The 112499-nt window shown below is 74.2% G+C and carries 104 protein-coding genes, 5 tRNA genes and 2 pseudogenes (1 of these 111 only partly in view); 75 read left to right on the top strand and 36 right to left on the bottom strand.

Going from position 1 to position 112499, the window contains the following annotated elements; all coding sequences use genetic code 11:
* The 3 genes from glpK to AC07D6_RS17385 form a co-directional block, all read right to left on the bottom strand.
* Window positions 1-824, bottom strand: partial view of a glycerol kinase GlpK gene (gene glpK, locus AC07D6_RS17395; RefSeq protein WP_479045171.1) — the 5' portion only. 709 nt of this gene lie to the left of the window's left edge; only the first 824 of its 1533 coding nucleotides appear in the window; it begins with the start codon at window positions 822-824; its stop codon lies beyond the left edge, outside the window.
* A 45-nt stretch (window positions 825-869) separates the two neighbouring features.
* A complete protein-coding gene (locus AC07D6_RS17390) occupies window positions 870-1628 on the bottom strand; it encodes an MIP/aquaporin family protein (protein WP_315879148.1) in 759 nt (252 codons plus the stop codon).
* Between the two features lie 443 nt (window positions 1629-2071).
* Window positions 2072-2836 carry an IclR family transcriptional regulator gene (locus AC07D6_RS17385; RefSeq protein WP_479045169.1) on the bottom strand — a complete coding sequence of 255 codons (765 nt, stop codon included), beginning with the start codon at window positions 2834-2836 and terminating at the stop codon, window positions 2072-2074.
* 239 nt (window positions 2837-3075) lie between these two features.
* Between AC07D6_RS17385 and metH the strand changes: the two genes are divergently transcribed.
* The 4 genes from metH (at window position 3076) to AC07D6_RS17365 (ending at window position 11181) form a co-directional block, all read left to right on the top strand.
* Window positions 3076-6591, top strand: coding sequence for a methionine synthase (gene metH, locus AC07D6_RS17380; RefSeq protein ID WP_315879150.1), 3516 nt, complete (start codon window positions 3076-3078; stop codon window positions 6589-6591).
* A gap of 185 nt (window positions 6592-6776) precedes the next feature.
* Window positions 6777-7478 carry an HAD family hydrolase gene (locus AC07D6_RS17375; RefSeq protein ID WP_315879151.1) on the top strand — a complete coding sequence of 234 codons (702 nt, stop codon included), beginning with the start codon at window positions 6777-6779 and terminating at the stop codon, window positions 7476-7478.
* A gap of 473 nt (window positions 7479-7951) precedes the next feature.
* Window positions 7952-9553: an ABC transporter substrate-binding protein gene (locus tag AC07D6_RS17370; protein ID WP_479045166.1), complete on the top strand. Its 1602-nt coding sequence runs from the start codon at window positions 7952-7954 to the stop codon at window positions 9551-9553.
* 38 nt (window positions 9554-9591) lie between these two features.
* Complete coding sequence (locus AC07D6_RS17365; RefSeq protein ID WP_479045164.1) at window positions 9592-11181, top strand: ABC transporter substrate-binding protein; 1590 nt, start codon at window positions 9592-9594, stop codon at window positions 11179-11181.
* A 90-nt stretch (window positions 11182-11271) separates the two neighbouring features.
* Here AC07D6_RS17365 and AC07D6_RS17360 read toward each other — a convergent pair whose 3' ends face one another.
* Both AC07D6_RS17360 and AC07D6_RS17355 read right to left on the bottom strand, forming a co-directional pair.
* A complete protein-coding gene (locus AC07D6_RS17360) occupies window positions 11272-11943 on the bottom strand; it encodes a response regulator (protein ID WP_189537148.1) in 672 nt (223 codons plus the stop codon).
* Window positions 11944-11952: 9 nt separating this feature from the next.
* Complete coding sequence (locus AC07D6_RS17355; RefSeq protein ID WP_479045161.1) at window positions 11953-12813, bottom strand: RecB family exonuclease; 861 nt, start codon at window positions 12811-12813, stop codon at window positions 11953-11955.
* A 116-nt stretch (window positions 12814-12929) separates the two neighbouring features.
* On the opposite strand from AC07D6_RS17355, the gene AC07D6_RS17350 reads away from it, so the two are divergent.
* The 3 genes from AC07D6_RS17350 to AC07D6_RS17340 all read left to right on the top strand — a co-directional run bounded on the left by AC07D6_RS17350 (window position 12930) and on the right by AC07D6_RS17340 (window position 15924).
* Window positions 12930-14183 (top strand): site-2 protease family protein, encoded by a 1254-nt coding sequence (locus tag AC07D6_RS17350; protein ID WP_315879155.1) that lies wholly within the window; start codon window positions 12930-12932, stop codon window positions 14181-14183.
* Window positions 14184-14238: 55 nt separating this feature from the next.
* On the top strand, window positions 14239-15126 hold the full coding sequence (locus tag AC07D6_RS17345; protein WP_315879156.1) for a tRNA (adenine-N1)-methyltransferase: 888 nt from the start codon (window positions 14239-14241) through the stop codon (window positions 15124-15126).
* A 225-nt stretch (window positions 15127-15351) separates the two neighbouring features.
* The gene (locus AC07D6_RS17340) at window positions 15352-15924 is read left to right on the top strand and encodes a hypothetical protein (RefSeq protein ID WP_479045158.1); all 573 of its coding nucleotides are present in this window, start codon (window positions 15352-15354) and stop codon (window positions 15922-15924) included.
* Window positions 15925-15931: 7 nt separating this feature from the next.
* Here AC07D6_RS17340 and AC07D6_RS17335 read toward each other — a convergent pair whose 3' ends face one another.
* On the bottom strand, window positions 15932-16243 hold the full coding sequence (locus AC07D6_RS17335; RefSeq protein WP_315879158.1) for a ferredoxin: 312 nt from the start codon (window positions 16241-16243) through the stop codon (window positions 15932-15934).
* Between the two features lie 254 nt (window positions 16244-16497).
* On the opposite strand from AC07D6_RS17335, the gene arc reads away from it, so the two are divergent.
* The 6 genes and pseudogenes from arc to prcA all read left to right on the top strand — a co-directional run bounded on the left by arc (window position 16498) and on the right by prcA (window position 22405).
* Entirely contained in the window at window positions 16498-18264 is a 1767-nt protein-coding gene (gene arc, locus AC07D6_RS17330) for a proteasome ATPase (protein ID WP_315879159.1), read from the top strand.
* Between the two features lie 261 nt (window positions 18265-18525).
* The gene (dop, locus tag AC07D6_RS17325; RefSeq protein WP_479045155.1) at window positions 18526-20037 is read left to right on the top strand and encodes a depupylase/deamidase Dop; all 1512 of its coding nucleotides are present in this window, start codon (window positions 18526-18528) and stop codon (window positions 20035-20037) included.
* Between the two features lie 141 nt (window positions 20038-20178).
* The gene (locus AC07D6_RS17320; protein WP_023589517.1) at window positions 20179-20397 is read left to right on the top strand and encodes a ubiquitin-like protein Pup; all 219 of its coding nucleotides are present in this window, start codon (window positions 20179-20181) and stop codon (window positions 20395-20397) included.
* 216 nt (window positions 20398-20613) lie between these two features.
* Window positions 20614-20805, top strand: a pseudogene (locus AC07D6_RS17315) (endonuclease domain-containing protein); the annotation flags it as partial.
* Window positions 20757-21602 carry a proteasome subunit beta gene (gene prcB, locus AC07D6_RS17310; protein WP_315879162.1) on the top strand — a complete coding sequence of 282 codons (846 nt, stop codon included), beginning with the start codon at window positions 20757-20759 and terminating at the stop codon, window positions 21600-21602. The pseudogene AC07D6_RS17315 and the gene prcB, both read left to right, overlap by 49 nt.
* Window positions 21603-21637: 35 nt before the next feature.
* Window positions 21638-22405 (top strand): proteasome subunit alpha, encoded by a 768-nt coding sequence (gene prcA, locus AC07D6_RS17305; RefSeq protein ID WP_479045153.1) that lies wholly within the window; start codon window positions 21638-21640, stop codon window positions 22403-22405.
* 64 nt (window positions 22406-22469) lie between these two features.
* On the opposite strand, the gene AC07D6_RS17300 is transcribed toward prcA, so the two are convergent.
* Window positions 22470-23498, bottom strand: coding sequence for a LacI family DNA-binding transcriptional regulator (locus tag AC07D6_RS17300; protein ID WP_315879164.1), 1029 nt, complete (start codon window positions 23496-23498; stop codon window positions 22470-22472).
* Window positions 23499-23653: 155 nt separating this feature from the next.
* Here AC07D6_RS17300 and AC07D6_RS17295 point away from each other — a divergent pair, with 155 nt between their 5' ends.
* The 11 genes from AC07D6_RS17295 (at window position 23654) to AC07D6_RS17245 (ending at window position 35160) form a co-directional block, all read left to right on the top strand.
* Complete coding sequence (locus AC07D6_RS17295; RefSeq protein WP_315879234.1) at window positions 23654-24937, top strand: MFS transporter; 1284 nt, start codon at window positions 23654-23656, stop codon at window positions 24935-24937.
* A gap of 9 nt (window positions 24938-24946) precedes the next feature.
* Window positions 24947-26308: a Pup--protein ligase gene (gene pafA, locus AC07D6_RS17290; RefSeq protein ID WP_315879165.1), complete on the top strand. Its 1362-nt coding sequence runs from the start codon at window positions 24947-24949 to the stop codon at window positions 26306-26308.
* A gap of 187 nt (window positions 26309-26495) precedes the next feature.
* Window positions 26496-27485, top strand: coding sequence for an FKBP-type peptidyl-prolyl cis-trans isomerase (locus AC07D6_RS17285; RefSeq protein WP_315879166.1), 990 nt, complete (start codon window positions 26496-26498; stop codon window positions 27483-27485).
* Window positions 27486-27527: 42 nt separating this feature from the next.
* Window positions 27528-27899, top strand: coding sequence for an FKBP-type peptidyl-prolyl cis-trans isomerase (locus AC07D6_RS17280; protein ID WP_315879167.1), 372 nt, complete (start codon window positions 27528-27530; stop codon window positions 27897-27899).
* A 196-nt stretch (window positions 27900-28095) separates the two neighbouring features.
* Entirely contained in the window at window positions 28096-29082 is a 987-nt protein-coding gene (locus AC07D6_RS17275; RefSeq protein WP_315879168.1) for a helix-turn-helix transcriptional regulator, read from the top strand.
* A 58-nt stretch (window positions 29083-29140) separates the two neighbouring features.
* Window positions 29141-30097: a helix-turn-helix transcriptional regulator gene (locus AC07D6_RS17270; protein ID WP_479045148.1), complete on the top strand. Its 957-nt coding sequence runs from the start codon at window positions 29141-29143 to the stop codon at window positions 30095-30097.
* An 82-nt stretch (window positions 30098-30179) separates the two neighbouring features.
* The gene (locus AC07D6_RS17265; protein WP_315879170.1) at window positions 30180-30452 is read left to right on the top strand and encodes a CpXC domain-containing protein; all 273 of its coding nucleotides are present in this window, start codon (window positions 30180-30182) and stop codon (window positions 30450-30452) included.
* Between the two features lie 18 nt (window positions 30453-30470).
* A complete protein-coding gene (locus AC07D6_RS17260) occupies window positions 30471-30710 on the top strand; it encodes a hypothetical protein (protein ID WP_315879171.1) in 240 nt (79 codons plus the stop codon).
* 139 nt (window positions 30711-30849) lie between these two features.
* The gene (gene tatA / locus AC07D6_RS17255; RefSeq protein WP_315879172.1) at window positions 30850-31131 is read left to right on the top strand and encodes a Sec-independent protein translocase subunit TatA; all 282 of its coding nucleotides are present in this window, start codon (window positions 30850-30852) and stop codon (window positions 31129-31131) included.
* 86 nt (window positions 31132-31217) lie between these two features.
* Window positions 31218-32162 carry a twin-arginine translocase subunit TatC gene (gene tatC, locus AC07D6_RS17250; RefSeq protein WP_315879173.1) on the top strand — a complete coding sequence of 315 codons (945 nt, stop codon included), beginning with the start codon at window positions 31218-31220 and terminating at the stop codon, window positions 32160-32162.
* 169 nt (window positions 32163-32331) lie between these two features.
* Entirely contained in the window at window positions 32332-35160 is a 2829-nt protein-coding gene (locus AC07D6_RS17245) for a DEAD/DEAH box helicase (RefSeq protein ID WP_315879174.1), read from the top strand.
* Between the two features lie 56 nt (window positions 35161-35216).
* Here the strand turns inward: AC07D6_RS17245 and AC07D6_RS17240 are convergent, their stop codons facing one another.
* Window positions 35217-35657 carry an ABA4-like family protein gene (locus AC07D6_RS17240; RefSeq protein WP_479045144.1) on the bottom strand — a complete coding sequence of 147 codons (441 nt, stop codon included), beginning with the start codon at window positions 35655-35657 and terminating at the stop codon, window positions 35217-35219.
* Window positions 35654-36643, bottom strand: a complete 990-nt coding sequence (locus tag AC07D6_RS17235; RefSeq protein ID WP_479045141.1) for a hypothetical protein — start codon at window positions 36641-36643, stop codon at window positions 35654-35656. The genes AC07D6_RS17240 and AC07D6_RS17235 overlap by 4 nt, the downstream gene beginning before the upstream one ends.
* A 122-nt stretch (window positions 36644-36765) precedes the next feature.
* Here AC07D6_RS17235 and AC07D6_RS17230 point away from each other — a divergent pair, with 122 nt between their 5' ends.
* On the top strand, window positions 36766-37416 hold the full coding sequence (locus AC07D6_RS17230; protein ID WP_315879177.1) for a MerR family transcriptional regulator: 651 nt from the start codon (window positions 36766-36768) through the stop codon (window positions 37414-37416).
* 111 nt (window positions 37417-37527) lie between these two features.
* On the opposite strand, the gene AC07D6_RS17225 is transcribed toward AC07D6_RS17230, so the two are convergent.
* The 3 genes from AC07D6_RS17225 to AC07D6_RS17215 form a co-directional block, all read right to left on the bottom strand.
* Window positions 37528-39102, bottom strand: a complete 1575-nt coding sequence (locus AC07D6_RS17225; protein WP_479045138.1) for a hypothetical protein — start codon at window positions 39100-39102, stop codon at window positions 37528-37530.
* 206 nt (window positions 39103-39308) lie between these two features.
* The gene (locus tag AC07D6_RS17220; protein WP_315879179.1) at window positions 39309-40148 is read right to left on the bottom strand and encodes a siderophore-interacting protein; all 840 of its coding nucleotides are present in this window, start codon (window positions 40146-40148) and stop codon (window positions 39309-39311) included.
* Window positions 40149-40197: 49 nt separating this feature from the next.
* Window positions 40198-41106: a 5'-3' exonuclease gene (locus AC07D6_RS17215; protein WP_479045304.1), complete on the bottom strand. Its 909-nt coding sequence runs from the start codon at window positions 41104-41106 to the stop codon at window positions 40198-40200.
* Window positions 41107-41243: 137 nt separating this feature from the next.
* Here AC07D6_RS17215 and AC07D6_RS17210 point away from each other — a divergent pair, with 137 nt between their 5' ends.
* Window positions 41244-41801: a helix-turn-helix domain-containing protein gene (locus tag AC07D6_RS17210; RefSeq protein ID WP_315879180.1), complete on the top strand. Its 558-nt coding sequence runs from the start codon at window positions 41244-41246 to the stop codon at window positions 41799-41801.
* A complete protein-coding gene (locus AC07D6_RS17205) occupies window positions 41801-42520 on the top strand; it encodes a helical backbone metal receptor (RefSeq protein WP_479045302.1) in 720 nt (239 codons plus the stop codon). Before AC07D6_RS17210 ends, AC07D6_RS17205 begins: the two co-directional genes overlap by 1 nt.
* Here the strand turns inward: AC07D6_RS17205 and AC07D6_RS17200 are convergent.
* The gene (locus AC07D6_RS17200) at window positions 42447-43619 is read right to left on the bottom strand and encodes an SLAC1 family transporter (protein WP_479045135.1); all 1173 of its coding nucleotides are present in this window, start codon (window positions 43617-43619) and stop codon (window positions 42447-42449) included. The two genes, AC07D6_RS17205 and AC07D6_RS17200, sit on opposite strands and share 74 nt — an antisense overlap.
* A gap of 70 nt (window positions 43620-43689) precedes the next feature.
* On the opposite strand from AC07D6_RS17200, the gene AC07D6_RS17195 reads away from it, so the two are divergent.
* Window positions 43690-44592 carry a LysR family transcriptional regulator gene (locus tag AC07D6_RS17195; RefSeq protein ID WP_479045133.1) on the top strand — a complete coding sequence of 301 codons (903 nt, stop codon included), beginning with the start codon at window positions 43690-43692 and terminating at the stop codon, window positions 44590-44592.
* A gap of 84 nt (window positions 44593-44676) precedes the next feature.
* Here the strand turns inward: AC07D6_RS17195 and AC07D6_RS17190 are convergent, their stop codons facing one another.
* The 3 genes from AC07D6_RS17190 to AC07D6_RS17180 all read right to left on the bottom strand — a co-directional run bounded on the left by AC07D6_RS17190 (window position 44677) and on the right by AC07D6_RS17180 (window position 47762).
* Window positions 44677-45399: a gamma-glutamyl-gamma-aminobutyrate hydrolase family protein gene (locus AC07D6_RS17190; RefSeq protein ID WP_479045131.1), complete on the bottom strand. Its 723-nt coding sequence runs from the start codon at window positions 45397-45399 to the stop codon at window positions 44677-44679.
* Complete coding sequence (eat, locus tag AC07D6_RS17185) at window positions 45396-46907, bottom strand: ethanolamine permease (protein ID WP_479045129.1); 1512 nt, start codon at window positions 46905-46907, stop codon at window positions 45396-45398. Before eat ends, AC07D6_RS17190 begins: the two co-directional genes overlap by 4 nt.
* Before the next feature lie 132 nt (window positions 46908-47039).
* A complete protein-coding gene (locus tag AC07D6_RS17180) occupies window positions 47040-47762 on the bottom strand; it encodes a FadR/GntR family transcriptional regulator (protein WP_479045127.1) in 723 nt (240 codons plus the stop codon).
* 78 nt (window positions 47763-47840) lie between these two features.
* On the opposite strand from AC07D6_RS17180, the gene AC07D6_RS17175 reads away from it, so the two are divergent.
* The 4 genes from AC07D6_RS17175 to AC07D6_RS17160 are packed head-to-tail and all read left to right on the top strand — an operon-like array spanning window position 47841 to window position 52331.
* A complete protein-coding gene (locus AC07D6_RS17175) occupies window positions 47841-49217 on the top strand; it encodes a glutamine synthetase family protein (RefSeq protein WP_479045125.1) in 1377 nt (458 codons plus the stop codon).
* A gap of 7 nt (window positions 49218-49224) precedes the next feature.
* Window positions 49225-50625 (top strand): aldehyde dehydrogenase family protein, encoded by a 1401-nt coding sequence (locus tag AC07D6_RS17170; protein ID WP_479045123.1) that lies wholly within the window; start codon window positions 49225-49227, stop codon window positions 50623-50625.
* A gap of 3 nt (window positions 50626-50628) precedes the next feature.
* On the top strand, window positions 50629-51420 hold the full coding sequence (locus AC07D6_RS17165; RefSeq protein WP_479045121.1) for a 3-oxoacyl-ACP reductase: 792 nt from the start codon (window positions 50629-50631) through the stop codon (window positions 51418-51420).
* A 20-nt stretch (window positions 51421-51440) separates the two neighbouring features.
* On the top strand, window positions 51441-52331 hold the full coding sequence (locus AC07D6_RS17160; protein ID WP_479045119.1) for a DUF2510 domain-containing protein: 891 nt from the start codon (window positions 51441-51443) through the stop codon (window positions 52329-52331).
* A 4-nt stretch (window positions 52332-52335) separates the two neighbouring features.
* On the opposite strand, the gene AC07D6_RS17155 is transcribed toward AC07D6_RS17160, so the two are convergent.
* Window positions 52336-53538, bottom strand: a complete 1203-nt coding sequence (locus AC07D6_RS17155; RefSeq protein WP_479045117.1) for an amino acid deaminase/aldolase — start codon at window positions 53536-53538, stop codon at window positions 52336-52338.
* A 1345-nt stretch (window positions 53539-54883) separates the two neighbouring features.
* Here AC07D6_RS17155 and AC07D6_RS17150 point away from each other — a divergent pair.
* The 3 genes from AC07D6_RS17150 (at window position 54884) to AC07D6_RS17140 (ending at window position 57773) form a co-directional block, all read left to right on the top strand.
* Window positions 54884-55717 carry a hypothetical protein gene (locus AC07D6_RS17150; protein WP_479045115.1) on the top strand — a complete coding sequence of 278 codons (834 nt, stop codon included), beginning with the start codon at window positions 54884-54886 and terminating at the stop codon, window positions 55715-55717.
* Window positions 55718-55821: 104 nt separating this feature from the next.
* Window positions 55822-57012, top strand: coding sequence for a type VII secretion-associated serine protease mycosin (gene mycP, locus AC07D6_RS17145; RefSeq protein WP_479045300.1), 1191 nt, complete (start codon window positions 55822-55824; stop codon window positions 57010-57012).
* Between the two features lie 26 nt (window positions 57013-57038).
* On the top strand, window positions 57039-57773 hold the full coding sequence (locus AC07D6_RS17140) for an SseB family protein (protein WP_315879193.1): 735 nt from the start codon (window positions 57039-57041) through the stop codon (window positions 57771-57773).
* Between the two features lie 28 nt (window positions 57774-57801).
* Here AC07D6_RS17140 and AC07D6_RS17135 read toward each other — a convergent pair whose 3' ends face one another.
* Entirely contained in the window at window positions 57802-58164 is a 363-nt protein-coding gene (locus AC07D6_RS17135) for a DUF1844 domain-containing protein (protein WP_315879194.1), read from the bottom strand.
* Window positions 58165-58543: 379 nt separating this feature from the next.
* Between AC07D6_RS17135 and infC the strand changes: the two genes are divergently transcribed.
* The 10 genes from infC (at window position 58544) to AC07D6_RS17085 (ending at window position 69473) form a co-directional block, all read left to right on the top strand.
* A complete protein-coding gene (gene infC, locus AC07D6_RS17130) occupies window positions 58544-59191 on the top strand; it encodes a translation initiation factor IF-3 (protein WP_315879237.1) in 648 nt (215 codons plus the stop codon).
* Between the two features lie 118 nt (window positions 59192-59309).
* Window positions 59310-59504, top strand: coding sequence for a 50S ribosomal protein L35 (gene rpmI, locus AC07D6_RS17125; protein ID WP_315879195.1), 195 nt, complete (start codon window positions 59310-59312; stop codon window positions 59502-59504).
* Window positions 59505-59600: 96 nt separating this feature from the next.
* The gene (gene rplT / locus AC07D6_RS17120) at window positions 59601-59987 is read left to right on the top strand and encodes a 50S ribosomal protein L20 (protein ID WP_066950970.1); all 387 of its coding nucleotides are present in this window, start codon (window positions 59601-59603) and stop codon (window positions 59985-59987) included.
* Between the two features lie 116 nt (window positions 59988-60103).
* Window positions 60104-60961 (top strand): TrmH family RNA methyltransferase, encoded by an 858-nt coding sequence (locus tag AC07D6_RS17115; protein ID WP_479045111.1) that lies wholly within the window; start codon window positions 60104-60106, stop codon window positions 60959-60961.
* Between the two features lie 54 nt (window positions 60962-61015).
* A complete protein-coding gene (locus AC07D6_RS17110; protein WP_479045109.1) occupies window positions 61016-62176 on the top strand; it encodes a sensor histidine kinase in 1161 nt (386 codons plus the stop codon).
* A gap of 138 nt (window positions 62177-62314) precedes the next feature.
* Window positions 62315-63442 carry a phenylalanine--tRNA ligase subunit alpha gene (pheS, locus tag AC07D6_RS17105; RefSeq protein ID WP_315879198.1) on the top strand — a complete coding sequence of 376 codons (1128 nt, stop codon included), beginning with the start codon at window positions 62315-62317 and terminating at the stop codon, window positions 63440-63442.
* Window positions 63442-65970 (top strand): phenylalanine--tRNA ligase subunit beta, encoded by a 2529-nt coding sequence (gene pheT, locus AC07D6_RS17100; RefSeq protein ID WP_479045106.1) that lies wholly within the window; start codon window positions 63442-63444, stop codon window positions 65968-65970. Before pheS ends, pheT begins: the two co-directional genes overlap by 1 nt.
* 214 nt (window positions 65971-66184) lie before the next feature.
* Window positions 66185-67270 (top strand): PP2C family protein-serine/threonine phosphatase, encoded by a 1086-nt coding sequence (locus tag AC07D6_RS17095; RefSeq protein WP_479045105.1) that lies wholly within the window; start codon window positions 66185-66187, stop codon window positions 67268-67270.
* 277 nt (window positions 67271-67547) lie between these two features.
* On the top strand, window positions 67548-68891 hold the full coding sequence (locus tag AC07D6_RS17090) for a transcriptional regulator (RefSeq protein WP_479045103.1): 1344 nt from the start codon (window positions 67548-67550) through the stop codon (window positions 68889-68891).
* A 51-nt stretch (window positions 68892-68942) separates the two neighbouring features.
* Entirely contained in the window at window positions 68943-69473 is a 531-nt protein-coding gene (locus AC07D6_RS17085) for an NUDIX domain-containing protein (protein ID WP_315879201.1), read from the top strand.
* A gap of 46 nt (window positions 69474-69519) precedes the next feature.
* On the opposite strand, the gene AC07D6_RS17080 is transcribed toward AC07D6_RS17085, so the two are convergent.
* Entirely contained in the window at window positions 69520-70380 is an 861-nt protein-coding gene (locus tag AC07D6_RS17080) for a 3-hydroxybutyryl-CoA dehydrogenase (RefSeq protein WP_315879202.1), read from the bottom strand.
* Window positions 70381-70664: 284 nt separating this feature from the next.
* On the opposite strand from AC07D6_RS17080, the gene AC07D6_RS17075 reads away from it, so the two are divergent.
* Window positions 70665-71954, top strand: a complete 1290-nt coding sequence (locus AC07D6_RS17075) for a glycoside hydrolase family 10-like protein (protein ID WP_479045100.1) — start codon at window positions 70665-70667, stop codon at window positions 71952-71954.
* Window positions 71955-71986: 32 nt separating this feature from the next.
* On the opposite strand, the gene AC07D6_RS17070 is transcribed toward AC07D6_RS17075, so the two are convergent.
* Together AC07D6_RS17070 and AC07D6_RS17065 are read right to left on the bottom strand one after the other, a co-directional pair.
* Complete coding sequence (locus AC07D6_RS17070) at window positions 71987-72193, bottom strand: DUF1918 domain-containing protein (RefSeq protein WP_315879204.1); 207 nt, start codon at window positions 72191-72193, stop codon at window positions 71987-71989.
* A gap of 109 nt (window positions 72194-72302) precedes the next feature.
* Window positions 72303-72908 carry a DUF6461 domain-containing protein gene (locus tag AC07D6_RS17065; protein WP_315879205.1) on the bottom strand — a complete coding sequence of 202 codons (606 nt, stop codon included), beginning with the start codon at window positions 72906-72908 and terminating at the stop codon, window positions 72303-72305.
* A gap of 58 nt (window positions 72909-72966) precedes the next feature.
* On the opposite strand from AC07D6_RS17065, the gene AC07D6_RS17060 reads away from it, so the two are divergent.
* Together AC07D6_RS17060 and AC07D6_RS17055 are read left to right on the top strand one after the other, a co-directional pair.
* The gene (locus tag AC07D6_RS17060; RefSeq protein ID WP_315879206.1) at window positions 72967-73401 is read left to right on the top strand and encodes a GNAT family N-acetyltransferase; all 435 of its coding nucleotides are present in this window, start codon (window positions 72967-72969) and stop codon (window positions 73399-73401) included.
* Window positions 73402-73470: 69 nt separating this feature from the next.
* Window positions 73471-74631: a methyltransferase gene (locus tag AC07D6_RS17055; RefSeq protein WP_479045096.1), complete on the top strand. Its 1161-nt coding sequence runs from the start codon at window positions 73471-73473 to the stop codon at window positions 74629-74631.
* A 1-nt stretch (window position 74632) separates the two neighbouring features.
* Here the strand turns inward: AC07D6_RS17055 and AC07D6_RS17050 are convergent, their stop codons facing one another.
* The gene (locus AC07D6_RS17050; protein ID WP_479045094.1) at window positions 74633-75217 is read right to left on the bottom strand and encodes a CGNR zinc finger domain-containing protein; all 585 of its coding nucleotides are present in this window, start codon (window positions 75215-75217) and stop codon (window positions 74633-74635) included.
* Between the two features lie 38 nt (window positions 75218-75255).
* Here AC07D6_RS17050 and AC07D6_RS17045 point away from each other — a divergent pair.
* Window positions 75256-76407 (top strand): annotated as a pseudogene (locus tag AC07D6_RS17045) (MFS transporter); the annotation flags it as partial.
* A gap of 4 nt (window positions 76408-76411) precedes the next feature.
* Here the strand turns inward: AC07D6_RS17045 and AC07D6_RS17040 are convergent.
* Window positions 76412-76909: a cupin domain-containing protein gene (locus AC07D6_RS17040; protein WP_479045092.1), complete on the bottom strand. Its 498-nt coding sequence runs from the start codon at window positions 76907-76909 to the stop codon at window positions 76412-76414.
* A 178-nt stretch (window positions 76910-77087) separates the two neighbouring features.
* Here AC07D6_RS17040 and argC point away from each other — a divergent pair, with 178 nt between their 5' ends.
* The 5 genes from argC to AC07D6_RS17015 are packed head-to-tail and all read left to right on the top strand — an operon-like array spanning window position 77088 to window position 81897.
* Window positions 77088-78116 (top strand): N-acetyl-gamma-glutamyl-phosphate reductase, encoded by a 1029-nt coding sequence (gene argC / locus AC07D6_RS17035; RefSeq protein WP_315879209.1) that lies wholly within the window; start codon window positions 77088-77090, stop codon window positions 78114-78116.
* Window positions 78113-79264, top strand: a complete 1152-nt coding sequence (argJ, locus tag AC07D6_RS17030; RefSeq protein WP_315879210.1) for a bifunctional glutamate N-acetyltransferase/amino-acid acetyltransferase ArgJ — start codon at window positions 78113-78115, stop codon at window positions 79262-79264. Before argC ends, argJ begins: the two co-directional genes overlap by 4 nt.
* Window positions 79261-80163, top strand: coding sequence for an acetylglutamate kinase (gene argB, locus AC07D6_RS17025; protein ID WP_315879211.1), 903 nt, complete (start codon window positions 79261-79263; stop codon window positions 80161-80163). Before argJ ends, argB begins: the two co-directional genes overlap by 4 nt.
* Window positions 80160-81353 (top strand): acetylornithine transaminase, encoded by a 1194-nt coding sequence (locus AC07D6_RS17020; RefSeq protein ID WP_315879212.1) that lies wholly within the window; start codon window positions 80160-80162, stop codon window positions 81351-81353. The genes argB and AC07D6_RS17020 overlap by 4 nt, the downstream gene beginning before the upstream one ends.
* A gap of 7 nt (window positions 81354-81360) precedes the next feature.
* The gene (locus tag AC07D6_RS17015) at window positions 81361-81897 is read left to right on the top strand and encodes an arginine repressor (protein WP_315879213.1); all 537 of its coding nucleotides are present in this window, start codon (window positions 81361-81363) and stop codon (window positions 81895-81897) included.
* Window positions 81898-81918: 21 nt separating this feature from the next.
* Here the strand turns inward: AC07D6_RS17015 and AC07D6_RS17010 are convergent, their stop codons facing one another.
* Window positions 81919-82599, bottom strand: a complete 681-nt coding sequence (locus AC07D6_RS17010; protein WP_315879214.1) for a L,D-transpeptidase family protein — start codon at window positions 82597-82599, stop codon at window positions 81919-81921.
* A 27-nt stretch (window positions 82600-82626) separates the two neighbouring features.
* Window positions 82627-83253, bottom strand: coding sequence for a pyridoxamine 5'-phosphate oxidase family protein (locus AC07D6_RS17005; RefSeq protein ID WP_315879215.1), 627 nt, complete (start codon window positions 83251-83253; stop codon window positions 82627-82629).
* Between the two features lie 105 nt (window positions 83254-83358).
* Here AC07D6_RS17005 and AC07D6_RS17000 point away from each other — a divergent pair, with 105 nt between their 5' ends.
* The 4 genes from AC07D6_RS17000 (at window position 83359) to AC07D6_RS16985 (ending at window position 88377) form a co-directional block, all read left to right on the top strand.
* The gene (locus tag AC07D6_RS17000) at window positions 83359-84552 is read left to right on the top strand and encodes an argininosuccinate synthase (RefSeq protein ID WP_479045087.1); all 1194 of its coding nucleotides are present in this window, start codon (window positions 83359-83361) and stop codon (window positions 84550-84552) included.
* 114 nt (window positions 84553-84666) lie between these two features.
* Complete coding sequence (gene argH, locus AC07D6_RS16995) at window positions 84667-86097, top strand: argininosuccinate lyase (protein ID WP_315879217.1); 1431 nt, start codon at window positions 84667-84669, stop codon at window positions 86095-86097.
* Window positions 86098-86287: 190 nt separating this feature from the next.
* Window positions 86288-86836, top strand: coding sequence for a TetR/AcrR family transcriptional regulator (locus tag AC07D6_RS16990; RefSeq protein ID WP_315879218.1), 549 nt, complete (start codon window positions 86288-86290; stop codon window positions 86834-86836).
* On the top strand, window positions 86833-88377 hold the full coding sequence (locus tag AC07D6_RS16985; RefSeq protein WP_315879219.1) for an MFS transporter: 1545 nt from the start codon (window positions 86833-86835) through the stop codon (window positions 88375-88377). Before AC07D6_RS16990 ends, AC07D6_RS16985 begins: the two co-directional genes overlap by 4 nt.
* 73 nt (window positions 88378-88450) lie before the next feature.
* Here the strand turns inward: AC07D6_RS16985 and AC07D6_RS16980 are convergent, their stop codons facing one another.
* The gene (locus tag AC07D6_RS16980) at window positions 88451-89122 is read right to left on the bottom strand and encodes a lysophospholipid acyltransferase family protein (RefSeq protein ID WP_391653737.1); all 672 of its coding nucleotides are present in this window, start codon (window positions 89120-89122) and stop codon (window positions 88451-88453) included.
* A 239-nt stretch (window positions 89123-89361) separates the two neighbouring features.
* On the opposite strand from AC07D6_RS16980, the gene AC07D6_RS16975 reads away from it, so the two are divergent.
* From AC07D6_RS16975 to AC07D6_RS16965, 3 genes are all read left to right on the top strand, one after another.
* Window positions 89362-90546, top strand: a complete 1185-nt coding sequence (locus AC07D6_RS16975; RefSeq protein ID WP_479045082.1) for a glycerophosphodiester phosphodiesterase — start codon at window positions 89362-89364, stop codon at window positions 90544-90546.
* Between the two features lie 249 nt (window positions 90547-90795).
* On the top strand, window positions 90796-91362 hold the full coding sequence (locus AC07D6_RS16970; RefSeq protein WP_315879221.1) for a sigma-70 family RNA polymerase sigma factor: 567 nt from the start codon (window positions 90796-90798) through the stop codon (window positions 91360-91362).
* A gap of 39 nt (window positions 91363-91401) precedes the next feature.
* Window positions 91402-91884: a GNAT family N-acetyltransferase gene (locus tag AC07D6_RS16965; protein ID WP_315879222.1), complete on the top strand. Its 483-nt coding sequence runs from the start codon at window positions 91402-91404 to the stop codon at window positions 91882-91884.
* Here the strand turns inward: AC07D6_RS16965 and AC07D6_RS16960 are convergent.
* Entirely contained in the window at window positions 91881-92285 is a 405-nt protein-coding gene (locus AC07D6_RS16960; RefSeq protein ID WP_315879223.1) for a hypothetical protein, read from the bottom strand. The two genes, AC07D6_RS16965 and AC07D6_RS16960, sit on opposite strands and share 4 nt — an antisense overlap.
* A gap of 1 nt (window position 92286) precedes the next feature.
* Window positions 92287-92649 carry a hypothetical protein gene (locus AC07D6_RS16955; protein WP_479045079.1) on the bottom strand — a complete coding sequence of 121 codons (363 nt, stop codon included), beginning with the start codon at window positions 92647-92649 and terminating at the stop codon, window positions 92287-92289.
* 547 nt (window positions 92650-93196) lie between these two features.
* Between AC07D6_RS16955 and AC07D6_RS16950 the strand changes: the two genes are divergently transcribed.
* The 8 genes from AC07D6_RS16950 (at window position 93197) to AC07D6_RS16915 (ending at window position 104419) form a co-directional block, all read left to right on the top strand.
* Window positions 93197-94282 carry a methionine ABC transporter ATP-binding protein gene (locus tag AC07D6_RS16950; protein WP_315879225.1) on the top strand — a complete coding sequence of 362 codons (1086 nt, stop codon included), beginning with the start codon at window positions 93197-93199 and terminating at the stop codon, window positions 94280-94282.
* A complete protein-coding gene (locus AC07D6_RS16945) occupies window positions 94279-94950 on the top strand; it encodes a methionine ABC transporter permease (RefSeq protein WP_479045076.1) in 672 nt (223 codons plus the stop codon). Before AC07D6_RS16950 ends, AC07D6_RS16945 begins: the two co-directional genes overlap by 4 nt.
* A 105-nt stretch (window positions 94951-95055) precedes the next feature.
* Window positions 95056-95907, top strand: coding sequence for a MetQ/NlpA family ABC transporter substrate-binding protein (locus AC07D6_RS16940; protein ID WP_479045074.1), 852 nt, complete (start codon window positions 95056-95058; stop codon window positions 95905-95907).
* 85 nt (window positions 95908-95992) lie between these two features.
* The gene (locus tag AC07D6_RS16935) at window positions 95993-96685 is read left to right on the top strand and encodes a GNAT family N-acetyltransferase (protein ID WP_479045071.1); all 693 of its coding nucleotides are present in this window, start codon (window positions 95993-95995) and stop codon (window positions 96683-96685) included.
* A gap of 82 nt (window positions 96686-96767) precedes the next feature.
* On the top strand, window positions 96768-97985 hold the full coding sequence (gene cbiE / locus AC07D6_RS16930; protein WP_479045068.1) for a precorrin-6y C5,15-methyltransferase (decarboxylating) subunit CbiE: 1218 nt from the start codon (window positions 96768-96770) through the stop codon (window positions 97983-97985).
* A gap of 305 nt (window positions 97986-98290) precedes the next feature.
* Window positions 98291-102118, top strand: coding sequence for a nicotinate-nucleotide--dimethylbenzimidazole phosphoribosyltransferase (gene cobT / locus AC07D6_RS16925; RefSeq protein WP_479045066.1), 3828 nt, complete (start codon window positions 98291-98293; stop codon window positions 102116-102118).
* A gap of 206 nt (window positions 102119-102324) precedes the next feature.
* Window positions 102325-103557 carry a uroporphyrinogen-III C-methyltransferase gene (gene cobA, locus AC07D6_RS16920; protein WP_315879231.1) on the top strand — a complete coding sequence of 411 codons (1233 nt, stop codon included), beginning with the start codon at window positions 102325-102327 and terminating at the stop codon, window positions 103555-103557.
* A 43-nt stretch (window positions 103558-103600) separates the two neighbouring features.
* Complete coding sequence (locus tag AC07D6_RS16915; RefSeq protein WP_315879232.1) at window positions 103601-104419, top strand: TrmH family RNA methyltransferase; 819 nt, start codon at window positions 103601-103603, stop codon at window positions 104417-104419.
* Here AC07D6_RS16915 and AC07D6_RS16910 read toward each other — a convergent pair.
* Window positions 104410-105666, bottom strand: a complete 1257-nt coding sequence (locus AC07D6_RS16910; RefSeq protein WP_479045062.1) for a serine/threonine-protein kinase — start codon at window positions 105664-105666, stop codon at window positions 104410-104412. The two genes, AC07D6_RS16915 and AC07D6_RS16910, sit on opposite strands and share 10 nt — an antisense overlap.
* 604 nt (window positions 105667-106270) lie before the next feature.
* On the opposite strand from AC07D6_RS16910, the gene AC07D6_RS16905 reads away from it, so the two are divergent.
* Window positions 106271-106480, top strand: a complete 210-nt coding sequence (locus AC07D6_RS16905; protein WP_315881482.1) for a hypothetical protein — start codon at window positions 106271-106273, stop codon at window positions 106478-106480.
* 260 nt (window positions 106481-106740) lie between these two features.
* Here the strand turns inward: AC07D6_RS16905 and AC07D6_RS16900 are convergent.
* From AC07D6_RS16900 to AC07D6_RS16880, 5 genes are all read right to left on the bottom strand, one after another.
* Window positions 106741-106812 (bottom strand) — tRNA-Val (locus tag AC07D6_RS16900).
* Window positions 106813-106860: 48 nt separating this feature from the next.
* A tRNA-Val gene (locus AC07D6_RS16895) sits at window positions 106861-106932 on the bottom strand.
* Between the two features lie 28 nt (window positions 106933-106960).
* Window positions 106961-107032 (bottom strand) — tRNA-Val (locus AC07D6_RS16890).
* Window position 107033: 1 nt separating this feature from the next.
* Window positions 107034-107107 (bottom strand) — tRNA-Cys (locus tag AC07D6_RS16885).
* 36 nt (window positions 107108-107143) lie between these two features.
* Window positions 107144-107216, bottom strand: a tRNA-Gly gene (locus AC07D6_RS16880).
* A gap of 201 nt (window positions 107217-107417) precedes the next feature.
* Here AC07D6_RS16880 and AC07D6_RS16875 point away from each other — a divergent pair.
* Genes AC07D6_RS16875 through AC07D6_RS16865 form a run of 3 tightly spaced genes read left to right on the top strand, consistent with a single transcriptional unit; the run spans window position 107418 to window position 110110 of the window.
* A complete protein-coding gene (locus AC07D6_RS16875; protein ID WP_315881483.1) occupies window positions 107418-108482 on the top strand; it encodes a chorismate-binding protein in 1065 nt (354 codons plus the stop codon).
* The gene (locus AC07D6_RS16870) at window positions 108479-109291 is read left to right on the top strand and encodes an aminotransferase class IV (protein WP_479045059.1); all 813 of its coding nucleotides are present in this window, start codon (window positions 108479-108481) and stop codon (window positions 109289-109291) included. The genes AC07D6_RS16875 and AC07D6_RS16870 overlap by 4 nt, the downstream gene beginning before the upstream one ends.
* Window positions 109292-109333: 42 nt before the next feature.
* On the top strand, window positions 109334-110110 hold the full coding sequence (locus tag AC07D6_RS16865; protein WP_479045056.1) for a GNAT family N-acetyltransferase: 777 nt from the start codon (window positions 109334-109336) through the stop codon (window positions 110108-110110).
* A 78-nt stretch (window positions 110111-110188) separates the two neighbouring features.
* On the opposite strand, the gene AC07D6_RS16860 is transcribed toward AC07D6_RS16865, so the two are convergent.
* Window positions 110189-110710 carry a DsbA family protein gene (locus tag AC07D6_RS16860; RefSeq protein WP_479045053.1) on the bottom strand — a complete coding sequence of 174 codons (522 nt, stop codon included), beginning with the start codon at window positions 110708-110710 and terminating at the stop codon, window positions 110189-110191.
* Between the two features lie 190 nt (window positions 110711-110900).
* On the opposite strand from AC07D6_RS16860, the gene AC07D6_RS16855 reads away from it, so the two are divergent.
* Together AC07D6_RS16855 and AC07D6_RS16850 are read left to right on the top strand one after the other, a co-directional pair.
* Complete coding sequence (locus AC07D6_RS16855; RefSeq protein WP_315881487.1) at window positions 110901-111329, top strand: hypothetical protein; 429 nt, start codon at window positions 110901-110903, stop codon at window positions 111327-111329.
* A 145-nt stretch (window positions 111330-111474) separates the two neighbouring features.
* A complete protein-coding gene (locus tag AC07D6_RS16850) occupies window positions 111475-111642 on the top strand; it encodes a hypothetical protein (RefSeq protein WP_479045315.1) in 168 nt (55 codons plus the stop codon).
* Between the two features lie 136 nt (window positions 111643-111778).
* On the opposite strand, the gene AC07D6_RS16845 is transcribed toward AC07D6_RS16850, so the two are convergent.
* Window positions 111779-112339 carry a CGNR zinc finger domain-containing protein gene (locus AC07D6_RS16845; RefSeq protein WP_315881489.1) on the bottom strand — a complete coding sequence of 187 codons (561 nt, stop codon included), beginning with the start codon at window positions 112337-112339 and terminating at the stop codon, window positions 111779-111781.
* Window positions 112340-112499 lie beyond the last annotated feature (160 nt).

The following is a 112499-nucleotide window of genomic DNA, read 5'->3' as shown; positions in this document are numbered from 1 at the left end:
GTGCCGTACGTCGACTTGGCCTCGCCCTCCGCGAAGCAGGTCTGCCCGAACAGGGCCGCCTGCTGGTCGCCGAGCGCGGAGGCGACGGGGACGCCGTCCAGGACGCCGCCCTTGACGTGCCCGTACACCTCGGCGGAGGAGCGGATCTCCGGGAGGACCGCGGCGGGCACCTCCATGGAGTGCAGGATCCTGTCGTCCCACTCCATCGTGTGGAGGTTCATCAGCAGGGTGCGGGAGGCGTTGGTGACGTCGGTCACGTGCCGGCCGCCGTCGACGCCGCCGGTCAGGTTCCAGATGACCCAGGAGTCCATGGTGCCGAAGAGGATCTCGCCGCGCTCGGCGCGCTCGCGCAGGCCCTCGACGTGGTCGAGGAGCCAGCGGACCTTCGGGCCGGCGAAGTAGGAGGCCAGCGGGAGGCCGGTCTCGCGGCGGAAGCGGTCCTGGCCGACGTTCCGGCCGAGCTCCTTGCACAGCGCGTCGGTGCGGGTGTCCTGCCAGACGATCGCGTGGTGGACGGGCTCACCGGTGTTCTTGTCCCACAACAGCGTGGTCTCGCGTTGGTTGGTGATGCCGATGGCCTTGACGTCGGCGGCGGTGATGCCGGCCTTCTCGATGGCGCCGGCGACGACCTCCTGGACGTTGGTCCAGATCTCGGCGGCGTCGTGCTCGACCCAGCCGGGCTTCGGGAAGATCTGCCGGTGCTCCTTCTGGTCGACGGAGACGATGCGCCCGTCGCGGTCGAAGACGATGCAGCGGCTGGAGGTGGTGCCCTGGTCGATGGCGGCGATGAAGGGGCCGGTGCCGCGGGAGGCCGTGGCGGTCATGGGGTGTGCTCCTCGGAGTCGGTGGTCGGGTCGGGTCGGCTGGGCTCAGGCGAACGCGAGGGAGTAGACGCCCGCGGCCGCGGCGGCGCCGATCAGCGGGCCCACGACGGGGATCCAGGCGTAACCCCAGTCGGAGCCGCCCTTGTTGGGCAGGGGCAGCAGGGCGTGCACGATGCGGGGACCGAGGTCGCGCGCCGGGTTGATGGCGTAACCGGTCGGGCCGCCGAGCGACAGGCCGATGCCGACGACGACGAGGGCGACGATCAGGCCGCCGAGGGCGTTCAGGCCCTTGCCGCCCTCGTTGAGGCCCTGGGTGAGGACGGCCAGGACGAGCACGAGGGTGCCGAGGACCTCCGTGGCGAGGTTCTGCCAGACGTTGCGGATCTCGGGGCCGGTGGAGAAGACGCCGAGCACCGGGCCGGGGCCTTCGACGGCGGGCTTCGAGGCGGTCTCCGGGTCGGTCAGGTGGGCCTGGAACTGGCCGTAGTAGGCCACCCACACGAGCGCGGCGCCGATCATGGCGCCGAGGAGCTGGCCGGCGAAGTAGAAGGGGACGTCGCCCCACTCCCCGTCCTTGAGGGCGATGCCGACGGTCACCGCCGGGTTCAGGTGGGCGCCGGAGAGGGAACCGGTCATGTAGACGGCGGTCATGACCGCGAAGCCCCACCCGAGGGTGATGGCGAGCCAGCCGGTGTTCTGCGCCTTCGAGCGTTTGAGCACGTCGGCGGCGACGACGCCCCCGCCGAGGAGGATGAGCACGGCGGTACCGATGGTCTCGCCGATGAAGATGTCGGAGCTGGACACCCGCGACTCCTTTGTCCTTCGTCCAGGGGAAAGGCGAACCCCGGGTCCCTCCGGTGGTCCGTGCCCTCGGGGTGAGGGCGGTGCCGGCCTCCTGGCGTTGCCACACTCTAGCGTGTATTTCCGGTAGGTGTTCGACAATGCCGACCGATGGACGGCAGTTTTGTCCCCGGGTCGAGGGCACGTCAAGGCTTCGCGCCTCGGAAACCCGATCGTTACCGGGCTCGTGGCGTACGGCCGCCACGTCCGGCCGCCACGACCAGCCGCCACGTCCGGGCGGCGCGGGCCGGTGGGGCGGGGCGGAGGGCAGGGCGCCCCGGGAGGGCGGACGCGAGGCCGCGGAGGGGCCCGGGGTGCCGGCGCGGCCGGGCGTCGGGCGGCCCGGGCGCGGGAGCGGCGGGGCGGAGGAGTGGAGGCGGGGATGGCGGAGCGCGGGGGCGCCGGGGTCAGAAGCGCCCGGCGCCCAGATCGCGCGAGACGGCGCGCGCGCACGCGCGCACGGCGGTGACCAGCTCCGGGCGCAGCTCGCCCCGGTCGCAGATCCGCTCGACGGCCCCGGTGATGGCCACGGCCCCCACCGGCATCCGCCGCCGGTCGTGGATGGGCGCCGCCACCGACGCGACGCCCTCCCAGGTCTCCTCCACGTCCGCGGCCCAGCCGCGCGCCCGCGTCAGGTCCAGCAGCTCCTCGAAGTCGTCCAGCGCCGTGACCGTGCGGGCCGTGAACGCCTTGCGCTCCACCTCCACGGCCTCGCTGTGCGCCACCGGGTCGTACGCCGACAGCACCTTCCCCAGCGCCGTGGAGTGCAGCGGCTGCATCGCGCCCACCTCCAGCACCTGGCGGCTGTCGTCCGGCCGGAAGACGTGGTGGATGACCAGCACCCCGTGCTGGTGGAGGACGCCCAGGTGCACGCTCTCGCCGCTCGACCTGGCCAGGTCGTCCGTCCACACGAGCGCCCGCGCCCGCAGCTCGTGCACGTCCAGGTAGCTGTTGCCGAGCCGCAGCAGCTCCGCTCCGAGCTGGTACCGGCCGGACGCCGCGTCCTGTTCGACGAACCCCTCCGCCTGCAGCGTGCGCAGGATGCCGTGGGCCGTCCCCTTGGCCAGGCCGAGCGACGAGGCGATGTCGGAGAGACCCAGCCGGCGCTCTCCGCCCGCGAGCAACCGCAGCATCGCCGCCGCCCGCTCAAGCGACTGGATGTTCTTCGCCATCCCCGGCCTGCTCCTTCACTCCACGGTTCGACAATGCTGAACAGTATCGGTCGTTGCCGACCTCCGGCCACACGACGAGACGGTGTACGCGCCACCTGGCCGGTCTTCGACCCCGCCAAGCATGCCGTCCGTCACATGGGACGGCGTGTCCGCCCCGGTGGATGGCGGCTACGCTGACGACGTGCGCCTCCCCCCGGAGACGCAAAGCCGACAGCCGTCGCACCTCAGGGAGCATCTCCATGGCCTCGTTGCCGACCCCTTCCCCCACGTCCGCCGACAGTGGCGCCCGAGCAGCCGCGCTCCGCGACGCGTTCGCCACGCGAGTGGTCGTCGCCGACGGAGCCATGGGCACGATGCTCCAGGCTCAGGACCCCACCCTCGACGACTTCGAGAACCTCGAAGGCTGCAACGAGATCCTCAACCTCACCCGGCCCGACATCGTCCGCGCGGTCCACGACGCCTACTTCGCCGTCGGCGTCGACTGCGTCGAGACGAACACCTTCGGCGCCAACTTCGCCGCCCTCGCCGAGTACGACATCGCCCACCGGGTCCACGAGCTCTCGGAGGCGGGCGCCCGCATCGCCCGCGAGGTCGCCGACGAGCACACCGCCGCCAGCGGCCGGCAGCGCTGGGTCCTGGGCTCCATGGGCCCCGGCACCAAGCTGCCCACCCTCGGCCACGCCCCGTACACCACCCTCCGCGACGCCTACCAGAGCAACGCCGAGGGCCTGGTCGCCGGCGGCGCCGACGCCCTCCTCGTCGAGACCACCCAGGACCTCCTCCAGACCAAGGCCGCCGTCCTCGGCGCCCGCCGCGCCCTGGAGGCCCTCGGCGTCGACGTGCCGCTCATCGTCTCCGTCACCGTCGAGACCACCGGCACCATGCTCCTCGGCTCGGAGATCGGCGCCGCGCTCACCGCGCTCGAACCCCTCGGCATCGACATGATCGGCCTGAACTGCGCCACCGGCCCTGCCGAGATGAGCGAGCACCTGCGCTACCTCGCCCGTCACTCCCGCGTCCCCCTCTCCTGCATGCCCAACGCGGGCCTCCCCGTCCTCGGCAAGGACGGCGCCCACTACCCGCTCGGCGCCCCCGAGCTCGCCGACGCCCAGGAGACCTTCGTCCGCGAGTACGGGCTGTCGCTCGTCGGCGGCTGCTGCGGCACCACCCCCGAGCACCTGCGCCAGGTCGTCGAACGCGTACGCGGTCTCGCCCCCGCGCCCCGCGACCCGCGTCCCGAGCCGGGCGCCGCCTCCCTCTACCAGAGCGTGCCGTTCCGGCAGGACACCTCGTACCTCGCGATCGGCGAGAGGACCAACGCCAACGGCTCCAAGAAGTTCCGCGAGGCCATGCTCGAAGGCCGCTGGGACGACTGCGTCGAGATGGCCCGCGACCAGATCCGCGAGGGCGCCCACATGCTCGACCTGTGCGTCGACTACGTGGGCCGCGACGGCGTCGCGGACATGGAGGAGCTCGCCGGCCGCTTCGCCACCGCCTCCACCCTGCCCATCGTCCTCGACTCCACCGAGGTCGAGGTGTTGCGCGCCGGCCTGGAGAAGCTCGGCGGGCGCGCCGTCATCAACTCCGTCAACTACGAGGACGGCGACGGCCCCGAGTCCCGCTTCGCCAAGGTCACCGGCCTCGCCCGGGAGCACGGCGCCGCGCTCATCGCCCTCACCATCGACGAGGAGGGCCAGGCCCGCACCGCGGAGAAGAAGGTCGAGATCGCGGAGCGGTTGATCGCCGACCTCACCGGCAACTGGGGCATCCGCGAGGAGGACATCCTCGTCGACTGCCTCACCTTCACCATCTGCACCGGCCAGGAGGAGTCCCGCAAGGACGGCATCGCCACCATCGAGGCCATCCGCGAACTCAAGCGCCGCCACCCCGACGTGCAGACCACCCTCGGGCTGTCCAACATCTCCTTCGGCCTCAACCCGGCCGCCCGCATCCTGCTCAACTCCGTCTTCCTCGACGAGTGCGTCAAGGCCGGCCTCGACTCCGCGATCGTCCACGCCTCCAAGATCCTGCCGATCGCCCGCTTCGACGAGGAGCAGGTCACCACCGCCCTCGACCTGATCTACGACCGCCGCCGGGAGGGCTACGACCCCCTCCAGAGGCTCATGGAGCTGTTCGAGGGCGCCACCGCCAAGTCCCTCAAGGCCGGCAAGGCGGAGGAACTCGCCGCCCTCCCGCTGGAGGAGCGCCTCAAGCGCCGCATCATCGACGGCGAGAAGAACGGGCTCGAAGCCGACCTCGACGAGGCCCTGCGCACCCGCAAGGCCCTCGACATCGTCAACGACACCCTCCTGGACGGCATGAAGGTCGTCGGCGACCTGTTCGGATCCGGCCAGATGCAGTTGCCGTTCGTCCTCCAGTCGGCCGAGGTCATGAAGACCGCCGTCGCCCACCTCGAACCGCACATGGAGAAGGCGGACACCGAGGGCAAGGGCACCATCGTCCTCGCCACCGTCCGCGGCGACGTCCACGACATCGGCAAGAACCTCGTCGACATCATCCTGTCCAACAACGGCTACACCGTCGTCAACCTCGGCATCAAGCAGCCCGTCTCCGCGATCCTCGAAGCCGCCGAGGAACACCGGGCCGACGTCATCGGCATGTCCGGACTCCTCGTCAAGTCGACCGTGATCATGAAGGAGAACCTGGAGGAGCTCAACCAGCGCGGCCTCGCCGCCAAGTACCCCGTCATCCTCGGCGGCGCCGCCCTCACCCGCGCCTACGTCGAGCAGGACCTCCACGAGATCTACCAGGGCGAGGTCCGCTACGCCCGCGACGCCTTCGAGGGCCTGCGCCTCATGGACGCCCTCATCGCCGTCAAGCGGGGCGTCCCCGGCGCCGCGCTCCCCGAACTGCGGCAGCGCCGCGTCCGCGCCACCGCCTCCGTCGAGGAGCCCGAGCCGGAGACCGGCGTCCGCTCCGACGTGGCCACCGACAACCCCGTGCCCGAGCCGCCGTTCTGGGGCACCCGCGTCATCAAGGGCGTCCAGCTCAAGGAGTACGCCGGCTGGCTCGACGAGGGCGCCCTGTTCAAGGGCCAGTGGGGCCTCAAGCAGAACCGGACCGGCGAGGGCCCCTCGTACGAGGAGCTCGTCGAGACCGAGGGCCGCCCCCGCCTGCGCGGCTGGCTCGACCAGCTCCAGACGCGCAACCTGCTCGAAGCGGCCGTCGTCTACGGCTACTTCCCCTGCGTGTCCAAGGGCGACGACCTCATCGTCCTCGACGAGGCCGGCAACGAGCGCACCCGCTTCACCTTCCCCCGCCAGCGCCGCGGCCGTCGCCTCTGCCTGGCCGACTTCTTCCGCCCCGAGGAGTCCGGCGAGACCGACGTCGTCGGCTTCCAGGTCGTCACCGTCGGCTCCCGCATCGGCGAGGCCACCGCCGAGCTGTTCGCCTCCGACGCCTACCGCGACTACCTGGAGCTGCACGGCCTGTCCGTCCAGCTCGCCGAGGCCCTCGCCGAGTACTGGCACGCCCGCGTCCGGGCCGAGCTCGGCTTCGCCGGCGAGGACCCCGCCGACGTCGAGGACATGTTCGCGCTCAAGTACCGCGGCGCGCGCTTCTCCCTCGGCTACGGCGCCTGCCCCGACCTGGAGGACCGCGCCAAGATCGCGGACCTGCTGCGGCCCGAACGGATCGGCGTCCACCTCTCCGAGGAGTTCCAGCTCCACCCCGAGCAGTCCACCGACGCCATCGTCATCCACCACCCGGAGGCGAAGTACTTCAACGCCCGCTGACCCCGGTGGCGCCCGGTGCGCCCGGCAGCGCCCGCCGGCCCGACCGGCGTGCCGCGCCCGCCGCGGGGCGCGCCGGTGCGGGGCGTCGTACACTGGTCGGTCCACAGCAGGCCGGTCGCGTATCCCCGCCGGGAGTTCCCGGCAGGGGGCGCGACCGGCCTTCTCGTCCCCACGGAGGTGTGCCGATGACCAGTACGGTCCCCGCGTCCCTGACCCGAACGGCCGACGGGTCGGCCCTGCAGGCCGTGTTCCTCGACATGGACGGCACGCTCGTCGACACCGAGGGCTTCTGGTGGGACGTGGAGGCCGCGGTCTTCCGGGAGCTCGGCCACGAGCTGGACGAGTCCTGGCGCGACATCGTCGTCGGCGGGCCCATGGCCCGCAGCGCCGGCTACCTCATCGAGGCCACGGGCGCCGACATCACCCTCCCCGAGCTGACCACGCTCCTCAACGACCGGTTCGAGGAGCGCATCGACGACGGCGTCCCCCTCATGCCCGGCGCCGCCAGACTCCTGGCCGAGCTGTCCGAGCACGCCGTGCCCACGGCGCTGGTCTCCGCCTCCCACCGCCGGATCATCGACCGCGTCCTGTGCTCCCTGGGCGCCGACCACTTCACCCTCACGGTCGCCGGCGACGAGGTGCCCCGGACGAAGCCGCACCCCGACCCGTACCTCCTCGCCGCCCGCCGCGTCGGCGCCGACCCGGCCCGGTGCGCCGTGGTCGAGGACACGGCCACCGGGGTCGCCGCCGCCGAGGCGGCCGGCTGCCGAGTCGTCGCCGTCCCCTCCCTCGCCCCCATCGCGCCCGCCGACGGCCGGGTCGTCGTCGGCTCCCTCGAAGAAGTGGATCTCCGCTTTCTGCGCGCTTTGATCACGGGAATGGACTGAGCCGCGCACCCAGCGTGTCCCGGTGAATTGGGGAAAAACTCTCGGCGCCGGAGCATGCCTTTTCCGTGACGGCCCGGAAAGCCGCCTCACGTGACCTTGGTCACGCAGCGTGGCGCCGCCCGGGCGCCCGCAACCGCACACCCGTCCGGATCGGGGTGCTTCAGGCGTGCCCATGTGTCCGGATTCATCAGGCCGTGTACGAAACATTCCGGCGCGTTCGGGCCGTACGGTCACGGTCGAAGATCGATTTCTGATGACCCCTCAACTCCGCGCCGGTCCGGGATTAGTGGCGATGCCACTAATCTTTCCGGCGAGCACCCCGCCGCACTTTCCCCGTGCCGCCGCCGCCACAAAGCGGTGGTGAACACGGGACCGATCGTTCGTACCCGGCCCGATCGCCGCGCCCCACCGGGCGCCCGCGGCGGAGGCTCCGCACACGCACCACCCCGTGCCGGACCAGGAGTACGACCCCCATGAACCGCAAGACCTTGGCGCTGCCGGCGATCGCCGGACTGCTGGCCCCCCTCCTCGCCGCCTGCGGCACCGAGACGGGCGGGGCCGCCGGAGGCAGCGACATCGTCGTCGGGACCACCGACCGGTTCGCCGCCTCCCCGGACTCCCCGGCCCCCTTCGACCCGGCCTACGCGTACGACACCGGCGTCTGGAACGTGCTGCGCCAGACCGTCCAGACCCTGACGCGCATCCCGCGCGGCGGCGGCCGTCCCGTCCCCGACGCGGCCTCCCAGTGCCAGTTCACCGACAGCGCCAGCGAGAGCTACCGCTGTCTGCTCCGCGAGGACCTCGTCTTCTCCGACGGCAAGCCCGTCACCGCCCGCGACGTCACGTACTCCATCGAGCGCGTCCTGGCCATCAAGTCCGACAACGGCGCCGCCGGACTCCTCTCCAACATCGACACGGTCGAGGCCAAGGGCTACCGCGAGGTCGTCTTCCACCTGAAGACGCCCGACGCCACCTTCCCGTACAAGCTCGCCACGCCCGTCGCCGGCATCGTCAGCAGCGACAAGTACGGCGCCACCGAGCTCCGCGAGGGCTTCCAGGTCGACGGCTCCGGCCCGTACACGATGAAGCCCGAGGTCCGCAACGGACGCCTCGTCAGCGTCGCCTTCACCAGGAACCCCCACTACAAGGGCGACGTCAAGGTCCGCAACGACGGCGTCGAGCTGCGCTCCTTCGCCGACGCCGACGCCATGGGCGAGGCGCTGGAGGCCGGCGACATCGACATGATGACCCGCACCCTGGAGCCCGAGCAGATCAAGGAGCTCGACGCCCGCCCCCGGGAAGGCGTCAAGCTCACCGAGGTCCCCGGCCTGGAGATCCGCTACCTCGCCTTCAACACCGAGGCGCCCCCCGTCAAGGACAAGGCCGTGCGCCAGGCCGTGGCCGCCCTCGTCGACCGCGACCGCATCGCCCAGAACGTGTACGGCCCCACCGCGACGCCGCTGTACTCCCTCATCCCCTCGACGATCGTCGCCCACAGCAACTCGTTCTTCAACAAGTACGGCGAGCCCAGCCGCGACAAGGCCGCCGGCATCCTGCGCGACGCCGGTGTCCACACCCCGGTCGAGCTGACCCTGCACTACACGACCGACCACTACGGCGCCGCGACCGCCAAGGAGTTCGCCGCCCTGCGCGACCAGCTCAACGAGAGCGGCCTGTTCGACGTGACCGTCCAGGGCGTCGAGTGGTCCGCCTTCCGACCCGCCCAGAAGCGCGGCGACTACGCCGTCTACGGCCTCGGCTGGTTCCCCGACTTCCCGGACCCGGACAACTACGTCGCGCCGTTCCTCGACGCCGACAACTTCCTCAACACGCCCTACGCCAACGCCGAGGCCCGCGAGCGGCTCATCCCCGCCTCCCGCCGCGAGGCCGACCGCGCCGCCGCGGCCCCGTCCTTCAAGCGGCTCCAGGACATCGTCGCCGACGACGTCCCGGTCCTCCCGCTCTGGCAGGGCAAGCAGTACGTCGCCTCCCGCGACACCCTCACCGGCGTCGAATGGGCCCTCAACACCTCCTCGGACCTCCAGCTCTGGGAGCTCGGCCGAGGAAACGCCTGACCCCTGCTGTACCGAAGAGATCCAGAGGCAAGGTTCCAGTGAAGGCACACAACAAGTGGCTGACGGCCCCGCTCGCCGCGGGACTCGCGGCCGCCACGCTCAGCGGCTGCGGCACCGACAAGGACGCCGGTGCCGGTGACGGCGCCGGGACGATCGTCGTCGGCATGTCCGACGAGGTCCTGGCCACCGACCCCGCCACCGGGTACGACCCCGGCTCCTGGCTGCTGTTCAACAACGTCTTCCAGTCCCTGCTGAGCTTCCCCAAGGGCGCCACCACGCCCCAGCCGGAAGCCGCCGAGAGGTGCGAGTTCGACAAGGGCGCCAGCACCGTCTACCGCTGCACCCTCCGCGACGGCCTGAAGTTCAGCAACGGCAACCCGCTCACCGCCGAGGACGTCAAGTTCTCCTTCGAGCGCGCCCTGAAGATCGACGACGAGAACGGGCCCGGCCCGCTCCTCTCCACCATCGACAAGATCGAGGCCCCCGACGACAGGACCGTCGTCTTCACCCTCAAGGTGCCCGACGCCACCTTCCCCAGCAAGATCGCCTCCGGCGCCGGCTCCATCGTCGACCACCGCGAGTACCCGGCCGACGGCCTCCGCACCGACGGCAAGGCCGTCGGCTCCGGCCCGTACAAGCTGGAGTCCTTCAGCGACGAGAAGGCCGTCTTCTCCGTCAACCCGGAGTACAAGGGCGCCGCCAAGGTCAAGAACGACGGCATCACCCTGAAGTTCTACAACGGCGACCGCAAGGCCCTGGCCGAAGGTCTGACGAAGGGCGACGTCGACGTCGCCTACCGCGGCCTCGCCGCCGACGACATCCAGAAGCTCAACGGCTCCCCGACGGCCGGCCAGAAGGGCATCGAGGTCATCGAGGGCTCCAGCGCCGAGGTCCAGCACCTGGTCTTCAACATGAAGGACCCGGTCGCCGGCAAGCTCGGCGTCCGCAAGGCCATCGCCCACCTCGTCGACCGCCAGGCGCTCGTCCAGGACGTCTACCAGTCCACGGCGACCCCGCTGTACTCGATCGTCCCCGCCGGCATCCTGGGCCACAACACCGCCTTCTTCGACCGCTACGGCGACCGCCCGCAGCCCGACCTCGCGAAGAAGGCCCTCCAGGAGGAGGGCATCAAGGACAAGGTCGAGATCACCCTCTACTCCACGCCCAGCCGCTACGGCCCCGGCACGGACGAGCAGGTCGAGGCCATCGCCAAGCAGCTCAACGACAGCGGGCTGTTCCAGGCCGACGTGAAGTCCGTCGAGTACGACCAGTACGAGAAGGACATCAAGGCCGGCAAGTACGGCGTGTACATCAAGGGCTGGGTCCCCGACTACCCGGATCCGGACAACTTCACCCAGCCGTTCTTCGGCGAGGGCAACGTCCTCGGCAACCACTACGAGAACGACAGGATCACCGGCGAGATCATCCCGGACACCGCGGCGGCCGCCGACCGCAGCTCCGCCCAGGACGACTTCGACCGGCTCCAGGACCTCGTCGCCGAGGACGTCCCCCTCCTCCCGCTCTGGCAGGCCAAGCAGTACGCCGTCGCCCACAACACGATCACCGGTCTGGAGTGGACCCTCGACGCGTCCACCGTGTTCCGGTTCTGGGAGATCAAGAAGGGCTGACGCCCGCCCCGCCCGCACGGCGCCGGCGCCCCCGCGGACCCACCGCGCGGGGCGCCGTCCCCGTGCCGCCCCGCGCGGGGCGGCGGCCGGCTACTGCGCGCCCGGCCGCACCAGGCCGCTCTCGTACGCGTACACCGCCGCCTGCACCCGGTCCCGCAGGCCCAGCTTCGTCAGCACGTGGCCCACGTGCGTCTTCACCGTCGTCTCCGACACGAACAGGTCCGCCGCGATCTCCGCGTTCGACAGCCCCCGAGCCACCAGCTTCAGCACCTCCACCTCGCGCTCCGTCAAGGTGTTCAGCGCGTCCGGCACCGGCTCGTCCCCCGACGGCAGGTGCCCCGCGTACTTGTCCAGCAGCCGCCGCGTGATGCTCGGCGCCAGCATCGCCTCGCCGGCCGCCACCACCCGGATCGCCTGCACCAGCTCGTTCGCCGGGGCGTCCTTCAGCAGGAACCCGCTCGCCCCCGCCCGCAGCGCCTCCACCACGTACTCGTCCAGGTCGAACGTGGTCAGCACCAGCACCTTCGCCGGCCCGTCCCGCCCCGGCCCCGTGATCTGCCGCGTCGCCTCCACCCCGTCCATCCGGGGCATCCGGACGTCCATCAGCACCACGTCCGGCTGGAGCGCCCGCACCTGTTCGAGCGCCTGTAGGCCGTCCCCGGCCTCACCCACCACCGCGAGGTCCTGCTCCGCCTCCAGAATCATCCGGAAACCGGTACGCAGCAGCGGCTGGTCGTCGACCAGTAGGACGCGGATGGCCACGGGCACTCCTTAAGGGATCGCTGGACCCGGCCCATTCTGCCCCGACCCGGCCGGTCGCACCGGCAGCGGGTAGACCGGGGGAGTCCCCCCGAACTCGGGACAGAACGCCTGGTGGTCGCACCAGCCGCACAGCTTCGTCGGCCGCGGCCGCCAGTCGCCCGTCTCCGTCGCCTCCCGGATCGCCTCCCACAGAGCCAGCAGCTTCCGCTCCACCCGCCGCAGGTCCGCCATCACCGGGTCGTACATCACCACGTCGCCGCTGCCCAGGTACACCAGCTGCAGCCGCCGCGGCAGCACCCCCTTCAGCCGCCACACGACCAGCGCGTAGAACGTCATCTGGAACAGCGCGGCGTCCCCGTACTCCGGACGCGGCGCCTTGCCCGTCTTGTAGTCGACGATCCGCACCTCGCCCGACGGCGCCACGTCGACCCGGTCGATCACGCCCCGCAGCCGCAGCCCCGACTCCAGCTCCGCCTCCACGAACAGCTCCCGCTCCGCCGGCTCCAGCCGCGTCGGGTCCTCCAGCGTGAACCACCGTTCGACCAGGTCCTCGGCCTCCCGCAGCCAGCGCGCCAGCCGCTGCCCGTCCGCGTCGTCCTCGAACAGCGACGCCAGCTCCGGACGCGCCTCCAGCAGCCGGTCCCACTGCCCGGGGACCATTGCCCGTGCCTTCGGAACCGTACGCTCCGCCGCCGGGTCGTCGAAGAGGCGCTCCAGCACCGCGTGCACCAGCGTGCCCCGCGTCGCCGCCGGGCTCGGCTTCTCCGGCAGCTTGTCGATCACCCGGAACCGGTACAGCAGCGGACACTGCATGAAGTCGCCGGCACGGGACGGCGAGAGCGACACGGGCGCCTGCGGACTCGAAGTCATGACTCAGACCCTACGACCCGCCACCGACAGCCGTCGGCATACCATCGACGGCAGACCACCGCACACCGCGTGATCGAGCGGGAGACGCCCCACCACCCCCACGCCGAAGGGAACCCGTGAACCAGGACGACGAGAGCGGCGAGGGCACGCGCCCGCGGTCCGAGCCCGCCGCAGACGCCCCCGGCCCCGACAGGAAGCGCCGCGCCGACGGGCCCGGCGGCGGCCTGCTCATGGGCCGGATCTTCGGCGTGCCCGTCTACGTCGCCCCCAGCTGGTTCCTCGTCGCCGCCCTCATCACCTGGGTCTTCGGCGGCCAGCTCGACCGCGTCCTGCCCGAGCTGGGCAGCGCCCGCTACCTGGTCTCGCTGTTCTTCGCCGTCGCGTTCTACGCCTCGGTCCTCGTCCACGAGCTCGCCCACACCGTCGCCGCGCTCCGCTTCGGGCTCCCGGTCCGCCGCATCCAGCTCCAGTTCTTCGGCGGCGTCTCCGAGATCGAGAAGGAGTCCGAGACCCCGGGCCGCGAATTCGTCCTCGCCTTCGTCGGCCCCTTCCTCTCCCTCCTGCTCGCCGGCGTCTTCTACGCCGGCCTGCACGCCGTCGAGCCCGGCACGGTCCCCGGCGTCCTCCTCGCCGGACTGATGATCTCCAACCTGATCGTCGCCGCCTTCAACTTCCTGCCCGGCCTCCCCCTCGACGGCGGACGCATGCTCCGCGCCGTCGTCTGGAAGGTCACCGGCAACCCCATGAGCGGCACCGTCGCCGCCGCCTGGGTCGGCCGCGCCCTCGCCGTCGCCGTCCTCGTCGGCCTGCCCCTGCTCACCCAGACCGGCGCCCTCGGCGACACCGGCGACCTCAACGGCATGGACACGGTCATGGACGCGCTCCTCGCCGCCATCCTCGCCGCGATCATCTGGACCGGCGCCGGCAACAGCCTCCGCATGGCCCGCCTCCGCGAACGCCTCCCCGACCTGCGGGCCCGCGCCCTCACCCGCCGCGCCGTCCCCGTACCCCCCGACACCCCCCTCTCCGAGGCGCTCCGCCGCGCCAACGAGGCCGGCGCCCGCGCCCTCGTCGTCGTCGACGGCCAGGGCGAGCCGACCGCCCTCGTCCGCGAGGCCGCCATCGTCGGCGTCCCCCAGCACCGCCGCCCCTGGGTCGCCGTCAGCGGCCTCGCCCAGGACCTCACGGACGGCATGCGGGTCCCCGCCGACCTCGCCGGCGAAGCCCTCCTCGACAAGCTCCGCGAGACCCCCGCCACCGAGTACCTCGTCGTCGAGGACACCGGCGAGGTGTACGGCGTGCTGTCCACCGCCGACGTCGAGCGCGCCTTCGTCCAGGCCATGGCCCGCCCGGGCACCACTCCCCGCTGACCTCGGCCCCGGCACCGTGGTCGGGGCCCCCGCCACCGCCGGGTACCCTGGTCACATGTCCGAACCGACCGGTGCCGCCCGCCGTCGCGGGCCCTTCAAGGTCGGGGACCAGGTCCAGCTCACCGACCCCAAGGGACGCCACTACACGTTCACGCTCGAGGCCGGGAAGAACTTCCACACCCACAAGGGTTCCTTCCCGCACGACGAGCTGATCGGCGCCCCCGAGGGCAGTGTTGTCCGTACCACGGGAAACGTCGCCTACCTCGCGCTGCGCCCCCTGCTCCCCGACTACGTCCTGTCCATGCCCCGCGGGGCCGCAGTCGTCTACCCGAAGGACGCGGGCCAGATCCTCGCCTTCGCCGACATCTTCCCCGGCGCCCGCGTCGTGGAGGCCGGCGTCGGCTCGGGCTCGCTCAGCAGCTTCCTGCTCCGCGCCATCGGCGACAGCGGCATGCTCCACTCCTACGAGCGCCGCGAGGACTTCGCGGAGATCGCCAAGGCGAACGTGGAGCGCTACTTCGGCGGCCCCCACCCCGCCTGGCAGCTCACCGTCGGCGACCTCCAGGACAACCTCACCGACACCGACGTCGACCGCGTCATCCTGGACATGCTCGCCCCCTGGGAGTGCCTGGAGGCGGTCTCCAAGGCCCTCGTCCCCGGCGGCATCCTCTGCTGCTACGTCGCGACGACCACCCAGCTCGCCCGGACCGTCGAGTCCATCCGCGAGATCGGCTGCTACGCCGAGCCGCAGCCCTGGGAGTCGATGATCCGCAACTGGCACGTCGAGGGCCTGGCCGTCCGCCCGGACCACCGCATGATCGGCCACACGGGCTTCCTCGTGACCGCCCGGCGCCTCGCGGACGGCGTCGAGCCGCCCATGCGCCGCCGCCGCCCCGCCAAGGGCGCCTACGGCGAGGACTACGAAGGCCCCAACAAGGGCTGACCCCCACCCGCAACGCGGCGGCGCCGCCGAGGAGTTCCCCCGCCGGACGGGAAACTCCCCGGCGGTGCCGCCGCGTTCACCCGAGCGGCGCACGACGCCCGTACCCGCCGACCGACATGGCGGCCACCCCCCCCCGGTTCCGGGCACCTGTGACGTGTGGCACGATGCTGGCCACTCCCGGCGGCGCCACCCACCGCCACCGCACGACCACAGGAGACAGCCCGCGTGCAGACCTCCGCCGTCCCGGACCTCGCGCACACCCACGCCCGCCCCGCGCACTGGCTCGCGACCGCCGCCGCCACGGCCTGCGTCATCGCCCTGGCCGGCCTCGTACAGCCCGGCCCGGCCCTCGCCACCGACCCCGCGGCGCCTGCCCGACCGGCCTCCGCCGCCGGCGCCCCCGCCCCCGACGCGGCCACCGCGACCTACCCGCTGACCTGCGCCGGAGCCCCCACGGTCGTGCCCAGGACGGCCACCGGCGACCTCGACGGCGACGGCCGGCCCGAGACCGTCGCCGCGGCCCACTGCCAGGCCGGTTCCGGCACCCCGCCCCACGGCCTGTACGTCCTCACCCGCGGGGCGGGAGGGACCGGGGCCGCCCGCGTCGTGGCGACCCTCGTCGACCCCGCGGACGCCCTCTCCGTCGGCGACCTCGCCGTGCGTGACGGCGTCGTCACGGCGACCCTGCTCGGCTACTCGTCCCCCGACGTCCCCCGTTGCTGCCCCGACGAGCGCGAGGCCGCTGAATGGCGGTGGTCCGGCGGCGCGTTCCTCCGCGCCACCGCCACCCACGGCTGACGGACGGCTACTCGGCGTCCGGGCCGTACACCTCGACCCTGTCCGAAACCCGCCGTACGTGAATGCAGTCGCCGGGGCACTCCTTGGCCGAGTCCACCACGTCCTGCAGCAGCGGCAGCGGCACCGGCGTGGTCGCGCCCGGCTCCTGGAGCAGTTCGTCGTCGGCGCTCTTGACGTAGGCCAGTCCGTCGATGTCGAGCTCGAACACCTCGGGCGCGTACTGGGCGCAGATCCCGTCCCCGGTACAGAGATCCTGGTCGATCCAGACCTCCAGAGCCTCTCCGGCGGCCGTGGTGGGGGCCTCGTGCTGCGCGGTCATATGCCCTGCCGTTTCCTGCCTCGGGTGAAGCGTCGAGAAGTAAGTCCGGCCCGCCCTGACGGGTGTTGGCCACTGACGACGATACAACCGGCCGCTTTCCGATGTTGATGGGTGGGTATTCCCTTGAGGTGGGGGAGAGCGCAAGGGTGAAGATCGGACACACCTCGAGAGTCTTTGTGATCTAGGGGTTTCAATCTCCACCCACGCAGGTAGGGTCTGGAAGCGTCCAGCTCCCCTTGGAGGAGGTGAGGACCGTGGCAGCCCACGACGACGACATCAACCGCGGCATCCGGCCGGGGCGGGGGTCTGATGACCCCGCCGGCCAGGTTGCCTATCTCGAGCAGGAAATCGCCGTCCTGCGACGCAAGCTCGCCGACTCTCCGCGACACACGAGGATTCTCGAAGAGCGGATCGTCGAGCTGCAGACCAACCTGGCCGGCGTGTCCGCGCAGAATGAGCGGCTCGCCAACACACTCCGTGAGGCCCGCGACCAGATCGTGGCCCTCAAGGAGGAGGTCGACCGCCTTGCCCAGCCACCGGCCGGCTTCGGCGTCTTCCTGCAGGCCAACGAGGACGGCACGTGCGACATCTTCACCGGTGGCCGCAAGCTCCGCGTGAACGTCAGCCCCAGCGTCGAGCTCGACCAGCTCCAGCGGGGCCAGGAAGTCATGCTCAACGAAGCGCTCAACGTGGTCGAGGCCATGGAGTTCGAGCGCGCCGGGGACATCGTCACCCTCAAGGAGATCCTCGAGGACGGCGAGCGCGCCCTGGTCATCGGCCACACCGACGAGGAACGAGTCGTACGGCTCGCCGAGCCCCTGCTGGACGTCACCATCCGGCCCGGCGACGCCCTCCTGCTCGATCCCCGATCCGGCTACGTCTACGAGGTCATCCCCAAGAGCGAGGTCGAGGAACTCGTCCTCGAAGAGGTCCCGGACGTCGACTACGACAAGATCGGCGGCCTGGGCAACCAGATCGAACTGATCCGCGACGCGGTCGAGCTCCCGTACCTCTACCCCGACCTCTTCAAGGAGCACGAGCTCCGGCCCCCGAAGGGCATCCTGCTGTACGGCCCGCCCGGCTGCGGCAAGACGCTCATCGCCAAGGCCGTCGCCAACTCCCTTGCGAAGAAGGTCGCCGAGGTCACCGGGCAGCCCGCCGGCAAGAGCTACTTCCTCAACATCAAGGGCCCGGAGCTCCTCAACAAGTACGTCGGCGAGACCGAGCGGCACATCCGCCTGGTCTTCCAGCGGGCCCGCGAGAAGGCGTCGGAGGGCACCCCCGTCATCGTCTTCTTCGACGAGATGGAGTCCCTCTTCCGCACCCGCGGCTCCGGCGTCAGCTCGGACGTGGAGAACACCATCGTCCCGCAGCTGCTCGCCGAGATCGACGGTGTCGAAGGACTCGAGAACGTCATCGTCATCGGCGCCTCCAACCGCGAGGACATGATCGACCCGGCGATCCTCCGCCCCGGCCGCCTCGATGTGAAGATCAAGATCGAGCGCCCGGACGCCGAGGCCGCCAAGGACATCTTCGCCAAGTACCTCACCCCGTCGCTGCCGCTCCACGCGGACGACCTCGCCGAGCACAACGGCTCCAAGGAGGCCGCGGCGCAGGCCATGATCCAGTCGGTCGTGGAGCAGATGTACGCGGAATCCGAGGAGAACCGGTTCCTGGAGGTCACGTACGCCAACGGCGACAAGGAAGTCCTGTACTTCAAGGACTTCAATTCCGGTGCGATGATCCAGAACATCGTCGACCGGGCGAAGAAGATGGCCATCAAGGCGTACCTCGACCAGAACCAGAAGGGCATCCGCGTCTCCCACCTCCTCCAGGCGTGCGTGGACGAGTTCAAGGAGAACGAGGACCTGCCCAACACCACCAACCCGGACGACTGGGCCCGCATCTCCGGAAAGAAGGGCGAGCGGATCGTCTTCATCCGCACCCTCGTCACCGGAAAGCAGGGCGCGGACACCGGGCGCTCCATCGACACGGTGGCGAATACCGGCCAGTACCTGTAGGAGCGCGCAGAACCGGCTGCGGATGTCCCCGGACCCCGGAAGGGGAGGACATCCGCAGCCGGCTGCGTTCCACGGGATACCGCCAGATACGGACCACACCGGAGCAATGACACAATTGATCTCCCCCCCAGCGCAAAGGCGCTCTAGGCTCATCCGTACCGCCGAATCGCGCAGTGCGGGGTCGGGCACCGCACACGCATCGGAGAACCGGTACTCGGGCGCCGTTCCCGCGCGGGGACGGCGCCGGGCAAGGAGGGCCGCATGACCGTACGGCGAGTAATGGGCATCGAGACGGAGTACGGGATCTCCGTCCCCGGTCACCCGAACGCCAATGCCATGCTCACCTCGTCCCAGATCGTCAACGCCTACGCGGCGGCGATGCACCGGGCGCGCCGCGCCCGCTGGGACTTCGAGGAGGAGAACCCGCTGCGGGACGCCCGCGGCTTCGACCTCGCCCGCGAGGCCGCCGACTCCAGCCAGCTCACCGACGAGGACATCGGCCTCGCCAACGTCATCCTGACCAACGGCGCCCGCCTCTACGTGGACCACGCCCACCCGGAGTACAGCGCCCCCGAGGTCACCAATCCCCGCGACGCCGTCCTGTGGGACAAGGCCGGCGAGCGGATCATGGCCGAGGCCGCCGAACGGGCCGCCCAGCTCCCCGGCGCCCAGCCCATCCACCTCTACAAGAACAACACCGACAACAAGGGCGCCTCCTACGGCACGCACGAGAACTACCTGATGAAGCGGGAGACCCCCTTCTCGGACATCGTGCGCCACCTCACGCCCTTCTTCGTCTCCCGCCAGGTCGTCACCGGCGCCGGCCGCGTCGGCATCGGCCAGGACGGCCAGGAGCACGGCTTCCAGATCAGCCAGCGCGCGGACTACTTCGAGGTCGAGGTCGGGCTGGAGACGACACTCAAACGGCCCATCATCAACACGCGCGACGAGCCGCACGCCGACGCCGAGAAGTACCGCCGCCTCCACGTGATCATCGGCGACGCGAACCTCTCGGAGATCTCCACCTACCTGAAGCTCGGCACGACCGCGCTCGTCCTGTCGATGATCGAGGACGGCTTCATCACCGTCGACCTCGCCGTCGACCAGCCCGTGCGCACGCTCCACCAGGTCTCGCACGACCCGACGCTCCAGCGGCTGATCACGCTCCGCAACGGCCGGACGCTGACCGCCGTACAACTCCAGATGGAGTACTGCGAGCTCGCGCGCAAGTACGTCGAGAACCGTTTCGGCTCCGACGCGGACGAGCAGACCGTGGACGTCCTCGCCCGCTGGGAGGACACGCTCGGCCGGCTGGAGAGCGACCCCATGAGCCTCGCCGGCGAACTGGACTGGGTGGCGAAGCTGGAGCTCATGGAGGGGTACCGGCGCCGCGACCGCCTCGGCTGGGACGCCGCGCGCCTCCACCTCGTGGACCTCCAGTACGCCGACGTGCGCCCCGAGAAGGGCCTGTACAACCGTCTGGCGGCCCGCGGGCGCATGCGGCGCCTCCTGGACGAGGCGGACGTGGAGCGGGCCGAGAGGCAGCCTCCGGAGGACACGAGGGCCTACTTCCGCGGCCGCTGCCTGGAGCAGTACGCGGACGACGTGGCGGCGGCGTCCTGGGACTCGGTGATCTTCGACCTCCCCGGCCGCGACTCCCTGCAGCGGGTGCCCACGCTGGAGCCGCTGCGGGGGACCCGGGAGCACGTGAAGGAGCTCCTGGACCGCTGCCGCACGGCCGAGGAGCTGGTCCGGGTCCTTTCGGGCGGCTGAGAAGCGCTTCAAGGGGCCACCGCAGGGAATCATGGAAGTGGCCCCGGACGTCGAGAAAGACAGGGCCGATGTCAGACCGGGCTTGTAGGGTCTGATCTTGAGACACCTGACCAAGCGGGCAATCCGAGCGGGGTGAGGGATATGGCGACCAAGGACACCGGCGGCGGCCAGCAGAAGGCCACGCGCTCCACCGAAGAGGTCGAGGACCAGGCGCCCGAGGCGCAGGCCTCGGAGGACCTCAAGGAGCGCCACGAGAAGCTGAGCGACGACGTGGACTCCGTCCTGGACGAGATCGACGACGTGCTGGAGGAGAACGCCGAGGACTTCGTGCGTTCCTTCGTGCAAAAGGGCGGCCAGTAAGGCCGTCTGACCTTCGAATCACAAGCGGGGGTCGGTGAGAGAGACGGGGGGCGAGGCGCCGCGCGCGGTGCGGCGAGGACGGGCCGCGCGCGGCGTCCGCCTGCGGAGGGCCGGGTGCCCCGGATCCGGACGGGAGGCGTCCCCCGGGGGGCCGTACGGCGCCACCGGGGGCCGCGCCCGCCGGGGAGCGGGGCGGTCCGCGCGGCCGGTCCGGCCGCGTCCCCGCAGCATGTGGATCACCGCCGCGGTGCGGGTAAGGTCCGTGGCGTACTGTGCTTCAACTGCAATTCGGTCATCGGCAAGCTGACAGATGGCCCCAGCGTCATCAGGCGGGCCGCCGCACACGTGGAGGGGAACTCGTGGAAGCCAACACCCGTAGCACCGGGCGTCTACCAGCTGCCTTCCTGACGCCCGGATCCTCGTCCTTCATGGACTTCCTGGCCGAGCACTCGCCGGAACTGCTGCCCGGGCGCCGGACGCTGCCCGCCGTGCAGGGCGCGATCGAGGTCCCGCACGGTACGACGATCGTCGCCGCCACGTTCCCCGGGGGCGTGGTCCTCGCCGGCGACCGGCGCGCCACCATGGGCAACATGATCGCGCAGCGCGACATCGAGAAGGTCTTCCCGACCGACGAGTACTCGGCCGTGGGCATCGCCGGTACGGCGGGCCTCGCCGTGGAGATGGTCAAGCTGTTCCAGCTGGAGCTGGAGCACTTCGAGAAGGTCGAGGGCACCCAGCTCTCCCTGGAGGGCAAGGCGAACCGGCTCTCCACGATGATCCGCGGCAATCTGGGCATGGCCATGCAGGGCCTGGCCGTGATCCCGCTGTTCGCCGGCTGGGACGTGGACCGCGAGAAGGGCCGGATCTTCTCGTACGACGTCACGGGCGGCCGCTCCGAGGAGCAGGGGTACGCGGCGACGGGTTCGGGCTCGCTGTTCGCGCGCGGGTCGATGAAGAAGCTCTACCGCGAGGACCTCACCGAGCAGCAGGCCCTGACGCTGGTGGTGCAGGCGCTGTACGACGCGGCGGACGACGACTCGGCGACGGGCGGGCCGGACGTGGCGCGCCGGATCTACCCGATCGTCACGGTGATCACGGAGGACGGTTTCCGCCGGCTGACGGAGGCGGAGGCGTCGGACGTGTCGCGTGCCGTGCTGGAGCGCCGGATGGACCAGCCGGACGGCCCGCGCGCCGAGCTGCTCTGATGTTCTCGCCACTGACAGAAAGGGACGGATAGCCGGTGTCGACGCCGTTCTATGTCTCACCCCAGCAGGCCATGGCCGACCGGGCGGAATACGCCCGCAAGGGCATCGCGCGGGGCCGGAGCCTTGTTGTGATGCAGTACGCCGACGGCATCGTCTTCGTCGGCGAGAACCCGTCCCGCGCGCTGCACAAGTTCAGCGAGATCTACGACCGGATCGGTTTCGCCGCGGCCGGCAAGTACAACGAGTACGAGAACCTGCGGATCGGCGGTGTGCGCTACGCGGACCTGCGGGGTTACACCTACGACCGCGACGACGTGACGGCGCGCGGGCTGGCGAACGTGTACGCGCAGACGCTCGGCACGATCTTCTCCAGCGCGGGGGAGAAGCCGTACGAGGTGGAGCTGGTCGTCGCCGAGGTGGGGACGTCGCCGGAGGGCGACCAGATCTACCGGCTGCCGCACGACGGCTCGATCGTGGACGAGCACGGTTCGGTGGCCGTCGGCGGCAACGCCGAGCAGATCGGCAGCTTCCTGGACCAGCGGCACCGCGACGGGATGTCGCTGGCGGAGGCGCTGAAGCTGGCGGTGCAGGCCCTGTCGCGGGACACGAGCGGCAGCGAGCGGGAGATCCCCGCGGAGCGCCTGGAGGTGGCCGTGCTGGACCGCACGCGTCCGCAGTCGCGCAAGTTCAAGCGGATCGTGGGCCGGCAGCTGGCGCGACTGCTGGCGGCGCAGGAGCCGGCGACGGCTCCGACGGACGCCGCGGGCGACGAGGCCGAGGGCCCGGAGGGCTCCGAGGAGTAACCGCCGCGCCCGGTGGCTTGCGAGCCCCGGTCCGCCTCACGGGGCGGACCGGGGCTTTCGCGTGTCAGGAGCGCGGCGGCGGGGCGGTGGAGGCCCGGACGCGCAGGGCGACGGGCAGGTCGCCGCGGGGCGGCGTGCGGCCGTCGAGGACGGCGAGGAGGGCCTCCATGCCGCGTTCCCCGACCCGTTCGGCGGGGAGGCCGACGGTGGTGAGCTCGGGTTCGACGGCGGTGGCGAGGGCGAGGTCGTCGAATCCGGTGACGGACACGTCCTCGGGGACGCGCAGGCCGAGGCGGCGCGCGGCCTTGCAGGCGCCGGCGGCGATGAGGTCGTCGTCGCAGACGAGGGCGGTGGGGCGGGGCCCGGGCGCGGCCAGGGCGCGGGTGGCGGCTTCGCGGGCGCCGGCCACGTCGAGGGGGGCGGGGACCGTGCGCACGGTGGTGCCGGGGCGGTCGCCGAGGGCGGCGGCGAGCGCCGTGGCGCGGACGTCGAAGGTCCAGGACGGCACGGCGGACGCGAGGTGGACGAAGCGGCGGTGCCCGAGGGCGAGGAGATGGTCCGTCACCTGGCGCATGCCGTCGGCGATGTCGAGGTTGACCCGGGCGGCACAGTCCTGGTCGGCCGGGTCGCTGTCGAGCATGACGAGCGGCAGGTCGGTGCCGCGGAAGGCGTCCAGGGCGTCGGTGGCCATGGAGGAGGCGATGACGCCGTCGAGGGCGGCGCGGGCGGAGGCGAAGGGGTCCTTGGCGGGGCCGGTGCCCTGGGGGGAGGGGTAGAGGACCACGCCGAAGTCGTGGCGGGCGGCGACGGCGGAGGCACCGGCGTAGACGCGCGCGAAGAACTCGTTGGTGAGGGCGGGGACGACCAGGAGCGCGGTGCGGGTGCGGCCGAGGCGGAGGCTGCGGGCGGCGAGGTTGGGGCGGTAGCCGAGCCGGCGGGCCGTGTCGCGGACGAGCCCGGCGGTGCGCTCGGAGACGCGGCCGCGCCACTTGTCGCCGAGGACGAGGGAGACGGTGGCCTGCGAGACGCCGGCGGCGCTGGCGACGTCGCGGCTGGTGGGGCGGGGCCCGCCGAGTGGTTCCGGGGCCTTCACGCGCGTCCGCCTCCGTGGGTTCGTCCGGGGCCGCCGCACGGTGCGGGGCGGCCGGTCAGGGGTGCGCGGGTGGACCCGCGGCTGCCGACATGGTACGTATGACGCAGGACGTTATACGTAAAACCCCGGCGGAGCGCCGGGAGGAGGAGCAGGCGATGGCTGCGTCGGGCGGCGGGTACGCCGACATACTCAGGGCTCCGCACGCGCTGCGGCTGCTGGTCGGCACGCTGGTCGGCCGGCTTCCCAACGGCACGGCGCACATCGCGATCGCGCTGTTCACCCGGGCGGAGGGCGGCGGCTACAGCCTCGCGGGCGGGCTCGCCGCCGCGTACGGGCTGGCGACGGCGGCGGGGCAGCCGCTGCTGGGGCGGGCCGTCGACCTGCGCGGGCAGCCCCGCGTGCAGCTCCCGGCGGCCCTCCTCTCGGCGCTGGGCATGGTGTGGCTGGCGGCGGCCGGGATCGGGTCGCTGCCGGTGGCGTTCGCGGCGGTGGTCGTGGCCGGCTTCTTCACGCCGCCCCTGGAGGGCGGCCTGCGGGCGCTGTGGCCGAGCGTCCTGGGCCGCGAGGACCGGGTGCACCGCGCGTACGCCCTGGACGCCGTGGCGCAGGAGGTCATGTTCACGGTCGGCCCGCTGCTGGTGACCGTACTGGTGTGGCTGTGGTCGCCGGCGGCCGCGCTGCTGGTGGTCAACGCCGTGGGCGTCCTGGGCGCCCTGTCGGTGGTCGCGTCGGCCCCTTCGCGCGCGTGGCGTTCGGAGCCGCGCGAGGCGCACTGGCTGGGCGCGCTGCGGTCGCGCGGGCTGCTCGCGCTGCTGGGGGCGTTCTTCTTCGTGGGCCTGGCGCTGGGCTCGATCACGGTTGCGGCGCTGGCGTACGCGGACCTCCACGGGGGGGACGCGGTGTACGGGGCGCTGATGGCGGCGCTGGGGCTGGGCGCGCTGGCCGGCGGGCTGGTGTACGGAGCGCGGCCGTGGGCGGGGGAGCCCGAGGCGCGGCTGCGGGTGCTGGTGGGGCTGCTGGCCCTGGGCTACCTGCCGCTGGCGCTGGCGCCCGGCGTGGTGGCGATGACGGCGCTGGCGGCCGTGTCGGGCGTCTTCCTGGCGCCGGCCCTCGCCTGCGCGTTCGTCGTCGTGGACCGGCACGCGCTGCGCGGCACGGTGACGGAGGCGTTCTCCTGGCTGGTGACGACGTTCGGGGTCGGCACGGCGGCGGGGACGGCCGTGGCGGGCCCGGCGGTCGAGCTGGCGGGCGTGCCGTGGAGCTTCGGCGCGGCCGGGGCCGGGGGAGCGGCGGCGCTGCTGGTGCTGCTGGCGACCCGGCGGGCCCTGGCCCTCCCGGCGGCCACGGCGGGGCCGGAAGCGGGAGAAGCGGTAGGTGTATCGGAAAATGATCGAAACGGTACCGTCGAACCCGGTTTCAGCGGGGGCCGTCAGGCGTAATGTTCTGTCATGGACCGCCGCATTTTCGGGCTGGAGAACGAGTACGGCGTCACGTGCACGTTCAGGGGACAGCGCCGACTGTCTCCTGACGAAGTGGCGCGCTACCTCTTCCGCCGTGTCGTGTCATGGGGCCGCAGCAGCAACGTCTTTCTGCGGAACGGCGCCCGCCTCTACCTCGACGTGGGTTCGCATCCGGAATACGCGACGCCGGAATGCGACAACGTGACCGAGCTGGTCACGCACGACAAGGCGGGCGAGCGCATTCTCGAAGGTCTGCTCGTGGACGCCGAACGCCGCCTGCACGAGGAGGGAATCGCGGGCGACGTCTACCTGTTCAAGAACAACACCGACTCGGCGGGAAACTCCTACGGCTGCCACGAGAACTACCTCGTGGCGCGGCACGGGGAGTTCTCGCGCCTCGCGGACATCCTCATCCCGTTCCTCGTCACCCGCCAGCTCCTGTGCGGCGCGGGCAAGGTGCTGCAGACCCCGCGCGGCGCCGTGTACTGCGTGAGCCAGCGCGCGGAGCACATCTGGGAGGGCGTCAGCTCGGCGACGACCCGCTCCCGGCCGATCATCAACACGCGGGACGAGCCGCACGCCGACGCCGAGCGGTACCGGCGGCTGCACGTCATCGTCGGCGACTCGAACATGTCGGAGACGACGATGCTGCTGAAGGTCGGCGCGACCGACCTGGTGCTGCGGATGATCGAGGCCGGGACGGTCATGCGGGACCTCACCCTGGAGAACCCGATCCGGGCGATCCGCGAGGTCAGCCACGACATCACCGGCCGGCGCAAGGTCCGCCTGGCCAGCGGCCGCGAGGCGTCCGCGCTGGAGGTGCAGCGCGAGTACTACGAGAAGGCCGCCGACTTCGTCGACCGGCGGGGCATCCGCACGGGCACGGTGGCGCAGGTCCTGGAGCTGTGGGGCCGCACGCTGGAGGCGATCGAGACGGAGGACCTGGACCGGATCGGCACCGAGATCGACTGGGTCATGAAGTACAAGCTGCTGGAGCGGTACCGGGCCAAGCACAACATGACCATGTCGCACCCGAGGATCGCGCAGATAGACCTCGCGTACCACGACATCCACCGCCGGCGGGGCCTGTACTACCTGCTGGAGAAGAAGGGGCAGGCGGCCCGCGTCTGCAACGACCTGAAGATCTTCGAGGGGAAGTCGGTCCCGCCGCAGACCACCCGGGCGCGGCTGCGGGGCGACTTCATCCGGCGCGCGCAGGAGCAGCGCCGGGACTTCACGGTGGACTGGGTGCACCTGAAGCTGAACGACCAGGCGCAGCGCACGGTGCTGTGCAAGGACCCGTTCCGGTCGGTCGACGACCGGGTGGAGAAGCTCATCGCCGGGATGTGAGCGCGCCCCGGCGCCACGGGCCCCGCACCGGCCGTCCGGTGCGGGGCCCGACGCGTGGGGCCCCGCACCCCGGCGGGGGGAACGCCGAAGGGCGGCGCGTACGTTCCTCGTGCGGCACCTCCCGCACGCCGTAGAGTGGCGCGCACCCAACCGCAAGATCGACCCCCGACCAGATACGAGGCTTCCCGTGCGTCGTCGCTCCCTCCTCCTCGCCGTGCCCGCCGGCCTGCTCACCCTGTCGGCCTGCGGCGACGACAAGTCAGACCAGGACAAGGACCAGGTCGCCGAGAGCCCGTCGGCGTCGGCGTCGGAGTCGGGCGCGTCCGCGAAGATCGTGGACGGACCGCTGCCCGCCATCACGGACGGCGCCGCGTTCGGCGAGAAGCCGACCATCGCCAAGGGCTCCGGCAAGCCGTCCGCCGACCTGGCCGTGAAGACGGTCATCGCCGGTTCCGGCACGCCGGTCGCCGAGGGCGACTACGTCAGGGCGCACTACCTGGGCCAGATCTGGGACACCGCGAAGGTCTTCGACAACTCGTACGACCGCAAGCAGCCCCTCGTCATCCAGCTCCAGCAGGGCGCGGTCATCGACGGTTGGCGCCTCGGCCTGACCGGCAAGAAGACGAAGAGCCGCGTCGAGATGGCCGTCCCGCCGGCCCTGGGCTACGGCTCCGAGGGCCGCGGCGACATCAAGGGCACGGACACGATGGTCTTCGTCATCGACATCGAGGAGACCTTCAACGGCAAGTCCTCCGCCAAGGGCAAGGAGGTCCCGCAGGACGACGCGGCCCTGCCCGAGGTCGGGACGAACACGGACGGCAAGGCACCCGCGATCACCGTCCCGAAGGCCGCCGCGCCGAAGAAGCTCGTCGCGAAGTACGTCCTGGAGGGCGACGGCGAGGAGGTGCAGCCCACCGACAAGCTGCTGCTCCAGTACAAGGGCGTGCTGTGGAACGGCGGCAAGGAGTTCGACTCCAGCTACTCCCGCCAGCAGCTCGCCGCCTTCCCGCTCCAGCAGCTCATCAAGGGCTGGCAGGAGGGCCTCGCCGGCAAGAAGGTCGGCAGCCGCGTCATGCTGGTCGTGCCCCCGGACAAGGGCTACGGCGACCAGGCGTCCGGTGAGATCCCGGCCAACTCCACCCTGGTCTTCACGCTCGACATCCTGGCGAAGATGTAAGACTGTGCGGGTTGTGCACAAACGATCAACAGGAGCACTGACGTGAGCATCGACAAGCCCGAGGTCGACTTCCCGGGCGGCGAGCCGCCGGCGGATCTCGAGGTCAAGGACATCTGGGTCGGCGAAGGCGCCGAGGCCAAGGCCGGCGACATGGTGAAGGTCCACTACGTCGGTGTGTCCTTCTCCTCCGGCGAGGAGTTCGACGCCTCCTGGAACCGCGGCACGCCGCTGCAGTTCCAGCTCGGCGTCGGCCAGGTCATCCCCGGCTGGGACCAGGGCGTCCAGGGCATGAGGGTCGGCGGTCGCCGCCAGCTGATCATCCCGCCGCACCTGGCCTACGGGGACCGCGGCGCCGGCGGCAAGATCAAGCCGGGCGAGACGCTGATCTTCGTCTGCGACCTCGTCGCGGTCTGATCCAGCCGTCCGCCGCGCCCCGCGCGGCGGAACCGGGCCGAGGGCCCGCACCCACCGGGCGCGGGCCCTCACCCGTCCCGCCCCGCCCCGCGCCGGGTGCGCGGGACCCGAACGGGCGGCGACTTTGGCCACACGCGCCCGGAGCGGTACGGTCATCGGGCGATAGGGACTCCATACGAAGAGGTGCTGGGCGTCGATGGCCATTGCCAAGGCCGAGCGGCTGATGAATCTCGCGCTGTGCCTGCTGGGCACGCGGCGGCCGCTCAGCAAGCGCGAGCTGCGCGGCTCCATCGAGGCGTACGTCGAGGCGTTCGGCCCCGGTGACGGCGGCCCCTCCCCGGCCGACGACTCCTTCAACCGCATGTTCGAGCGCGACAAGGACGACCTGCGCGAGCTCGGGCTGGTCATCGAGACCGTCGAGAACCTGGACGGCGAGACCGGCTACCTCGCCCGCCGCGACTCCAACCGCCTCCCGCCCATCCAACTGGACGCCGAGGAGGCCGCCGCCCTCGGCCTCGCCGCCAAGGTCTGGCAGCAGGCCCGCCTCGCCGGAGCCGCCAGCGGCGCCCTGCAGAAGCTGCGCGCCGCCGGCATGCCCGAGGCGGAGGACCCGTACGACGACCGGCCCGGCGCCCTCGAACCGCGCATCCCGGTCCGCGAGGCCGCCTTCGAACCGCTGATGCTCGCCTGCCGCGACCGCCGGCCCGTCGTCTTCGAGTACCGCAAGTCCAACGCCGCCCGCGCCGAGACCCGGCACGTCGAGCCGTGGACCCTGGAGTGCTGGCGCGGCCACTGGTACCTCGCCGGCTGGGACCGGGACCGCGGCGCCGAGCGCGTCTTCCGGCTCTCCCGCATCACCGGCAAGGTCCGCTCCCGCGCCGGCGCCTTCACCGCGCCCGTCCCGGACGTGTCCACCGTCCGCGAGGCCGTGGAGCGCTGGGCCGGCGAGAGCGCCACCCGCACGGCGCTGATCCGGCTGCGCGCCGACTGCGGCTACCCGCTGCGCGCCCGCGCCCTGAGCGTGCGGGAGTGCGGCGACGGCTGGGACGAGCTGGAGATCCCGTACGGGCACGGCCTGGACGCCTGGCTCGTCGAGTTCGGCCCCGACGTCGTCGTGCAGGGGCCCGCGGACCTGCGCGCCGACGTGGTGGACCGGCTGCGCGCCGTCGCCAAGGGCAGCTGACCGGCAGAGGCTGAAGGAAGCCGAAGGAAGCCGAAGGAAACGGACGGACGAGCGAGCGATGGCCCCCAACGCGATCGACCAGACCAGGCGGATGCTCTCCCTGGTGACCTACCTGCGGGAACGCCCCGGCGCCCACGTCGGGGACGTGGCCCGCGCCTTCGGCATCACCGAGGCCGAGCTGATCGCCGACCTCGACGTCCTGCCCATGTGCGGCACCAGCTTCCGCGGCGGCGACCTGCTCGACATCGACACCGACGGCGAGCAGATCTGGTGGCACAACCCCGACGACGTGGCCGAACCGCTGCGCATCGCCGCGGACGAGGCCACCGCCCTGCTCGTCGCCGCCCGCGCCGTCGCCACCCTCCCCGGACTGCGGGAGAGCGACCGCGACGCCCTGCTGCGGGCCACCGCCAAACTGGAGGCCGCCGCCGGGGAGGCGGCCGGCGCCAGCTCCCGGCTGTCGGTCACCTTCGAGTCCGAGGGCGGCGTCTTCGCCGAGGTCGACCGGGCCATCTCCGAGCGGCGCCGGCTCTGGCTGCGCTACTACTCCCCGGCGCGCGACGAGCTGACGGAGCGTGAGGTCGACCCGATCCGGCTGTTCGCCGTCGGCCACACGTACATGGAGGCGTGGTGCCGGCTCTCCGAGGCCCGGCGGACCTTCCGCCTCGACCGGGTGGCGGAGATCCGGATCCTCGACGAGCCGTCCGCGCCCCCGGAGATCGAGCTGCGCGACCTGTCCGAGGGGCTCGTCCAGCCCTCCGCCGACGACCCCGAGGTCGTCGTCGAGGTCGGTCCCGGCGGGCGCTGGGTCGCCGAGTACTACCCGCACGACAGCGCCGAGGAACTGCCCGACGGCGGGCTGCGCATCACGCTGCGCACCCCCGACCCGGCCTCGCTGCGGCGGCTCGCCCTGCGCCTCGGGTGCGACGGGCGCATCACCGCCCCGGAGGCGCTCGCCGAGAGCGCGCGCCGCGCGGCGCGGGAGGCGCTGGCCGCCTACGACGTCCAGGACTGACGCCGCGTCCAGGAGTGACGCCGCGTCCGGGACCGGGACCACGCGCCGGGACCGCGCCGCACCGGAAGAGGAGAGGAAAGCCATGGGGGACAGGGGAGACACGCCTTCGCCGCCCGGCGTCCCGCAGGCGCGCCGCCCGGTCCTCTTCAAGGCGGCCTGCCCCGAGTGCCGAGCCCGGTTCGAACTGCCCCCGAACTCCCTGCGGCTGGCCATCGGCGCCAGCCGGCGCACCACCTTCTACTCCTTCACCTGCCCCGAGTGCGGCTCCGCCGTCCGCAAGCCCGCCGGGGAGCGGATCGTCGAACTCCTCACCGGCGGCGGGGTGCGGACGCTGCGGCTCCACTCCACCGTCTGACAGGTCTAGGCTCTGTCCATGTTCTGGCCCATGCTCGCCGTCGCCCTGGGGTTCCTCGGGATCGCCGTCCTCGGCGCCCTCGGTGTCCGGGTGTTCATCGAGGCCCAGCGCCTCGGCCGTCAAGTGACGCGCACCACACAGCGGATCAACAGCGCCGCGGAGGAACTGGAGAGGGCCGCCGTCGGCCTCGCGCGGAGCGGCGACGCCCTGCCGCACCGCCGGCCCCCGGCCGACGCGCCCCGCACACCACCCCGGTAACCCCTCGCACCAGGGGTACGCCGGGGGATTGCCCCGTGTTTACCCGTGAGGGTTACGATGAATGCCCGCGCGGGCGGCCCGCAGGGTCATGCGTCCGCACCGCTCCGGTTCAGGACCTCGGTTCAGAAGGTAGGGAAACATGGGTCAGGTCGGTATCTGGCATCTGGCCATCGTCGTGGGGATCTTCGTGCTGCTGTTCGGCGCGAAGAAGCTGCCGGAGGTCGCCCGTTCGCTGGGCAAGTCCGCCCGCATCCTCAAGAGCGAGGCCGCCGCCATGAAGAACGACGGCGCCGCCAAGGACGACGCGTCCCAGGCCGGCACCGCCGAGCAGACCGCCGCGCCCAGGACCATCCAGGCCGCTCCCGGTGACGTCGCGTCCGCCCGCCCTGTGGAGGAGCCCAAGCGGACCGCCCAGGGCTGACGCCCCGGGCGCGCGGTTCACGGTTCACCACAGGCACACGGGTGGCCGCCCGGACGGCCGGCCACCCTCCGAGATAAGGACGTGGGTTGCTCAAGTCTGCCCGCAAGAAGCCCAAGGACCCCGAGGGGCGGATGCCCCTCGTCGATCATCTGCGCGAGCTCCGCAACCGGCTGGTCAAGTCCCTGCTGGCCTTCATCCCGCTGATGATCGTGGCGCTGTTCTTCTCCAAGGACATCGCCGAGTTCCTGAGCTCCCCCGTGCCCCGGTGCGCGAGCGAGCTGGATCCGGCCGCGCGGGCCGGCAAGTGCGCCGTGCTCTCGCAGATCGGCATCACGTCCCCGTTCACCACGTACGTCAAGGTCGGCATCATGGCCGGCCTCGTGGCGTCCGCCCCGGTCTGGCTGTACCAGTTGTGGGCGTTCATCGCGCCGGGCCTGCACAAGAACGAGAAGAAGTACGCGATCTCCACGGTCGCGATCGGCACGCCGCTGTTCCTCGCCGGCGGCTACCTCGCGTACTGGGTCCTCCCGCACGCGGTGCCGCTGCTGCTCAGCTTCAGCGTCGACGGCTCGGTGAACTACATCACCGTCGACGACATGATCGGCATGACCATCAAGCTGGTCCTCGCCTTCGGCCTCGCCTTCCAACTGCCCCTGCTGCTCATCCTGCTCAACATGGGCGGCGTGGTCAGCGGCGCGCGGATGCTCGGCTGGTGGCGCGGCATGGTCATGGGCATCGCGATCTTCGCGGCGATCGTCACGCCCACCGACCCGCTGTCCATGATCGTGCTCCAGGTGCCGCTCACGGCGCTGTACTTCGCGGCCGTCGGCTTCGCCCTGCTCAACGACCGCCGCCGGCGCCGGCAGCAGGGACCCGAACTGGACGACGACGAGGCGTCCAGCCTCGACCTCACGCCCGAGCCGATCGCCCCCGTCGAACCCGTCGCCGCGCCCGCCCTGCCCGAGCAGGCCGGCGGGGACGTCGAGGCCACCCCGGCCCGGCGCGTCAACGGCTACGACGACGTCACCTGAGCCCCCGCACCCGAACGGCGAACGGCCGACCGCGCACGCGCAGCGCGGTCGGCCGTTCACCGTACGCAGCCGTGGAACACGCCGTCCGCGACCCGTCGATGAACGCCTGAACAAGGTCGAACAAACGCCGAGCTGACTGTCGGCGGCGGCGGGTAGGCTCGATAACAAGATGACAGACGACCTCACACCAGCGGAAGCGTACGCGGCGGCCCGGCGCCGGGCCGCCGAGGAGGCCACCGCGCTCCACGCCTTCCGTTCCCTCTACGACTTCGAGCTGGACCCGTTCCAGATCGAGGCCTGCCGCGCCCTGGAGACGGGCAAGGGCGTGCTCGTCGCCGCGCCGACCGGCTCGGGCAAGACCATCGTCGGCGAGTTCGCCGTCCACCTCGCCCTCGAACAGGGCCGCAAGTGCTTCTACACGACGCCGATCAAGGCGCTGTCGAACCAGAAGTACACCGACCTCGTCAAGCGCTACGGCCCCGGCAAGGTCGGCCTGCTCACCGGTGACAACAGCGTCAACTCCGACGCCCCCGTGGTCGTCATGACCACCGAAGTGCTCCGCAACATGCTCTACGCGGGCTCCCAGTCCCTGCGCGGCCTCGGCTACGTGGTCATGGACGAGGTGCACTACCTCTCCGACCGCTTCCGCGGCGCCGTCTGGGAAGAGGTGATCATCCACCTCCCCGAGTCCGTGACCCTCGTCTCGCTCTCCGCGACCGTCTCCAACGCCGAGGAGTTCGGCGACTGGCTCGACACGGTCCGCGGCGACACGGAGGTGATCGTCTCCGAGAGCCGTCCCGTGCCGCTGTGGCAGCACGTCCTGGCGGGGCGCCGGATCTACGACCTCTTCGAGGAGGAGACCGACCACGGCGGCCGCGGCGTCACGCGCCGCGAGGTCAACCCCGACCTGGTCCGCCTCGCCCGCATGGAGAACTCGCGCACGTACGACCCGCGCGAGCGGCGGCGCGGCAAGATGGTCCGCGAGGCCGACCGGGAGCGGGAGCGCCGTCAGCGGTCGCGGATCTGGACACCGGCCCGGCCCGAGGTCATCGAGCGGCTCGACGCCGAGGGGCTGCTGCCGGCGATCACGTTCATCTTCAGCCGCGCCGGCTGCGAGGCCGCCGTCCAGCAGTGCCTCTACGCGGGACTGCGGCTCAACGACGAAGAGGCCCGCGCCCGGGTCCGCGAGATCGTCGAGGAGCGCACGGCGTCCATCCCCACCGAGGACCTGCACGTCCTGGGTTACTACGAGTGGCTGGAGGGGCTGGAGCGGGGCATCGCCGCGCACCACGCCGGCATGCTGCCGACGTTCAAGGAGGTCGTCGAGGAGCTGTTCGTCCGGGGCCTCGTCAAGGCGGTCTTCGCCACGGAGACGCTGGCGCTCGGCATCAACATGCCCGCCCGGTCGGTCGTGCTGGAGAAGCTCGTCAAGTGGAACGGCGAGCAGCACGCCGACATCACCCCCGGCGAGTACACGCAGCTCACGGGCCGCGCGGGCCGGCGCGGCATCGACGTCGAGGGCCACGCCGTGGTGCTCTGGCAGCGCGGCATGGACCCGGGGCACCTCGCGGGCCTGGCCGGCACGCGGACGTACCCCCTGCGGTCCAGCTTCAGGCCCTCGTACAACATGGCGGTCAACCTGGTCGACCAGTTCGGCCGGCACCGCTCGCGCGAGCTGCTGGAGACGTCGTTCGCGCAGTTCCAGGCGGACCGGTCCGTCGTCGGCATCTCCCGCCAGGTCCAGCGCAACGAGGAGGGCCTGGAGGGCTACCGGGAGGGCATGACCTGCCACCTCGGGGACTTCGAGGAGTACGCGCGGCTGCGCCGCGAGCTGAAGGACCGGGAGAACGAGCTGGCCAAACAGGGGGCGGCCCAGCGGCGCGCCGCGGCGGCCACGTCGCTGGAGCGGCTCAAGCCCGGGGACGTCATCCACGTGCCGACCGGCAAGTTCGCCGGGTTGGCGCTGGTCCTGGACCCGGGTCTGCCCGCCGGGCGGTCCAACGGGCACCGCGGCTTCGACCACCAGGACGGCCCCCGGCCGCTGGTCCTCACCGCGGAGCGGCAGGTCAAGCGGCTGGCGTCGATCGACTTCCCGGTGCCGGTGGAGCCGCTGGAGCGGATGCGCATCCCGCGCTCGTTCAACCCGCGCTCCCCGCAGTCGCGCCGCGACCTGGCGTCCGCGCTGCGGACGAAGGCGGGGCACATCGTGCCGGAGCGGCACCGCAAGCAGCGGTCCGCCGCCGTCGACGACCGGGAGATCGCCCGGCTGCGCTCCGCGCTCCGTGCGCACCCCTGCCACGGCTGCGACGAGCGCGAGGACCACGCCCGCTGGGCGGAGCGGTACCACCGGTTGCAGCGGGACACGCGGCAGCTGGAGCGGCGCATCGAGGGCCGCACCAACACGATCGCCCGCACGTTCGACCGGATCGTGGCGCTGCTGACCGAGATGGACTACCTGCGGGGCGACGAGGTCACCGAGCACGGCAAGCGGCTCGCCCGGCTCTACGGCGAGCTGGACCTGCTGGCCAGCGAGTGCCTGCGCGAGCGCGTCTGGGAGGGGCTGGACCCGGCCGAGCTCGCCGCGTGCGCGTCGGCGCTGGTGTACGAGGCGCGGCAGGCCGACGACGCGGTCGCGCCGAAGGTGCCGACGGGCAGGGCCAAGGCCGCGCTGGGCGAGATGGTCCGCATCTGGGGCCGGCTGGACGCGCTGGAGGAGGAGTTCCGGGTCAACCAGGCGGAGGGCGTGGGGCAGCGCGAGCCGGACCTCGGCTTCGCCTGGGCGGCGCACCAGTGGGCGTCCGGGAAGGGCCTCGACGAGGTGCTGCGCGAGGCGGAGATGCCGGCCGGCGACTTCGTCCGCTGGTGCAAGCAGGTCATCGACGTGCTGGGCCAGATCGCGGCGGCCGCGCCGCAGAAGGACAGCACGGTCGCCAAGAGCGCCCGCAAGGCGGTCGACGGGCTGCTGCGGGGGGTCGTCGCGTACAGCTCGGTGGGCTGACCGCCGTACGACGCGGAAGGACCCGGCCGGGGGCGCCCCGGCCGGGTCCTTCGCCGTCACCGGGCGGGCACGGCGTCGCGGCGGGCCGCCAGGGCCGCCCGCAGGGGGAGGAAGAGCAGGAGGGCCGCGGGGGAGAGGAGGACCGTCAGGACCAGCAGGGGGCTCGACACGAGCGGGCGCACTCCGAGCCGGCGGCACTCCCGGTACATCCACTGGCCGATCAGCAGGTCCCACGCGATGACCTGCGCCCACACGGCCCCCGCCCCGTCCGGGAGGGCGGTCAGCGCGCGGAACGCCTCCAGGTCCGGCTGCCGTACGGCCGCCCACAGCTCGGGCGCGACGGGCGCGGCGAGCGCGAGGTGGACGAGCAGGACCGGTACGGCAGTCAGGGGGGACGCGGCGATCCGGTCCGTGAGGGGCCGGCCGGGGGCGAGGACCATCAGCAGCCAGACGGGCGCGGCGAGCAGGAACGCCAGCTCGAAGAGGGTCTCGGTCACGGGACGCGCTCCGGACGGGGGCGGCTGGGGACGGCGGTGGGGGCGGGCGCGGTGGGCGCGGCCGGCCCGCGGAGGGCCGCCAGGACGCCGACGGCGGTGAGGACCGCGATGGCCGCCGCGGCGGCGAGGGTCGCGGTGTCGGGGTGGATCAGCGGCTGACCGCGCAGGGCCTGCCAGCCGACCAGGGCCAGGACCGCCGCGTACGCGCCCGAGGCGACCAGCATCAGCCGCAGCCGCGTCCGCGGGTCGGCCAGCCGGGGGCGGCGCCGGGCGAGGACGAGCAGCGCGAGCAGGACCAGCGGGAGCAGTTGCAGGGCGTGCATGCCGACGAAGTGCGGGACGCGCAGGTCGCCGCCGGTCGTCGACCAGCCGGTGAGCGCCATTCCGGCGCCGCCGTCCGCCACGCCGACGCTGTGGGCGCCGACGACGTCGGAGACGCCGCGCCGTTGGCCGGGGGCCGGCTGGGACATGACCGGGCCGAACGCCGCGCCGACGAGGGCGAGGACGGTGCCGAGCCGGATCGTCCAGACGGTGGCGCGGTCCGCGAGACGGGCGCGGAAGAGGAGGACGGCGACCGCCAGGGTGGCGAACCAGAGGACGACCGCGATCGCGCCCATCGCGAGGTACACGGCCGTGTCGAACGGGGTGGCGTAGTTGAAGTGGCTGCGCCTGCCGCGTACGGCCTGGCCGGCGATGAGGAGCATCTCGACGATGAAGGACACGGCGACGACCGTGCCCGCCCAGGAGGCGGTCCGCCGCCCCGCGCGGCTGCGGAGGGGGAGGAGGGACAGCATCCAGGCGAGGGACAGGCCGTAGGCGACGAACGACACGGCGAACTTGAACGGCTTCGCCCACATCGGCGCGCCGAGGAGCAGCCTGTCGTCCAGCACGAGGCCGAACGCCGAGACGACGGCCATGACGGCCATCCCGGCGGAGACGGCGACGAGCGGACGGTGCAGAGGACGGTGGAGCGTGGGTAACGACATGTGGACACCCCCGGAGCAGAATGGATAGTGAGACTTACCGCTATCCGATAGCGTCACTATCTATGATGGGGGTGGCCTTGGCAAGGGCGGGGTGCGGAGCCGAACGAAGAGGGTGGACTGGCGTGCGCGTGGGCGAGCTGAGCCGCAGGACCGGGGTGTCGGTGCCGACGATCAAGTACTACGTAAGGGAGGGCCTGCTGCCCGCCGGGGAGCTGAGCAGCCCCAACCAGGCCCGCTACGACGAGTCGCACGTCCGCAGGCTGCGGTTGGTGCGGGCGCTCATCGACGTGGGCGGGCTCTCCGTGGCGGCCATCCGGGACGTCCTGGAGGCGGTCGAGGACCCGGACCGCTCGGTGCACGAGGTGCTCGGCGCGGCGCACGACCACATCGCGCCGCGCGAGGGCGGGCCGGACGACGCGGCGCGGGACACCGCCCGCCGGCAGGCCCGGGAGTTGATCGCCCGCCGGGGGTGGCTCGTGGACGACGACAACCCGGCGGTCCGGTCCCTGGCCGACGCGCTCGCGGCCTTCGGCCGGCTGGGGCACGACCGGTTCGCGGAGGTGTCGCTGGACGTGTACGCGGAGGCGGCGGAGCGGATCGCCGCGGTCGACGTGGCGTACGTGGCGCGGGAGGTGGCGCGGGAGGACGTCGTGGAGAGCGCCGTGGTCGGCACGGTCCTGGGCGACGCGGTCCTCACCTCGCTGCGGCGCCTCGCCCAGGTCGACGCCTCGGCCCGTGCGTACGGCACAGGGGAACCGCCCGCCACGGCCTGACCCCCGCCCCCGCGCCCGGCGACGCGAAGCGCCCCCGCCGCGGGGGCGGGGGCGCGGGAGCCGCGGGGGAGCGGCTCTCCCGCCGGGGCGGCGGGCCGGGAGCGCCGCCCGTCAGGTGCCGTCGGCCGCGCCGGGCTGCCGCTGCCGGCGCAGCAGCGCCGAACCGGCCAGGAGGGCCGTCAGCATGGCGCACGCCACCGCGGCGGCGCCCGCCCAGGTCCACGAGCGGCCCAGGCTGCTCTGCAGCAGGGTGACCCCGCTGCTGCCCGCCATCCCGTGGAGGGCCACGACGCCGACGGACAGGGCGGCCGCGGACCCCCAGACGCGCACGGTGTCCCGCACGATCAGCCACTCGCCGAGCACCAGGCAGAGCACGGCGACGACGAGGACCATGGCCTCCGCGTACCCGCCGGACCACAGCCCTGCGAAGTCCGTGGGCAGGTGGATGACGCCGCAGGCGAACAGGGCCGCCGCCGCGGGCCAGCGCAGCCCGGACCGGGACGGCGGGACGGCGGCCTCGTCGACCGGACCGGGCGCGAGGACCCTGACCGGCGCCTCCGCCGCCGACGCCGCCGCCGCCACGGCCGAAACGGAACGGGGCGGGCGGACGTTGGGGTTCTCCGGCACCGGCTGGGCGCCGCCGTCCGCCGCGCCCGCGTACGGGGAGCCGGCCGGCGGCGTGCCCGGCGAGGGCGGCGCGCCCTGGCCGTCGCCGGTGCCGAGGATGCTCACCAACTGGACGACGTCCTCGACCGGCCTGCCGACGGCCGCGGCGCGGAGGGTCGTGTCGTTCTCGTCGAGCGTGTGACCGGCCTCGTTCAGCATCGCGACCAGTTGCCGGACCTCTTCCAGGGGCCGGGCCACCGCGGCCGCGCGCAGCGCCTCGTCCGCGGGGCTGTCGACGGCCTTGGTGTGCTTGAGCTGGGTCACCAGCGCGGCGACCTCCTCCAGCGGGCGGTACGTGGCCGCCGTCCAGATCAGTGTCCGTATGCGCTCGTCGCTGTCCTCGTCACCGTCCTCGCCGCCCCCGATGGCGGCGCCGGCCGTGTCGGCCGTGTCGGCCGTGTCGACTGTGTCGGCCGTGCCCGTGCCCGACGTCTCGGCGAGTGCGGCCTCGACGAGTGCGGCGTCGGCCGCCGCCCCGGGACCGCCGGGGCCAAAGGGGCTGGAGGGGGTGCCGAGGGGGGAGGGCGCGCCGTCGCCCGGCACGTCCTCGAATGGGATCCGGTCGGCGGGCCCGAGGGGGCCGCCCGCGCCGTCGGTGCCGGCGACGTCGGCGTCCGTGTCGTCGGCGTCCGCCGGTGCGGGGCCCCCGAACGCCGCCCCGGCGCGCGGGTGGCCCGCGGGCGCGGCCCCACCGGCGAACCGGTCGCCGCCGGACCGCGTGGAGCCGGCCGCGCCGTCGCCGGCCACGCCGTACGGGTGCGCGGTCCCGGCGGACGCCGCCGGGGTGAACGTGCCGGTCGTGTACGACGTCCCGGCCGGTGCGGTGCCGGGCGGCGCGGCGCCCGGGCGCGCGGCCCCGGCGCGTACGGCGCCGGTGGGCGGCGCTTCGCGGCGGGCGGCGTCGGCGGGCACGGCGGCCGGGGCGGCGGGGGCCCCGGTCCCGGGGACCTGGGGGTCGGGCGGCTGCTCCCGGACAGGAGCCGCCCCGGCGGCGCGGGTCGTGGGGTCGTCGGTTGTCATGGCGTGGCTCCGTTCGCCGGACTCCGGTGAGGCACACACCGTGTCGGTCGTCGTGCGCCGACTGGGCGCGCGGTTTGCTCCAAGTAATAGGCAAACCGGACAATTGCGCCATCCGGGAAAGGCGGACGGAGTACCCGCCCCCACCACTCGGGCCCGCACGGGGGAGTGCGGGCCCGACGCGGGACGAGTGCGGGAGAGGCCCCGCCTCAGGCGGACTGCTCCTCGCGCTCCACCTGGGCGTTCCACTCGCGCTTGACCGCGCGCCACGCCTCGTCCGACTTGCCCAGGCGCCAGTACCCCGAGATCGACAGGCGCTCCAGGGGGACGCCGCGGTCCTTGCGCAGGTGGCGGCGGAGCTCCCGCACCGCGCCCGCCTCGCCGTGGACGAACGCGTGGACGTCGCCCTCGGGGAAGTCCAGGTTCCGCACGGCCTCGACCAGCGCCTCGCCGACCGGACGGCCGCGGCGCGGCAGCCAGCGGACCTCCGCGCCGGCCGGGGCGGTGATCTTCAGCTCGTCGTCCGCCTCGCCCACCTCGATGAACGCGTACGCCGCGGCGCCGTCCGGCAGCCCCTCCAGCGCCGCCGCGATCGCCGGCAGGGCGCTCTCGTCACCCACCAGCAGGTGCCAGTCGGCCTCCGGGTCCGGCGCGTACCCACCGCCCGGGCCGAGGAACCGGACCGTCTCGCCGACCCGCGCCCGCGCCGCCCAGGGGCCGGCCAGCCCCTCGTCGCCGTGCACCACGAAGTCGACCGTCAGCTCCCGCTGCACCGGGTCCCAGGCGCGCACCGTGTACGTGCGCTGCGCCGGCCACTGGTCGCGCGGCAGCTCCTCGCGGATCCGCTCCAGGTCGAACGGCTCCGGGTACGCCACGCCCTCCGGGGCGAACAGGATCTTGACGTAGTGGTCGGTGAAGCCGCTCGTGGCGAAGGAGGTCAGCCCCTCGCCTCCGAGCACGATCCGCACCATGTGCGGAGCGATCCGCTCGGTGCGCACCACCTGCGCCTCGTGGGCCTTCGGTGTCCTGCGGGACGGCTCATCGGCCACGGCGTACTCCCCGAAACGTAGTTAGCTTAGGTATACCTAAGCTAACACTTCATCGGGGAAGAGCGGAGAGCAGTCGCTCCAGCGCCCCGCCCAACCCCCACCTTTCAGCCAGGGCGTGCACGGTCTCCGGGTCCCTCGGGCCGGCCGGCAGCGCCGGGTCGAGGGGCGGCAGCGGAACGTCGTCCGCGACCCGCACCACCTTCGGCGCGACCGCCAGGTAGTCCCGCGCGCCGTCCAGCCGCCGGCGCTGCGCCGGGGTCAGCCCCGCCGCCGGGTCGTCCAGCGCGGCCGTGATCCCCGCCAGGTCCCCGAACGACTCCAGCAGCTTCGCGGCGGTCTTCTCGCCGATGCCCGGCACCCCCGGCAGCCCGTCGCTCGGGTCGCCCCGCAGCGCGGCCAGGTCCGCGTACCCCGGGCCGTCCACGCCGTACTTCCCGCGCAGCCACTCCCCGTCCACCACCTGGAGCGTCCCCACGCCCTTGACCGGATACAGCACCCGCACCCCGCGCGCGTCGTCCACCAGCTGGAACAGGTCGCGGTCGCCCGTGACGATGTCCACCGGCCCCGCCGCCCGGCCCGCGAGCGTGCCGATCACGTCGTCCGCCTCGTACCCGGCGGCCCCCGCGCGCGCGATGCCCACCGCGTCCAGCACCGCCTCGATCACCGGGACCTGCGGCGACAGCGCGTCCGGCACCTCCTCCTCGTCCGGCACGCCCGGCCCCGTCGCCGCGGCGACCCGGTGCGCCTTGTACGAGGGGATCAGCTCCACCCGCCAGGCCGGCCGCCAATCCGCGTCCATGCAGGCCACGAGGTCGTCCGGGTGGTGGTCCCGCACCAGCCGGGCGATGAAGTCGAGCAGCCCGCGCACGGCGTTCACCGGCGTGCCGTCCGGGGCCCGCACCGAGTCGGGGACCCCGAAGTAGGCCCGGAAATAGAGGGAAGCGGTGTCGAGGAGCATCAGGCGTCGCGTCACCCCTCGCATGATGCCGTACGCCACTGACAGAACAACCGGCGCAGCGCTTCCGCCGTTTGCGCTACTCGGGCGTACCCGCGCTGCGTAAGGTTGTCGGAAGAGGGAGGGAAGGGAGGGAAGACATGGACGACAAGGAAACACCGCGGGTCGGCGCGGCCGTGCGCAGGAGGCGCAGGGCGCTGTCGCTGACCCTCGCCGCCGTCGCCGAGCGCAGCGGCCTGTCCGTGCCCTTTCTCAGCCAGATCGAGAACGAGCGCGCCCGCCCCAGCATGCGTTCCCTGGAGTGCATCGCCGACGCGCTGAAGACCACCGCCGTCGAACTGCTCGACGCGGGCGACGCCGCCCGCACGGTCGACGTCGTCCGGGCCGCGGCGCGCGCCGACGACCCGGGCGCGCCGGCCGGCGTCCGGGCGCTGGTGCGCGGCGAGCACCAGATGCACGCCGACGAGTTCACCGGCGAGCACGACGCCGGCCGTGAACTGGTCCTCCGCAACGACGCCCTGCTGTACGTCGCCGACGGCACCGCGGAGGTGGAGGCCGAGGGCCGCGCGTACCGGCTGGAGCGCGGCGACACGCTGTACCTCTCCGGCGGGGTCCGCCACCGCTGGCGCGCCTCCGGACCGGGCACGCGCGTGCTCGTCGTGTCGGTGGCGCCCCACATGGAGGCGGCGGAGCAGTGATCCGGGTCGTGTCGCTGGTGCCGTCCCTCACCGAGGCCGTCGCCGTGACCGTGCCCGGCGTCCTCGTGGCCCGCACCGACTGGTGCGTCCACCCGGCGGGCCTCGACGTGCCCCGGATCGGCGGCACGAAGAACCCGGACGTCGCCGCGGTCGTCGCGCTCCGCCCCGACCTCGTCGTCGCCAACGAGGAGGAGAACCGCCCCGAGGACCTCGCCGCCCTGCGCGCCGCCGGCCTCGACGTCCTCGTCACCGAGATCCGCGACCTGGAGCAGGGGCTGCGCGAACTGGACCGGGTCCTGCGCGCCTGCGGCGCCGCCTCCCGGCCCCGCTGGCTCGACGAGGCCGAGGCGGCCTGGGCCGCGCCCGCCCCCGACGAGCCGCCCCGCAGGGCGGTCGTCCCCGTCTGGCGCCGGCCCTGGACGGTGCTCGGCCGGGACACGTTCGCCGGCGACCTCCTCGCCCGGCTCGGCGTCGCCAACGTGTACGCGGACCACCCCGAGCGCTACCCGCGCGTACCGCTCGACGAGCTCCGCGCCCGCGGCGCCGACCTGGTCGTCCTGCCCGACGAGCCGTACCGGTTCACCGCCGACGACGGGCCCGAGGCGTTCGGCGGACTGCCCGCCGCGCTCGTCGACGGGCGGCACCTCACCTGGTACGGGCCGTCCCTCGCCCGGGCGCCCCGGGTGCTGGGCCGGGCCCTGCGAGCAGCGTTCCGCTGACCAGGCCCCGTACCGTCCCCGAGGCCGCCGCCAGCCACCCGGCGACCAGCAGGGCGTACAGCGCCACCGCCGCCCCGTCGAGCACCACCAGGCCCGTGTGCCGCGCCAGCCCCTCCAGTCCCGTCACGCACGTCCCGACGGGGAAGGTGAACGCCCACCACGTCATCGCGAAGCGCATCCCGCGCCGCCGCGCCCGCACCACCAGCGCCCCGACCAGCGCCAGCCACAGCAGCGCGAACCCCGTCACCGGCAGCCCGTACGCCACCGCGACCCCCCGCGCGTACGGCACGCCCGGCGCCGCGTCCGCGAAGGCGCCGACCGCCGTCACCGACTGGCCCAGCGGGCCCAGGACCAGCAGCAGCGCCGGGGTCGCCGCGACCGGGGGCGGGCCGGCCGTCACCAACCGGCCGAAGACCAGCGGGAGCACCAGCAGCGCCGCCAGCGCACTCAGCCCGAACAGGGCGTGGCAGACCGCGAGGAGCGTCCCCCGCGCCTGCCCCTCCGACAGGTGCGGCGCCAGCAGCGGCCCGGTGGCCGCCGACACCATCGGCGCGACCACCGGCAGCAGCCACAGCGGCGACGCCCCCTCGACGCGGTGCCGCACCACCATCAGGTACGGGACGCCGACCGCCGCCGCCAGCCCGGCCGCCGTCCCCGCCGCCCACAGCACGGCCCCCAGGGCCACCGCCGCGCCCGCGCCGACCCAGTCCCGCCCGACGAGCAGCGCCCCGCCGCCGACCGAGGTCAGCGCCATCGCGAGACAGCCGTAGAACGGCGCGACCGCCGGGTCCAGCAGGTGCGCCCGCGCCTGGTCGCGGTGGCGCGCCCAGTGCGCGGCGCGGGCGCCCAGCAGGACGGCCAGCGCGACCAGCGCCAGCGCCCACAGCGCCGTGCAGGCGGTGCGCAGGCCCGGCACGCGCAGGGGCAGGCCGGTGCCCGCGGTGCCGACGATCGCGGTGCCCATGACGGCGGCGTAGTAGTGGGGGCCGAGGTGTCGGACGCCGGCGGCCCGTGGGCCCGGCCCCGCGCCCGCGCCCGCGCGGAGGCGGGGCCGGGGGAGGGGCCGGGGCTGGGGCGGGGGTTGGACGAGGGTGGCCATGACCCCACCCTGACCGTGAGGAGCACCCCCGACCAGGCACCTTGCCTCTATGGCCCCATAAGCTGGGTTTATGAGTCTCTCCCATCGTGTGCCCGACCTCGGAGCCCTGGAGCTGCTGCTCGCCGTCGCGCGGCACGGCAGCCTCGGGCGGGCGGCGCGCGAGGTCGGCATCACGCAGCCCGCCGCCAGCGGCCGCATCCGCTCCATGGAGCGGCAGCTCGGCGTGGCCCTCGTCGACCGGTCGCCCCGCGGCTCCCGGCTCACCGCCGCGGGGGCCCTCGTCACCGACTGGGCGCGGCGCGTCGTCGAGGCGGCGGAGGCGTTCGACGCGGGTGCCCAGGCGCTGCGCGACCGCCGTGACTCGCGGCTGCGCGTCGCCGCGTCGATGACCATCGCCGAGTACCTGCTGCCCGGCTGGCTGATGGCCCTGCGCGCCGAGCGGCCCGACACGGCCGTGTCGTTGCAGGCGGGGAACTCCGCCGCGGTCGCCGCCCTGCTGCTCGCGGGCGACGCGGACCTCGGGTACGTGGAGGGCCTCGCCGTCCCGGAGGGGCTGGAGGGCGTCGTCGTCGCCCGCGACCGGCTGGTGGTCGTCGCGGCGCCGTCGCACCGCTGGGCCCGCCGCCGCGCCCCGGTCACCCCCGCCGAGCTGGCCGGGACGCCGCTGGTGCTGCGCGAGTACGGCTCGGGGACCCGGCAGGTCCTCGACTCGGCGCTGGCCGCGCACGGCGGACTCGCGGCGCCGCTGATGGAGCTGGCCTCGACGACGGCGGTGAAGGCGGCGGCCGTGAGCGGTGCGGGACCGGCGGTCCTGAGCGAACTGGCGGTCACCGAGGAGCTGGCCTCCCGCCGCCTGGCGGAGGTCCCGGTCGAGGGCGCCGACCTGCGCCGCGCCCTGCGCGCCGTGTGGCCGACCGGCCCCCGCCCCACGGGCCCGGCCCGTGACCTGCTGTCCCTGTCGCGGGCCCGCTGAACCGCTCGCGGGCGGCCCGACCCCTCGGCTCTGGGCCCCTCGGCCCCGGTCCTCTCAGCCTCGGCTCCCTCGGCCTCCGGCCGCTCAGTCCCGGCTTCCTCGGCCTCCGGCCGCTCGGCCCCGGGCCGCCCGGGCCGACGCGGCCCGCACCAGCCCCGCCATCACGCGCGGGTCGTCGCCCATCTCCGGGTGCCACTGCACGCCCAGCACCCAGCGGCCCGGCAGCTCGACCGCCTCCACCGTCCCGTCCCCGGCGTACGCGGACGGGACGAGCCCCGCGCCGAGCCGCTCCACCGCCTGGTGGTGGTACGTCGGGACCTCCGCCGCCCCGGGGACCAGCGACTCACAGCGCGTCCCCGGCACCGGCTCCACCACGTGCCGCCCCAGCCGGCCGACCCCGGCCGTGTGCCCCTCCAGGTGCTGGAGCAGCGTCCCGCCGAGGGCGACGTTCAGCAGTTGCATGCCCCGGCAGACGCCCAGCACCGGGACGCCCGCCGCCAGGGCCGCGCCGACCAGGGCCAGCTCCCACGCGTCGCGCTCCGGTGCCGGCGGGCCCGTCCTGGGGTCGCGTGCGGCCCCGTACCGCACGGGCTCCACGTCGGCGCCGCCCGCGAGCACGAGCCCGTCCAGCCGGGCCACGGCCGCCGGCGCCGCGTCCGGCCCGTCCGGCGGGAGGAGCGCGGCGAGCCCGCCCGCCGCCTGGACCAGCCGCGGGTACGCGGCCGGCAGCAGCGCCGCGGGCAGCTCCCACACGCCCCACCTCGCGGAGTCGAGGTACGTCGTCACCCCGATGAGCGGCCGGTTCACGCGGGACGCTCCGTCCGCCCGCGGCCGAGTTCGGCCTCGGCCGCCGCCAGCGCCGCGAACTCCTCCTCCGGCGCGCTCGCCACGAGGCGGTGCCGGCTGTAGAGCGCGAAGTAGGCGGCGGCGACCGCGTACACCCCGAGCGCGAGCCCCGCGGCGACCGCGTCCACCAGGAACGTCGCCACCAGCGCCGCCAGCGCCAGCACCAGCGCCACCGACGAGGTCACCGCCCCGCCCGGCGTCCGGTACGGCCGCTCCAGCCCCGGCTCGCGGCGCCGCAGCACGATGTGGGACAGCGCCATCAGCGCGTACGAGACGGTGGCGCCGAACACCGCGACGTTCAGCATCCGCGCCCCGTCGCCGGAGCCGGCCGCCAGCGCGAAACCGGTCGCGCCGAGGACCAGCAGCCCCGGGTACGGCGCCTTGCGGCGGCTCGTCAGCGACAGGAACCGCGGCAGGTAGCCGGCCCGCGACAGGGCGAACAGCTGCCGGGAGCCCGCGTAGACCAGGGAGAAGAACGACGCGACCAGACCGGCCAGGCCCGCGTAGTTCACGAACCGGCTCAGCGCGGTCGGCCCGTCCTCCCCCTCCAACGCCACCACCAGGGGGTTCCCCGCGTCCTGCACGGCGGCGGCGCCCCGCGCCCCGGTCGCCGCGAGGAGCGTCACCACGGCCAGCACCGCCAGGACGCCCATCGACAGCGCCAGCGCCCTGGGCAGCGACCTGACCGGGTCCTTCGCCTCCTCCGCGGCGAGCGGCACGCCCTCCACGCCGAGGAAGAACCACATCCCGAACGGGAACGCCGCCCAGATCCCGAGCAGTCCGTACGGCAGCCACGAACCCGCGCCGAACGCGCCCGCGTCGACCGGGATGTCGTTCAGCCGGTCCACCCGGAACCCGCCGAGCGCGCCCGCCGCGAAGACCAGCAGCGCCACCACCGCGACCGCCGTCACGACCAGGCTGAAGCGCAGCGCCTCGCCCACCCCCCACAGGTGGATGCCGACGAACACGACGAAGCACGCCAGGTGCACGGGCCACGCGGACTCCAGCCCGAACAGCCCCAGCGACTCGACGTGGTCGCCGATGAAGAGGGAGATCGCGGCGGGGGCGAGGACGTACTCGACGAGGACCGCCGTGCCGGTGAGGAAGCCGCCCCAGGTGCCGAGCGCCCGCCGGGCGAAGCCGTAGCCGCCGCCCGCGGCGGGCAGGATCGCCGACAGCTCGGCCAGCGCGAAGACCAGGCACGCGTACATCAGGCCCATCAGGGCCGTGGCGACGGCCAGCCCGCCGAAGCCGCCCTTCGCGAGGCCGATGTTCCATCCGGAGTAGTCCCCGGAGACGACGTACCCGACGCCGAGCCCGGTGAGCAGCAGCCAGCCGGCGCTGCCCCGCCGCAGCGCGCGGCGCTCCAGGTAGCCGTCACCGGTACCGGGCGGCGGCGACGCCTCGCCGCCAGAGGTGCCCGGGGTGCCCGGGGCGCCCGAAGGGCCCGGGGTGTCTTCCAGCGTCATGGCAGCGTCAGCTCCCCGCGTCGGGTCCGACCCAATGGAATGACCCCATACCATTGCGTCACGGTGCGGTCGGCGCAAGCCCTCCGCCCCGCGTCCCCGCGCCGGTGCTCCGACGCGCCCCCGCCGCGCTCCTCACGCCAGGAACCCGCGCAGCAGCGCCGCCGTGCCCGCGCAGTGCTCCCGCGCCGCCTCCCGCGCCCCGTCGGCGTCGCCCTCCAGCACCGCCTCCACGAGCGCGTCGTGCTGCTGCTGGGCGTGCTCCAGGTTCCGCACGAGCAGCGGGATGCAGTCCAGCAGGTCGTTCACGGTCGCCCGGACCGCCGCGTACTGCGCCGTCAGCGTCGGCGAGCCGGACAGCTCCGCCAGCGTCAGGTGCAGCAGCGTGTCCTGCCGCCGGTAGTCGTCCAGCGGCGCGTCGTGCGTCGCCCGCAGCGCCGCCCGCAGCCGGTCGGCCTCGCCGCGCCCCAACCCCCGCGCCGCGCACAGCCCCGCGGCGCCGGTCTCCAGCACCTCCCGGAACGACAGCACGTCCTCCAGGTCGACCGCCGCCGTCCGCCGCCGCAGCTCCTCCCCGCCCGCCCCCCGGCCCGGGCGCAGCACGAACGTCCCCCCGTACCGGCCGCGCCGGCTCTCCACCAGGCCCTGCTCCTGGAGCACCTTCAGCACCTCGCGCAGCGTGACCCGGCTGATGCCCATCCGCTCCGCCAGCTCCCGCTCCGCCGGCAGCCGCTCCCCGGCGGGCACCAGGCCGAGCCGCACCACCTGCAGGATCTGCTCCAGGGCCTCCTCGAACCCGTTGCCCGCGCGCACCGGCCGCAGCACCGGCGTCAACCGATCGGATGCCCGCTCCACCACCACGGTGACGTCCCCTTCCCAGCAAAGGTCTCCGGCAATACCTTATGGCTCCCGGCTGACCCAAGGAGGACCCACCCCGTGGCAGACCGCACACCCCCGCTCCCCGTCGGCGAACTCCGCGCGCTCGTCGCGAACGGCGAGATCGACACCGTCGTCCTGGCCTTTCCCGACATGCAGGGGCGGCTCCAGGGCAAGCGGTTCGCGGCCCCCTTCTTCCTGGACGAGGTGCTGGAGCACGGCACCGAGGGCTGCGCCTACCTGCTCGCCGTCGACGCCGACATGAACACCGTCGACGGCTACGCCATGTCCTCCTGGTCCACCGGCTACGGCGACTTCGCCCTGCGCCCCGACCCCGCCACCCTCCGCCGCATCCCCTGGCACCCCGGCACGGCCCTCCTCCTCGCCGACCTCGCCTGGCACGACGGCACCCCCGTCGCCGCCGCGCCCCGCCAGATCCTCCGCCGCCAGCTGGAGCGGCTCGCCGCCCGCGGCTACACCGCCCACGTCGGCACGGAGCTGGAGTTCATCGTCTTCAAGGACACCTACGAACAGGCGTGGGACGCCCACTACCGCGGCCTCACCCCCGCCAACCGGTACAACGTCGACTACTCGATCCTCGGCACCGGCCGCGTCGAACCCCTCCTGCACCGCATCCGCACCGAGATGGCCGGCGCCGGACTGACCGTCGAGTCGGCCAAGGGCGAGTGCAACCCCGGCCAGCACGAGATCGCCTTCCGCTACGACGAGGCCCTCACCACCTGCGACCACCACGCCGTCTACAAGACCGGGGCCAAGGAGATCGCCGCCCAGGAGGGCGTCTCCCTCACCTTCATGGCCAAGTACGACGAGCGCGAGGGCAACTCCTGCCACATCCACCTCTCGCTCCGGGACGCCGACGGCCGCAGCGCCATGGCCGGCGACGGCCCGCCGGGCACCCCGGCCGCCCTCTCCCCCCTCATGCGCCACTTCCTCGCCGGACAGCTCGCCGCCCTCCGCGAGTTCTCCCTCCTCTACGCCCCCCACATCAACTCCTACAAGCGGTTCCAGCCCGGGTCCTTCGCCCCCACCGCCGTCGCCTGGGGCCACGACAACCGCACCTGCGCCCTCCGCGTCGTCGGCCGCGGCCCCTCCACCCGCTTCGAGAACCGCCTCCCCGGCGGCGACGTCAACCCGTACCTCGCCGTCGCCGGACTCGTCGCCGCCGGCCTGCACGGCATCGAGCAGCGCCTCGAACTCCCCCCGCCCTGCACCGGCAACGCCTACGCCGGCGGCCACGCGCACGTCCCCACCACCCTCCGCGAGGCAGCCGCGCTGTGGGAGGACAGCGCCCTCGCCCGGGCCGCCTTCGGCGACGACGTCGTCGCCCACTACCTGAACATGGCGCGCGTCGAACTCGCCGCCTACGACGCCGCCGTCACCGACTGGGAACTGCGCCGCTCCTTCGAACGCATGTGAGGCCGCCTTGACCACCGAGACCACCGGGCCCCACGTCCCGGACCCCGCCACCGAGCTCCACGTCCTGAACCCCGCCACCGGGGACCGCGTCGCCGCCGTCCCCGCCACCACCGCCGCCGGCGTGGACGCCGCCGTCGCCCGCGCCGCCCGCGCCCAGCGCGCCTGGGCCGCCGCCGCCCCCGCCGACCGCGCCCGGCTCCTGCGCCGCTTCGCCACCACCGTCGACGACCACCTGGAAGAACTGGCCCTCCTGGAGGTGCGCGAGGCCGGCCACACCATCGGCAACGCCCGCTGGGAGGCCGGCAACGTCCGCGACCTCCTCGACTACGCCGCCGGGGGAGTGGAGCGGCTGACCGGCCGGCAGATCCCCGTACCCGGCGGGATCGACGTCACCTTCCTCGAACCCCTCGGCGTGGTCGGCGTCATCGCCCCCTGGAACTTCCCCATGCCGATCGCCGCCTGGGGCACCGCCCCCGCCCTCGCCGCGGGCAACGCCGTCCTCCTCAAACCCGCCGAGGCCACCCCGCTCACCGCGCTCCGCCTCGCCGAACTCACCCTCGACGCCGGCCTGCCCGAACACCTCTTCCAGGTGCTCCCCGGCGAAGGCCCCGTCACCGGCGCCGCCCTCGTCGAACACCCCGGCGTCGCCAAGATCGTCTTCACCGGATCCGCACGCGTCGGCAAGGGCGTCATGGCCGCGTGCGCCGCCCGCGTCAAGCGCGTCACCCTCGAACTCGGCGGCAAGAACCCCAACATCGTCTTCGCGGACGCCGACGTCGAGGCCGCCGCCCTCGCCGCGCCCATGTCGTTCCTCGACAACGCCGGCCAGGACTGCTGCGCCCGCACCCGCGTCCTCGTCCAGCGCACCGTCCACGACCGGTTCCTCGAACTCCTCGCCCCCGCCCTGGAGAAGGTCGTCGTCGGCGACCCGGCCGACGAGGGCACCCAGATGGGCCCCCTCATCTCCCGCGCCCAGCTCGACCGCGTACGGTCCTACGTCCCCGACGGCGCCGCCGCCCTGCGCGGCAGCGCCCCCCGGGGCCCCGGCTTCTGGTACCCGCCGACCGTCCTCACCGGCCTCGCCCCCGACGCGCCCGCCGCCACCGAGGAGGTCTTCGGCCCCGTCGCCGTCGTCCTCCCCTTCGACGACGAGGACGACGCCGTGCGCCTCGCCAACGCCACCGACCACGGACTGTCCGGCTCCGTCTGGACCCGCGACGTGGGACGCGCCCTGCGCGTCTCCCGCGCCGTCCAGGCCGGCAACCTCTCCGTCAACTCCCATTCCAGCGTCCGCTACTGGACCCCCTTCGGCGGCTTCAAGCAGTCCGGCGTCGGCCGCGAGCTGGGCCCCGACGCCCTCACCGCCTTCACCGAGACCAAGAACGTCTTCATCAGCACGGAAGGCTGACCCATGACCGAGAGCACGGACACCCCCGTCTGCCGCCGCCTCGTCGGACGCACGGCCGTCGTCACCGGCGCCGGCAGCGGCATCGGCCTCGCCGCCGCCCGCCGCCTCGCCTCCGAGGGCGCCCGCGTCGTGTGCGGCGACATCGACGAGACGACCGGCAAGGCCGCCGCCGACGAGACCGGGGGCCTCTTCGTACGCGTCGACGTCACCGACCCCGGCCAGGTCGAGGCGCTGTTCGAGGCCGCGTACGACACGTACGGCAGCGTCGACGTCGCCTTCAACAACGCGGGCATCTCCCCGCCCGACGACGACTCGATCCTGGAGACCGGACTGGAGGCGTGGAGGCGCGTCCAGGAGGTCAACCTCACCTCCGTCTACCTCTGCTGCAAGGCGGCCATCCCCCACATGCGCCGCCAGGGCCGGGGCTCCATCATCAACACCGCCTCCTTCGTGGCCCGCATGGGCGCCGCCACCAGCCAGATCTCGTACACCGCCTCCAAGGGCGGCGTCCTCGCCCTCTCCCGCGAGCTGGGCGTGCAGTTCGCCCGCGAGGGCATCCGCGTCAACGCCCTGTGCCCCGGCCCCGTCAACACCCCGCTGCTGCGGGAGCTGTTCGCGAAGGACCCCGAGCGGGCCGCGCGCCGCCTCGTCCACGTCCCGGTCGGCCGGTTCGCGGAGGCCGAGGAGATAGCCGCCGCGGTCGCCTTCCTCGCCAGCGACGACGCGTCCTTCGTCAACGCCACCGACTTCCTCGTCGATGGCGGGATCTCCGGTGCCTACGTCACCCCCCTCTGAGGGCTGACTACCCTGACCGCATGAACATGACGACACCGCCGGGCTGGTACCCGGACCCGGCCGCACCCGCGGTGGAGCGCTGGTGGGACGGCACCGCCTGGACCGGCCACACCCGCCCCGCGGGCGGCCCGCCGGCGGCCGTCGCACCCCCGGGGCGGTCCGGCGGCCGTGGGACCCGGATCGCCGTCGCGGCGCTCGCCGTGGCGGCGGTCACGGCCGCCGCGCTCCTCCTCCGCCCCGACGGCGGCGAGACCCCGGCCGCCGCGCCGCCGGCCCCCTCCGCCCCGGCGCCCGCCGCGTCGACCCCGGCGACCCGGCCGTCTCCCGCCCCGAGCGGGGACGGCTCCGTCCTCGTCGACCAGCTCAACGGCATCAGCCTGCCCCTGCCGAAGGGCTGGGAGAAGGCGGAACTCGGCATCGACCAGGCCCCGACCATGGTCACGACCGGCGACCGCCCGTGCCCCAACAGCACCCGCTTCTGCCGCCCCGGCCGCGTCCTGTCCCGCACGCTCGCCTCCGCCGCCACCACCCACCGGGCGATGGCCGAACAGGACGTCGCGGAGGCCGCCGAGCAGCTGTACGGCGAGGACGTCCTCGGCAACAAGCCGTACGGGGGCGTCACGGCCCACCGGGTCGTCGCCGCCCGCCAGGCCGTCGTCGCCGGCCGCACCGGCTACCTCGTCCGCTGGCGGGTCACCACCGGCAAGGGCCCCGGCGGCCACGTCCAGTCGCTGGTCTTCCCGTCGCCCGGCGGGGTCGAACAGCCCGTCGCCGTACGGTTCGCCTTCGACGCCGGGCCGGACGGGCCGCCGCTCTCCGTCATGGACGAGATCACCGAGGGCATCCGCCCCATCGGCGGCTCCACCAGCGGCGGCGTGGGCAGCAGCATCGCCCCCGGCGGCGACGGCTGACCCGCTACAGGAACGTCCGCCCCTCGCCGCGGTAGGTGGGCACGGCCGCCGTCACCCGGTCGCCCTCGACCAGGTGCAGCCGGTCGAACCGCTCGCACAACTCGCCCGCCTTCGCGTGCCGGAACCACACCTTGTCGCCGATCAGCAGATCGTCGGCGGCCGCGCCCAGCAGCGGCGTCTGCACCTCGCCCGGCCCCTCCATCGGGTCGTAGCGCAGCCCCTCCGGCAGGTACGGCACCGGCAGCCGGTCCCGGCCCGCCGCACCCGACGCCGGGTACCCGCCGCCCAGCACCGTCACGACGCCCGCGCCCGGCCGGCGCACCACCGGCTGCGCGAACAGGGCGGCGGGCCGGCCGCTGAACGACGTGTAGTCGTCGAACAGCCGGGGCACGTACAGCCCCGACCCCGCGGCGACCTCCGTCACCGCGTCCTCGGCCGCCGTGTACTGCACGCTCCCGGTGCCGCCGCCGTTCACGAACTCCAGGTCCGGCGCGACGGCCCGCACGGCCGCCACCACGGCCGCCCGCCGCTCCGCCAGCTCCCGCCGCGCCACCGACTGCATCAGCCGCACCGCCCGCGACCGCACCGGCCGGCCCGCGACCGCGTCACCGACCCCCGCGACGTGCCCCTCGTACGCCATCAACCCCACCAGCCGGAACCCCGGACGGCGCGCCACGGAGCGGGCCAGCTCCGCCACTTCGGCCGGTCCCCGCAGCGGTGACCGCAGCGCACCGATCCGTATCCGCCCCCCGAGCAGCCGCAGCGAGGTGTCCAGCTCCAGGCAGACCCGCACCACCTCCCGGCCGTTCCCGCGCGCCGCCTCGATCAGGTCCAGTTGCGCCGCGTCGTCCACCACCACCGTGACGGAGCGGGCGAGTTCGGCGTCGGCGGTCAACTCCGCGAAACCGGCGCGGTCCGCCGAGGGGTACGCCAGCAGCACGTCGTCGAAGCCGGACCGCGCCAGCCACAGCGACTCCTCCAGCGTGAACGACATCACCCCCGCGAAGCCGGGCCGTGCCAGCACCCGCTCCAGCAGCGCGCGGCAGCGCAGCGACTTGCTCGCGACCCGGATCGGCTTGCCCCCGGCACGGCGTACGAGGTCGTCGGCGTTGGCGTCGAAGGCGTCCAGGTCGACGACGGCGAGCGGAGCGTCGAGACGCGCGGTGGCCCGGTCGTAACGGGCGCGGTCAGCGGCACGGGGAGTCATGGGCCAGAGCGTGCCAGACCCCGTTACCCGGGGGTAGGGGCCGGGGGCGGGACGTTCCGGTCAGATCCGCCCCGACCTGCGGCCGCGTTCCCGCGGGCCCGTCGGCAGCCTTTAGAGTGACGCCTACACGCCGGCGAACGGGCCTGCTCCGACGGCGTCACCGGTACGAGGACGAGGGGGGCCGATGAGCACCGAGGCACGACGCCCGGCCCCTCGGCCCGAGCCCTCCGCGGAGACCGCCGCCCGCCTCCGCCCCGCCCCCCACCCGTCCCCCGCCGGCACGCCCCCCGGCAGTGCGCCCGCGCCCGCGCCTGGGGCCACGCCCGCGCCCGCGCCCCGCGCCGGGCGTCCGGCCGCGCGACCCGGCGGCCCGGCGGCGCCCCGGGGCGCCGACTCCCCGGCCGCCTGCGCCCCTTCGGCCCCACCGACACCGGCCACTCCACCGACACCGGCCGCCCCGCCCGACACCGGCCGCCCGGCCACCCCGCCCGGCGCCCAGGAGCCGCCCGCCCACCGCCCGGCCGCCGCTTCCGCATCGCACGACACCGGAACGACGCGCCCGCGCCCGGCGCCCCGGGGCGCCGACGCCCCGCCGGTGGGCCGCGAGCCGCACGGCCCCGCCCCGGAGCCCGTCCGCCCGGCCGGCGCGGGTGCCGGGCGGACACCCTCGTCGTCCGCGTCCGGCGACGGACCCCGCCGAACCGCCTCCGCACCCAAGGCCGTTGATTCGACGGCCCCCGCCTCCGGGACGGCCCCCGCCCCTAGGACGGCCCCCACCCCCGGGACGGCCCCCACCCCCGGGACGGCCCCCGCCTCCGGGACGGCCGCTGCGCGTCCGGCGGGTGCCGATCGCCGTCCGGCCGCCGCGGAAGCGGTGCCCGCCGACTACCGGCGCCCGGCCGGCGCGGGTGCCGGGCGGACGCCCTCGTCGTCCGCGTCCGGCGACGGCCCCCGCCGGACGGCCTCTGCCTCCCTGCCCACGGCCGCCGGTTCGACGGCCCCCGCCTCCGGGACGGCCCCCACTCCCGAGACGGCCCCCACTCCCAGGACGGCCCCTCCCTCCAGGACGGCTCCCGCCCCCGGAACGGCCGCTGCCCGCTCGGCTGGTGCCGGCCGCCGTCCGACCGCCGCCGTCCCGGAAGCGGCCCCTGCCGACCGCCGCCCCGCCGCCGCGGGGGACGGGCGGCCGTCCGGACCGGCCGGACCGGTACCGCCCCCGCCCCCGCGGGGGACCGTCCCCCCGCCCCCAACCGTGCCGCCGCGGCGGCCGGACGCAGCCGCCGTCCCCGGCCCGCGCGTCGCCGGTCCCACGCCCTCGGCGTCCCCGCCCGGGCCGTACCCGTTTGTGTACTGGGCCCCGCCCGAGGCGCTCCACGAGACGACCGTGCAGTTGCGGCCCGTCCGCGCTCCGCGGCGCCCCGCGCGGACCCTGGCCGCCGCCGCGTGCCTCGTTCTCGGGCTCGGGCTCGCCGGCGGGGCGGCCGCCGGCGCCTGGGTGCTCCAGGACTCCGAGGGCACCCCCGGCCGTACGGCCTACACCGAGGCCGCCACGCTCTGGCACAGCACCCCCGTCGACACCCTCTTCCCGCGCGTCCTCGACGGCGACGGCGCCGGCCCGGGCGGGGCGGACCGCGTCTGGACGCGCGTCGCCGTCGCGCCCGACGCGCCCTGTGCCACCGCGCTCCAGCCCCGGCTGGCCGCCGCCCTCGCGCCCGCCGGCTGCCTGCGCGTGCTCCGCGCCACGTACACGGACGCGACGTCCAGCAGCGTCACCACCGTCGGCATGGTCTTCATGGAGACCGACGCCGCCGGCATGACCGCCCTCCACGCCCGCTTCACCGACGGCGGCCTCGACAAGAGCCCCGACCTCATACCGCCCGCGCTCGCCGCGCCCGGCACCGTCGCGGCCCGGTTCGGCGACGCCCAGCGCGCCAGTTGGTACGTGAACGTCCTCACCGAGGTCCCCGTCGTCGTCTACGGCGTGTCCGGCTTCGCGGACGGCCGCGCCGTGCCCCGCCCCCAGCCCGCCCAGCAGGCGATGGCCAAGGGCCAGACGACCGCCCCCGCCCAGGCCGGGCTCGGCCACGAGGCGCGCGGCGTCGCGGACCGGGTGGAGCAGGGCCTGCGCGCGGCGGTCACCAGGGCGACCGAGGCGCCCGCGCGGAAGGAGGACCGGTGAAGCACCCCCACACCACCGACACCACTCGAACCACCCACGCCACTCGAACCCCCGACACCACTCGAACCAGCCGCCCCATCCAGACCGCCCGCGTCACCCGCACCATCCGCGCCGCCCGCACGGCGGGCGCCCCGGGCACCCCCCGCCTCCTCCTCGCCGCCCTCACCGCCGCCGCCCTCGCCCTCCTCCCCGCCGCACCCGCCCGCGCGGACGGCATCCGCGCCCGCCAGTGGGGCAACGAGGCGATCAACGCCGAACAGGCGTGGACCACCACCAGGGGCGAGGGCGTCACCGTCGCCGTCCTCGACACGGGTGTGGACGAGGACCACCCCGACCTCGCCGGCAACGTCCTGCCCGGCAAGGACCTCGTCGGCTTCGGCGCCGAGCGCGGCGACCGCGCCTGGGCCCGCCACGGCACCGCCATGGCCGGCATCATCGCGGGCCACGGACACGGCCCCGGCAACGGCGACGGCGTCATCGGGGTCGCCCCCGAGGCGAAGATCCTCCCCGTCCGCGTCATCCTCGAAGGCGCGGACAAGGCCCGCTCCCGCGCCCGCCAGACCCGCGGCGGCGCCCTCGCCCAGGGCATCCGCTGGGCCGCCGACCAGGGCGCCGACGTGATCAACCTCTCCCTCGGCGACGACAGCGAGTCCGCCCACCCCGAGGCCGCCGAGGACGCCGCCGTCCAGTACGCCCTCGCCAAGGGGGCCGTCGTCGTCGCCTCCGCCGGCAACGGCGGCGAGAAGGGCGACCGCGTCTCGTACCCCGCCGCCTACCCCGGCGTGATCGCCGTGACCGCCGTCGACCGCTTCGGCACCCGCGCCTCGTTCTCCACCAGCCGCTGGTACGCCACGGTCAGCGCGCCCGGCGTCGACGTCGTCATCGCCGACCCGGACCGCAAGTACTACGAGGGCTGGGGCACCAGCGCCGCCGCGGCGTTCGTCTCCGGCGCCGTCGCCCTCGTCCGCGCCGCGCACCCCGGCCTCACGCCCTCCCAGATCAAGAAACTGCTCGCCGACACGGCGCAGGGCGGCCCCGAGGGCGGACGCGACGACGACAAGGGGTACGGGACGGTCGACCCGGCCGCCGCGATCGAGGCCGGCGCCGCGCTCCGCCCCGCCGACCTCAAGGCCGCCGCCACCGGCTACGACCGCGCGTACTTCGGCCCCGGCCCGCGCCGCGAACCCGGGCCGAAGGAGCCCGTCGGCCTGGTCGCCCCGGTCACGGGCGGCGTCGGCGCGCTGCTGGTGGTGACCGCCGCCGCGCTGTGGCGCACGGGGCGCCGTACGGGGTGAGCGGGACGCCCGGATAGGCTCGGCGCGTGGCGCTCAAGAACATTCCCGACCCCGGCTTCTCCGACGACGACGGCTCCGCCGACCCCGGGCTCGCCGAGGCCCTCGCGGCCTGGGCCGAGGACCGCGGCGCCGAGCCGCGCGTACTGGAGGCGCTGCGGGGGGCCCGCCTCCTCGTCCCCGTGGTCGCCGTCCTCGGCGAGGTCGAGGAGGACGGGAACGGGCTGCGCCGCGAGAAGACCAGCGACATGGCGGTGCCCACGCTCACCGCGGGCGACCGCCGCGCGCTGCCCGCGTTCACGTCCACCGACGCGCTGGCCCGCTGGGACCCGCAGGCCCGCCCCGTCGCCGTACCGCTGCACCAGGCGCTCCAGGCCGCCGCGCACGAGAAGGCCGACACGGTGGTCCTGGACATGGCGGGCCCGGTGCCGTACGAGCTGACCGGCCGGGCGCTGCTCGCCCTCGCCGAGGGCCGCACCAGCACCGACCCGCTCGCGGACCCGGCCGTCACCGACGCCGTGCGCGCGGTCGTCGCCGCCGAGCCGGCGGTGCTGCGCGCCTACCTGGGCCGCGGCGGCGGCGCCGACGGCACGCTCGCCCTGGTCCTCGCCCCGGACGCGGCGCCCGCGCAGGCGGCGCGCCGCCTGGCGGCGGCCATGGCGGCGGACGAGACGCTGAGGGCCCGCCTGGTGCGGGGCCTCGACCTGGCGCTGCTGCCGGCCGGGGCCGCCCCGCCGGGCGGGCCCTTCTACGTGAGGGGATGAGGGAGGGCGGGCGGACGGGCCGCCCGGGTCAGCCGAAGACCGGGCCGGTGTACTTCTCGCCCGGCCCCTGGCCCGGCTCGTCCGGCACCAGCGACGCCTCGCGGAACGCCAACTGGAGGGACTTCAGCCCGTCCCGCAGCGGCGCCGCGTGGAAGGAGCTGATCTCCGTCGCGCCGGCGTCCAGCAGGCCCGCCAGGGCGTGCACCAGCTTGCGGGCCTCGTCGAGGTCCTTGTACGCGTCGCCCTCCTCGGTCAGCCCGAGCTTCACGGCCGCGGCGCTCATCAGGTTCACGGCGACCGTGACGATCACCTCCACCGCGGGGACCTCCGCGATGTCGCGGGTCATGGCGGCGAAGTCGGGTCCGGGCTCGCTGGGCGTGGCGTCACTCATGCCCCACACGATAGGCGCTCCCCGGAGCGCCGGACGCCGCCCGCCCGGTTGGGCGGACCACCGGGCAACTGGTAGCCTGGTGTGACGACCGGCCGGAACCAATGAGCTCCGGCCCACAAGTGGAGGCTCCGTCTCCCACCTGGCCGTCCTCCGGGACGGCGGGTCACCGGTCAGGCGGCGCCCATCGTTCCGTACGGACGATGGACCCGCCCGAGTACAGCGCCCCGCGGTCCGCCGTGGCGGTGCTCCGGTATCGCCAGGAGCCCCGCCTGTGTCCCGTCCGGGGCATTTTTCATGCGCCGGCGCGGTTGGTCTCACCAAACACAGACGTTACGCGTCCGTCCGCCAGGCGGTCGCGTGGTGCTACCGAGGAGGATCCATCAGCGCCGAGCCCCGCATCAACGACCGGATTCGCGTTCCCGAGGTGCGACTTGTCGGTCCCAGCGGCGAGCAGGTCGGAATCGTTCCGCTCGCCAAGGCCCTGGAGCTTGCCCAGGAGTACGACCTCGACCTGGTCGAGGTCGCGGCGAACGCCCGTCCGCCCGTGTGCAAGCTCATGGACTACGGGAAGTTCAAGTACGAGTCGGCCATGAAGGCCCGTGAGGCGCGCAAGAACCAGGCGCACACGGTCATCAAGGAGATGAAGCTCCGGCCGAAGATCGACCCGCACGACTACGACACCAAGAAGGGTCACGTCGTCCGGTTCCTCAAGCAGGGCGACAAGGTCAAGATCACGATCATGTTCCGCGGACGCGAGCAGTCCCGGCCGGAGCTCGGCTACCGACTCCTGCAGCGGCTCGCGGAGGACGTCCAGGACCTCGGTTTCGTCGAGTCGAACCCGAAGCAGGACGGCCGCAACATGATCATGGTTCTCGGCCCGCACAAGAAGAAGACCGAGGCCATGGCCGAGGCCCGCGAGGCGCAGGCCGCCCGCAAGGCGGAGCGCCAGGGCCAGCCCGCCCAGGCGGACCTGCCGCCCGCCGAGGCGGACCCGTCGCCCGCCGAGGCGGACCCGTCCGCCCAGTAGCCTCCAAGGCCGTGTCCGGGGCAATCCCGCCCAGGACTCGAAACCGATCCACCTGACGCTCCCGCGCGCCGGTCCCCGGACCGGCTGGGAGCGCCACTGACGAGGAGATAACGGCGCTATGCCGAAGAACAAGACGCACAGCGGTGCCAAGAAGCGCTTCAAGATCACCGGCTCGGGCAAGGTGCTCCGCGAGCGCGCCGGCAAGCGCCACCTGCTCGAGCGCAAGTCGTCCAAGCTGACGCGCCGCCTCTCTGGCAACGCCGAGATGGCCCCGGGTGACAGCGCCAAGATCAAGAAGATGCTGGGCATCTGACCCCGATCGTCTGATCCGAAGCCCCCGAAAGCCGGGACCCATTCGTTTCCGGGCCGTGTGACCACCCCCCGCGGCCCCGCTACAAGGAGTTAACAAGTGGCACGCGTCAAGCGCGCAGTCAACGCTCACAAGAAGCGCCGTGCGATCCTCGAGCAGGCCAGCGGTTACCGCGGCCAGCGCTCGCGCCTGTACCGCAAGGCGAAGGAGCAGGTCACCCACTCGCTGGTCTACAACTACAACGACCGCAAGAAGCGCAAGGGCGACTTCCGCCAGCTGTGGATCCAGCGCATCAACGCCGCCGCCCGGGCCAACGGCATCACGTACAACCGCTTCATCCAGGGTCTGAAGGCCGCCAACGTCGAGGTCGACCGCAAGATCCTGGCCGAGCTCGCGGTCAACGACGCGGGCGCGTTCGCCGCTCTCGTCGAGGTCGCCCAGAAGGCCCTCCCGAGCGACGTCAACGCCCCGAAGGCCGCCGCCTGACCTCCCCAGGCCGCCGTTCTTCCGACCGGACCCGCAGGCCCGCGCCTGCGGGTCCGGCGCGTTCGCCGTCCCGCCACGACCCCGGCCCCCGCAGCCAGAAAGAGCCGCCGAGCACCATGGGCACCCCCGAGCTGATCTCCCCGCGTTCCCCGCGCGTCGCCGCCGCGCGCCGCCTCGCCAAGCGGAACTTCCGGAGCAAGGAGCGCCGGTTCATCGCCGAGGGGCCGCAGGCCGTCCGCGAGGCCGCCGGACACCGGGGGCCGGGCGGCGGGCCGACGCTGCTCGAACTCTTCACCACCGTCGAGGCCGCCACCCGGTACGCCGACATCGTCGACACCGCCCGCGCCGCCGGCGCCCGCGTCCACCACGCCTCCGACGCCGTCCTCGCCGAGATCTCCCAGACCGTCACCCCGCAGGGCATCGTCGGCGTGTGCGGCTTCCTCGACTCGCCCTTCGAGGAGATCCTCGCGGCCCGCCCCAAGCTGGTCGCCGTCCTCGCCCACGTACGCGACCCGGGCAACGCCGGCACCGTCCTGCGCTGCGCCGACGCGGCCGGCGCCGACGCCGTCGTCCTCACCGACGCCTCCGTCGACCTGTACAACCCCAAGTCCGTCCGCGCCTCCGTCGGCTCCCTCTTCCACCTGCCGGTCGCCGTCGGCGTCCCCGTCCAGCAGGCCGTCGCCGGCCTCAAGGCCGCCGGGGCCCGCGTCCTCGCCGCCGACGGCGCGGGCGACGACGACCTCGACGCCGAACTCGACGCGGGCACCATGGGCGGCCCCACCGCGTGGATCTTCGGCAACGAGGCGTGGGGGCTCCCCGAGGAGACCCGCGCCCTCGCCGACGCCGTCGTCCGCGTCCCCATCCACGGCAAGGCCGAGAGCCTGAACCTCGCGACCGCCGCCGCCGTGTGCCTCTACGCCTCCGCCCGGGCACAGCGCGCGGCGGGAGGGTGCCGCTCCGTCACCTCGAGCTAGTAGGGTGACGGGCTCGAAGACCCGTCGCGCGACACCGAGGAGTGGGACACGGGGATGACGCTCGACACGAGCAGCCACGCGGAGGACCGCGGCGCCTTAACGCGCCGGGCGGCCCGCCCCGGCGCCCCCGCGCACGACCCCGGCGTCCCTGCGGACCGGGGGTACGACCCGGACGAACTGCCGGACGGGCTCGTCGTCGCCGACGCCGACGGCCGGATCGTCTGCTTCAACGCCCAGGCCGTCCGCATCACCGCCGTCCCCCGCGACCGGGCGCTCGGCCGCCGCCTGGAGGAGACCCTCCCGCTGGAGGACCTCAAGGGCCGCCGCTGGTGGCCGCTGACCGACCCCTACGGCGGCCTCGCCACCCGCACCGGCCAGCCCGAGCGGAACCTGCTGCTGCCCGGCGGCCGGGAGGTCCTCGTCGCCGCCCGGTACGTGAGGGACGAGCCGCTCGGCCCGGTCCGCCGGGTCGTGGTCACCCTCCGCGGCACCGAGGCCCGCCGCCGCACCGAGCGCGCCCACGCCGATCTGATCGCCACCGTCGCCCACGAACTGCGTTCCCCGCTGACCTCGGTCCGGGGCTTCACCCAGACCCTCCTGGCCAAGTGGGAGCGGTTCACCGACGACCAGAAGCGGCTCATCCTGGAGACCGTCGACGCCGACGCCAACCGCGTCACCCGGCTCATCACGGAACTCCTCGACATCTCCCGCATCGACTCCGGCCGGCTGGAGGTGCGCCGCCAGCCCGTCGACATCGCCGCCGCGGTCGGCCGCCACGTCCAGGGCCACACCGCCCGCGGCCAGTCGCCCGACCGCTTCTTCGTCCGCGTCGGCCGCCCCCTGCCCGACCTGTGGGCCGACCCCGACAAGATCGACCAGATCCTCGCGAACCTCCTGGAAAACGCGGTGCGCCACGGGGAGGGAACCGTCACCATCGAGGTGGCCCCCACCGGCCCGCAGGACGAGGAGAAAGGAACGGCGGTCACCGTGAGCGACGAAGGCCCCGGCATCCCCGAGGAGTCGATGGGCCGTGTCTTCACCCGCTTCTGGCGGGGGAGCACCCGCGGTGGCACCGGTCTCGGCCTGTACATCGTCAAGGGCCTCGTCGAGGCCCACGGCGGCACCATCACCGTCGGCCGCGCCCCCGCGGGCGGCGCCGAGTTCCGATTTACCCTGCCCGTGGGCGCCCCGGCGTACCTGACCCAGGGGGACTGACCCCGACGGTCCGGCCCCGGCGGCACCCACGGGCTCATCCGCGACAGCCGTACCCCGTTAGACTCGACCTTTGGCACCTTTGCGTCCTCGGTCGTCGAGCGGGGGCCCCAGCCAGCCCATTCGGAAGTACGGGAAGAGATGTCGGCACCCAACAAGTCGTACGACCCAGTCGAGGTCGAGGCACTGAAACCGGAAGAGATCGAGCGGATGCGGGACGAGGCGCTCGCCGCCTTCGCCGCCGCCGGTGATCTCGACGAGCTCGCCCACGCGAAGGTCGCCCACACGGGCGGCACCTCGCCCCTCGCCCTCGCCAACCGAGAGATCGGCGCCCTGCCCCCGCACGCGAAGGCCGAGGCGGGCAAGCGCGTCGGCCAGGCGCGCGGCGCGGTGTCCAAGGCCCTGGCCGCCCGCCAGGCCGAACTGGAGGCCGAGCGCGACGCCCGCGTGCTGGTCGAGGAGGCGGTGGACGTCACCCTCCCCTACGACCGCACCCCGGCCGGCGCCCGGCACCCGCTGACCACCCTCATGGAGCGCGTCGCGGACGTCTTCGTCTCCATGGGCTACGAGGTGGCCGAGGGCCCCGAGGCCGAGGCGGAGTGGTTCAACTTCGACGCCCTCAACTTCGTCCCCGACCACCCGGCCCGCCAGATGCAGGACACGTTCTTCGTCCAGGGGCCGGAGGGCACCCGCGGCGACGAGTCCGGCATCGTGCTGCGCACCCACACCTCGCCGGTGCAGGCGCGCACGCTCGTCGACCGCGAGCCGCCCGTGTACGTCGTCTGCCCCGGCCGCGTCTACCGCACCGACGAGCTCGACGCCACGCACACCCCGGTCTTCCACCAGATCGAGCTCCTCGCCGTCGACGAGGGCCTCACCATGGCCGACCTCAAGGGCACCCTCGACCACATGGTCCAGGCGCTGTTCGGGCCGGACATGAAGACCCGGCTCCGCCCGAACTTCTTCCCGTTCACCGAGCCGTCCGCCGAGATGGACATGCTCTGCTACGTCTGCCGCGGCGAGTCCGTCGGCGACGCGGACCGGCCCTGCCGCACCTGCGGCAGCGAGGGCTGGATCGAGCTCGGCGGCTGCGGCATGGTCAACCCCAAGGTGCTCGTCGCGTGCGGCGTCGACCCGGAGAAGTACAGCGGCTTCGCCTTCGGGTTCGGCATCGAGCGGATGCTGATGTTCCGCCACAACGTCGAGGACATGCGAGACATGGTCGAGGGTGACGTCCGGTTCACCCGGCCGTTCGGGATGGAGATCTGATGCGGGTCCCGCTTTCGTGGCTGCGGGAGTACGTCGACCTGCCGGCGACGGAGACCGGCCGTGACGTACAGGCCAAACTGATTTCGGCCGGCCTGGAGGTCGAGACCGTCGAGCAGCTCGGCGCCGGCCTCACCGGCCCGCTCGTGGTGGGCAAGGTCCTCACCATCGAGGAGCTGACCGAGTTCAAGAAGCCGATCCGCTTCTGCACCGTCGACGTCGGCCCGGCCAACGGCACCGGCGAGCCCCAGGAGATCATCTGCGGCGCCCGGAACTTCGCCGCGGGCGACAAGGTCGTCGTCGCCCTCCCCGGCGCCGTCCTGCCCGGCGACTTCCGCATCGCCGAGCGCAAGACGTACGGCCGGGTGTCCCGCGGCATGATCTGCTCCTCCGACGAGCTCGGCATGGGCGACGACGGCACCAAGGGCATCATCGTCCTGCCGCCCGAGCACGAGGTCGGCACCGACGCCACCGCCCTGCTGGAGCTGTACGACGAGGTCCTCGACATCGCCGTCACGCCCGACCGCGGCTACTGCCTGTCGATGCGCGGCGTCGCCCGCGAGACGGCCATCGCGTACGGGCTGCCGCTGCGCGACCCGGCGCTCCTCGACGTGCCCGCGCCGAACTCGTACGGCTACCCGGTCCAGGTCGCCGACCCGGTCGGCTGCTCCCGCTTCACCGCACGCACCGTCGTCGGCCTCGACCCCGAGGCCCGGTCCCCGATCTGGCTCCAGCGCCGCCTCCAGAAGGCCGGCATGCGCCCGGTCTCCCTCGCCGTCGACGTCACCAACTACGTGATGCTCGAACTGGGCCAGCCGCTCCACGCCTACGACCGGAGCCGCCTCGACGGCCCGATCGGCGTGCGCCGCGCCGAGCCCGGCGAGAAGATCACCACCCTCGACGGCACGGTCCGCGTCCTCGACCCGGCCGACCTCGTCATCACCGACAACCGCGGCCCCATCGGCATCGCGGGTGTCATGGGCGGCGCCAACACCGAGATCGCCGACGCCGGGACCGACCCCGAGACGGGCCAGGTCCGCGGCACCACCGAGGTCGTCATCGAGGCCGCGCACTTCGACGCGATCTCCATCGCCCGCACGGCCCGCCGCCACAAGCTGTCCTCCGAGGCGTCCAAGCGGTTCGAGCGCGGCGTCGACCCGCAGGCCGCGGCCGCCGCCGCGCAGCGCACCGTCGACCTGTTGGTCCTCCTGGCGGGCGGCACGGCCGAGGCCGGCGTCACCGAGATCATCGCGCCGAGCGCCCCGCGCACGGTCGCCATGCACGCCGACCACCCCGACCGCGTCGCGGGCGTCGCCTACGGCCGCGAGACCGTCGTCCGCCGCCTCCAGGAGATCGGCTGCGACGTGTACGGGCAGGACGAGCTGGTCGTCACCGTCCCGTCCTGGCGCCCCGACCTGGCCGAGCCGAACGACCTCGCCGAGGAGGTCATCCGGCTGGAGGGCTACGAGAACCTGCCTTCGACGCTGCCCAAGCCGCCCGCCGGCCGCGGGCTCACCGAGCGCCAGCGCGTCCACCGCCGCGTGGGCCGCGCCCTCGCCGGCGCCGGCTACGTCGAGGCGCTGACCTACCCGTTCGTCAGCGAGCAGGTCTTCGACCAGCTCGACCTGCCGGCGGACGACCCGTGCCGCCGGGTCGTCAAGCTCGTCAACCCGCTCTCCGACGAGGAGCCCGCGCTGCGCACCACGCTGCTGCCCGGCCTCCTCGGCGCGCTGCGCCGCAACGACGGCCGCGGCAGCCACGACCTGGCCCTCTTCGAGACGGGCCTGGTCTTCCACGTCCCCGCCGAGCCGGGTGTCGCGGTACGGCTGACCGTCGACCGCCGTCCGACCGACGCGGAGATCGCCGGCGTCAACGCCGTCCTGCCCGAGCAGCCGCGGCACGTCGCCGTGGTCCTCGCCGGGGCGCGCGAGCAGGCCGGCTGGTGGGGCAAGGGCCGCCCGGCCGACTGGGCCGACGCGGTCGAGGCCGCCCGGACCGTGGCCCGCGAGGCCGGCACCGACCTCGTCGTCCGCCAGGGCCAGTACGGCCCGTGGCACCCGGGCCGCTGCGCCGAGCTGGTCGTCGTCGTCGACGGCGCCGAGCGGATCGTCGGCCACGCCGGCGAACTGCACCCGCGCGTCGTCAAGGCGTTCGGCCTGCCCGCCCGCACGTGCGCCATGGAGCTCGACCTCGACCTCGTCGAGCGGGCCTCCGCCGGCCCCGTGCGCGCCCCGCGGATCTCCACGTTCCCGGTGGCCACGCAGGACGTCGCCCTCGTCGTCGACGCGGGCGTGCCGGCCGCCGAGGTGGAGCGCGTGCTCCGCGAGGGCGCGGGCGAACTGCTGGAGTCCATCCGGCTGTTCGACACGTTCACCGGCGAGCAGATCGGCGAGGGCAAGAAGTCCCTGGCGTACGCGCTGCGGTTCCGCGCCGAGGACCGTACGCTGACCGTCGAGGAGGCCACGGCCGCCCGTGACGCCGCCGTGGCGCTCGCCGCGGAGCGCACCGGGGCGGTGCTGCGCGGCGCCTGACGTACCGTCGGGAAACTGCCCGTCGCCCGTACGGAGGGGCGCGTCCGGACCGCCGGATGCGCCCCTTTCCGCCTTTCCGCGGCCGGGGAGCCGGGGGCGTTCGCACGGTTTCTCACTCATCCGGGTGAGAAGTCTGGTGGACGTTCCCCGCGAGACGGGACGATCGACAGAATCGTCCCGACCGCGACAAGGGGCCTGAAGAAGGGCGGTCCGCATGATCCGTAGATGGTCCCGGAAGCCCTGTGCGCGCGGAGTCGGCCCGCTCGCCCCCCTGGCCCCGCCGGTGCCGTGGAGCGCCGCCGCGACGGGCAAGCCGATATGCCCGCCGGCCCCGGCACGGCCGGACGACATGGTGACGCGGATCGCCGGCGGCGCCCTCCTCTTCGCGGTCGGCACGGGCCTGGTCGTGGGCGTCTGCCAGAGCCTGCGCCGCGAGCTGCGGCAGACCCGGGCCGTCGCCCAGGCAGCCCAGCGGGTCCTGCTGCGCCCCCTGCCGCCCCGCCTCGGCGGGCTGTCCGTCGCCGGCACGCAACTGCCGGCCCTGCCGGGGGCGGTCGTCGGCGGCGACCTGTACGAGGCGGTGGCCACCCCGTACGGCGTGCGCGTGATCATCGGCGATGTGCGGGGCCACGGGCTGGCCGCGCTCGGCGCGGTCGCCGCCGTCCTGGGCAGCTTCCGGGAGGCGGCGTACGAGGAGCCGGGGCTCGGCGGCCTGCTGCGGCGGCTCGACCGGGCGCTCCAGCGGTACGTGGGGGAGCGGACGCGGGACGAGGGCGCCGGGCACCCGGCGTCGGGAAGCCCCCCGGCCGAGGAGTTCGTCACCGTCCTGCTGCTGGACATCCACCACAACGGCGACGTGCTGGTCCTCAACTGCGGCCACCCCTGGCCGTACCGGATCGGGGCCGCGGCCGAGCCCCTCGCGGCCGGGGAGCCGCTGCCGCCGCTCGGCGCGTTCCCGCTGCCGGACACCCTGCCCGTGCGGCGCTGCGACCGGCTGCTGCCGGGCGAGGCGCTGTTCCTCCACACGGACGGCGCGGGGGAGGCGCGGGACGCCGCCGGCCGGTTCTTCCCGCTGGAGGATGTGCTCGGCCGGATCGCGCGGCGGGCGCCGCGGACGCCGGCCGCCGTCATCGAGGACGTCCGGGCGGCGCTGCTGGCGCACACGGGGGGCCGTCTCGCGGACGACGTGTCCTTCGTCGTCGTCCGCGACGACCGGGTGCCCGCGGAGCGCGTCCTGGTGCCGGCCCGCACCGGGGAGCCCGGCCCGCACCGCACCCGGCCCGCGCCGTCCTCCCGGTAGCGGCTGGACGCGGACGGTGCGGACCGGCGCCCCCACCCGCCCCGCCGGAACGTGTCGGGCGGACCGGCGGGGCGGGCGGCGCGCGGACGGGCCGCCGCCCGCACGAGGGGGGAGCCGGCGGCCCGGCCGCCTCCCGGGAGGCGTCAAGTCAACCGGACCCCGGCGCATGGCGGGAGAGTGCGCGGGGCACGCATACGGGCACTTCATTCACACCCCGTGCGAATCGGGCACCCCGTCGCGGGGCGCCCGGCGGAACACGGCACCCTGAGGGGCACCCATGCAGCCCAACACCCTGCTCGACGCCCTGCTCGACGAGGCGGGGATGTCCCATGCGGGCCTGGCCGCCCACGTCAACCAGGCGGGCCGCGCACGCGGTCTGGCGCTGCGGTACGAGCACACGGCGGTGGCGCGCTGGCTGAGGGGCCAGCGGCCTCGCGGCCAGGTGCCGGACCTGATCTGCGAGGTGCTGGGCGCCCGGCTGGGCCGCCCGGTCGCGCTGGACGACATCGGGCTGGGCGTACCGGGGAACGGGACCGCCCCGCCGCACGGGACGCCGCTGTCCGGGTTCGTGGAGCGGGCCACGGCGCTGTGGCGGTCCGACGAACAGCAGCGCCCGCACCTGCGGGGGGTCGCCGCGGTGACCGGGACACCGGCGGTGATGCCGGTGTGGGAGTGGGAGAACCCGCCCGAGGACGCCGACGTGTCGCGCGACGGCCACACGCGCGTCAGCGCCTCCGACATCGAGACGCTCCGCGCGGCCCGGGCCCACTACGAGCTGATGTACCGCAGGACCGGGGGCATCGCGACCCGTGCGCGGATCGTCGGGTTCCTCAACGCGGAGACGGCCCCGCTGCTGCGCGGCGCCTACGGAGACGCGCTGGGGCGGCGGTTGCACCGGGCAGCGGGCGGGCTGGTCGCGGTGGCGGGCATCTGCGCGTACGACTCCGACGAACTGGGCCTGGCGCAGCGCTACTTCCACCAGGCCCTGCGGCTGGCGAAGGCGAGCGGCGACCGCGGGCTGGGCGCCTACGTCATCGCGCTGCTGGTCAACCAGGCGCTGTTCATGGGGGAGTACCGGCAGGCCGTGGCGTTCGCGGAGGCGGCGCTGCGGGCGGCCCGGCAGCGGGTCACCCCGGCGCTCGCCGCCGACCTGTACGCGATGCAGGCGAAGGCGTACGCGCACCTCGGCGACGGGCCGGAGGCGCTGCGGTGCGTCCACCGCGCGGAGTGGGAGGCGGAGCGGATCAGACCCGGCCACGAGCCGGACGAGACCGGGTACGTCCAACCGGGGCTGGTCAACGTGCAGGTGGCGGAGGCGTTGCTGCGTCTGGGTGACCTCCCCGGGGCGCGGGAGAACGCCGTCGCCGCCGTGCGGACGCCGGCGCACGACCGGGGACGGGTCCACCGGCTGGCGATTCTCAGCCAGATCCAACTGAGCCAGGGGGAGCCCGACGGGGCGGCGAGGACGGCGGCGGAGATGGCCGAGCGGGCCCGCGGGATGGAGTCGCAGCGGCTCAGGGACCGTCTGCGGGAGGTGCGGGAGCGTCTGGTGGCCAGTGGCTCGGGTGACGCGGAAGAGGCGGCCGAGCGGATCGAAGCGGCCCTGCGCGTTCCGGTCTGACGGGGCGGCTGCTGCGATATTGCCACCAACACGTCGGAAGGTGGCAGGACCGTGGAGTGGACGAACCTCAGCGAGAAGACCGTGTACGAGAACCGCTGGTTCAAGGTGAACCTGGCCGACGTCGCCCTCCCCGACGGGCGGCGCCTCGACCACTTCCTCATCCGGCTCCGCCCGGTCGCCGCGGCCACCGCCGTCAACGAGGCCAACGAGGTGCTGCTGCTGTGGCGGCACCGGTTCATCACCGACACCTGGGGCTGGGAGCTGGCCGCGGGGGTCGTCGAGGACGGGGAGGCCGTCGAGGCCGCCGCGGCGCGCGAGATGGAGGAGGAGACCGGCTGGCGCCCCGGCCCGCTCCGGCACCTGCTGACCGTCGAGCCGGCGAACGGCCTCACCGACGCCCGCCACCACCTGTACTGGTCCCCGGAGGCCACCTACATCGGCGAGCCGGAGGACGCCGTCGAGTCCACCCGCCGCGCGTGGATACCGCTCGAACTCATCCCCGACATGGTCGCCCGCGGGGAGGTCCCGGCCGCCAACACGGCGGCCGGCCTGCTGATGCTGCACCGTCTGCGCCTGGGCTGACCGGCGGGCGCGGGGGCCGGGTCCGGCGGGCGCCGGCCCCCCGGGCTCAGGAGTACGCGTAGAAGCCCGAGCCGGTCTTGCGGCCCAGGCGGCCCGCGTCCACCATGCGCTGGAGCAGCGGGGGAGCCGCGTACAGGGGCTCCTTGTACTCGGCGTACATCGAGTCGGCGACCGACGCGACCGTGTCGAGGCCGATCAGGTCGGACAGCTTGAGCGGGCCCATGGGGTGGGCGCAGCCCATCTCCATGCCGTTGTCGATGTCCTCGCGGCTGGCGATGCCGGACTCGAACATCCGGATCGCCGACAGCAGGTACGGGATCAGCAGCGCGTTCACCACGAAGCCGGACCGGTCCTGGGCGCGGATCGCGTGCTTGCCGAGCACCTTCCCGACCACGTCCTGGGCCCGGCTGATCGTGCTCTCCGAGGTGGTCAGCGCAGGAATCAGCTCGACCAGCTGCTGGACCGGCGCCGGGTTGAAGAAGTGGATGCCGATGACCTGGTCGGGGCGGGAGGTCGCCACGGCCAGCTTCACCAGCGGGATGGACGACGTGTTGGACGCCAAGATGGCGTCCTGCCGGGTCACCACCTGGTCGAGGACCTGGAAGATCTCCGTCTTGACCTGCTCGTTCTCGACGACCGCCTCGATGACCAGGTCGCGGTCGGCGAACTCCCCGAGGTCGGTCGTGAAGCTCAGCCGGGCCAGCGTCGCGTCGCGCTCCTCCTCGCTGATCTTGCCGCGCTGGGCGGCCTTGTCGAGGGAGTTGTACAGCCGGGTACGGCCGATCTCCAGCGCCTCGCCGGTGGTCTCGGCCACCTTGACCTCGAGGCCGCTGCGGGCGCACACCTCCGCGATGCCCGCGCCCATCTGACCGCAGCCCACCACTCCGACGCGTGCAATGTCGGCCATTGAGTCCGTCACCTCGTGCCTTTCGCTGATCTTCGGGTGGCGGGGCGGCCGTATGGTTCCGGCACCCCCGCCTCGACCCCACGACGTTACTCCGTTCGCGCGGATCGACGGCCGTCCGGGCCGGGCATGCTCTGCGGGACGGACATGCGGTCCGGCGCGCCCGCTCCCGCCCCCGGGTGCACGGGGCGCGAAGCGGTCGCGACGATCACGGCGGTCCGGGAGCGCCGGGAGTGCCGGTGGAGACCGGAGCGGCCCGGGAACCGACGGGAAGGCTGGGGTGGCACATGAGGTACGGGAACGGCGGTGTCGGGCGGCGCGGACTGGTCGCGGGAGCGGCGGGGCTGGTGGCGTCGCTGCTGGTCTCCGGCGACGCGACCGGCGTGGCGGGACCGGACCCGGGGGATCGGGACGACGGGGACGGCAAGCGCCGGCGCGGCGGCGCGCGCGCGGAGGAGTTCCGGGGGATGTGGGTGGCGACGGTCGCCAACCGCGACTGGCCCTCCCGCGCCGGACTGCCCGCGGCCGACCAGCGCGCCGAGCTGATCGCCCTGCTCGACCAGGCCGTGAAGCGCCGTCTCAACGTGGTGATCCTCCAGGTGCGGCCGACCGCCGACGCCCTGTGGCCCTCGCCGTACGAGCCGTGGGCCCAGTGCCTCACCGGCGTCCAGGGCAAGGACCCCGGCTGGGACCCGCTCGGCACCGCCGTCACGGAGGCCCACCGGCGCGGCCTGCACCTGCACGCCTGGTTCAACCCGTACCGCGTCGCCACGCACGCCGACCCCTCGCGCCTGGCCGCGGACCACCCGGCGCGCCGCAACCCGGACTGGGTCGTCCCCTACGGCGGGAAGCTCTACTACAACCCGGGCCTGCCGCAGGTCCGGCGGTTCGTCCAGGACGCGATGCTCGACGCCGTGCGCCGCTACGACCTCGACGCCGTCCACTTCGACGACTACTTCTACCCCTATCCGGTGGCCGGGCAGGTCTTCGACGACGACGCGGCCTACGAGGCGCACGGCGGCGGCTTCCCCGACCGGGCGGCCTGGCGGCGGGACAACGTCGACCGCCTGGTCGCCGAGATGTCCGCGCGGATCAAGGCGGTCAAGCCGGACGTGGGGTTCGGCATCAGCCCCTTCGGCATCTGGCGCAACGCCACGACCGACCCGCGCGGCTCCGACACGCGCGGCCTGCAGGCCTACGACGACCTGCACGCCGACACCCGCGGATGGGTCAAGGAAGGCTGGGTCGACTACATCGCCCCCCAGCTGTACTGGCACATCGGCTTCGGCACCGCCGACTACGCCACGCTCGTGCCGTGGTGGGACGACGTGGTGCGCGGCACCGGCGTCCACCTGTACGTGGGGGAGGGCCTGTACCGGGCCGGGGACCCGGCGGCGCCCGCCCCGTGGCAGGACCCGGCGGAGCTGTCCCGGCACCTCACCCTCGCCCGCGGCCACGACCACGTGCTGGGGCACGCCTTCTTCGGCGCCCGGGACGTGGTCGCGGACCGGATCGGGGCGATGGCCAGGGTCGTGGCCGACCACTACCCGACACCGGTCCGCCCTCCGGGATGGTGAGACGCACGGGAGACGGGACGGGGCGGGGCCGGTCAGGGGCCCGCCTCGAACCGCTCCTTGTGACGCACGACGGCGTCCGGGCCCGGGGACATCACGGCCTCGTGCCCGTCGTCGTCGAAGCGGACGCGGTACGGCGGGTGGCCGTGCTCGCCAAGGACCTCGACGATCTCGGCCGTACGGTCGTGCCGGCCGACGACCCGGCCGTGCACCAGCAGCTTGTCGCCCACGGTTGCTTCCATCGGGAGTGACCTCCTCGCGTCGGTATCTCCGCATACGGTCGATATCTCCGTATGGGGGAGTCTACGTCCGGACATGTGGTCCGCGTCACTCGGAGCGCCCCCGCCCGCCTCAGAAGACGGGCGCCGACCCGGTGAGGAACTCCGCGCCGTCCAGCAGCTCCGGCGACAGCCGCACCCCGGTCAGCCGCTCCGCGAGGGCGAACGCCGCCTCCGTCGTCACTTCGAGGTCCGCGTCGTCCTCGCGCAGGTCGAAGCCCACCTCCCGCATCAGCGCCACCGCCCCGTCCGGGTCCGCGCCGTCCCGCGCGCAGGGGAACAGCGGCTCGAAGTGGAGCCGCAGCCCGCCGTCCGCGTACCGGCTGAAGTGGTCCACCGCGTTCACGTTCCGGAAGTGCGTGACCAGCTCCGTGCCCCGCGACAGGGGGACCGCCGCCTCGTCGAGGCTGCCCAAGTACCCGTTCGGCTCGACCATCAGCGTCCAGCCGTCCACCGCGCAGAGGCCCAGGAAGTGCCGGTCGCCGCCGGACGCCTTCCACGCCTCCCCCGCGGCCTCGACCAGCGCGGCTATCCCCGTCACCCGGCCGTCCGCACGCGCGCGCAACCGCCCGAGCGCCTCCACGGGGGACACCGCGTGCACCAGCGTCACGCAGTACGCCTCGATCAGCTCCGGGCAGTGGTCACCGAGCCAGCGGTAGTCGGCAGCAGTCGCGTCCATGCCTCCGATCGTGGCACCCGCCACTGACAACGGGCCTCCCCCCTGCGAACGTTCGACCATGAAGGAGACGATCGCTTTCGGCCCGTACGAGATCTCGACCGACCCTGCCCGACTCGACCGCGCGCGGATCCACCGGTGGCTGTCCACCGACGCGTACTGGGCGCTCGGCCGCAGCCGCGAGAAGCAGGACCGCGCCATCGACGGCTCGCTCAACTTCGGCGCGTACGAGGGGGAGAGCGGCACCATGGCCGCGTACGCACGGGTCGTCACCGACCTCGCGACCTTCGCCTGGCTCTGCGACGTGTACGTCGACCCCGCCGCCCGCGGCGGGGGCCTCGGCACCGCCCTGGTCTCGGCGGTCCGCGACCACCTGGCCCCGTACGGCCTCAAGCGCGTCGCGCTGGCCACGCAGGACGCCCACGGCGTGTACGAGAAGATCGGCTTCAGGCCCCTGGAGGACCCGCGCCACTGGATGGCCCTGGACCTCCGGTAGCGCCGGGCGGGCGGGCGCCCCGCCCGCGGCACGCCCGCCCGCCCGGCACCCGCTAGCCTGAACCCCACGATGAACCGTTTGACCACGTCATGGGGCGACCACGCGCTCACCCGCTTCCCCGAGCACCCCCGCGACCCCCTCCGCGCCTGGGACGCCGCCGACGAGTACCTGCTGAGGTACCTCGCGGAGCCCGGCGCCCCCGCGCTCTCGGGCACCGTGGCCGTGGTCGGCGACCGCTGGGGCGCGCTCGCCACCGCGCTCGCCGGCCACCCGGGACCGGGCGAGCTGGTCCAGATCACCGACTCGTACCTCGGCCGCGAGGCCACCCGCGCCAACCTGGCCCGCGCCGGCCGCGCCGGGGACCGCGTCCGCCTCCTGACGACCCGGGACGCCCCGCCCGCCCGCGTCGACGCCCTGCTGGTCCGCGTCCCCAAGAGCCTGGCGCTCCTGGAGGACCAACTGCACCGCCTCGCGCCCGCCCTCCACGCCGGGACGGCCGTCGTCGGCACGGGCATGGTCAAGGAGATCCACACCTCCACGCTCACCCTCTTCGAGCGGCTCGTCGGCCCCACCCGCACCTCCCTCGCGGTGAAGAAGGCCCGGCTCGTCCACACGACCCCCGACCCGGCCCTCCACCGCCCCCCGAACCCCTGGCCGCACCGGTACGCGCTGCCCGGCGACGCCCCGGCGGTGGCCGGGCTGACCGTCGTCAACCACGCGGGCGTCTTCTGTGCCGACCGGCTCGACATCGGCACCCGCCTGTTCCTCGGGCACCTGCCGAGCGGCCTCGGCGGGGCCCGCGTCCTCGACCTGGGCTGCGGCAACGGTGTGGTCGGCCTCGCGGTCGCGGTCGCGGAACCCGACGCCGAGGTGATCCTCACCGACGAGTCGTACCAGGCGGTCGCCTCCGCCGAGGAGACGTTCCGGGCCTCCGCGCCGCCCGGCGCCAAGGCGCGCTTCGTGGTCGGCGACTCCGCGGCGGACCTCCCGGACGGCTCCGTCGACGTGGTCCTGAACAACCCGCCGTTCCACAGCCACCAGGCCCTCAGCGACGCGACCGCCCGCCGGATGTTCGCCGCCGCGCGCCGCGTCCTGCGCAGCGGGGGCGAACTGCGCGTCGTCGGCAACCGCCACCTCGGCTACCACGTGGCCCTGCGCCGGATGTTCGGCAACTGCGAGGTCGTCGGGAGCGACCCGAAGTTCGTGGTGCTGCGCGCCGTGAAGCGCTGACCTACCGGTCCCCTCCCGCCCGGGCGCGCCGGTGCGCGGCCACCCGTTCGCGGGTCGCGCACCGCCGCGAGCAGTAGCGGCGCGGCACCCCGCTGCCCAGTGCCAGGTACACGTTCCCGCAGCCCGGCGCCGCGCAGACACCGCCCGGCGGGCGCTGCCGGTCCCAGACGAGGACCGCCAGGCACAGGCACGACGAGGCCAGGAACCACTCGCCCCACGGGGCGTCGTCCGACCCGTCCAGGTGCGGGTGCCAGGGGCTGTCGCCGCCGTGCGAGGCGAGCCGCAGCGGGCCGGGGCCGCGGGCGAGGAGCCGGTTCAGCTCCGCGACGGCCGCGTCGAGGCCGTCGGCGGCGAACACCCCGCGCAGGGCCAGCGCCGCCGCCCGCATCTCCGCCACGTCCCGCCCGGAGACGGCGACCGGCTCGTTCTCGCCGTGCTCCCGCAGCAGCGCGGCGACCGCTCCGGGCGTGGGGGAGGGGTCATCGCGGGTCAGGGCGTTGACCAGGGCCTCGGTGCGGCGGGCGACGGCCCGCACGGAGTGGCGGGAGGAGCGGTCGTCGGCGTACACCCCTGGAATGTAACGCATCTGGTGCGGTTTTCCGTTACGCACGTAACGTGCCGCGCGTGAGAGACCGCCACGCCCTCGCCCGGTACGCGGCCGGTGCCGCCGTCGCCCGCACGGGCGACGAGATGGCCGGCCCCGCGCTGCTCCTCGCGGGGCTCGCCGTCACCGGATCGTCCGCCACCGCCTCCGCCCTGCTCGCCGCGAGCACCGCCGCCGCGGCGGTCGGCGGCCCCGTGCTCGGCGCGCTGCTGGACCGCTCGGCGCGGCCCGGCCGGCTGCTCGCCGGGGCGCTCGCCGGTCAGGCCGCGGGCCTCGCCGCCGTCCTGGTGTGCCTCGGACGCGCCCCGGCGGCCGTACCCCTCCTGATCGCGGCCGCCTCCGGGCTGCTGGCCCCGGCCCTGTCCGGCGGCTGGACCGCCCAGCTCCCGCGGGTCGCGGGCCCGCGGAGCCTGCCGCGCGCCACGGCCCTCGACGCGATGACCTTCCACGTCGCCGCCCTCGTCGGCCCCGCCCTGACGGCCGCCGTGGCCACCCTGTACGGCGCCGGGGCGGCCGTCCTCACCGCGGCGGCCCTGCTGGCGGCGGCCCTCCCGGCGGCCCGCGCCCTCCCTCGCGCGGCGGCGCCCCCGCCGCGCTCCGGGCGCCTGGCCGGGGAGGTCGCCGCCGGGTTCCGCGCCCTCGCCCGCACCCCCGCGCTGGCCCGGGTGACCGGCGCGTCCGTCCTGTCCTGCGCGGCGCAGGGCGTCCTCGTCGCCTGCACGCCCCTGCTGGGTGAGCGGCACCTCGGCGGCGCCGGACACGGGGCGCTGCTCCTCGCCGTCCTCGCGGGCGCCGCGCTCGCCGCGAACGCCGTGCTCGCGCGGCTGCGCCGGCCACCGGCCCCGGAGTCCCTGTTCCGCGCGGCCACCCTCCTCCAGGGCGCCGCCCTGCCGCTCGCCGCGGTCACCGGCCACCCCGCGCCGCTCGCGGCGGCCGTGGTGCTCGTGGCGGCCGTGGTGCTCGCGGGCCTGGGCGAGGGGCCGCAGCTCACGGCGCTGTTCGCGATCCGGCACCGCGAGGCGCCGCCCCGGCTGCGCGGTCAGGTCTTCACGACCGGCGCCAGTCTCAAGACCAGCGGCTTCGCGCTCGGAGCGGCCGCCGCCGGCCCGCTCGCCGACGCCTCCCTGCCGGGCGCCCTCCTGGCGGCCGCCGCCGTCCACCTCCTGGCCGCGGCCGTCACCGCTCCGGCAGGGCGGTGCCGCACCGCGCGCAGAAGCGCACCTCGGCGCCCTCGGGCGCGAGCCGGCCGCACTCCGGGCACACCCGGTCCAGCAGGCACACCGGCTCGCCGCCGGTCCGCTCCGCCCCGGGCGCCCGGCCGATCGTCATCCCGGGACGCCGGCGGTGCACCGTGAGGTAGTCGAGCCCGTGCGGGCCCGCCGTCAGCCCCCGCCGGGAACCGCGCGGCAGCCACACCACGCACCCGGCCTCCAGCGCCTCCGCCCCGCCGTCCGCCTCCAGTTCGCCGCGGCCGTTCACCACGAACACCAGCACGTCCAGGTCCGGCTCCACGTGGACGGCCACCCCCGCCCCGGGGGCCAGCCGCACCACGTTCGCGTCGAGCTGCCGCTCCTGGACGGCGAGCCTCCACAGGGCGCCGCCCCGGTCCGCCGGCATCGCACGGACGAGATCGGCCATCCGGGCGAGCACGCTCGCCGCCGGGGACGCTGCCACGGTGTTCCTCCCGGGAACGAGAACGGGGATACGGCCCGGGGATCGTAACGACTCCCGCGCCCCGGCGTCCCCCGGCGCGCGAAGGCCCGGCCCGCACGGGCGGCGGCGGTGACGCCGGACGACCTTTGAATAAAACTGCGTGAGTACGTATAGTCATGCCATCCAGAAGGAGGGTCCGATGACGGTACGTGTGGCAGTGGCGGGTGCGAGCGGATACGCGGGCGGGGAACTGCTCCGCCTGCTGCTCGCGCACCCCGGCGTCGAGATCGGCGCGCTGACCGGCAACTCCAACGCGGGCCAGCGGCTCGGGGCGCTGCAGCCGCACCTCGCCCCGCTCGCCGACCGCGTCCTGGAGCCGACCACCGCCGAGGCCCTCGCCGGGCACGACGCGGTCTTCCTCGCCCTGCCGCACGGCCAGTCCGCCGCCGTCGCCGAGCAGCTCGGCGACGAGGTGCTGGTCGTCGACATGGGCGCCGACTTCCGGCTGAGGGACGCCGCCGACTGGGAGCGGTTCTACGGCTCCCCGCACGCCGGGACCTGGCCCTACGGCCTCCCCGAACTGCCGGGCGCCCGCGCCGCGCTGGAGGGGTCCAGGCGCGTCGCGGTGCCCGGCTGCTACCCGACCGCCGTGTCGCTCGCGCTGTTCCCGGCGTACGCGCACGGCCTCGCCGAGCCCGAGGCGGTGGTCGTGGCCGCGTCCGGCACCTCCGGCGCGGGCAAGGCGCCCAAGCCGCACCTGCTCGGCTCCGAGGTGATGGGCTCCATGACCCCCTACGGCGTCGGCGGGAGCCACCGGCACACCCCGGAGATGGCCCAGAACCTCGGCGCCGTCGCCGGGGAGCCCGTCACCGTGTCGTTCACGCCCACCCTCGCGCCCATGTCCCGCGGCATCCTCGCCACGTGCAGCGCCAAGGCGCGGCCCGGGACGACGGGGGAGGCCCTCCGGGCGGCGTACGAGAAGGCGTACGCCGACGAGCCGTTCGTGCGCCTCCTCCCCGAGGGGCAGTGGCCCGCCACGGCGTCCGTCCAGGGCTCCAACGCCGTCCAGGTGCAGGTCGCGTACGACGGGACGGCCGGCCGGCTCATCGCCGTCAGCGCCATCGACAACCTGACCAAGGGCACCGCCGGCGGCGCGGTGCAGAGCATGAACATCGCCCTCGGGCTCCCCGAGGAGACCGGACTTTCGACGATCGGAGTCGCACCGTGAGCGTCACGGCAGCCAAGGGGTTCACGGCGGCGGGCATCGCCGCCGGGATCAAGGAGAACGGCAACCCGGACCTGGCCCTCGTGGTCAACAACGGACCCCGCCGCGCCGCCGCGGGCGTCTTCACCTCCAACCGCGTCAAGGCCGCCCCCGTCCTGTGGTCCGAGCAGGTCCTCGCGTCCGGCGAACTGGCCGCCGTCGTCCTCAACTCGGGCGGTGCCAACGCCTGCACCGGCCCGCGGGGCTTCCAGGACGCCCACGCCACCGCCGAGAAGGCCGCCGAGGTCCTCGGCGTCGGCGCGGGCGAGGTCGCCGTCGCGTCGACCGGCCTCATCGGCCTCCTCCTCCCCATGGACAAGCTCCTGCCCGGCGTCGAGAAGGCCGCCGCCGAGCTGTCCGAGCACGGCGGCGAGAAGGCCGCCATCGCCATCAAGACCACCGACACGGTCCACAAGACCGCCGTCGTCACGCGCGACGGCTGGACGGTCGGCGGCATGGCCAAGGGCGCCGGCATGCTCGCCCCCGGCCTCGCCACCATGCTCGTCGTCCTCACCACCGACGCCGACGTCGACGCCCCCGAGCTGGACAAGGCGCTGCGGGCCGCCACCCGCGTCACCTTCGACCGGGTCGACTCCGACGGCTGCATGTCCACCAACGACACCGTCCTGCTCCTCGCCTCCGGCGCCTCCGGGACCACCCCCGCGTACGACGACTTCGCGGACGCCGTACGGGAGGTCTGCGACAGCCTCGGCCGCCAGCTCATCGGCGACGCCGAGGGCGCCTCCAAGGACATCCGCGTCGAGGTCGTGGGCGCCGCGTCCGAGGCCGACGCCGTCGAGGTCGGCCGGTCCATCGCCCGCAACAACCTCCTGAAGTGCGCCATCCACGGCGAGGACCCCAACTGGGGCCGCGTCCTCTCCGCGATCGGCACCACCGGCGCCACCTTCGAACCGGACCGGCTCAACGTCGCCATCAACGGCGTCTGGGTCTGCAAGAACGGCTCCGTCGGCGAGGACCGCGACCTCGTCGACATGCGCTACCGGGAGGTCACCATCACCGCCGACCTCGCCGCGGGCACCGAGTCCGCCGTCATCTGGACCAACGACCTCACCGCCGACTACGTCCACGAGAACAGCGCCTACAGCTCATGAGCACCCGCAAGCACACCGCGCTCCCGAAGGCGCAGATCCTCATCGAGGCGCTGCCCTGGCTCACCCGCCACCACGGCAGGACGGTCGTCATCAAGTTCGGCGGCAACGCCATGGTCGACGAGGCCCTGAAGGCGGCCTTCGCCCAGGACGTCGTCTTCCTCCGGCACGCCGGCCTCAAGCCCGTCGTCGTGCACGGCGGCGGCCCCCAGATCAGCGCCGCCCTCGACCGGCACGGCCTGGTCAGCGAGTTCAAGGCCGGTCTGCGCGTCACGACGCCCGAGGCGATGGACGTCGTACGGATGGTCCTCGCCGGCCAGGTCCAGCGCGAGCTCGTCGGGCTGCTCAACCAGCACGGCCCGTTCGCCGTCGGCCTCACCGGCGAGGACGCCCACACGATCACCGCCACCCGGCACCAGCCGCTCATCGACGGCGAGCCCGTCGACATCGGCCGCGTCGGGGAGATCACCGCCCTCGACACGGGCGCCATCGAGGCGCTCCTCGCCGACGGCCGCATCCCCGTCGTGTCGTCGATCGCCCGATCGGAGGACGACGGACATGTCTACAACGTCAATGCTGATACGGCGGCTGCGGCACTCGCTGCGGCGCTGGGCGCCGAGACGCTGATGGTCCTCACCGACGTCGAGGGTCTCTACGAGGACTGGCCGAACAGCGACGAGGTCATCAGCCGCCTCACCGCCACCGAGCTGGAGAGGCTGCTGCCCGAGCTCTCCAGCGGCATGGTCCCCAAGATGGAGGGCTGCCTCCACGCCGTACGCAACGGCGTCCGCACCGCCCGCGTCATCGACGGGCGCGTCCAGCACTCGATCCTGCTGGAGATCTTCACCGACGAGGGCATCGGCACCATGGTCGTGCCCGACGAACAGGAGGCACCCGCATGAGCAACGAGGAGCTCACCCAACGCTGGCGGTCCGCCCTCGCGGACAACTACGGCACGCCCCGCCTCCCGCTCGTGCGCGGCGAGGGCACCCGCGTCTGGGACGCCGACGGCAAGGAGTACCTGGACTTCGTCGGCGGCATCGCGGTCAACGCGCTCGGCCACGCCCACCCGGCGGTCGTCCGGGCGGTCGGCGAGCAGATCGCCTCCCTCTCCCACGTCTCCAACCTCTTCGTCGCCGAGCCGCCCGTCGCCCTCGCCGAACGGCTCCTCCAACTGTTCGACCGCCCGGGCCGGGTCTACTTCTGCAACTCGGGCGCCGAGGCCAACGAAGCCGCCTTCAAGATCGGGCGCCTGACGGGCCGCCGGCACATGGTGGCCACCGACGGCGGCTTCCACGGCCGCACCATGGGCGCCCTCGCCCTCACCGGCCAGCAGGGCAAGCGGGAGCCGTTCCACCCCCTCCCCGGCGACGTGACGCACGTCCCGTACGGCGACGTGGACGCCCTGCGGGCCGCGGTCACCACCGACACCGCCCTCGTCGTCGTCGAGCCGATCCAGGGCGAGCACGGCGTCGTCGTCCCGCCCAAGGGCTACCTGGAGGCGGCCCGCGAGATCACCCGCGCCACCGGGACCCTCCTCGTCCTCGACGAGGTGCAGACCGGCGTCGGCCGCTGCGGCCACTGGTTCGAGCACCAGGCGCACGGGGTCGAGCCCGACGTCGTCACCCTCGCCAAGGGCCTCGGCGGCGGCCTCCCCCTCGGCGCGACCGTCGTGTTCGGCGAGGCGGCCGACCTCCTCAAGCCCGGCCACCACGGCAGCACGTTCGGCGGCAACCCCGTCTCCTGCGCCGCCGGACTCGCCGTCCTCGACACCCTCGCCGCCGAGGGAACCCTCGACCAGGTCAAGCGCCTCGGCGAGCGCCTGCGCGAGGAGATCGAGGCCCTGGGACACCCGCTGGTCTCCCACGTCCGCGGCGCGGGCCTCCTGCTGGGTATCGTGCTCACCGAGCCCCTCGCACCGCGGGTGCAGCAGGCGGCTCAGGACGCCGGCCTCCTGGTGAACGCGCCCGCCCCCGATGTCGTCCGGCTCATGCCGCCGCTGATCGTCGGGGACGACGACGTGGACGTGTTCCTCCGGGTCCTGCCCGGCGTCCTGGACGAGGCCAGCGGGGAGAGACGAGCCGGAGAATGACACAGCGATGAGCGAGGCGCAGGACAACGGCCACGGCGGCCCATCCGTACCGCAGACCCGTACGGCGCGGCACCGCAGGATCGTGGACATCCTCAACCGGCAGCCGGTGCGCTCGCAGAGCCAACTGGCCAAGCTCCTCGCGGACGACGGACTGAGCGTCACCCAGGCGACGCTCAGCCGCGACCTCGACGAGCTGGGCGCGGTGAAGATCCGCAACACGGGCGGCGAGCTGATCTACGCCGTGCCGAGCGAGGGCGGCTTCCGCACGCCCCAGGCGCCGCTGGGCGAGTCCGCCAAGGAGGAGCGCATGCGGCGCCTCTCCGGCGAACTCCTCATCTCCGCCGAGGCGTCCGCCAACCTGGTCGTCCTGCGCACGCCGCCCGGGGCGGCCCAGTTCCTCGCCTCGGCCATCGACCAGGCGGAGCTCCACGCCATCCTCGGCACCATCGCGGGCGACGACACGCTGCTGCTCATCTCCCGCGACCCGGCCGGCGGGCAGGCCCTCGCCGACCACCTGCTGCGCCTGGCACAGAAGGAGCGCTGAGGGCCGCCGCCCGCGCGGCGCTCAGGCGCCCGCCCATCCGATCGCGATGCGCGGGCGCGCGTCCGGGCGGATCCACCGCAGGATGCGCTCCATCGCCTCCTCGGGCACCGACACGCACCCGGCGGTCGCGCCCTTCCCGTTCGCGTGGAGGAAGATCCCGGCGCCCCGGCCCCGCACCGGGCGGTGGTAGTTGTAGGCGATCACCAGGGCGTGGGCGTACTGCACGGGGTACGCGGCCAGGCGCTCGGCCTCCGTCGCCCGGCAGTCCGCCGGCAGGGGCTCCACCCAGCGGTTGTACGAGCGGGACGCGTTGTCCTGGCACCACCACGACGCCCGCGTCACCCGCCGGTACGGGTGGGCGGTGCCGGCCGGAGCGGGCTCGACGCCGAACGCGAACGGCAGCGCGTACACCCCGGTCGGCGTCGTCGACGTGTTCTGGCGCCGCCGCTCGCCCGGCACCAGCCCGCCCGCCCCGAACCGGGCCGGGGCCGTCCCCACGCGCACCCAGCCCCGGCCGCCGCGCCGCTCCCACCAGGCGACCGTCCCGGACGTGGCGCGCGCGGAGGGCGCCTCGGCGGTGATCAACTGGCTGCCGGACCCGCCGCCGGGCGGCGGCGCGTGCGGTCGCGGGGCGTCGGCCCGGGCGGGGGAGTGGGCGGGCAGCAGGAGCAGGGCGGCGGCGAGGACGAGACCGGGGCGCATGCCCCGACCGTACGGCGGCCCCGCCCGTCAGCGCGCTCCCGGCACGCCCGTCCGGGGCGTTCCCGGCGCCTCCGTCCGGGGCGGCAGGGGCAGCGGGAGGGCCGGCAGCCCGTCGAGGCTCTGCCCGACGTGCTCCTTCTTCGCGCAGTACGCGGCGAACTCCTCGTCCGTCTTCCGGGCGAAGTACTCGGCGTGCTGGGTGCGCTCCTCCCGGTAGTCCATGAACGGCACCGCGAAGCCGCACGAGTCGCTGATGCGCCGCGCCCGCACGACGACGATCGCCCGCGCCGAGGGCCCGTCCGCGCCCTCGAAGTACCCGATGTACTCGCCCCAGCGCGGGTCGTCCCGGAAGACGGCCTCCCCGTCCCCGTGCACCCGCAGCACCTTCGGCGGACCGCTGAACGCGCACCACATCAGGGTGATCCGCCCGTTGCCCGGCTCGCGCAGGTGGGCGACGGTCTCGGCGGTGCTGCCGCCGAAGTCGAGGTACGCCAGGGTCTGCTCGTCGATCACGGCGAGGGTGCCCTTGCGGCCCTTGGGGGAGACGTTGACGTGCCCGTCGCCCGCCAGCGGGGCGGTGGCGGTGAAGAAGACGGGCTGCTCCTCGATGAACGTCCGTATCCGGCCTTCGATGGCCGCGTAGCTCTGTCCCATGAGGGGATTGTCGCCGACGCCGGGCCGCGCGGAGCCGCGTTGACAAAACATACAGAGCTCTGCATAGTTATACCCATCGTTGGATGCACCGCTAAGGAGAAACCCGTGACCGAGCGCGTCGTACTCGCCTACTCGGGCGGCCTTGACACCTCCGTCGCCATCGGTTGGATCGCCGAGGAGACGGGTGCCGAGGTCATCGCCGTCGCCGTGGACGTCGGCCAGGGCGGCGAGGACCTGGACGTGATCCGCAAGCGCGCGCTCGCCTGCGGTGCGGTCGAAGCCGAGGTCGCGGACGCCAAGGACGAGTTCGCCGACGAGTACTGCCTGCCGGCCATCAAGGCGAACGCCCTCTACATGGACCGCTACCCGCTGGTCTCGGCGCTCTCCCGGCCGGCGATCGTCAAGCACCTCGTCGCCGCCGCGAAGAAGCACGGCGCCTCCGTCGTCGCCCACGGCTGCACGGGCAAGGGCAACGACCAGGTCCGCTTCGAGGCCGGCATCGCCGCGCTCGGCCCCGACCTGAAGTGCATCGCCCCGGTCCGCGACTACGCGATGACCCGCGACAAGGCCATCGCCTTCGCGGAGAAGGCCGACCTGCCGATCGCCACCACCAAGAAGTCCCCGTACTCCATCGACCAGAACGTCTTCGGCCGGGCCATCGAGACCGGCTTCCTGGAGGACATCTGGAACGCGCCGATCGAGGACATCTACGACTACACCTCCAACCCGGCCGAGCCGCGCGAGGCCGACGAGGTCGTCATCACCTTCAAGGAGGGCGTGCCGGTCGCCGTGGACGGCAAGCCCGTCACGGTCCTCCAGGCCATCCAGCAGCTCAACGAGCGGGCGGGCGCCCAGGGCGTCGGCCGGATCGACATGGTCGAGGACCGACTCGTCGGCATCAAGTCCCGCGAGGTGTACGAGGCCCCCGGCGCGATCGCGCTGATCACCGCCCACCAGGAGCTGGAGAACGTCACCGTCGAGCGCGAGCTGGCCCGGTACAAGCGGCAGGTCGAGCAGCGCTGGGGCGAGCTGGTCTACGACGGCCTGTGGTTCTCCCCGCTGAAGCGGGCCCTGGACGGCTTCATCGACGAGGCCAACCAGCACGTCACCGGCGACGTCCGGATGACCCTGCACGGCGGCCGGGCGGTCGTCACGGGCCGGCGGTCCGAGGAGTCGCTGTACGACTTCAACCTCGCCACGTACGACACGGGCGACACGTTCGACCAGTCGAAGGCGCAGGGCTTCATCGACATCTTCAGCCTGTCGGCGAAGATCGCCGCCAAGCGCGACCTGGCCTGATCGCGGCTCGTTCGCCAACGCACCGGTACCACCCGTGTCCGCCTCCCCGCCTCCTTCGCGCAGGGAGGCGGACGCGCATCCGCACCACCGATCCCTCCCGAGGAGTTCCACGCAGTGAGCAGCAACAACGGTGACGTCCGGCTCTGGGGCGGCCGGTTCGCCGACGGCCCGGCCGAGGCGCTGGCGAAACTCTCCGCCTCCGTCCACTTCGACTGGCGGCTCGCCCCCTACGACATCGCCGGGTCCCGCGCCCACGCGCGGGTGCTGCACAAGGCGGGACTCCTCACCGAGGACGAGCTGACCCGCATGCTGGCCGGGCTCGACCTGCTGGAGCGGGACGTGGCGTCCGGCGCCTTCACCGGGACCGTCGCGGACGAGGACGTCCACACCGCCCTGGAGCGCGGCCTGCTGGAGCGGCTCGGCCCCGAGCTGGGCGGCAAGCTGCGCGCCGGCCGGTCGCGCAACGACCAGGTGGCCACGCTGTTCCGGATGTACCTGCGCGACCACGCCCGGATCATCGGCGGCCTCCTCGCGGACCTCCAGGACGCCCTCGTGGGCCTCGCCGAGGCACACCCGGACGTCGCGATGCCGGGCCGCACCCACCTCCAGCACGCCCAGCCGGTCCTCTTCGCCCACCACGTGCTCGCGCACGTACAGGCCCTGTCGCGGGACGCGGAGCGGCTGCGCCAGTGGGACAAGCGCACGGCCGTCTCGCCGTACGGCTCCGGCGCGCTCGCCGGGTCGTCCCTCGGGCTCGACCCGGAGGCGGTCGCCCGCGACCTGGGCTTCGAGAACGGCAGCGCGGGCAACTCGATCGACGGCACGGCGTCGCGGGACTTCGTCGCGGAGTTCGCGTTCATCACGGCGATGATCGGGGTGAACCTGTCGCGGATCGCGGAGGAGGTCATCCTCTGGAACACGAAGGAGTTCTCCTTCGTCACCCTCCACGACGCCTTCTCGACCGGCTCGTCGATCATGCCGCAGAAGAAGAACCCGGACATCGCGGAGCTGGCGCGCGGCAAGTCGGGCCGCCTCATCGGCAACCTGACCGGCCTGCTGGCCACGCTGAAGGCGCTGCCCCTCGCCTACAACCGGGACCTCCAGGAGGACAAGGAGCCGGTCTTTGACTCCTGCGACCAGTTGGAGGTGCTGCTGCCCGCGTTCACCGGCATGATGGCCACCCTCACGGTGAACCGGGCGCGCATGGAGGAACTGGCCCCGGCCGGGTTCTCCCTCGCGACGGACATCGCGGAGTGGCTGGTCAAGCAGGGGGTGCCGTTCCGGGTGGCGCACGAGGTCGCGGGCGAGTGCGTGAAGGTCGCCGAGTCGGAGGGCAAGGAGCTGGACGACCTCACGGACGAGCAGTTCGCGAAGATCTCCGAGCACCTGACGCCCGAGGTCCGCACAGTCCTCAACGTCCCCGGCGCCCTGGCCTCCCGCGACGGCCGCGGCGGCACGGCCCCCGCGGCGGTGGCGACCCAGCTGGCCGAGCTGAAGGCCGACCTGGTCATCCAGCACGCCTGGGCGGAGGCCAAGAAGAGGTAGCCGACGCCGGAGCGGCGCTCCCGCTCCCCCCGCCCGCGGCCGAGGCCGCGACGTCCGGAAGGCCCCGCGAGGGGCCTTCGGTGCGTTCCGGGCGGGGCGCGGGGGACGCCGCGACGGCCCGGACCTCCATAGGTGAGCCAATCATTCTTCATATGAGACATTTTTGTCTCATGGGGGTTATGGTTGTCTCATGAGTGTGGATCGTGACCAGGTACTCCGCGCGGCCGCCGCGCTGCTCTCGCGGAAGTCGACCGCCACCATGGACGAGGTCGCCCGGGCCGCCGGGATCGGGCGCGCGACGCTGCACCGGCACTTCGCCGGACGGGAAGCGCTGGTCAGGGCGCTGGAGGAACTGGGGATCCGGGAGTTCGAGGCAGCCCTCGACGCCGCCCGGCTCGACGACGGCACCGCCGAGGAGGCCCTGCGGCGGCTGGTCGCCGGGGTGGAGCCGGTCGCCGGTCTGCTCTCCTTCCTCGTCACCGAGAACCAACTCTTCGAAGGCGAGGTCAACGAGGGCTGGTCCCGGTTGGACGCCCGCGTCTCCGCGCTGTTCCGGCGCGGTCAGGAACGGGGCGAGTTCCGGTTCGACCTGACCCCCGCCTGGCTGACGGAGGCGCTCTACGGCCTCGTCGGCACCTGCGCCTGGGCCGTCCAGGACGGACGGGTCGCGGGCAAGGACTTCCAGTACATGATCGTCGAGTTGCTGCTCGGCGGAGCGCGCAGGAGCGTGGAGAAATGACCCCGTCCCCACAGGTGGCGCAGGACACGGAGACCGTCCGCCGGCCGGGCCGCTGGGTGGCGCTCGCCGTCCTGGCCCTGGCCGTCCTCCTGGTCGCCGTCGACGCCACGGTGCTCGGCCTGGCCACGCCGTACCTGAGCGAGGACCTCGGGCCGTCCGGCACCCAGCTCCTCTGGATCGGCGACGTCTACTCCTTCGTCATCGCCGGACTCCTCGTCTCCATGGGCAGCCTCGGCGACCGCATCGGGCGCAAGAAGCTGCTCCTCACCGGCGCGACCGCGTTCGGCGCGGTCTCCGTCCTCAACGCGTACGCCACCACCCCCGAGATGATGATCGCCGCGCGCGCCCTGCTCGGCGTCGCGGGCGCGACCCTCATGCCGTCCACGCTCGCCCTGATCCGCAACCTCTTCCACGACCCGCGCGAGCGCAGCCTCGCCATCGGGATCTGGGGCGCGATGGCCTCGGCCGGCGCCGCGGTCGGCCCGGTCGTCGGCGGCTTCCTGCTGGAGCACTACTGGTGGGGGTCGGTCTTCCTGATCAACCTGCCCGTGATGGCCGTCCTCGTCGTCGTCGGCGTTCGGCTCATCCCCGAGTCGAAGAACCCGGCGCCGGGCCCCTGGGACCTGCCGAGCGTCGCCCTGTCCCTCCTCGGCATGATCGGCGTCGTCTACGCGATCAAGGAGGCCGCCGCGCACGGCGCCCGCCCGGACGTGTTCGCCGCGGCGGCCGTCGGCGCCGCCGCGCTCGTCTGGTTCGTGCGCCGCCAGCTCACGCTCCCGGCGCCGCTGCTCGACATGCGGCTGTTCCAGCACCGGGGCTTCTCGGGCGCGGTCCTCGCGGACCTGCTGACCATCCTCGGACTGGCGGGGCTGATCTTCTTCCTCTCCCAGTTCCTGCAACTGGTCCAGGGCCGCAGCCCCCTGGAGGCCGGCCTCGCCGAACTGCCCGCCGCGCTGGGCGCGGTCGGCGCGGGGCTCCTCGCGGGCACCGCCGCCCGGCGGTTCTCCGTCCGGTCCGTCGTCTCCTGCGGGCTCGCCGGGGTCGGCCTGGCCCTGGCGGCGCTGACCGTGCTGGAACCCACCACCGGCTACCCCGTGCTGGGCGCCTCCCTGCTCGTGGTCGGCCTCGGCGCGGGCCTGGCGTTCACCGTCACCGCCGACGTCATCCTGTCGAGCGTCCCCAAGGAGCAGGCGGGCGCGGCCTCCGCGGTCTCCGAGACGGCGTACGAACTGGGCGCGGCGCTCGGCATCGCCCTGCTCGGCTCCATCGTGACCGGCGTCTACCGGGACTACGCCACGCCCCCGGGCGTCCCCGCCGACGTGGCCGCCGCCGCGCACGAATCGCTGGGCGGCGCCGTCGAGGCGGCGTCGGTGCTGCCGGAACGTTCCGCCGAAGCGCTGGTCACGGCCGCGCAGTACGCGTTCGTGGACGGCCTGCGCAGCGCGGCGGCCGTTGGCGCGGCCGTCCTCCTCGCGACGGCCGCCGCGGCCTGGCTGCTGCTGCGCGGCCAGCGGCTGGAGGGCGGCGCCGAACACCCGTGAGGCGCGCACGCGGCTGGGGGCCGCACCCCGGGAGCGGGGTGCGGCCCCCAGCCGCGTGCCGTGGGACGGGCCGTCAGGCCGCCTTCGCCTTGGTGGCGTACATGTCCACGTACTCCTGCCCCGACAGCCGCATGACCTCCGCCATCACGGAGTCCGTCACCGCCCGCAGCACGTACCGGTCGCGGTCCATGCCCTCGTAGCGGGAGAACTCCATCGGCTCGCCGAACCGCACCGTCACCCGGCCCGGCCGGGGCAGCCCCGAGCCGCCCGGCTGCAGCTTGTCCGTGCCGATCAGCGCGAACGGCACCACCGGCGCGCCCGTCATCAGCGTCAGCCGCGCGATGCCCGTACGGCCCCGGTACAGCCGGCCGTCGGGGGAGCGCGTGCCCTCCGGGTAGATGCCGAAGACCCTGCCCTCCTCCAGCACGCGGCGGCCCGTGTGCAGGGCGGCCACGGCGGCGCCCGCGCCGTCCCGGTCCACGGGGATCATGCCGACCCCCGTGAAGAACCACGCCATGAGGCGGCCCTTCAGGCCCTTGCCGGTGACGTACTCGTCCTTGCCGATGAAGAACACCTGGCGGTCCACGACCAGCGGCAGGATCATGGAGTCGATGAAGGTGAGGTGGTTGCCCGCCAGGATGACCGGCCCGGACCCGGGGATCCTCTCGGCGCCCTCCACCCGTAGGCGGAACATCAGCCGCAGGACCGAGCCGAGCACTGCCTTGATGAACGCGAAGCGGGACAACGAGTCCTCCGGTGTCGTGGGCGGTCGCGGTCCTGTACGGCCGACGAGAACCGTGCAGGTGAGGACGATACTCGCCGGTCACGCCCCGTCGCACACCGGGTTCACCGGGTCGACACGCCGTGTTGATCCGCGTTCTCCCCGCGTTCGTCCGGGGTCTGCCGCGCGTAACGCGGGGGCGCCTACGATCGGCCGCGCCCGACAGGCCGAAGACCGATGAGACGTTCAGTGGAGGAGCCCCCATGACTCAGGGTGCGCGCAGGAGTCCCGCCCGCCGGACCGTACTGGGAGCCGCGGCGCTCACCACCGCGGCCGCCGCCGTGTCCGCCGGCGCGCCGGCCGCCGCGGCGGCCCCGGGCACCGGAGCGCCGGCCGCCGGGGGCGCGGCGGGGGCCCGCGGCGGCGCCCGCCGCGGCCTGCCCGTCCCCGCGGTCATCGCCCACCGCGGCGCCAGCGGCCACCGCCCCGAGCACACCCTCGGCTCCTACCAGCTCGCCCTCGACATGGGCGCCCACGTCATCGAGCAGGACCTGGTGCCCACCCGCGACGGGCACCTGGTGTGCCGTCACGAGAACGACATCAGCGGCACCACGGACGTCGCCGACCACCCCGAGTTCGCCTCCCGCCGCACCACCAAGACGGTCGACGGGCAGTCCCTCACCGGCTGGTTCACCGAGGACTTCACGCTCGCCGAGCTGAAGACGCTGCGCGCCAAGGAGCGGATCCCCGGCACCCGCCCGCACAACACGCTGTACGACGGCCGCTGGACCGTCCCCAGCTTCGAGGAGGTGCTCCGCTGGGCCGAGAAGGAGGGCCGCCGCCGCGGGCACCCGGTGTGGCTGCACGTCGAGACCAAGCACCCCACGTACTTCCGCAAGCTCGGCCTCGGCCTGGAGGAGCGCCTCGCCGTACTGCTCCGCCGCTACGGTCGCCACCGCGCCGACTCGCCCACGTTCCTGCAGTCCTTCGAGCCGACCAGCATGCGGCGGATGGCGGGGCTCGTCGCCACGCCGCGCGTCGTCCTGCTGTGGACGCCCGACGACCGCCCCTACGACTTCGTCGACGCCGGTGACCCGCGCACCGTCGCGGACCTGGTGACGCCGCGCGGCCTCGACTGGATCGCCTCGTACGCCCAGGGCATCGGCCCCCTCCTCGACCTGGTGGTCCCCAAGGGTCCCGACGGCCGGCTCGGCGAGCCGACCGCCCTCGTCCGCGACGCGCACGCCCGCGGCCTGGTCGTCCACCCGTACACGCTGCGCAACGAGAACGCCTTCCTGCCCGCCGACTTCCGGCGCGGCACGGACCCGAACGCGTACGGCGACGTCTTCGGCGCGTACCGGGCGTACTTCGCCACCGGCATCGACGGCATCTTCACCGACCAGCCCGACACGGGCCTGCTCGCCGCCGCCGACCACCGCGACCGCTGACCGCCGCCGGCCGTCGCCGTCCACCACCGGGCACCGCGACCACCGGCCGTCGTGTCCACCCGCCCGTCGGGACCGCCGGCCACCGCCGGCCACCGGCCGTCCCGCTCGCCGGCCCCGCCGCCCGCCGAGACCCCGCGCGCCCCGCGGGGTCTCGGCGGGCCGTCATCCGCGCGCCCCCGCGGCCACCCCGTCGGGCGAATCCCCGCCCGTACGGCAACCGCCCCCGCCCCGCCGCGAGTCGTGCCCGGCATGACGCCCCGTGAACCCGCCCCGCCCGCACCGGCCGTCCCCGAACCGTTCGGCGCGCTCGCCCCGCTCCTGACCGCCGAGTCCGACGCCGAGGCCGCCGCGTCGGGCGTCGACCCCCGCGACCTCCAGCAGGCCGTCTGGCTGAGGCTCCTCGAACACCTCGACGGGCCGGGCGTCCCCGCCCGCCCCGCCGACTGGCTGCGCCGCGCCGTACGGGAGGAGGCCCGCCGCGCCCGCCGCACGGCCGTCCGGGAGCTTCCGTACGACGACGATCCCGCCCCCGACACCCGCTCCGGCCCCGGGCCCGGTCCCGCGCCCGAGTGGGCCGCCGTGCAGGCCGAGCGCCGCCGCGCGCTGCGTGCCGCCGTCCGCCGGACACCGGTCCGATGTCAACGACTGCTGACTGCGATGTTGTCGCCGGACGACCTCACCTACCAGGAAATCGCAGGCAAGTTGGGTATCTCACAGGGTAGTTTGGGACCGATGCGTTCCCGCTGCCTGGGATGTCTGCGCAGAATGCTGGCGGCAGGGGTTGCCGCTCCCGCCCATCGGGGAAGGGTGCGGTAGACCGACAGGGCGTATCAGGTGAGCCGGAGGCGTGCACACATGGGCATGAGCGTGACCATCTCAGCGGCAAGCGCGCAGGATGCCGAACAGATCCTCAAGCTGCAGTACCTCTGCTACCAGAGCGAGGCCGAACTCTACGGCGACTACACGATCGAGCCGCTCACCCAGCCGCTGGACGACCTGAAGGCCGAACTGGAGCGCGGCCACGCCCTCGTCGCCCGCCTCGGCGACGAGGTCGTCGCCTCCGTGCGCGGCGAGGTCGACGAGACGGGCACGGCCCGCATCGGCAAGCTCATCGTCCACCCCCGGCTGCGCGGGCACGGCCTCGGCGGCCGCCTCCTCGACGCCATCGAGGAGCACTTCGCCCGGGACGCGAAGGCCGCCGCCAAGCGCTTCCGGCTGTTCACCGGCCAGCGCAGCGAGGGCAACCTGCGGCTCTACCGCAGGAAGGGGTACGAGGCGGTGGCCACCGAACAGGTCGGCCCCCGTCTCACCCTCGTCACCCTGGAGAAGGCCGCCTAGACGGCCGGGGCGACCCGGCGGGCGCGGCGCAGCCACAGGATCCCGGTCACGGGCAGCAGGACCGGGATGAACACGTAGCCGTAGCCGAACTCTGACCAGACCGTGGAGTCGGGGAAGGCCGCCGGGTCGAGCACCGTCCACGTCCCGACGGTGAGCACGCCCACGAGCTCGGCGGCGCAGCACACGAGCGCCGCCCTGCGGGCCGTCTCGCCGCCGCGCACCAGCGTGTACGTGATGAAGACGTACACGACCGCCGCCGCGGCCGACAGCGAGTACGCCAGCGGCGCCCGGTCGAACTCGGTGGCGATCTGGTACGCGGAGCGCGACACCGCGCCGACCGACATCACCCCGTACAGCCACACCAGCAGCATGCCGGGTCCCTTGACCAGCCGATCGGCCATCTCAGCCCTCCCACCAGATGTCGTGGAGGCGTACCTCCAACACGGCCAGGACCACCGCGCCGGCCGCGACCGTCGCCGATCCCCACCGGCTCCGCTCGACCAGCGACATGAACCCCGCCGCGGGCACCGCGAACAGCGCCCCCAGCAGGTACGCCACGAAGATCGCCGTGCCTTCGTCGGCCTCGCCGCCCCGCGCGAGCCGCACCACGCCGACCACCAACTGGGCCAGGGCGAGCGCGGTCACCACGGCCATGCCGATGAAGTGCCAGTCCTTCGTCGACTGGTCCCGGTACGCGGCGAAGCCGCACCACGCGGCGAGGGCCAGCGCGGCGAGGGACACCGCGAGTGTCAGGGCGTTGAACATGCGCCGAGACTATTACGGACGAAAACCCCCGCCGAGGCCGCCCCCGCCCCGCGTGGCCTTGGCCACAACCGCTTCCGCGCCCCACCGGCCGCCCCCTCGCCCGTGCCCCGGTACGCCGGCGCGTTTCCGCAGGCCGGTCCCGTGCGGCCGGCGCGGCCCGCGCACCGGGCCCGCGCCGCCCCGTCCACATCCCGCCGCCCTCGTGTCCGCTATGCGGACACCCCCGCTCGCCCCGTGGCCCGGTCTGCTTTACTGGGCGCCATGACCACGACGAGCATCCGCACCCTTGCGACTGAGGCGATGGCGACGCCCGGTGCTCGTTGTATGTGTCGAATGTGCGCCTCCTAGAGGGCCCCTGACGAGCCTCGCGCCCCGAAGCGAGACCCGATGGCAACCAGTCGGCCGCGTCCGCGTGTACGAACCGCGGACCGCGCGCCCGCCCCGCGCACACGCCTCCCACCGGCAGCCGTGCCGCGCGACGCAATGACGAATGCCCCGTGCCCGGCGCGGACACCGCACCGTGCACTCGACAGTGACGGATAACCCTGTGATCACCACCAAGGGCCTGACCAAGGTCTACGAGTCGCGCGGCCGCCAGGTCACCGCCCTGGACGGCGTCGACCTGCACGTCCGCGAAGGCGAGGTGTTCGGCGTCGTCGGCCAGAGCGGCGCCGGCAAGTCCTCCCTCATCCGCTGCGTCAACCTCCTGGAGCGCCCCACCTCCGGCACCGTGACGGTCGACGGCACCGACCTCACCGCCCTCGCCGGCCGTGGCCGGCGGGCGGGCAAGGAGCTGCGCCGCGCCCGCAGTCGCATCGGCATGGTCTTCCAGCACTTCAACCTGCTGTCCTCGCGCACCGTCCAGGACAACGTCGAGCTGCCCCTGGAGATCCTCGGCGTCTCCGGCGCCGAGCGCGCCCGCCGCGCCCTCGACCTCCTCGACCTCGTCGGCCTCGCCGACAAGGCCAAGGCGTACCCCGGCCAGCTCTCCGGCGGCCAGAAGCAGCGCGTCGGCATCGCCCGCGCCCTGGCCGGCAACCCCAAGGTGCTCCTCTCCGACGAGGCCACCAGCGCCCTCGACCCGGAGACCACCCGCTCCATCCTCCAGCTGCTGCGCGACCTGAACCGGCAGCTCGGCCTGACCGTCCTCCTCATCACCCACGAGATGGACGTCGTGAAGACCGTCTGCGACTCCGCCGCGCTGATGAAGAAGGGCCGCGTCGTCGAGTCCGGCACCGTCGCCGAGCTCCTCGCCACCCCCGGCTCCGAGCTCGCCGGCGAGCTGTTCCCAGTCAGCGGCCACGCCACCGGCCCCGACCGGACCGTCATCGACGTGACCTTCCACGGCGAGGCCGCGACCCGGCCGGTCGTCTCCCAACTGGCCCGCACCTACAACATCGACATATCGATCCTCGGTGCCGCCATGGACACCGTCGGCGGGAAGCAGATCGGCCGCATGCGCATCGAACTCCCCGGCCGCTACGAGGAGAACGTCGTCCCCGTCGGCTTCCTGCGCGAACAGGGCCTCCAGGTCGACGTCGTCGACGACGCCGCCCCGGCCCCCGCCGCCGACGCCACCACCGCCCCCGGCACCGCCTCGCCGTCGCCGCTCGCCAAGGAGGCCGCCAAGTGACCTGGTCGGAGATGCAGCCCCTGCTCACCCAGGGCACCGTCGACACCCTCTACATGGTCCTGTGGGCCACCGTCGTCTCCGTGCTCGGCGGGCTCCCCCTCGGCCTCCTCCTCGTCCTCACCGACAAGGGCGGGCTGCTGCAGAACACGGCCGTCAACAAGGTCGTCGGCGTCGTCGTGAACATCGGCCGCTCACTGCCGTTCATCATCCTGCTGATCGCGCTGATCCCGTTCACCAAGCTCGTCGTCGGCACCTTCATCGGCCCGACCGCGATGATCGTCCCCCTCGCCATCGGCGCCATTCCGTTCTTCGCGCGCCTCGTCGAGACCGCCGTCCGCGAGGTCGACCACGGCCTCGTCGAAGCCGTCCAGTCCATGGGCGGCTCCATCCCCACGATCATCCGCAAGGTGCTCCTGCCGCAGGCCCTGCCGTCCCTGGTCTCCTCCGTCACCACCACCGTGATCGTCCTCATCGGCTACTCGGCCATGGCCGGCGCGGTCGGCGGCGAGGGACTCGGCTCCAAGGCCATCACCTACGGCTACCAGCGGTTCGACACCACGTTCATGCTCGTCACCGTGGTGATCCTGATCGTGGTCGTCTCCGTCGTCCAGCTCGTCGGCGACGGCGTCGTACGGCTCCTCGCCCGCCGCGGCCGCACCGCGTCCTGACCGGGCGCCCCACCAGACCCCGCGCGGCCCGCACCGCCCCGCGACCGAAGAACGAGCCCGCACTCCTTGTCCGGGCCTCCCACCCACCAGAAAGAGGCACTCTTCGTGCACAACCAGATCAGGACCCTCGCCGCCTTCACCGGCATCACCGCCCTCGCCGTCGGCCTCACCGCCTGCGGCACCGCCTCCGACCCGGCCTCCTCCGGCTCCGGCGACGACGCGTCCAAGCCGCTCGTCGTCGCCGCGTCCCCCACGCCGCACGCCGACATCCTCACGTACGTCAAGGACAACCTCGCCGAGAAGGCCGGCCTCAAGCTGGAGGTCAAGGAGTTCACCGACTACGTCCTGCCCAACACCGCCACGCAGGACGGCCAGGTCGACGCCAACTACTTCCAGCACAAGCCGTACCTGGACGACTTCAACAAGAAGAACAAGACCACCATCGTCCCCGTGGTCGACGTCCACCTGGAGCCGCTCGGCCTCTACTCCCAGAAGCTGAAGACGCTCAAGGACATCAAGCCCGGCCAGACCGTCGCCGTCCCCAACGACACGACCAACGAGGGCCGCGCCCTCAAGCTCCTCGCAGACAACGGCCTGATCTCCCTCAAGGCCGGGGTCGGCGCCGGCGCCAAGCTCTCCGACATCACCGACAAGAAGGGCCTGGAGTTCAAGGAGCTGGAGGCCGCCACCATCCCGCGCGCCCTGAGCGACGTCGACGCCGCCGTCATCAACGGCAACTACGCCATCGAGGCCAAGCTCACCCCCGCCGAGGACGCCCTCGCCCTGGAGAAGGCCGAGGGCAACCCGTACGCCAACTTCCTCGCCGTCAAGGACGGCAACGAGGACGACCCGCGGGTGACGAAGCTCGCCGAGCTGCTCAACTCGCCCGAGGTCAAGAAGTACATCGAGGACACCTACAAGGGCTCCGTGGTCCCCGCCTTCGGTGCCGCGAAGTAACGACGGCCCCGCCAAGGGCCCCGCACACCACCCGGTGCGCGGGGCCCTTCCCGTCCCGCCATGCACGGCGACCTGCTCATGCTGCATGCTGTGCGTTCACGGCCTTCACCAACAGTCCCCGGCCACCGGCATGGAGTTGCGCATGACTACCACCTTTCCGGACGTCTCCATCAGCACGGAACGGTTGGTGCTGCGCCCCTACGACGACACGGACATCCCCGCCCACACGGAGATGATGAACGACGAACTCGTCGTCGCCTGGACCTCCGCGCCCCACCCCTACACCACGGCCCACGCCGAGGAGTGGGTCCACAGGACCGCCCCCGCCGAACGCGCCGGCGGCCACGGACTCGCCCTCGCCGTCACCGAGTTCCTCACCCAGCGCCTCGTCGGCGCCGTCCGCCTCCACCACACCGACTGGCGCACCCGCTCCGCCGAGATCTCCTACATCACCGCCCCCTGGGCCCGCGGCGAGGGCTACGCCACCGAATCCGTCCTGGCCGTCGCCCGCTGGCTCTTCCACGAGCAGGGCTTCGAACGCCTCGAACTGCGCACCGCCGCCGGCAACACCGCCTCCCAGCAGGTCGCCCAGAAGATCGGCTGCCTCAGCGAGGGCGTCCTGCGCAACGCCTGGATAGCCCGCGCCCAGACGGAGGACGGAACCTGGGCCGAGACCCGGACCGACCTGATCGTCTGGAGCCTGCTCCCCGAGGACCTCGAAGGCGCCGACGACCCCTACGCCGACGCCGACCCCTCCCCGTACCCCGACTGGAACTGACCCCGCCACCCGCCGGGACACCCCCCTTCCCGGTACGCTCACACAGCCGACCTGCACCGACACCCCCAGGGAGACAGCGAAGATGGCCGACCGGGTCACGGTGATCGGATGGGACGGCTCCCCCCTCACCGCTGCCGCGCGGTCCGCCCTCTCGGCCGCCACCCTCGTCGCCGGGGCCGCCCACCACCTCGCGCTCCCGGAGGTCCCCGAGCGGGCCGAGCGGATCCGCCTCGGCAGCGTCGACCTCGCCGCCCGCCGCATCGCCGGACACCGCGGCACGGCCGTCGTCCTCGCCGACGGCGACCCCGGCTTCTTCGGCGTCGTCCGCGCCCTCCGAGACCCCCGGCACGGCCTGGAGGTCGAGGTCGTCCCCGCCGTCTCCTCCGTCGCCGCCGCCTTCGCCCGCGCCGGCATGCCCTGGGACGACGCCCGCGTCGTCGTCGCCCACACCCGCACGCTGCGCCGCGCCGTCAACGTCTGCCGCGCCCACCCCAAGGTGGCCGTCCTCACCTCCCCGGGCGCCGGACCCGCCGAACTCGCCCTCATGCTCGACGGCGTCCACCGCACCTTCGTCGTCTGCGAGGCCCTGGGCACCGAGGGCGAACAGGTCACCGTCCTCACCTCCGACAAGGCGGCCGACCTCACCTGGCGCGACCCCAACGTCGTCATCGCCATCGGCGGTTCCGTCCCCGCCCCCGCCGCGGGCGGCTGGCTCCTGGGCCCCGACCCCGGCCCGGTACGCGGCTGGGGCCTGGCCCCCGGGGCGTACGACGACGGGCCCGTCCCCGGCACGCCGGGCACCGGCGAGGCGCCCGCCCTGCGCGCCGCCCAGCTCGCCCGCCTCGGCCCCCGCGTCGGCGACCTCGTCTGGGACGTCGGCACCGGATCCGGGGCCTTCGCCGCCGAGGCCGCCCGGTTCGGCGCCGCCGTCATCGCCGTCGACGCCGACCCGGCCGCCTGCGCCCGCGCCGAGGCCGCCGCCCGCCGCTTCGGCGTCCAGCTCCAGGCCGTCGCCGGCCGCGCCCCCTCCGTACTGGAACGCCTGCCCGAGCCCGACGTCGTGCGCGTCGGCGGCGGGGGAGCGGAGGTCGTCGCCGCGTGCGCCGACCGCCGCCCCGAGCGGATCGTCACGCACGCCGGCACCCGCGACGAGGCCGAGGCCGTCGGCGCGGCCCTCGCCGCCGGCGGCTACACCGTCGAGTGCGTCCTCCTCCAGTCCGTCGACCTCGACCCCACCACCTGGTCCGAACGCGACCGCTCGGTGGCCTTCCTCGTCGCCGGGCGCAGACCCGCCCCGTGATCCCGTCGCCACGGGCGGCCGGGTAGGCTGGCCGACCGTTCCACCACAGCCGGGTGTTCGGCGTTTCGTTCGCCCGTACCCGTCAGGAGGCGCCCCCTCGGGGGTGCCGCGTGGGAGAGCACGACCGGGGGGACGCGCGACGTGGCGCAGTCCACAGCCGACCGTGGCGGAAGCCTCCGCCACGGGGCCCGAACGCGGCGAGAATGCTGGATGTCCGCACGCTGTTCGTGCCGCGCGGAGCGCACGCTCGTTCTCCATGGCGGGCGGAAGTCTGAAGGAGCACAACCGATGGGCGAGGGGTACGCATGACTGACACCGGCCAGGTCCCGGGCGAGGGGCAGCCGGAGCACGCAGGCATGGTGGAGCAGCCGGGCATGCCCGTCCCGGACGCGTACACCTTCCTCGACCCCTCCGCTGCCGACGACGACGATCTGCTCCTGATGCCGGGCGCCCAGGGCGCCTGGACGGAGCCGCAGCCCGGTGTCGCCCCGGCCCCGCCCGTCACCGTGCCGATGCCCCAGACGCCGCCCGCCGAGCACACCGCGTACGACCCGCCCGCCGCCCCGGAGGCCGCCGCTCCCGCGTACGAGCATCCCTACCAGGAGGCGGGCGCCCAGGGCTCCGGGACCGACGGCCACGGCGCCGTGCACGCCCCGCACCCCGCCCAGGCCCCGGCCCCCGCGCAGGCGCCGCAGCAGGCCCCGCGGCGGCCGCTGCACATGGGCCCGCCCATGCCCGACACGGGCGGCGTCGTACGCTCGCTCGCCGACCGCGGCCCCGCCCCCGTGCCGCCCGCCCCCGCGCCGGTCCAGAGCCCGCCGGCTCCCGGCCCCGAGCACCTGGACGCGCCCGGCCCCGCGGCGCGGGACGCGCAGCCGTGGGCGCAGCGGCCCGCCGCAGCAGAAACGGTCGCTCCGGAGGCGCCGGGCGGGTTCGTCCCGGGGGAGGGCGCGGCCCCGTACCCCGACCCGGCGCAGCACCCGGTGCCGTCCCCCCGCCACGCCGCGACGCCCCAGCAGCCCCACGAGCCGCACGCCCCGGCGTGGACGACCCCCGCCCACGGCGTCCCGGCGGCGGCCCAGCCGCTGCCCATTCCCGCCCAGATCCAGGCCGAGCAGGCGACGGGCGCCCCGGAGCCGGTCCAGGACCCGGCCGGGGACCCCGGGGTGCCCGCCCCCTCCCCGGAGCAGGCTGCCGTGCCCGAGCACGGCGCCCCGGCCCAGGAGGTGGCCGTGCCCGCCGCCGTACCGGCCGAGCAGCCCGCCGACCCCCTGGCGCCGGAGGCCGCGCCCGCCCCCGAGCCGGTACCGGCCGCCGCCCCGCCGGCGCCCGCCGAGGCGGCGGTCGCGCCGGCGCCCCCGGTGGAGGCGCCCCTGGTGGAGGAGCCCCCGGTGGAGGCGCCCGCGGAGGACCCGGTCGCACCCGCCGGAGCGGTGGCGCCCGAGCAGGTGGCCGTCGACTCCGCGTCCGCCCCGGTGGCCGTCGACCCAGCCGCGCCGGTGCCCGCCGATCCGGCCGCGCAGCCGCCTGCCGAGCCGGTGGCCGTCGCCGCCGCGCCCGCCGAGGAGCCGCCCGCCACTCCTGCCGCCGCGCCCGTCGAGGAGCCGCCCGCCACTCCTGCCGCCGCGCCCGTCGAGGAGCCGCCCGCCGCCCCTGTGACCGCCGAGGCCGTGACCGCCGGGATCGCCGACGTCGAGACCGCTTCGGCGCCCGCCGAGGCGGTGCCCGCGGCCCCGGTGGCCGACGTGGTGCCCGCCGAGGAGGCTCCGGAAGCGGCCGTGCCGTCGGCGGAGGCGCCCGTCGCGGACGCGCCCGCCCAGGACCCGGTGGCCGCCGGTACGCCCGAGGGCGTGCCCGCCGCGCCGGTCGCCGTCGTCGCTCCGTCCGCCGGGGAGGCGCCCGCCGAACCCGTGGCCGAAGCGGTGCCCGCCGCCCCGGCGCCCGCCCCCGAGGCGGCTCCGACCGCCGGGGACACGCTCGAAGAGGCCTCCGCCGAGACGGTGCCCACAGAGACGGCCTCCGCCGAGACGGTGCCCACGGAGACGGCCTCCGCCGAGACGGCTCCCGCCGACGCGCCGACCGCCCCGGTGTCGGCCGCGGAGGAAGCTCCGGCCGAGGCCGCCCCCGCGGAGCCGGCCCCCACCCAGGCCCCCACCGACGCGGCCCCCACCCAGGCCCCCGCCGACGCGGCCCTCACCCAGGCCCCCGCCGACGCGGCCCTCACCCAGGCGCCCGCTGCCGAAGGCACGCCCGTCGACGCGCCGACCGCCGAGGCGGCCCCGACTCCCGTCGCGCCGTCCACCGGGGCAGCCGCCCCGGCCGCCCCGGCGGACGGGGCCGCCCGGGAGGACCGGGCCGACGACGCCGAAGCCCCCGAGGCCGCGGACGCGGCCCCCGCCGGCCCCCCCGCCCCCGGCTACGCCGACGACGAGCGGGAGGCGATCTTGCGGGTCATGCGGGAGCGCCGGGACATCCGCAACGGGTTCCGCAGCGACCCGATCCCGCACGAGGTCCTGCTGCGCGTCCTGGAGGCCGCCCACACGGCGCCGTCCGTGGGGCACTCCCAGCCGTGGGACTTCGTCGTCATCCGCTCCGCCGAGACGCGCCGCACGATGCACGAACTCGCCCAGCGCCAGCGCGAGGCGTACGCCAAGTCGCTGCCCAAGGGCCGGGCGAAGCAGTTCAAGGAACTGAAGATCGAGGCCATCCTCGACACCCCGGTGAACATCGTCGTCACCGCCGACCCGACCCGCGGCGGCCGCCACACCCTCGGCCGCCACACGCAGCCGCAGATGGCCCCGTACTCCTCCGCGCTCGCGGTGGAGAACCTGTGGCTCGCCGCCCGCGCCGAGGGCCTCGGCGTCGGCTGGGTCAGCTTCTTCGACGAGCGCGAGATGGTCCGCGCCCTCGGCCTGCCCGAGCACCTCGAAGTCGTCGCGTACCTGTGCGTCGGCTACGTCGACGAGTTCCCCGAGGAACCGGAGCTGATGCAGGCGGGCTGGTCGAAGAGGCGCCCCCTGTCGTGGGTCGTCCACGAGGAGACGTACGGCCGCCGCGCCCTGCCCGGCGAGGAGCCGCACGACCTGCTCCAGGAGACCGTCGCCAACATCCGCCCGCTGGACGCCAAGGCGCTCGGCGAGGCGTGGGAGCGGCAGAAGCGCATGACGAAGCCGGCCGGCGCGCTCGGCATGCTGGAGATCATCTCCGCGCAGCTGTGCGGCCTGTCCCGGACCTGCCCGCCGCCCATCCCCGAGCCCGCCGCCGTGGCGATCTTCGCCGGGGACCACGGGGTGCACGCCCAGGGCGTCACGGCCTGGCCGCAGGAGGTCACGGCGCAGATGGTCGCCAACTTCCTCGGCGGCGGCGCCGTCTGCAACGCCTTCGCCCACCAGGTCGGCGCCGAGGTGTGCGTCGTCGACGTCGGCGTCGCCGCCGACCTCCCCGCCACCCCGGGCCTGCTGCCCCGCAAGGTCCGTGCCGGCACCGCGGACTTCACCACCGGCCCCGCCCTCACCCGCGACGAGGTCCTCGCCGCGATCGAGGTCGGCATCGAGACCGCCCGCGACCTCGTCGCCGCCGGCAACAAGGCGATCCTCACCGGTGAGATGGGCATCGCCAACACCACCGCGTCCGCCGCGCTGATCTCCGTCTACACGGACGCCGACCCGGCCGAGGTCACCGGCCGCGGCACGGGCATCAACGACGAGATGCACGCCCGGAAGGTCGACGTCGTCCGCCGCGCCCTCGACCTCCACCAGCCGGACCCGGCCGACCCGATCGGCGTGCTCGGCGCGGTCGGCGGCCTGGAGCACGCCGCGATGGTCGGCTTCATCCTCGGCGGGGCGTCGCTCCGTACGCCCGTCGTCCTCGACGGCGTCAGCGCGGGCGCGGCAGCCCTCGTGGCCCGCGCCGTCGCGCCCGAGTCGCTCGCCGCGTGCATCGCCGGCCACCGCAGCGCCGAGCCCGGCCACATGGCGGCACTGGGCAAGCTGGGCCTGCGCCCGCTCGTCGACCTGGACCTCCGCCTCGGCGAGGGCACCGGCGCCCTGCTGGCCCTGCCGCTGGTCCAGAGCGCGGCCCGCGCGATGCACGAGGTGGCGACGTTCGACTCGGCGGGCGTCACCGAGAAGTAGCGGCGCGCCGGGCGCGTCCCCGCCCCCCACGGCCGGCCCGTCACCCCGACGGACCGGCCGCGGCGTGACGGCCGTGACGCGCCCGGCCCCGAACGCCCCCGTCCCCGCCCCGTATCGTGGTCGCCAGCGCACCCCCGTCTCACCAGCCACTTCACCGTCGCAGTGGCCCCACACCCCGTACCACCCGCCGAGGAGACCACACCGCCATGGTCGAAAACGCCGAGCAGCCCGCCTACCCCGTCGGACTCCGCCTCTCCGGGCGCCGTGTCGTCGTCGTCGGCGGCGGCCAGGTGGCCCAGCGCCGGCTCCCGGCGCTCATCGCCGCGGGCGCCGACGTCACCCTCGTCTCGCCGTCCGCCACGGCGTCCGTGGAGGCCATGGCCGAGGCCGGCGAGATCCGCTGGGAGCGCCGCCGGTACGAGGACGGGGACCTCGCCGACGCCTGGTACGCGCTCGTCGCGACCACCGACCCGGAGGCCAACGCCCGCGTGTCCGCCGAGGCCGAGCGGACCAGGACCTGGTGCGTGCGCTCGGACGACGCCGGGGCCGCCACCGCCTGGACCCCGGCGACCGGTCGGATCGAGGGCGTCACCGTCGCCGTCCTCACCGGCAACGACCCGCGCCGCTCGGCCGCCGTGCGCGACGCGATCGTCGAGGGCCTGCGCGACGGCACCCTCGCCGCGCCCCAGCACCGCTCCCGCGCCCCGTTCGTCGCCCTCGTCGGCGGCGGCCCCGGCGACCCGGACCTCATCACCGTGCGCGGCCGCCGGCTCCTCGCCGAGGCGGACGTGGTGATCGCCGACCGGCTGGGCCCGCGCGACCTGCTCGACGAGCTGCCCCCGCACGTCGAGGTGATCGACGCGGCGAAGATCCCCTACGGCCGGTTCATGGCCCAGGAGGCCATCAACAACGCCCTGATCGAGCACGCCAAGCAGGGCAGGTCGGTGGTCCGCCTCAAGGGCGGCGACCCGTTCGTCTTCGGCCGCGGCATGGAGGAGGCACAGGCGCTGGCCGAGGCGGGCATCCCCTGCACGGTCGTCCCCGGCATCTCCAGCTCGATCTCCGTCCCCGGCGCCGCCGGCATCCCGGTCACCCACCGCGGCGTCGCCCACGAGTTCACCGTGGTCAGCGGCCACGTCGCCCCGGACGACCCGCGCTCCCTCGTCGACTGGGCGTCCCTGGCGAAGCTGCGCGGCACGCTGGTGATCCTCATGGGCGTCGACAAGATCGGCAAGATCGCGGAGGCGCTGATCGCCCACGGCAAGGACCCGGCCACGCCCCTCGCCCTCGTCCAGGAGGGCACGACCGCGACGCAGCGTCGCGTGGACGCGACGCTGTCCACGGTCGCGGAGCGGGTACGGGCCGAGGACGTCCGCCCGCCCGCCGTCATCGTGATCGGCGACGTGGTCCGCGAAGCCCCGGACAAGCACCGGCGCTGAACCCCGCCCCCCGTCCGCACCCCCGACAAGGCAGCACCTCCCCGTGGCAGAACTCCTCACCGTCGACGACCCCGACGACCCGCGCCTGTACGACTACACGGGCCTCACCGACGTGGAGCTGCGCCGCCGCCGCGAACCGGAGGAGGGCCTGTTCGTCGCCGAGGGCGAGAAGGTCATCCGCCGCGCCCTCCGCGCCGGGTACGGGATGCGGTCGATGCTGCTCTCCGCGAAGTGGGTCGACACGATGCGGGACGTCATCGACGAGGTCCCCGCGCCGGTGTACGTGGTGGACCCGGACCTCGCCGAACGGGTCACCGGCTACCACGTCCACCGCGGCGCGCTGGCCTCCATGCGCCGTGAGCCGCTGCCCGCGGCCCGGGACCTGCTCGCGACGGCCCGCCGCGTGGCCGTCATGGAGTCCGTCAACGACCACACCAACATCGGCGCCATCTTCCGCAGCGCCGCGGCCCTCGGCATGGACGCGGTCCTGCTCTCCCCGGACTGCGCGGACCCGCTGTACCGGCGGTCGGTGAAGGTGTCGATGGGCGCGGTCTTCTCCGTCCCGTACGCCCGCCTCGACAGCTGGCCGCACGACCTGGACGCCGTACGCGAGGCGGGCTTCCGGCTGCTGGCGCTGACACCGGACGAGAAGGCGACCGCCCTCGACGAGGCGGCCCCGCACCGTCTGGAGCGGGTGGCGCTGATGCTGGGCGCCGAGGGTGACGGCCTGTCGGCGCGGGCACTGCGCGCGGCCGACGCGTGGGTGCGCATCCCGATGGCGCACGGCGTCGACTCGCTGAACGTGGGCGCCGCGGCGGCCGTCGCGTTCTACGCCGTGACGGCGGGCCGCCCTCAGCCCTGAAGGGCCTGCGCCCCGGCGATGCCGAGCAGCACGATCAGCGTCACGACGACGAACACGAACAGCCGCTGACGCAGCAGCCGCGGGTTGGCGGGCCGCCGCAGACCCGACGAGGTCCCCGGGGCCGCCCCGGCCCGGCGCGGCCCCGTACGCGGCCCGGTCCGGGCGCCCAGCTGCGAGGGGTGCCGCTGGGCCCGCGCCCCGCCCGCCCTGGACGGCACCGGCTGCGGCCCCCGGGACCGTGGCGCGGGGGTGCGCTGCGCCCGTCCCTGCGTGGTCCGCTCGGTGTACCGCTCCGTGGGGCGCAGCGGCACACGACCGGCCCTCCGGCCGCTCGTGCCCCGGTCGGCGCGCTCCAGCCGCTCCGCCCGCTCCGGGCGCGGCACGACGGGCCGCGCCTCCACCGGCGGGGCCATCGTGCCGAGCCCCTGCGCCTCCCGCGCGGCGATCTCCTTCAGCCGCAGCGACAGCTGCAGCGTGCTCGGCCGCTCCTCGGGCTCCTTCGCGAGGCACGCCCGCACCAGCGGGGCCAGCGCGTCGGGGACGCCCTGCAACTGGGGCTCCTCGTGGACGACGCGGTACAGCATCACCTCGGAGCTCCCGTGCCCGAACGGCGAGTCGCCCATCGCCGCGTACGCCAGGGTCGCGCCGAGCGCGAAGACGTCCGTCGCGGGGGTGACGGCCGCGCCGCGCACCTGCTCGGGCGCGAGGAAGCCGGGGGAGCCCACCGCCGTGCCGACGTGGGTGAGGGTGGACGCGCCGGTCGCCCAGGCGATGCCGAAGTCGATGATCCGCGGTCCCTTCGGGGACAGCAGGATGTTCGACGGCTTCAGGTCCCGGTGCACGACCCCCGCCTCGTGGACGGCGACCAGGCCCTCCGACAGGGCGGCGCCGATCGCGGCCACGTCGGCCGCGGGCAGCGGCCCCTCTTCGGCGATCTTGTCGTGGAGCGAGGGCCCCGGTACGTACTGCGTGGCGAACCAGGGGCGCTCGGCCTCCAGGTCGGCCGCCACGAGCCGGGCCGTGCAGCCGCCGCGGATCCGCCGCGCGGCGGACACCTCGCGCGCGAAGCGCGATCGGAACTCCTGGTCCTCGGCGAGATCCGGCCGGATCACCTTCAGCGCCACCCGCTGCCCGCGCCGGTCGGAACCGAGGTAGACGACCCCCATCCCGCCCGCGCCGAGCCGCCGGTGCAGCCTGAACGAGCCGACGACACGCGGGTCCTCGCGCCGGAGCCGCATCATCGCCATGTCCGTCCCCTACCTGCCGTGGGGAGCTCCCCACCCCGCCGTCGCGGTCCTTCTGACGTCGCCCAGCTTACGTACCCGGACCCGGGTGTGCTCATAGGCCGCGCCCTCACTCCGCGATCGTTTCCCGGTCGCGCGGCCGGTACCTGAGTCCGCCTCAGCGGCCACCGCCGCCAAGGCCGTCGGTCCCCTGGACGATCAAGCTCCTTTACCGGCAGGAGGATTGGCGCCGCGGCCCGGGACGCGCCGCCGGGACCCGGCCGTACGCCGCCGGACGGGGCCGCGGGGGAGGGGCGAGGGCCCGCCGGGACGCGGGGCGGGGACGTGAGCGATGTCACCCGGACGCCGCGGGGCGCACTCCGTGCGCCCCGCGCCCCCGCCAGCCCCGAGGCGTTCCCTCCGGGAACACCCGGAGGGCGGAGCGGCCGTCTCCAACCAGGGGAGTACGCCACCGGGCGGGCCCTCCTCCTCGAGGAGGCCCGCCAATCGGTACGCGGGCATGACGTCCGGGCTGCCCCGTTTCCCTAGGGTTGGTGTCGAGCGGCGGGTGCAGCACTCGTCCCCCGAGGTCCGTCACCCGCCGCCGCAGACAGACGGGAGAGGAGCCATGGCGGACACGGCACCGCGGACGATGGTCCGCACGCGGGGACGGAAGGCGCTCTTCGCCCCGTCCGGCGGCCGACCGCCGGGCCGCCGCCACCCCCTGGTGGCGACGGCGATGGTCCTCCCCCTGGCCACCCTCCTGGTCGTCGCCTTCGGCGGCTGGGAGGCCGTGGTGACACAGGCGTCGTCCGTGGGCGTGATGCTGGGGCGCTGAGCGGGCGCCCCGGGCCCGGGAGAGCGGCCCGGGCCGGAACATCCGGCCAACCCCGTGGGGACGGGGGTGCGGCGGACGGCAGCGGCGGCCGGCCGGCTGGGGAGCCGGCCGGCCGCCGCTTCTTTCGCTCCGGGTCCTTCCCGTCCCCGCACCGCCCGGGTCCTTCCGCCCCCGCCCCGCGTACGGGGACCCCCGCGCACGGGTGGACGCGCAGACGAAGGAACCCCCGTCCGCGGCGGGCGGACGGGGGCTCCTGTCGGTGGACGATACTGGGATTGAACCAGTGACCTCTTCCGTGTCAGGGAAGCGCTCTCCCGCTGAGCTAATCGTCCTCGGGACCACGAGACCGTGACGGACCGTACGGAATCATGGACACTGCGTGCGCGATACTGGGATTGAACCAGTGACCTCTTCCGTGTCAGGGAAGCGCTCTCCCGCTGAGCTAATCGCGCGGGAAGCCGCTGCTACCAGCGGTTTCAGTGGACGATACTGGGATTGAACCAGTGACCTCTTCCGTGTCAGGGAAGCGCTCTCCCGCTGAGCTAATCGTCCTTGGAGGTGGAGACGGGATTTGAACCCGTGTAGACGGCTTTGCAGGCCGTTGCCTCGCCTCTCGGCCACTCCACCGGGAGTGTAGGGGGTCGGGAAGATCCCCCACTTTCGAGCGGACGACGAGATTCGAACTCGCGACCCTCACCTTGGCAAGGTGATGCTCTACCAACTGAGCCACGTCCGCCTGTCGTTTCCGTTCCGCTTCCGCGTCCCGGCGACGTGTTGAACTCTAGCGGATTCCCGGGCCAGTACAAAAACGCGTTTCCGCAGCGTGCTGCGCCGCCGCCCGCCGAGACCCCCTCCCGGGCCCCCGGTCACCCCGCGCCGACCTGCGCCCCTATCGCCCGGACGGCCCCGGCGCGCCCCCCGCCCTACACTCGCACCCGTGCACGACCTCGCTCCTCTGGCCCGCTTCGGCGGCCTCCTCGCCACCGACCTGCGGGACGTCACCAGCGACCCGGAGGCCCTGGAGTCCTCCGGCTTCTGGGCCGTCGCCGCCGACTTCGAAGGCCGCCTCACCTGCGCCCGCTTCGGTGACGTCCGCCCCGACCCGGTGCCCGCCCCCGTGCCGGGCCGCTGGCGCGGGCCCGCCGCCGGGGACTGGACGTCGTCGCTCGACCGCGACGCGTACACCGCGGGGGTGCGCCGCATCCGCGAGCACATCGCGGCCGGCGAGGTCTACCAGGCGAACCTCTGCCGCGTCCTCTCCGCTCCCCTCCCGGCCGGCACGGCCGCCACCGCCGACGTGGACGCCCTCACCGCGCTCCTGGCCCGAGGCAACCCCGCCCCCTACGCAGGAACGATTCGTCTGCCCGCGCACGGCGTGGAGATAGCCACCGCCTCCCCCGAGCTGTACCTGCGCCGCGACGGCCGCACCGTCGAGTCCGGTCCCATCAAGGGCACCGGCAGGACCGCGGAGGACCTGCTGGAGAAGGACCACGCCGAGAACGTGATGATCGTCGACCTGGTCCGCAACGACCTCGGCCGCGTCTGCGCCACCGGCACCGTCACCGTCCCGAGGCTCTGCGCCGTCGAGCCCCACCCCGGGCTCGTCCACCTCGTCTCCACCGTCCGCGGCGAACTGGCCCCCGGCGAGGGCTGGCCCGGCCTCCTGCGCGCCACCTTCCCGCCCGGCTCCGTCACCGGCGCCCCCAAGTCCAGCGCCCTGCGAATCATCGAGGCCCTGGAGACGGCGCCCCGCGGCCCGTACTGCGGCGGCGTCGGCTGGGTCGACGCCGACCGCCGCACCGGCGAGCTGGCCGTCGGCATCCGCACCTTCTGGATCGACCGGCGCGAACACCGGGGCGTCCTGCGGTTCGGCACGGGCGCGGGCATCACCTGGGGTTCCGACCCCGAGCGGGAGTGGCAGGAGACCGAACTGAAGGCGGCGCGGCTCCTCGCGGTAGCGTCGGGCGCGTACGAGGCGAGCGGAAGGACCATCCGACGATGAAAATGTGGGTCAACGGCGAACTGCGGGACGCGGACGCCGCGACGATCTCCGTCCTGGACCACGGCCTGACCGTGGGCGACGGCGTCTTCGAGACGCTCAAGACGGTCCGCGGCCGGCCGTTCGCCCTCGACCTCCACCTCGACCGGCTCGTCCGCTCCGCGCGCGGCCTCGGCCTGCCCGACCCGGACCTGGACGAGGTGCGCCGCGCCTGCGCCGCGGTGGTGGAGGCCAACCCGCTGGAGCTCGGCCGGCTCCGCGTCACGTACACCGGCGGGCCGTCCCCGCTCGGCTCCGACCGCGGCGACGCCGGCCCGAGCCTCGTCGTCGCCCTCGGCGAGGCCGCCCACCGCCCCGACACGACGGCCGTCGTCACCGTCCCCTGGACCCGCAATGAGCGCGGCGCCCTCACCGGCCTCAAGACCACCTCGTACGCGGAGAACGTCGTGGCCCTGGCCCGTGCCCACCGGCAGGGCGCGTCCGAGGCGCTGTTCGCCAACACGGTCGGGCAGCTCTGCGAGGGCACCGGCTCCAACGTCTTCGTCGTCGTCGACGGGCGGATCCACACCCCGCCGCTCGCCTCGGGCTGCCTCGCGGGCATCACCCGCCACCTGGTCGTCGAATGGACCGGCGCCCGGGAGACGGACCTCCCCCTGGACGTGCTGCGCACCGCCGACGAGGTCTTCCTGACCTCCACGCTCCGCGACGTCCAGGCCGTCCACCGCGTCGACGACCGCGAGCTGGCGCCCGCGCCCGGCCCGGTCACCGCCAAGGCGATGCGCGTCTTCGCGGAGCGGGCCGCCCTGCTGTGACCCGGTGACGGCCCGCGGCCCGGGGTGGGTAGAAGACCGGTGATGACCACCACCCTGCGGCCGTCCGGGCCGCTCCAGCAGGCCGACGACGGCACCCTGTCGCGCTCCTACGAGGTGTGCGTCAACAGCCGCCCCGTGGGCACCGTCCGGGTCGGCACGCTCCGCGCGCGCGGCCGGATCCTCGGCACGATCGGCGACCTGCGCGTCGACGAGGCGGACCGCGGCCGGGGCCGGGGCACCGTCGCCGCGCTCGCCGCCGAGGAGGTGCTGCGGGGCTGGCGCTGTGACCGGATACGGATCTCCGTACCCGCCGACGCGCCCGCCGCCCTGCGCCTCGCCACGGCCCTCGGGTACACCGGGAGCGGCCACGTCCTCGTCAAGGACCTCGGCCCCGCCGACCCCGCCCCGCCGCCCCCGGCCGGGGTGGAGATCCGCCCCCTGGCGGCGGCGGAGACCGCCTCCTGGATCGCCGCCGACCCGGACCGCGCGGCGCTGTTCCCCGACGGCCCGGCCGCCGGCGGCACCCGCCTCCACGTCGCGGTGCGGGACGGCGTGCGGGTCGGCCACCTGTGGACCGGACGGCGCGACCTGCCGACGGGGGAGCGGACGCCGTACGTGTGGGAGGTCGCCGTCGCGGAGGGCGAACGCCGCAAGGGCTGCGGCCGGGCGCTGATGCGCTTCGCCGAGGACCTCGTGCGCGCCGGGGGCGGCGACCGCCTCGCCCTCCGCGTGGACCCCGCCAACACCGCGGCCCGCGCGCTGTACGCGTCGCTCGGCTACCGGCTGCTGTCCACGGAGTGCGAGAAGACCCTGTACTGACCGGGTTCGGGACCGGGACCGGGACCGGGTTCGGGGCCGGTGGCCGGCGTGCCGTGGCGGTCCGGCCCCGGTGGCGCGTCAGCCCCCGGCCAGCAGGCGGTCGGCGATCTCCTCGATGCGGGCGCGCAGGCCCTCCTGGCTCTTGCCGCCGTCCAGGCGCTTGCCGCCGATCACGTACGTGGGCGTGCCGGTGACGCCGATGGCCTTGCCCTCGGCCTGGTCGGCGTCGACCGCCAGCAGGTGCCGCCCGTCGACGAGCGCCGTGTCGAACTCCTCGTCGTCCAGGCCCAGGCCGCGCGCGACCTCCAGCAGGAACGCCTCGCCCTTCGCGTCCAGTTCCTCCACGCGCCCGAGGACCTCCTCCACGTACGGCCAGCCCTTGCCCTGCGCCAGGGCCTCCTCGGCGGCCTGCGCGGCGGCGTAGGCGTGCTTGTGCCGCTCCAGCGGGAAGTGGCGCAGCCGCGCCTCCAGCCGGTCGCCGTAGCGGTCCCGCAGGGCCCGCAGGTCCTCCAGCGCGGTCCGGCAGTCGGGGCACTGCAGCTCGCACCAGACGTCCAGGACGACGGGCCGGGCGGTGTGGTCGGTGGTGGAGTCGTTCATGGGGCCAGTCTTCCAGCCCGGCCACCACCGGCCCAACCGGGACGGCGGCCGGCGCCCGACCGGTACCCGGGGAGGAGAACGCCCCGGAGATCTCCCCGAGACGGCCCGCCGCGCCGCCGGGACCCATGGCCACCGTGCACCCGGCCGATGCAGGATGGAAGGGACGTGACGCCCAGGGCTGGAGGACCCGATGCTTGCCGAGACGATCTGCTCCGCGGTGTCCGCGGCGGGACTGGGCATCGCGGCGATCACCGCGTACCGCAGGCGTCTCCTCGCCGCGGCGCGCGTCGCCGCCTACGCGCTCGTCCCCCTCGGCCTGGTGCTGACCGGCGCCGTCGAGTGGCTGGCCGGTACGGCGTTCAGCCCCGTGGCGTGGACCGGGTTCGGGCTGCTGGGGGCGGCGTGGCTGCTGTTCGCCGGCACGCGGGCCGCCGAGCGGCGCCGGGTCCGCCGCGGCGCGCGCCGGGAGCGCGGGGCGGCCGGGCCGGAGCGGCCGGACGCGGTGGCGCCGGGGGCCGCGCGGCCGCCGCTGGACGCGGGGAAGCGCCGTACGGGCGGGAGCGCGCCCGCCGACGACTTCAGCGAGATCGAGGCCATCCTCAAGAAGCACGGCATCTGACCGCCACCCACCCCCACGGGGGACGGCGCGGGGTGGCGCGAGGGGTGGCGGTGGGAGGCGGAACCATGGCGATCGGTCGAAGTATGCGGTGAACTGCCCCTATTTGCCGGGTCTGTTGGGGCTAGGGCACCGCACCGGCTGCGCCATGATCGGCCCCGAGATGCTCGATACCTCGCGGGAGCAGAACCCCGCCCCCTCCAAAGAACCGCGCGGCTGCCTGTTCGCGCTCTCCCAGCCACCGCTCATGATCTTCCTGACGGTGATCGGCGTCCTCCTCCTGATGGCGTCGGTGCACGACCTCTTCCTGCTGTGAGCGGCGCTTCCCCCCGGTGCCGGGCCCGTCCCCCCTCCGGGGCGCCCGCGCGCCGGGCGCGCCGGGGCCCGCCCGTCCGCGGGGGCCGTGCGCCCACCGGCCGGGCGGGCCGGCCGCCGCCGGTGCCTCCGGTCGGTCAGCCGGCCGCCGCCTCCTTGCGGCGCGCCCGGTACGCCGCCACGTGCAGCCGGTTGCCGCAGGTGCGGCTGTCGCAGTAGCGGCGCGACCGGTTGCGGGACAGGTCCACGAAGGCGCGTCCGCAGTCCGGCGCCTCGCACCGGCGCAGCCGCTCCCGCTCGCCCGCCACCAGGATGAACGCGAGCGCCATGCCGCAGTCGGCGGCGAGGTGGTCGGCGACCGAGGCGCCGGGCGCGAAGTAGTGGACGTGCCAGTCGTAGCCGTCGTGGTCGGTCAGCTGCGGCGTGGTGCCGGCCGCGGCGACCAACTGGTTGATCAGGCCGGCCGCCGTCCGCGCGTCGGGCGCGGCGAACACCTCGGCGAACCGGCTCCGCACCTCCCGCACGGCCCGCAGGTCCTGCGGCCCCAGCTCGCCGACCCCGCTCACCCGGTGGCTCTCCACGAACGCGTACAGCGACGGCACGTCCCCGAGGGTCTCGCCGCGGCCGCCTTCCGGCGCGGTGTTCATCAGGTCGACGACGGTGTCGAGGGCGATCCGGGTGTCGTGGGGGATCAGCACGCTTCCGCTCCCTGGCCTGCCGCGGGCCGGCGCCCGGCGGATTCCGTCGACTCTAGCGGCTGGCGCGTGCGGCACCCCCCGGACACCCGGGCGAACGCGTCCCGGCGCGTTTGGGCGCGCGGACGCGCCGCCACCGCGGCGACGCGCGGTGACGGCGTGC

It is taken from the genome of Streptomyces sp. NPDC045287, assembly GCF_056432325.1.
Note: the sequence above shows the minus strand (reverse complement) of the source record. Positions and strands in the feature narration are given on the sequence as shown.

What these genes read in the sequence shown, in the direction of transcription:
- AC07D6_RS16990 (WP_315879218.1), top strand. Translation starts at nt 86,288, where the DNA reads ATGAGTGTGGATCGTGACCAGGTACTCCGCGCGGCCGCCGCGCTGCTC.
- AC07D6_RS17275 (WP_315879168.1), top strand. Translation starts at nt 28,096, where the DNA reads ATGGCCATTGCCAAGGCCGAGCGGCTGATGAATCTCGCGCTGTGCCTG.
- AC07D6_RS17245 (WP_315879174.1), top strand. Translation starts at nt 32,332, where the DNA reads ATGACAGACGACCTCACACCAGCGGAAGCGTACGCGGCGGCCCGGCGC.
- AC07D6_RS16970 (WP_315879221.1), top strand. Translation starts at nt 90,796, where the DNA reads ATGACGCCCCGTGAACCCGCCCCGCCCGCACCGGCCGTCCCCGAACCG.
- AC07D6_RS17195 (WP_479045133.1), top strand. Translation starts at nt 43,690, where the DNA reads ATGAGTCTCTCCCATCGTGTGCCCGACCTCGGAGCCCTGGAGCTGCTG.
- AC07D6_RS17235 (WP_479045141.1), bottom strand. Translation starts at nt 36,643, where the DNA reads ATGTCGTTACCCACGCTCCACCGTCCTCTGCACCGTCCGCTCGTCGCC.
- AC07D6_RS17075 (WP_479045100.1), top strand. Translation starts at nt 70,665, where the DNA reads ATGAGGTACGGGAACGGCGGTGTCGGGCGGCGCGGACTGGTCGCGGGA.
- AC07D6_RS17070 (WP_315879204.1), bottom strand. Translation starts at nt 72,193, where the DNA reads ATGGAAGCAACCGTGGGCGACAAGCTGCTGGTGCACGGCCGGGTCGTC.
- AC07D6_RS17265 (WP_315879170.1), top strand. Translation starts at nt 30,180, where the DNA reads ATGGGGGACAGGGGAGACACGCCTTCGCCGCCCGGCGTCCCGCAGGCG.
- metH (WP_315879150.1), top strand. Translation starts at nt 3,076, where the DNA reads ATGGCCTCGTTGCCGACCCCTTCCCCCACGTCCGCCGACAGTGGCGCC.
- AC07D6_RS17155 (WP_479045117.1), bottom strand. Translation starts at nt 53,538, where the DNA reads ATGACTCCCCGTGCCGCTGACCGCGCCCGTTACGACCGGGCCACCGCG.
- AC07D6_RS16905 (WP_315881482.1), top strand. Translation starts at nt 106,271, where the DNA reads ATGGCGGACACGGCACCGCGGACGATGGTCCGCACGCGGGGACGGAAG.
- AC07D6_RS17200 (WP_479045135.1), bottom strand. Translation starts at nt 43,619, where the DNA reads ATGGCCACCCTCGTCCAACCCCCGCCCCAGCCCCGGCCCCTCCCCCGG.
- AC07D6_RS17115 (WP_479045111.1), top strand. Translation starts at nt 60,104, where the DNA reads ATGGGCACCCCCGAGCTGATCTCCCCGCGTTCCCCGCGCGTCGCCGCC.
- AC07D6_RS16855 (WP_315881487.1), top strand. Translation starts at nt 110,901, where the DNA reads ATGCTTGCCGAGACGATCTGCTCCGCGGTGTCCGCGGCGGGACTGGGC.
- AC07D6_RS17295 (WP_315879234.1), top strand. Translation starts at nt 23,654, where the DNA reads ATGGCTGCGTCGGGCGGCGGGTACGCCGACATACTCAGGGCTCCGCAC.
- AC07D6_RS16935 (WP_479045071.1), top strand. Translation starts at nt 95,993, where the DNA reads ATGCTGTGCGTTCACGGCCTTCACCAACAGTCCCCGGCCACCGGCATG.
- AC07D6_RS17160 (WP_479045119.1), top strand. Translation starts at nt 51,441, where the DNA reads ATGAACATGACGACACCGCCGGGCTGGTACCCGGACCCGGCCGCACCC.
- AC07D6_RS16910 (WP_479045062.1), bottom strand. Translation starts at nt 105,666, where the DNA reads ATGGCGATGATGCGGCTCCGGCGCGAGGACCCGCGTGTCGTCGGCTCG.
- AC07D6_RS17270 (WP_479045148.1), top strand. Translation starts at nt 29,141, where the DNA reads ATGGCCCCCAACGCGATCGACCAGACCAGGCGGATGCTCTCCCTGGTG.
- AC07D6_RS17165 (WP_479045121.1), top strand. Translation starts at nt 50,629, where the DNA reads ATGACCGAGAGCACGGACACCCCCGTCTGCCGCCGCCTCGTCGGACGC.
- AC07D6_RS16965 (WP_315879222.1), top strand. Translation starts at nt 91,402, where the DNA reads ATGGGCATGAGCGTGACCATCTCAGCGGCAAGCGCGCAGGATGCCGAA.
- AC07D6_RS17010 (WP_315879214.1), bottom strand. Translation starts at nt 82,599, where the DNA reads ATGCGCCCCGGTCTCGTCCTCGCCGCCGCCCTGCTCCTGCTGCCCGCC.
- cobA (WP_315879231.1), top strand. Translation starts at nt 102,325, where the DNA reads ATGGTCGAAAACGCCGAGCAGCCCGCCTACCCCGTCGGACTCCGCCTC.
- AC07D6_RS17260 (WP_315879171.1), top strand. Translation starts at nt 30,471, where the DNA reads ATGTTCTGGCCCATGCTCGCCGTCGCCCTGGGGTTCCTCGGGATCGCC.
- AC07D6_RS17090 (WP_479045103.1), top strand. Translation starts at nt 67,548, where the DNA reads ATGCAGCCCAACACCCTGCTCGACGCCCTGCTCGACGAGGCGGGGATG.
- pheT (WP_479045106.1), top strand. Translation starts at nt 63,442, where the DNA reads ATGCGGGTCCCGCTTTCGTGGCTGCGGGAGTACGTCGACCTGCCGGCG.
- AC07D6_RS17320 (WP_023589517.1), top strand. Translation starts at nt 20,179, where the DNA reads ATGGCGACCAAGGACACCGGCGGCGGCCAGCAGAAGGCCACGCGCTCC.
- AC07D6_RS16860 (WP_479045053.1), bottom strand. Translation starts at nt 110,710, where the DNA reads ATGAACGACTCCACCACCGACCACACCGCCCGGCCCGTCGTCCTGGAC.
- AC07D6_RS17080 (WP_315879202.1), bottom strand. Translation starts at nt 70,380, where the DNA reads ATGGCCGACATTGCACGCGTCGGAGTGGTGGGCTGCGGTCAGATGGGC.
- AC07D6_RS16960 (WP_315879223.1), bottom strand. Translation starts at nt 92,285, where the DNA reads ATGGCCGATCGGCTGGTCAAGGGACCCGGCATGCTGCTGGTGTGGCTG.
- AC07D6_RS16850 (WP_479045315.1), top strand. Translation starts at nt 111,475, where the DNA reads ATGATCGGCCCCGAGATGCTCGATACCTCGCGGGAGCAGAACCCCGCC.
- AC07D6_RS16870 (WP_479045059.1), top strand. Translation starts at nt 108,479, where the DNA reads ATGAAAATGTGGGTCAACGGCGAACTGCGGGACGCGGACGCCGCGACG.
- AC07D6_RS17210 (WP_315879180.1), top strand. Translation starts at nt 41,244, where the DNA reads ATGGACGACAAGGAAACACCGCGGGTCGGCGCGGCCGTGCGCAGGAGG.
- AC07D6_RS17110 (WP_479045109.1), top strand. Translation starts at nt 61,016, where the DNA reads ATGACGCTCGACACGAGCAGCCACGCGGAGGACCGCGGCGCCTTAACG.
- pheS (WP_315879198.1), top strand. Translation starts at nt 62,315, where the DNA reads ATGTCGGCACCCAACAAGTCGTACGACCCAGTCGAGGTCGAGGCACTG.
- cobT (WP_479045066.1), top strand. Translation starts at nt 98,291, where the DNA reads ATGACTGACACCGGCCAGGTCCCGGGCGAGGGGCAGCCGGAGCACGCA.
- AC07D6_RS17060 (WP_315879206.1), top strand. Translation starts at nt 72,967, where the DNA reads ATGAAGGAGACGATCGCTTTCGGCCCGTACGAGATCTCGACCGACCCT.
- AC07D6_RS17370 (WP_479045166.1), top strand. Translation starts at nt 7,952, where the DNA reads ATGAACCGCAAGACCTTGGCGCTGCCGGCGATCGCCGGACTGCTGGCC.
- tatA (WP_315879172.1), top strand. Translation starts at nt 30,850, where the DNA reads ATGGGTCAGGTCGGTATCTGGCATCTGGCCATCGTCGTGGGGATCTTC.
- AC07D6_RS17355 (WP_479045161.1), bottom strand. Translation starts at nt 12,813, where the DNA reads ATGACTTCGAGTCCGCAGGCGCCCGTGTCGCTCTCGCCGTCCCGTGCC.
- AC07D6_RS17050 (WP_479045094.1), bottom strand. Translation starts at nt 75,217, where the DNA reads ATGCGTTACATTCCAGGGGTGTACGCCGACGACCGCTCCTCCCGCCAC.
- AC07D6_RS16975 (WP_479045082.1), top strand. Translation starts at nt 89,362, where the DNA reads ATGACTCAGGGTGCGCGCAGGAGTCCCGCCCGCCGGACCGTACTGGGA.
- AC07D6_RS17020 (WP_315879212.1), top strand. Translation starts at nt 80,160, where the DNA reads ATGAGCAACGAGGAGCTCACCCAACGCTGGCGGTCCGCCCTCGCGGAC.
- rpmI (WP_315879195.1), top strand. Translation starts at nt 59,310, where the DNA reads ATGCCGAAGAACAAGACGCACAGCGGTGCCAAGAAGCGCTTCAAGATC.
- AC07D6_RS16865 (WP_479045056.1), top strand. Translation starts at nt 109,334, where the DNA reads ATGACCACCACCCTGCGGCCGTCCGGGCCGCTCCAGCAGGCCGACGAC.
- argC (WP_315879209.1), top strand. Translation starts at nt 77,088, where the DNA reads ATGACGGTACGTGTGGCAGTGGCGGGTGCGAGCGGATACGCGGGCGGG.
- cbiE (WP_479045068.1), top strand. Translation starts at nt 96,768, where the DNA reads ATGGCCGACCGGGTCACGGTGATCGGATGGGACGGCTCCCCCCTCACC.
- AC07D6_RS16955 (WP_479045079.1), bottom strand. Translation starts at nt 92,649, where the DNA reads ATGTTCAACGCCCTGACACTCGCGGTGTCCCTCGCCGCGCTGGCCCTC.
- AC07D6_RS17005 (WP_315879215.1), bottom strand. Translation starts at nt 83,253, where the DNA reads ATGGGACAGAGCTACGCGGCCATCGAAGGCCGGATACGGACGTTCATC.
- AC07D6_RS17335 (WP_315879158.1), bottom strand. Translation starts at nt 16,243, where the DNA reads ATGACCGCGCAGCACGAGGCCCCCACCACGGCCGCCGGAGAGGCTCTG.
- AC07D6_RS17065 (WP_315879205.1), bottom strand. Translation starts at nt 72,908, where the DNA reads ATGGACGCGACTGCTGCCGACTACCGCTGGCTCGGTGACCACTGCCCG.
- AC07D6_RS17345 (WP_315879156.1), top strand. Translation starts at nt 14,239, where the DNA reads ATGTCCGAACCGACCGGTGCCGCCCGCCGTCGCGGGCCCTTCAAGGTC.
- AC07D6_RS17225 (WP_479045138.1), bottom strand. Translation starts at nt 39,102, where the DNA reads ATGACAACCGACGACCCCACGACCCGCGCCGCCGGGGCGGCTCCTGTC.
- pafA (WP_315879165.1), top strand. Translation starts at nt 24,947, where the DNA reads ATGGACCGCCGCATTTTCGGGCTGGAGAACGAGTACGGCGTCACGTGC.
- AC07D6_RS17215 (WP_479045304.1), bottom strand. Translation starts at nt 41,106, where the DNA reads ATGCTCCTCGACACCGCTTCCCTCTATTTCCGGGCCTACTTCGGGGTC.
- AC07D6_RS17055 (WP_479045096.1), top strand. Translation starts at nt 73,471, where the DNA reads ATGAACCGTTTGACCACGTCATGGGGCGACCACGCGCTCACCCGCTTC.
- AC07D6_RS17135 (WP_315879194.1), bottom strand. Translation starts at nt 58,164, where the DNA reads ATGAGTGACGCCACGCCCAGCGAGCCCGGACCCGACTTCGCCGCCATG.
- AC07D6_RS17385 (WP_479045169.1), bottom strand. Translation starts at nt 2,836, where the DNA reads ATGGCGAAGAACATCCAGTCGCTTGAGCGGGCGGCGGCGATGCTGCGG.
- argB (WP_315879211.1), top strand. Translation starts at nt 79,261, where the DNA reads ATGAGCACCCGCAAGCACACCGCGCTCCCGAAGGCGCAGATCCTCATC.
- AC07D6_RS17375 (WP_315879151.1), top strand. Translation starts at nt 6,777, where the DNA reads ATGACCAGTACGGTCCCCGCGTCCCTGACCCGAACGGCCGACGGGTCG.
- AC07D6_RS16985 (WP_315879219.1), top strand. Translation starts at nt 86,833, where the DNA reads ATGACCCCGTCCCCACAGGTGGCGCAGGACACGGAGACCGTCCGCCGG.
- AC07D6_RS17095 (WP_479045105.1), top strand. Translation starts at nt 66,185, where the DNA reads ATGATCCGTAGATGGTCCCGGAAGCCCTGTGCGCGCGGAGTCGGCCCG.
- eat (WP_479045129.1), bottom strand. Translation starts at nt 46,907, where the DNA reads ATGACGCTGGAAGACACCCCGGGCCCTTCGGGCGCCCCGGGCACCCCG.
- AC07D6_RS17015 (WP_315879213.1), top strand. Translation starts at nt 81,361, where the DNA reads ATGAGCGAGGCGCAGGACAACGGCCACGGCGGCCCATCCGTACCGCAG.
- dop (WP_479045155.1), top strand. Translation starts at nt 18,526, where the DNA reads ATGACCGTACGGCGAGTAATGGGCATCGAGACGGAGTACGGGATCTCC.